General features: G+C 65.4%; 120 protein-coding genes and 1 tRNA gene (1 of these 121 only partly in view). 61 read left to right on the forward strand and 60 right to left on the reverse strand.

Annotated elements, in window-relative coordinates; translation table 11 throughout:
* The 10 genes from ACXYMR_RS11795 to ACXYMR_RS11840 all read right to left on the reverse strand — a co-directional run.
* On the reverse strand, positions 1-129 hold the start of the coding sequence (locus ACXYMR_RS11795; protein WP_458943069.1) for a polyprenyl synthetase family protein. Its footprint begins 759 nt before the window's first position; the window shows 129 of its 888 coding nt (coding positions 1-129); it begins with the start codon at positions 127-129; its stop codon lies beyond the left edge, outside the window.
* 16 nt (positions 130-145) lie between these two features.
* A complete protein-coding gene (locus ACXYMR_RS11800; RefSeq protein WP_458943070.1) occupies positions 146-400 on the reverse strand; it encodes an exodeoxyribonuclease VII small subunit in 255 nt (84 codons plus the stop codon).
* A 68-nt stretch (positions 401-468) separates the two neighbouring features.
* A complete protein-coding gene (locus ACXYMR_RS11805) occupies positions 469-1,065 on the reverse strand; it encodes a histidine phosphatase family protein (protein WP_458943071.1) in 597 nt (198 codons plus the stop codon).
* 71 nt (positions 1,066-1,136) lie between these two features.
* Positions 1,137-2,069: a histone deacetylase family protein gene (locus tag ACXYMR_RS11810; RefSeq protein WP_458943072.1), complete on the reverse strand. Its 933-nt coding sequence runs from the start codon at positions 2,067-2,069 to the stop codon at positions 1,137-1,139.
* A 55-nt stretch (positions 2,070-2,124) separates the two neighbouring features.
* Positions 2,125-2,535 carry an SET domain-containing protein gene (locus ACXYMR_RS11815; RefSeq protein WP_458943073.1) on the reverse strand — a complete coding sequence of 137 codons (411 nt, stop codon included), beginning with the start codon at positions 2,533-2,535 and terminating at the stop codon, positions 2,125-2,127.
* A 160-nt stretch (positions 2,536-2,695) separates the two neighbouring features.
* On the reverse strand, positions 2,696-3,310 hold the full coding sequence (locus tag ACXYMR_RS11820) for a PilZ domain-containing protein (RefSeq protein ID WP_458943074.1): 615 nt from the start codon (positions 3,308-3,310) through the stop codon (positions 2,696-2,698).
* A 182-nt stretch (positions 3,311-3,492) separates the two neighbouring features.
* Positions 3,493-4,365: an SDR family oxidoreductase gene (locus tag ACXYMR_RS11825; RefSeq protein WP_458943075.1), complete on the reverse strand. Its 873-nt coding sequence runs from the start codon at positions 4,363-4,365 to the stop codon at positions 3,493-3,495.
* Positions 4,366-4,410: 45 nt separating this feature from the next.
* Positions 4,411-5,175 carry a signal peptidase I gene (gene lepB, locus ACXYMR_RS11830; RefSeq protein ID WP_458943076.1) on the reverse strand — a complete coding sequence of 255 codons (765 nt, stop codon included), beginning with the start codon at positions 5,173-5,175 and terminating at the stop codon, positions 4,411-4,413.
* On the reverse strand, positions 5,172-5,492 hold the full coding sequence (locus tag ACXYMR_RS11835) for a YbjQ family protein (RefSeq protein WP_458943077.1): 321 nt from the start codon (positions 5,490-5,492) through the stop codon (positions 5,172-5,174). Before ACXYMR_RS11835 ends, lepB begins: the two co-directional genes overlap by 4 nt.
* Positions 5,489-5,743 (reverse strand): hypothetical protein, encoded by a 255-nt coding sequence (locus ACXYMR_RS11840; RefSeq protein ID WP_458943078.1) that lies wholly within the window; start codon positions 5,741-5,743, stop codon positions 5,489-5,491. Before ACXYMR_RS11840 ends, ACXYMR_RS11835 begins: the two co-directional genes overlap by 4 nt.
* Before the next feature lie 224 nt (positions 5,744-5,967).
* Between ACXYMR_RS11840 and ACXYMR_RS11845 the strand changes: the two genes are divergently transcribed.
* Positions 5,968-6,396: a DUF4870 family protein gene (locus tag ACXYMR_RS11845; protein ID WP_458943079.1), complete on the forward strand. Its 429-nt coding sequence runs from the start codon at positions 5,968-5,970 to the stop codon at positions 6,394-6,396.
* A 275-nt stretch (positions 6,397-6,671) separates the two neighbouring features.
* Here the strand turns inward: ACXYMR_RS11845 and ACXYMR_RS11850 are convergent, their stop codons facing one another.
* The gene (locus tag ACXYMR_RS11850; RefSeq protein WP_458943080.1) at positions 6,672-7,250 is read right to left on the reverse strand and encodes a TetR/AcrR family transcriptional regulator; all 579 of its coding nucleotides are present in this window, start codon (positions 7,248-7,250) and stop codon (positions 6,672-6,674) included.
* A 111-nt stretch (positions 7,251-7,361) separates the two neighbouring features.
* On the opposite strand from ACXYMR_RS11850, the gene ACXYMR_RS11855 reads away from it, so the two are divergent.
* Positions 7,362-7,790, forward strand: a complete 429-nt coding sequence (locus tag ACXYMR_RS11855; RefSeq protein WP_458943081.1) for a VOC family protein — start codon at positions 7,362-7,364, stop codon at positions 7,788-7,790.
* Between the two features lie 122 nt (positions 7,791-7,912).
* Complete coding sequence (locus tag ACXYMR_RS11860) at positions 7,913-9,247, forward strand: serine hydrolase domain-containing protein (protein ID WP_458943082.1); 1,335 nt, start codon at positions 7,913-7,915, stop codon at positions 9,245-9,247.
* 109 nt (positions 9,248-9,356) lie between these two features.
* On the opposite strand, the gene ACXYMR_RS11865 is transcribed toward ACXYMR_RS11860, so the two are convergent.
* Positions 9,357-11,117, reverse strand: a complete 1,761-nt coding sequence (locus tag ACXYMR_RS11865; RefSeq protein WP_458943083.1) for an acyl-CoA dehydrogenase — start codon at positions 11,115-11,117, stop codon at positions 9,357-9,359.
* Between the two features lie 132 nt (positions 11,118-11,249).
* On the opposite strand from ACXYMR_RS11865, the gene ACXYMR_RS11870 reads away from it, so the two are divergent.
* Genes ACXYMR_RS11870 through ACXYMR_RS11890 form a run of 5 tightly spaced genes read left to right on the forward strand, consistent with a single transcriptional unit; the run spans position 11,250 to position 15,428 of the window.
* Positions 11,250-11,867 carry a YceI family protein gene (locus tag ACXYMR_RS11870; RefSeq protein ID WP_458943084.1) on the forward strand — a complete coding sequence of 206 codons (618 nt, stop codon included), beginning with the start codon at positions 11,250-11,252 and terminating at the stop codon, positions 11,865-11,867.
* Entirely contained in the window at positions 11,857-12,441 is a 585-nt protein-coding gene (locus ACXYMR_RS11875; protein ID WP_458943085.1) for a cytochrome b, read from the forward strand. The genes ACXYMR_RS11870 and ACXYMR_RS11875 overlap by 11 nt, the downstream gene beginning before the upstream one ends.
* Positions 12,438-12,986: a YceI family protein gene (locus ACXYMR_RS11880; RefSeq protein WP_458943086.1), complete on the forward strand. Its 549-nt coding sequence runs from the start codon at positions 12,438-12,440 to the stop codon at positions 12,984-12,986. Before ACXYMR_RS11875 ends, ACXYMR_RS11880 begins: the two co-directional genes overlap by 4 nt.
* Before the next feature lie 49 nt (positions 12,987-13,035).
* The gene (locus tag ACXYMR_RS11885) at positions 13,036-14,010 is read left to right on the forward strand and encodes an L-threonylcarbamoyladenylate synthase (protein ID WP_458943087.1); all 975 of its coding nucleotides are present in this window, start codon (positions 13,036-13,038) and stop codon (positions 14,008-14,010) included.
* Complete coding sequence (locus ACXYMR_RS11890; RefSeq protein WP_458943088.1) at positions 14,007-15,428, forward strand: FAD-binding oxidoreductase; 1,422 nt, start codon at positions 14,007-14,009, stop codon at positions 15,426-15,428. Before ACXYMR_RS11885 ends, ACXYMR_RS11890 begins: the two co-directional genes overlap by 4 nt.
* Here ACXYMR_RS11890 and ACXYMR_RS11895 read toward each other — a convergent pair.
* Complete coding sequence (locus tag ACXYMR_RS11895; RefSeq protein ID WP_458943089.1) at positions 15,417-15,671, reverse strand: hypothetical protein; 255 nt, start codon at positions 15,669-15,671, stop codon at positions 15,417-15,419. The two genes, ACXYMR_RS11890 and ACXYMR_RS11895, sit on opposite strands and share 12 nt — an antisense overlap.
* 68 nt (positions 15,672-15,739) lie before the next feature.
* On the reverse strand, positions 15,740-17,647 hold the full coding sequence (locus ACXYMR_RS11900; protein WP_458943090.1) for an ATP-binding protein: 1,908 nt from the start codon (positions 17,645-17,647) through the stop codon (positions 15,740-15,742).
* A gap of 133 nt (positions 17,648-17,780) precedes the next feature.
* Between ACXYMR_RS11900 and yaaA the strand changes: the two genes are divergently transcribed.
* From yaaA to ACXYMR_RS11945, 9 genes are all read left to right on the forward strand, one after another.
* Positions 17,781-18,557: a peroxide stress protein YaaA gene (gene yaaA / locus ACXYMR_RS11905; protein WP_458943091.1), complete on the forward strand. Its 777-nt coding sequence runs from the start codon at positions 17,781-17,783 to the stop codon at positions 18,555-18,557.
* Between the two features lie 53 nt (positions 18,558-18,610).
* A complete protein-coding gene (locus tag ACXYMR_RS11910; protein ID WP_458943092.1) occupies positions 18,611-19,411 on the forward strand; it encodes a 3-hydroxybutyrate dehydrogenase in 801 nt (266 codons plus the stop codon).
* Positions 19,408-19,797: a VOC family protein gene (locus tag ACXYMR_RS11915; protein WP_458943093.1), complete on the forward strand. Its 390-nt coding sequence runs from the start codon at positions 19,408-19,410 to the stop codon at positions 19,795-19,797. Before ACXYMR_RS11910 ends, ACXYMR_RS11915 begins: the two co-directional genes overlap by 4 nt.
* Positions 19,794-20,261, forward strand: coding sequence for an NUDIX hydrolase (locus tag ACXYMR_RS11920; RefSeq protein ID WP_458943094.1), 468 nt, complete (start codon positions 19,794-19,796; stop codon positions 20,259-20,261). Before ACXYMR_RS11915 ends, ACXYMR_RS11920 begins: the two co-directional genes overlap by 4 nt.
* Positions 20,262-20,269: 8 nt before the next feature.
* Complete coding sequence (locus tag ACXYMR_RS11925) at positions 20,270-20,671, forward strand: TIGR02301 family protein (protein ID WP_458943095.1); 402 nt, start codon at positions 20,270-20,272, stop codon at positions 20,669-20,671.
* A gap of 97 nt (positions 20,672-20,768) precedes the next feature.
* Positions 20,769-21,788: an efflux RND transporter periplasmic adaptor subunit gene (locus ACXYMR_RS11930; RefSeq protein ID WP_458943096.1), complete on the forward strand. Its 1,020-nt coding sequence runs from the start codon at positions 20,769-20,771 to the stop codon at positions 21,786-21,788.
* Positions 21,789-21,821: 33 nt separating this feature from the next.
* Positions 21,822-22,517: an ABC transporter ATP-binding protein gene (locus tag ACXYMR_RS11935; protein ID WP_458943097.1), complete on the forward strand. Its 696-nt coding sequence runs from the start codon at positions 21,822-21,824 to the stop codon at positions 22,515-22,517.
* Positions 22,514-23,671, forward strand: a complete 1,158-nt coding sequence (locus tag ACXYMR_RS11940; protein ID WP_458943098.1) for an ABC transporter permease — start codon at positions 22,514-22,516, stop codon at positions 23,669-23,671. The genes ACXYMR_RS11935 and ACXYMR_RS11940 overlap by 4 nt, the downstream gene beginning before the upstream one ends.
* A 9-nt stretch (positions 23,672-23,680) precedes the next feature.
* On the forward strand, positions 23,681-24,862 hold the full coding sequence (locus ACXYMR_RS11945) for an ABC transporter permease (RefSeq protein ID WP_458943099.1): 1,182 nt from the start codon (positions 23,681-23,683) through the stop codon (positions 24,860-24,862).
* 927 nt (positions 24,863-25,789) lie between these two features.
* Here ACXYMR_RS11945 and ACXYMR_RS11950 read toward each other — a convergent pair.
* From ACXYMR_RS11950 to ACXYMR_RS11965, 4 genes are read right to left on the reverse strand one after another with little or no spacing between them, the layout of a single operon-like run.
* Positions 25,790-26,551, reverse strand: a complete 762-nt coding sequence (locus ACXYMR_RS11950) for a hypothetical protein (RefSeq protein WP_458943100.1) — start codon at positions 26,549-26,551, stop codon at positions 25,790-25,792.
* A gap of 26 nt (positions 26,552-26,577) precedes the next feature.
* The gene (locus ACXYMR_RS11955) at positions 26,578-26,970 is read right to left on the reverse strand and encodes a DUF6165 family protein (RefSeq protein ID WP_458943101.1); all 393 of its coding nucleotides are present in this window, start codon (positions 26,968-26,970) and stop codon (positions 26,578-26,580) included.
* A 44-nt stretch (positions 26,971-27,014) separates the two neighbouring features.
* Complete coding sequence (locus tag ACXYMR_RS11960) at positions 27,015-28,352, reverse strand: dihydroorotase (protein ID WP_458943102.1); 1,338 nt, start codon at positions 28,350-28,352, stop codon at positions 27,015-27,017.
* Positions 28,349-29,302 carry a glycosyltransferase family 9 protein gene (locus ACXYMR_RS11965; RefSeq protein ID WP_458943103.1) on the reverse strand — a complete coding sequence of 318 codons (954 nt, stop codon included), beginning with the start codon at positions 29,300-29,302 and terminating at the stop codon, positions 28,349-28,351. The genes ACXYMR_RS11960 and ACXYMR_RS11965 overlap by 4 nt, the downstream gene beginning before the upstream one ends.
* Positions 29,303-29,368: 66 nt before the next feature.
* Between ACXYMR_RS11965 and ygfZ the strand changes: the two genes are divergently transcribed.
* From ygfZ to ACXYMR_RS12000, 7 genes are all read left to right on the forward strand, one after another.
* Positions 29,369-30,196 (forward strand): CAF17-like 4Fe-4S cluster assembly/insertion protein YgfZ, encoded by an 828-nt coding sequence (gene ygfZ / locus ACXYMR_RS11970; protein WP_458943104.1) that lies wholly within the window; start codon positions 29,369-29,371, stop codon positions 30,194-30,196.
* On the forward strand, positions 30,193-30,786 hold the full coding sequence (locus tag ACXYMR_RS11975; RefSeq protein WP_458943105.1) for a DNA-3-methyladenine glycosylase I: 594 nt from the start codon (positions 30,193-30,195) through the stop codon (positions 30,784-30,786). Before ygfZ ends, ACXYMR_RS11975 begins: the two co-directional genes overlap by 4 nt.
* Before the next feature lie 457 nt (positions 30,787-31,243).
* Complete coding sequence (locus ACXYMR_RS11980) at positions 31,244-32,359, forward strand: beta-ketoacyl-ACP synthase III (protein WP_458943106.1); 1,116 nt, start codon at positions 31,244-31,246, stop codon at positions 32,357-32,359.
* Between the two features lie 27 nt (positions 32,360-32,386).
* Positions 32,387-33,259 (forward strand): alpha/beta hydrolase, encoded by an 873-nt coding sequence (locus tag ACXYMR_RS11985; RefSeq protein WP_458943107.1) that lies wholly within the window; start codon positions 32,387-32,389, stop codon positions 33,257-33,259.
* A gap of 222 nt (positions 33,260-33,481) precedes the next feature.
* Positions 33,482-34,654, forward strand: a complete 1,173-nt coding sequence (locus ACXYMR_RS11990) for a hypothetical protein (protein ID WP_458943108.1) — start codon at positions 33,482-33,484, stop codon at positions 34,652-34,654.
* A gap of 97 nt (positions 34,655-34,751) precedes the next feature.
* Positions 34,752-35,873 carry a beta-ketoacyl-ACP synthase III gene (locus tag ACXYMR_RS11995; RefSeq protein ID WP_458943109.1) on the forward strand — a complete coding sequence of 374 codons (1,122 nt, stop codon included), beginning with the start codon at positions 34,752-34,754 and terminating at the stop codon, positions 35,871-35,873.
* A 13-nt stretch (positions 35,874-35,886) separates the two neighbouring features.
* Complete coding sequence (locus ACXYMR_RS12000; RefSeq protein ID WP_458943110.1) at positions 35,887-36,810, forward strand: TolB family protein; 924 nt, start codon at positions 35,887-35,889, stop codon at positions 36,808-36,810.
* A gap of 3 nt (positions 36,811-36,813) precedes the next feature.
* Here the strand turns inward: ACXYMR_RS12000 and ACXYMR_RS12005 are convergent, their stop codons facing one another.
* Complete coding sequence (locus tag ACXYMR_RS12005) at positions 36,814-37,188, reverse strand: hypothetical protein (protein WP_458943111.1); 375 nt, start codon at positions 37,186-37,188, stop codon at positions 36,814-36,816.
* 163 nt (positions 37,189-37,351) lie between these two features.
* Between ACXYMR_RS12005 and ACXYMR_RS12010 the strand changes: the two genes are divergently transcribed.
* From ACXYMR_RS12010 to nadC, 6 genes are all read left to right on the forward strand, one after another.
* Positions 37,352-37,969, forward strand: coding sequence for an HD domain-containing protein (locus ACXYMR_RS12010; RefSeq protein ID WP_458943112.1), 618 nt, complete (start codon positions 37,352-37,354; stop codon positions 37,967-37,969).
* A complete protein-coding gene (locus ACXYMR_RS12015; protein WP_458943113.1) occupies positions 37,966-38,937 on the forward strand; it encodes an NUDIX hydrolase in 972 nt (323 codons plus the stop codon). The genes ACXYMR_RS12010 and ACXYMR_RS12015 overlap by 4 nt, the downstream gene beginning before the upstream one ends.
* A 67-nt stretch (positions 38,938-39,004) precedes the next feature.
* A complete protein-coding gene (locus ACXYMR_RS12020; RefSeq protein WP_458943114.1) occupies positions 39,005-39,412 on the forward strand; it encodes a hypothetical protein in 408 nt (135 codons plus the stop codon).
* 197 nt (positions 39,413-39,609) lie between these two features.
* Entirely contained in the window at positions 39,610-40,710 is a 1,101-nt protein-coding gene (nadA, locus tag ACXYMR_RS12025; protein ID WP_458943222.1) for a quinolinate synthase NadA, read from the forward strand.
* Between the two features lie 10 nt (positions 40,711-40,720).
* Positions 40,721-42,247 (forward strand): L-aspartate oxidase, encoded by a 1,527-nt coding sequence (locus tag ACXYMR_RS12030; RefSeq protein WP_458943115.1) that lies wholly within the window; start codon positions 40,721-40,723, stop codon positions 42,245-42,247.
* Positions 42,248-42,270: 23 nt separating this feature from the next.
* Positions 42,271-43,119, forward strand: coding sequence for a carboxylating nicotinate-nucleotide diphosphorylase (nadC, locus tag ACXYMR_RS12035; RefSeq protein WP_458943116.1), 849 nt, complete (start codon positions 42,271-42,273; stop codon positions 43,117-43,119).
* Here the strand turns inward: nadC and ACXYMR_RS12040 are convergent.
* Genes ACXYMR_RS12040 through ACXYMR_RS12050 form a run of 3 tightly spaced genes read right to left on the reverse strand, consistent with a single transcriptional unit; the run spans position 43,116 to position 44,473 of the window.
* Positions 43,116-43,553 carry a hypothetical protein gene (locus tag ACXYMR_RS12040; protein ID WP_458943117.1) on the reverse strand — a complete coding sequence of 146 codons (438 nt, stop codon included), beginning with the start codon at positions 43,551-43,553 and terminating at the stop codon, positions 43,116-43,118. The two genes, nadC and ACXYMR_RS12040, sit on opposite strands and share 4 nt — an antisense overlap.
* Positions 43,554-43,601: 48 nt before the next feature.
* Positions 43,602-43,916 carry a hypothetical protein gene (locus ACXYMR_RS12045; protein ID WP_458943118.1) on the reverse strand — a complete coding sequence of 105 codons (315 nt, stop codon included), beginning with the start codon at positions 43,914-43,916 and terminating at the stop codon, positions 43,602-43,604.
* Positions 43,913-44,473 carry a phosphoribosyltransferase gene (locus tag ACXYMR_RS12050; RefSeq protein ID WP_458943119.1) on the reverse strand — a complete coding sequence of 187 codons (561 nt, stop codon included), beginning with the start codon at positions 44,471-44,473 and terminating at the stop codon, positions 43,913-43,915. The genes ACXYMR_RS12045 and ACXYMR_RS12050 overlap by 4 nt, the downstream gene beginning before the upstream one ends.
* Before the next feature lie 142 nt (positions 44,474-44,615).
* On the opposite strand from ACXYMR_RS12050, the gene ACXYMR_RS12055 reads away from it, so the two are divergent.
* The gene (locus ACXYMR_RS12055; protein ID WP_458943120.1) at positions 44,616-45,632 is read left to right on the forward strand and encodes an alpha/beta hydrolase; all 1,017 of its coding nucleotides are present in this window, start codon (positions 44,616-44,618) and stop codon (positions 45,630-45,632) included.
* Between the two features lie 3 nt (positions 45,633-45,635).
* Here ACXYMR_RS12055 and ACXYMR_RS12060 read toward each other — a convergent pair whose 3' ends face one another.
* The 5 genes from ACXYMR_RS12060 to ACXYMR_RS12080 form a co-directional block, all read right to left on the reverse strand.
* Complete coding sequence (locus tag ACXYMR_RS12060; RefSeq protein ID WP_458943121.1) at positions 45,636-46,277, reverse strand: hypothetical protein; 642 nt, start codon at positions 46,275-46,277, stop codon at positions 45,636-45,638.
* Between the two features lie 80 nt (positions 46,278-46,357).
* Positions 46,358-46,834 carry a response regulator gene (locus ACXYMR_RS12065; protein WP_458943122.1) on the reverse strand — a complete coding sequence of 159 codons (477 nt, stop codon included), beginning with the start codon at positions 46,832-46,834 and terminating at the stop codon, positions 46,358-46,360.
* A gap of 42 nt (positions 46,835-46,876) precedes the next feature.
* The gene (locus ACXYMR_RS12070; protein ID WP_458943123.1) at positions 46,877-47,716 is read right to left on the reverse strand and encodes a sensor histidine kinase; all 840 of its coding nucleotides are present in this window, start codon (positions 47,714-47,716) and stop codon (positions 46,877-46,879) included.
* A 130-nt stretch (positions 47,717-47,846) separates the two neighbouring features.
* Positions 47,847-50,174: a sensor histidine kinase gene (locus tag ACXYMR_RS12075; protein ID WP_458943124.1), complete on the reverse strand. Its 2,328-nt coding sequence runs from the start codon at positions 50,172-50,174 to the stop codon at positions 47,847-47,849.
* Between the two features lie 227 nt (positions 50,175-50,401).
* Positions 50,402-50,875: an NUDIX domain-containing protein gene (locus ACXYMR_RS12080; protein WP_458943125.1), complete on the reverse strand. Its 474-nt coding sequence runs from the start codon at positions 50,873-50,875 to the stop codon at positions 50,402-50,404.
* Positions 50,876-51,060: 185 nt separating this feature from the next.
* Here ACXYMR_RS12080 and ACXYMR_RS12085 point away from each other — a divergent pair, with 185 nt between their 5' ends.
* Positions 51,061-52,050, forward strand: coding sequence for a calcium/sodium antiporter (locus tag ACXYMR_RS12085; RefSeq protein WP_458943126.1), 990 nt, complete (start codon positions 51,061-51,063; stop codon positions 52,048-52,050).
* Here ACXYMR_RS12085 and ACXYMR_RS12090 read toward each other — a convergent pair.
* Positions 52,029-53,066 (reverse strand): serine hydrolase domain-containing protein, encoded by a 1,038-nt coding sequence (locus ACXYMR_RS12090; RefSeq protein WP_458943127.1) that lies wholly within the window; start codon positions 53,064-53,066, stop codon positions 52,029-52,031. The genes ACXYMR_RS12085 and ACXYMR_RS12090 overlap by 22 nt on opposite strands.
* A gap of 124 nt (positions 53,067-53,190) precedes the next feature.
* Here ACXYMR_RS12090 and ACXYMR_RS12095 point away from each other — a divergent pair, with 124 nt between their 5' ends.
* Entirely contained in the window at positions 53,191-54,399 is a 1,209-nt protein-coding gene (locus ACXYMR_RS12095; protein WP_458943128.1) for a DUF418 domain-containing protein, read from the forward strand.
* A gap of 15 nt (positions 54,400-54,414) precedes the next feature.
* On the opposite strand, the gene ACXYMR_RS12100 is transcribed toward ACXYMR_RS12095, so the two are convergent.
* Together ACXYMR_RS12100 and ACXYMR_RS12105 are read right to left on the reverse strand one after the other, a co-directional pair.
* Positions 54,415-54,816, reverse strand: coding sequence for a dihydroneopterin aldolase (locus tag ACXYMR_RS12100; RefSeq protein WP_458943129.1), 402 nt, complete (start codon positions 54,814-54,816; stop codon positions 54,415-54,417).
* A complete protein-coding gene (locus ACXYMR_RS12105) occupies positions 54,813-55,577 on the reverse strand; it encodes an SDR family oxidoreductase (RefSeq protein ID WP_458943130.1) in 765 nt (254 codons plus the stop codon). Before ACXYMR_RS12105 ends, ACXYMR_RS12100 begins: the two co-directional genes overlap by 4 nt.
* Here ACXYMR_RS12105 and uvrC point away from each other — a divergent pair.
* The 4 genes from uvrC (at position 55,576) to ACXYMR_RS12125 (ending at position 60,178) form a co-directional block, all read left to right on the forward strand.
* Positions 55,576-57,468, forward strand: a complete 1,893-nt coding sequence (gene uvrC, locus ACXYMR_RS12110) for an excinuclease ABC subunit UvrC (RefSeq protein ID WP_458943131.1) — start codon at positions 55,576-55,578, stop codon at positions 57,466-57,468. The two genes, ACXYMR_RS12105 and uvrC, sit on opposite strands and share 2 nt — an antisense overlap.
* Before the next feature lie 7 nt (positions 57,469-57,475).
* The gene (locus ACXYMR_RS12115) at positions 57,476-58,081 is read left to right on the forward strand and encodes a CDP-alcohol phosphatidyltransferase family protein (protein WP_458943132.1); all 606 of its coding nucleotides are present in this window, start codon (positions 57,476-57,478) and stop codon (positions 58,079-58,081) included.
* Positions 58,082-58,149: 68 nt separating this feature from the next.
* Positions 58,150-58,851 (forward strand): response regulator, encoded by a 702-nt coding sequence (locus tag ACXYMR_RS12120; RefSeq protein WP_458943133.1) that lies wholly within the window; start codon positions 58,150-58,152, stop codon positions 58,849-58,851.
* 10 nt (positions 58,852-58,861) lie between these two features.
* Positions 58,862-60,178: an ATP-binding protein gene (locus ACXYMR_RS12125; protein WP_458943134.1), complete on the forward strand. Its 1,317-nt coding sequence runs from the start codon at positions 58,862-58,864 to the stop codon at positions 60,176-60,178.
* A 3-nt stretch (positions 60,179-60,181) separates the two neighbouring features.
* On the opposite strand, the gene proC is transcribed toward ACXYMR_RS12125, so the two are convergent.
* From proC to ACXYMR_RS12140, 3 genes are all read right to left on the reverse strand, one after another.
* Complete coding sequence (gene proC, locus ACXYMR_RS12130; RefSeq protein WP_458943135.1) at positions 60,182-61,024, reverse strand: pyrroline-5-carboxylate reductase; 843 nt, start codon at positions 61,022-61,024, stop codon at positions 60,182-60,184.
* A gap of 7 nt (positions 61,025-61,031) precedes the next feature.
* Positions 61,032-61,535 carry a type III secretion system chaperone family protein gene (locus tag ACXYMR_RS12135; RefSeq protein WP_458943136.1) on the reverse strand — a complete coding sequence of 168 codons (504 nt, stop codon included), beginning with the start codon at positions 61,533-61,535 and terminating at the stop codon, positions 61,032-61,034.
* A gap of 95 nt (positions 61,536-61,630) precedes the next feature.
* Positions 61,631-61,939: an accessory factor UbiK family protein gene (locus tag ACXYMR_RS12140; RefSeq protein WP_458943137.1), complete on the reverse strand. Its 309-nt coding sequence runs from the start codon at positions 61,937-61,939 to the stop codon at positions 61,631-61,633.
* 103 nt (positions 61,940-62,042) lie between these two features.
* Between ACXYMR_RS12140 and lgt the strand changes: the two genes are divergently transcribed.
* The 10 genes from lgt (at position 62,043) to ACXYMR_RS12190 (ending at position 71,460) form a co-directional block, all read left to right on the forward strand.
* Positions 62,043-62,882, forward strand: a complete 840-nt coding sequence (lgt, locus tag ACXYMR_RS12145) for a prolipoprotein diacylglyceryl transferase (RefSeq protein ID WP_458943138.1) — start codon at positions 62,043-62,045, stop codon at positions 62,880-62,882.
* Complete coding sequence (locus ACXYMR_RS12150; RefSeq protein WP_458943139.1) at positions 62,879-63,961, forward strand: class I SAM-dependent methyltransferase; 1,083 nt, start codon at positions 62,879-62,881, stop codon at positions 63,959-63,961. The genes lgt and ACXYMR_RS12150 overlap by 4 nt, the downstream gene beginning before the upstream one ends.
* 70 nt (positions 63,962-64,031) lie before the next feature.
* Positions 64,032-64,964, forward strand: coding sequence for a ribose-phosphate pyrophosphokinase (locus ACXYMR_RS12155; RefSeq protein WP_458943140.1), 933 nt, complete (start codon positions 64,032-64,034; stop codon positions 64,962-64,964).
* A 166-nt stretch (positions 64,965-65,130) separates the two neighbouring features.
* A complete protein-coding gene (locus ACXYMR_RS12160; protein ID WP_458943141.1) occupies positions 65,131-65,784 on the forward strand; it encodes a 50S ribosomal protein L25/general stress protein Ctc in 654 nt (217 codons plus the stop codon).
* 95 nt (positions 65,785-65,879) lie between these two features.
* Positions 65,880-66,461, forward strand: coding sequence for an aminoacyl-tRNA hydrolase (gene pth / locus ACXYMR_RS12165; protein WP_458943142.1), 582 nt, complete (start codon positions 65,880-65,882; stop codon positions 66,459-66,461).
* Between the two features lie 377 nt (positions 66,462-66,838).
* On the forward strand, positions 66,839-67,936 hold the full coding sequence (gene ychF, locus ACXYMR_RS12170) for a redox-regulated ATPase YchF (RefSeq protein ID WP_458943143.1): 1,098 nt from the start codon (positions 66,839-66,841) through the stop codon (positions 67,934-67,936).
* Positions 67,933-68,337, forward strand: a complete 405-nt coding sequence (locus tag ACXYMR_RS12175) for a group III truncated hemoglobin (protein ID WP_458943144.1) — start codon at positions 67,933-67,935, stop codon at positions 68,335-68,337. Before ychF ends, ACXYMR_RS12175 begins: the two co-directional genes overlap by 4 nt.
* 97 nt (positions 68,338-68,434) lie before the next feature.
* The gene (locus ACXYMR_RS12180; protein WP_458943145.1) at positions 68,435-69,679 is read left to right on the forward strand and encodes a multidrug effflux MFS transporter; all 1,245 of its coding nucleotides are present in this window, start codon (positions 68,435-68,437) and stop codon (positions 69,677-69,679) included.
* A gap of 89 nt (positions 69,680-69,768) precedes the next feature.
* Positions 69,769-70,494, forward strand: a complete 726-nt coding sequence (locus ACXYMR_RS12185; protein ID WP_458943146.1) for a hypothetical protein — start codon at positions 69,769-69,771, stop codon at positions 70,492-70,494.
* A gap of 87 nt (positions 70,495-70,581) precedes the next feature.
* Positions 70,582-71,460, forward strand: a complete 879-nt coding sequence (locus ACXYMR_RS12190) for an enoyl-CoA hydratase-related protein (RefSeq protein ID WP_458943147.1) — start codon at positions 70,582-70,584, stop codon at positions 71,458-71,460.
* Positions 71,461-71,464: 4 nt separating this feature from the next.
* On the opposite strand, the gene ACXYMR_RS12195 is transcribed toward ACXYMR_RS12190, so the two are convergent.
* The 4 genes from ACXYMR_RS12195 to ACXYMR_RS12210 all read right to left on the reverse strand — a co-directional run bounded on the left by ACXYMR_RS12195 (position 71,465) and on the right by ACXYMR_RS12210 (position 75,071).
* On the reverse strand, positions 71,465-72,379 hold the full coding sequence (locus tag ACXYMR_RS12195; protein ID WP_458943148.1) for a PhzF family phenazine biosynthesis protein: 915 nt from the start codon (positions 72,377-72,379) through the stop codon (positions 71,465-71,467).
* 9 nt (positions 72,380-72,388) lie between these two features.
* Entirely contained in the window at positions 72,389-73,150 is a 762-nt protein-coding gene (locus ACXYMR_RS12200; protein WP_458943149.1) for an ABC transporter permease, read from the reverse strand.
* Positions 73,147-74,073, reverse strand: a complete 927-nt coding sequence (locus ACXYMR_RS12205) for an ABC transporter ATP-binding protein (RefSeq protein WP_458943150.1) — start codon at positions 74,071-74,073, stop codon at positions 73,147-73,149. The genes ACXYMR_RS12200 and ACXYMR_RS12205 overlap by 4 nt, the downstream gene beginning before the upstream one ends.
* Positions 74,074-74,180: 107 nt before the next feature.
* On the reverse strand, positions 74,181-75,071 hold the full coding sequence (locus tag ACXYMR_RS12210; protein WP_458943151.1) for a 23S rRNA (adenine(2030)-N(6))-methyltransferase RlmJ: 891 nt from the start codon (positions 75,069-75,071) through the stop codon (positions 74,181-74,183).
* A 126-nt stretch (positions 75,072-75,197) separates the two neighbouring features.
* Here ACXYMR_RS12210 and ACXYMR_RS12215 point away from each other — a divergent pair, with 126 nt between their 5' ends.
* Positions 75,198-76,685, forward strand: coding sequence for a S10 family peptidase (locus ACXYMR_RS12215; protein ID WP_458943152.1), 1,488 nt, complete (start codon positions 75,198-75,200; stop codon positions 76,683-76,685).
* A 55-nt stretch (positions 76,686-76,740) separates the two neighbouring features.
* On the opposite strand, the gene ACXYMR_RS12220 is transcribed toward ACXYMR_RS12215, so the two are convergent.
* The 9 genes from ACXYMR_RS12220 to petA form a co-directional block, all read right to left on the reverse strand.
* Positions 76,741-77,211 (reverse strand): hypothetical protein, encoded by a 471-nt coding sequence (locus tag ACXYMR_RS12220; RefSeq protein ID WP_458943153.1) that lies wholly within the window; start codon positions 77,209-77,211, stop codon positions 76,741-76,743.
* On the reverse strand, positions 77,208-77,735 hold the full coding sequence (locus tag ACXYMR_RS12225) for an adenine phosphoribosyltransferase (RefSeq protein ID WP_458943154.1): 528 nt from the start codon (positions 77,733-77,735) through the stop codon (positions 77,208-77,210). The genes ACXYMR_RS12220 and ACXYMR_RS12225 overlap by 4 nt, the downstream gene beginning before the upstream one ends.
* A 25-nt stretch (positions 77,736-77,760) precedes the next feature.
* Entirely contained in the window at positions 77,761-78,390 is a 630-nt protein-coding gene (locus ACXYMR_RS12230) for a glutathione S-transferase family protein (RefSeq protein ID WP_458943155.1), read from the reverse strand.
* A 1-nt stretch (position 78,391) separates the two neighbouring features.
* Complete coding sequence (locus ACXYMR_RS12235; RefSeq protein WP_458943156.1) at positions 78,392-78,790, reverse strand: lysozyme inhibitor LprI family protein; 399 nt, start codon at positions 78,788-78,790, stop codon at positions 78,392-78,394.
* Positions 78,791-78,870: 80 nt separating this feature from the next.
* A complete protein-coding gene (locus tag ACXYMR_RS12240) occupies positions 78,871-79,533 on the reverse strand; it encodes a trypsin-like serine peptidase (RefSeq protein ID WP_458943157.1) in 663 nt (220 codons plus the stop codon).
* A gap of 103 nt (positions 79,534-79,636) precedes the next feature.
* Positions 79,637-80,509 (reverse strand): S-methyl-5'-thioadenosine phosphorylase, encoded by an 873-nt coding sequence (locus ACXYMR_RS12245; RefSeq protein WP_458943158.1) that lies wholly within the window; start codon positions 80,507-80,509, stop codon positions 79,637-79,639.
* 98 nt (positions 80,510-80,607) lie between these two features.
* On the reverse strand, positions 80,608-81,417 hold the full coding sequence (locus tag ACXYMR_RS12250) for a cytochrome c1 (protein ID WP_458943159.1): 810 nt from the start codon (positions 81,415-81,417) through the stop codon (positions 80,608-80,610).
* Positions 81,418-81,438: 21 nt separating this feature from the next.
* Positions 81,439-82,743 (reverse strand): cytochrome b, encoded by a 1,305-nt coding sequence (locus ACXYMR_RS12255; protein WP_458943160.1) that lies wholly within the window; start codon positions 82,741-82,743, stop codon positions 81,439-81,441.
* On the reverse strand, positions 82,740-83,363 hold the full coding sequence (gene petA, locus ACXYMR_RS12260) for a ubiquinol-cytochrome c reductase iron-sulfur subunit (protein WP_458943162.1): 624 nt from the start codon (positions 83,361-83,363) through the stop codon (positions 82,740-82,742). Before petA ends, ACXYMR_RS12255 begins: the two co-directional genes overlap by 4 nt.
* A 180-nt stretch (positions 83,364-83,543) precedes the next feature.
* Here petA and ACXYMR_RS12265 point away from each other — a divergent pair, with 180 nt between their 5' ends.
* Entirely contained in the window at positions 83,544-83,999 is a 456-nt protein-coding gene (locus tag ACXYMR_RS12265; protein ID WP_458943163.1) for a tRNA (cytidine(34)-2'-O)-methyltransferase, read from the forward strand.
* Here the strand turns inward: ACXYMR_RS12265 and ACXYMR_RS12270 are convergent.
* Positions 83,996-84,421 carry a hypothetical protein gene (locus ACXYMR_RS12270; protein WP_458943164.1) on the reverse strand — a complete coding sequence of 142 codons (426 nt, stop codon included), beginning with the start codon at positions 84,419-84,421 and terminating at the stop codon, positions 83,996-83,998. The genes ACXYMR_RS12265 and ACXYMR_RS12270 overlap by 4 nt on opposite strands.
* A 194-nt stretch (positions 84,422-84,615) precedes the next feature.
* On the opposite strand from ACXYMR_RS12270, the gene hemF reads away from it, so the two are divergent.
* The 3 genes from hemF to ACXYMR_RS12285 all read left to right on the forward strand — a co-directional run bounded on the left by hemF (position 84,616) and on the right by ACXYMR_RS12285 (position 86,926).
* Positions 84,616-85,473 (forward strand): oxygen-dependent coproporphyrinogen oxidase, encoded by an 858-nt coding sequence (gene hemF / locus ACXYMR_RS12275; protein WP_458943223.1) that lies wholly within the window; start codon positions 84,616-84,618, stop codon positions 85,471-85,473.
* 88 nt (positions 85,474-85,561) lie between these two features.
* The gene (locus ACXYMR_RS12280; RefSeq protein WP_458943165.1) at positions 85,562-86,077 is read left to right on the forward strand and encodes a hypothetical protein; all 516 of its coding nucleotides are present in this window, start codon (positions 85,562-85,564) and stop codon (positions 86,075-86,077) included.
* A gap of 99 nt (positions 86,078-86,176) precedes the next feature.
* The gene (locus tag ACXYMR_RS12285) at positions 86,177-86,926 is read left to right on the forward strand and encodes a CPBP family intramembrane glutamic endopeptidase (protein ID WP_458943166.1); all 750 of its coding nucleotides are present in this window, start codon (positions 86,177-86,179) and stop codon (positions 86,924-86,926) included.
* A gap of 60 nt (positions 86,927-86,986) precedes the next feature.
* Here the strand turns inward: ACXYMR_RS12285 and ACXYMR_RS12290 are convergent, their stop codons facing one another.
* From ACXYMR_RS12290 to ACXYMR_RS12305, 4 genes are read right to left on the reverse strand one after another with little or no spacing between them, the layout of a single operon-like run.
* Positions 86,987-88,228 carry a CCA tRNA nucleotidyltransferase gene (locus ACXYMR_RS12290; RefSeq protein WP_458943167.1) on the reverse strand — a complete coding sequence of 414 codons (1,242 nt, stop codon included), beginning with the start codon at positions 88,226-88,228 and terminating at the stop codon, positions 86,987-86,989.
* Positions 88,225-88,530: a DUF6111 family protein gene (locus tag ACXYMR_RS12295; RefSeq protein WP_458943168.1), complete on the reverse strand. Its 306-nt coding sequence runs from the start codon at positions 88,528-88,530 to the stop codon at positions 88,225-88,227. Before ACXYMR_RS12295 ends, ACXYMR_RS12290 begins: the two co-directional genes overlap by 4 nt.
* A 5-nt stretch (positions 88,531-88,535) precedes the next feature.
* On the reverse strand, positions 88,536-89,156 hold the full coding sequence (locus ACXYMR_RS12300) for an NUDIX hydrolase (RefSeq protein WP_458943169.1): 621 nt from the start codon (positions 89,154-89,156) through the stop codon (positions 88,536-88,538).
* Positions 89,149-89,718 (reverse strand): DUF1285 domain-containing protein, encoded by a 570-nt coding sequence (locus tag ACXYMR_RS12305; RefSeq protein ID WP_458943170.1) that lies wholly within the window; start codon positions 89,716-89,718, stop codon positions 89,149-89,151. The genes ACXYMR_RS12300 and ACXYMR_RS12305 overlap by 8 nt, the downstream gene beginning before the upstream one ends.
* Positions 89,719-89,793: 75 nt before the next feature.
* Between ACXYMR_RS12305 and ACXYMR_RS12310 the strand changes: the two genes are divergently transcribed.
* The 7 genes from ACXYMR_RS12310 (at position 89,794) to ACXYMR_RS12340 (ending at position 98,754) form a co-directional block, all read left to right on the forward strand.
* Positions 89,794-90,792: an AAA family ATPase gene (locus ACXYMR_RS12310; RefSeq protein WP_458943171.1), complete on the forward strand. Its 999-nt coding sequence runs from the start codon at positions 89,794-89,796 to the stop codon at positions 90,790-90,792.
* 3 nt (positions 90,793-90,795) lie between these two features.
* The gene (locus ACXYMR_RS12315; RefSeq protein ID WP_458943173.1) at positions 90,796-91,692 is read left to right on the forward strand and encodes a DUF58 domain-containing protein; all 897 of its coding nucleotides are present in this window, start codon (positions 90,796-90,798) and stop codon (positions 91,690-91,692) included.
* 3 nt (positions 91,693-91,695) lie between these two features.
* Entirely contained in the window at positions 91,696-94,434 is a 2,739-nt protein-coding gene (locus ACXYMR_RS12320) for a DUF4159 domain-containing protein (protein ID WP_458943174.1), read from the forward strand.
* A complete protein-coding gene (locus tag ACXYMR_RS12325; protein ID WP_458943175.1) occupies positions 94,431-96,491 on the forward strand; it encodes a hypothetical protein in 2,061 nt (686 codons plus the stop codon). The genes ACXYMR_RS12320 and ACXYMR_RS12325 overlap by 4 nt, the downstream gene beginning before the upstream one ends.
* Positions 96,492-96,554: 63 nt before the next feature.
* Positions 96,555-97,955 carry a mechanosensitive ion channel family protein gene (locus tag ACXYMR_RS12330; RefSeq protein ID WP_458943176.1) on the forward strand — a complete coding sequence of 467 codons (1,401 nt, stop codon included), beginning with the start codon at positions 96,555-96,557 and terminating at the stop codon, positions 97,953-97,955.
* 21 nt (positions 97,956-97,976) lie between these two features.
* Positions 97,977-98,165 carry an NF038104 family lipoprotein gene (locus ACXYMR_RS12335; RefSeq protein ID WP_458943177.1) on the forward strand — a complete coding sequence of 63 codons (189 nt, stop codon included), beginning with the start codon at positions 97,977-97,979 and terminating at the stop codon, positions 98,163-98,165.
* Between the two features lie 88 nt (positions 98,166-98,253).
* A complete protein-coding gene (locus tag ACXYMR_RS12340; RefSeq protein ID WP_458943178.1) occupies positions 98,254-98,754 on the forward strand; it encodes a hypothetical protein in 501 nt (166 codons plus the stop codon).
* Between the two features lie 21 nt (positions 98,755-98,775).
* Here ACXYMR_RS12340 and queE read toward each other — a convergent pair whose 3' ends face one another.
* Positions 98,776-99,405 (reverse strand): 7-carboxy-7-deazaguanine synthase, encoded by a 630-nt coding sequence (gene queE / locus ACXYMR_RS12345; RefSeq protein ID WP_458943179.1) that lies wholly within the window; start codon positions 99,403-99,405, stop codon positions 98,776-98,778.
* Positions 99,402-100,121: a 7-cyano-7-deazaguanine synthase QueC gene (queC, locus tag ACXYMR_RS12350; protein WP_458943180.1), complete on the reverse strand. Its 720-nt coding sequence runs from the start codon at positions 100,119-100,121 to the stop codon at positions 99,402-99,404. Before queC ends, queE begins: the two co-directional genes overlap by 4 nt.
* A gap of 35 nt (positions 100,122-100,156) precedes the next feature.
* Between queC and cutA the strand changes: the two genes are divergently transcribed.
* Entirely contained in the window at positions 100,157-100,489 is a 333-nt protein-coding gene (cutA, locus tag ACXYMR_RS12355) for a divalent-cation tolerance protein CutA (RefSeq protein WP_458943182.1), read from the forward strand.
* On the opposite strand, the gene ACXYMR_RS12360 is transcribed toward cutA, so the two are convergent.
* The 4 genes from ACXYMR_RS12360 to ACXYMR_RS12375 form a co-directional block, all read right to left on the reverse strand.
* Positions 100,486-100,752 carry a hypothetical protein gene (locus tag ACXYMR_RS12360; protein ID WP_458943184.1) on the reverse strand — a complete coding sequence of 89 codons (267 nt, stop codon included), beginning with the start codon at positions 100,750-100,752 and terminating at the stop codon, positions 100,486-100,488. The genes cutA and ACXYMR_RS12360 overlap by 4 nt on opposite strands.
* A gap of 143 nt (positions 100,753-100,895) precedes the next feature.
* Positions 100,896-100,972: transfer RNA gene (locus ACXYMR_RS12365), tRNA-Met, on the reverse strand.
* 91 nt (positions 100,973-101,063) lie between these two features.
* Positions 101,064-103,121: a methyl-accepting chemotaxis protein gene (locus ACXYMR_RS12370; protein ID WP_458943185.1), complete on the reverse strand. Its 2,058-nt coding sequence runs from the start codon at positions 103,119-103,121 to the stop codon at positions 101,064-101,066.
* 130 nt (positions 103,122-103,251) lie between these two features.
* Positions 103,252-103,590, reverse strand: a complete 339-nt coding sequence (locus ACXYMR_RS12375; protein WP_458943186.1) for an energy transducer TonB — start codon at positions 103,588-103,590, stop codon at positions 103,252-103,254.
* Between the two features lie 320 nt (positions 103,591-103,910).
* Between ACXYMR_RS12375 and ACXYMR_RS12380 the strand changes: the two genes are divergently transcribed.
* Entirely contained in the window at positions 103,911-104,975 is a 1,065-nt protein-coding gene (locus ACXYMR_RS12380; protein ID WP_458943187.1) for an Ldh family oxidoreductase, read from the forward strand.
* Between the two features lie 6 nt (positions 104,976-104,981).
* Here the strand turns inward: ACXYMR_RS12380 and ACXYMR_RS12385 are convergent, their stop codons facing one another.
* The 3 genes from ACXYMR_RS12385 to ACXYMR_RS12395 form a co-directional block, all read right to left on the reverse strand.
* Positions 104,982-105,461 (reverse strand): acyl-CoA thioesterase, encoded by a 480-nt coding sequence (locus ACXYMR_RS12385; protein WP_458943188.1) that lies wholly within the window; start codon positions 105,459-105,461, stop codon positions 104,982-104,984.
* 3 nt (positions 105,462-105,464) lie between these two features.
* The gene (lpdA, locus tag ACXYMR_RS12390; RefSeq protein WP_458943189.1) at positions 105,465-106,892 is read right to left on the reverse strand and encodes a dihydrolipoyl dehydrogenase; all 1,428 of its coding nucleotides are present in this window, start codon (positions 106,890-106,892) and stop codon (positions 105,465-105,467) included.
* Between the two features lie 161 nt (positions 106,893-107,053).
* The gene (locus ACXYMR_RS12395; RefSeq protein WP_458943190.1) at positions 107,054-107,263 is read right to left on the reverse strand and encodes a hypothetical protein; all 210 of its coding nucleotides are present in this window, start codon (positions 107,261-107,263) and stop codon (positions 107,054-107,056) included.
* Positions 107,264-107,297: the final 34 nt, after the last annotated feature.

A 107,297-nucleotide genomic window follows, 5' to 3' on the forward strand; every position in this document is an offset into this window, starting at 1 on the left:
CCCCAGCGCCGCGTAGCGCATGGCTGAATTGAGGTGGGATTCCGGGCCGTCGGCGCGCGGCAGCAGCGCATCCAGCGCCACAGTCACCCGGTCGGCCGCCTCGTTGAGGCGTTGCTCGAAGGGGGTCACCGCGAGACCTCGCCCATCAGTCGAGCCCCGCCGGCTGCGTTTCCAGCTCGCCGTTCTCGCCGCGCACGATCTTGTCGACCTTCAGCTCCGCATTCTTCAGCTTGCCGTCGCAATGCGCCTTCAGGGCGGCACCGCGTTCATAGATGGCGATCGACTTCTCCAGCTCCACCTCGCCCGACTCCAGCTGTTGCACGATGCGCTCCAGCTCGGCCAGAGCCTGCTCGAAGCTGAGCTCCTCGATCGGATCTTGCGCGGTGTTGGACATGGTCATTCTACTCCGTATCTCGCAGCAGCATAGGAAGCGCTGCCGACCTCGGCAATGCGGCACACTGCCGGTTTTCAGACCGGCCTGAACTCATACCGTCGCCAGGACCAGTACATGTCGCCCCGGTCCTCGACGCAGTACCAGTTGCGGCCCCGCAGGCTCGGGCGGATCATGCGGTTGAACCAGCCATGGGCGCACAGCACAACCGGCCCGGCCGCCGCCGCGGCGATCAGTTTCTCGGTCGCTGCATCGGCGCGCATTTCCGCGTCGACCCGGCTCTCCCGGCCCCGCGACAGGCCCATCCACCACGAACACCGCGCGAACACGCCCCAGTGCTTGGCCATGTATTTTCCGGGCATCGGCGGCGGCGGCAATTCGGCCTCGACAAAGCATGGATCGAAGATCAGGTCGCGGCCGGGCGCGATGGTCTCCGCCGTTTCCACCGCACGGCGCAGCGTGCTGGCAAACAGGGTCGACGCTTCGGACGCATAGCGCACAAGTTCCGGCGGCGGCACCTGGCCCGGCACAAGGCGCGCCGGCTGGTATTCATGGTCCCACCAGTCCTCATACTGCCGCCAGGTCAGTATCGCCTCGCGATTGGCTTCCGGCTGGCCGTGGCGCGCGATGATGATCGAACCGGGCTGCATGATGGATCGGGTGTCGGATGGCATCTCGGTTCGCCGCTCGGAGAGGTAACTGCCGGACCGCGCGCCCTGTCGCTACTCGCCCCACATGAAGGACATCAGGCCCGGACCAGGGCCTCGACATAGTCATGGGCGGCCTGACCCAGCGCCGGGCAGTCGTATCCGCCCTCCAGCACGGAAACAAGCCGCGAGAACGCAAATTCGTCGGCAATGCCAGCCAGTTGCGTCACGGCCCACGCGAAGTCCGCATGGTCCAGCCCAAATCCTCCCAACGGATCAGCCCGATGCGCGTCGAAACCGGCCGAGACCAGGATCAGCGCCGGCTGGAATTCGCGCAGGCGCGGCAGCAGAAGATCGCTGAAAGCGGTGCGCCAGGCCGGCCCGTCCGTGTCCTCCGGCAGCGGCACATTGACGACATTGCCGTTCAGCCCGGTCTCGCCAGCCGCCCCGGAGCCCGGATAGAGCGGGTGCTGGTGCAGCGAGCCGAAGAAGACCCGCTCGTCGCGCTCGGCCAGGCATTGCGTGCCATTGCCGTGGTGCACGTCGATATCGATGATGGCGACATTGGCCAGCCCATGCACATCCAGCGCGTGACAGGCGGCCACGGCGATGCTGTTGAACAGGCAGAACCCCATGGCCCGGTCGGGTTCGGCGTGGTGGCCGGGCGGGCGGGCCAGGCAGAATGCCGCCCCCTGCCCGTCCCCGATGACCTTGTCCACCGCGGCCAGCGCTGCCCCCGCTGCCCCCAGCGCCGCTGTCGCCGAGCGCTCGGTCACGGCTGTGTCCGGCGACAGGAAGCCCCATCGGTCCGGGCCGGCCTGGGCGCACATGGTCAGCACCCGGTCGACATGCTCGACGGTGTGAAAGCGCGCCAGCGCCTCGACCGGGGCGGGCTCGGCCTGACACCATTCCGGCCCGGCCAGCTCGAGCAGGCGTTTGCGAACCGCCTCGTAGCGGGCCACGCTCTCGGGGTGATTGTCCGGCACCCGGTGCAGGCGTGAGGCGGGGCTGTCGAAGATCGTGGTTTTCATGGCCCACAACTTGACCAAGAGCGCGCCGTTCCGCTAGCCCCCGCCTCCCTCGCTGTCAGGCCGCGATGCTGGACGAAGCCTGAACCCGGCGCGCCGGCAGCAGCACCACGTCCGACATGAACTGGCTGTAGTCGCACAGGATCTCCTCGCCCGCCTGGATGTCCCGCTTGGCCGTACCGCTGCCGTCCGGGGCCGAGAAATCGAGGTTTGGATCATCGCTGTGATTGAGAAAACGCGCGTGGTCGCCGTCCAGCAGGTAAGCGTCCAGCGTGGCGTCGAAATAGGCATAGCGACGGATATAGTCCTGGTACACGGTCGGCCGCTCGGCTACCGCGTCGGCGGGCAGGATGATGTCGGCCTGCGGGTCAAGGACCCAGACCCGGGTGCCCCGGGCGATGAAATCACTGGCATAAACGCCCAGCCCCTCGATCGGGCTGGGCAAGAGATAGGTGTCGACCAGAAGCATGGCCATTCACTCCGGCCGGCCGCGTCGACGGCGGGCTAAAGCAGGGCGCCGGGCCGCTCGGGCCCGGGCGCAGAGTGCGACGCTCCAGCTGCCATATTGACGATTTTTCGAAACTTGCAAGCACAATTCGCGAGCGCGCTTGCGTATCCGTGATCCGGCGTCAGGCCGGCGGGTCGAAGCGCACCGCGAACTGGTCGCCACGCACGCGCACGACTTCGCCCGTCAGATCACCGATCTCGACTTGCTCGCCCTCTTCCAGCGACCGCTCGGACTGGAAGCAGGCGCCGTGGATCGACAGATTGACCAGGCGCACCTCGCTCTCGCTGCCGTCCGAAAAGCGCGCCGTGCGCACCTCATTGACTGGCTCGCGCGGACCGTCGCGGCGATCGCTCTCGCCGAGGGCATCGCGATTGGCCTTGCGGGCAATATGCGACGCCATGGCGCGGACATTGCCATCACCGGTAAAGCGGATGGCGAACTCGCCATCGCCAAGCCGCACGACCCGACCGGGCAATTGCCCGAAGGCCGGGATATCCAGCACCACCTTCTCGTCGACCTGAGGCAGGCTCGAGGCTTGCAGGCGCGCCCCGCCCGGTGACACGTCGCACAGGCGACACGCGGTCCACACACCGTCTGCCGGCCGGTAGGTTCCCAACAGTCGCAGCGGCACGCGCTGGTGGGCGCGCCGACCGGACCCTTCGAGAAGTTCGGCCTCGACGGCGGGGATGTCATCTTCGCCGGCGTCAGGGGAATGCGGTAGTGGGGCAGCGGACATGGAGGCCTCGTGATCGTTAGAGGTATCGCCCGGGCTGGCCGCTTCGGACGACGGCGATAGGTTTCCCAGAAAGATTCTAAGATCGCCTTGGCAGGAATGTTCGAATTGAATCGAATTCGTGCCTTTCGACCGTGTCCGCCATCACACCCCTCTGTCAGTGACGCGCTGTGGGTGCCCCTCGATCAGTGCCCCAGCTGCACATCCATGATCCTGACCCCGGGAGGTGCCTCCACATCGTCCGGCACGAAGAAGTCGGGCAACAGGGCCACGTCCTTGTCATAGCTGTACTGGTCCAGGTCACGCTCGCCCTCGCCCCACAGGAAGGTATCGTCGATCAGGAAATTGCCGGTAAATTCGGCCGCCGGCTTGTTGAGCACGGCATAGGCCGTGTCAGCGAGGATTTCCGGCTTGCGGCAACTCTTCATGGCCGCTTCATCGGCCAGCACGTTGGAGATCGCCGCCGTCGCCACGGCCGTGCGCGGCCAGATTGCATTGGCGCCGATCTTGCCCTTGAACTCCTCGCCCCAGCCCAGGATGCACAGGCTCATCTGGTACTTGGCGCTGGTGTAGGCGACGTGCGGCCCGAACCACATCGCCCGCATGTCCAGCGGCGGGGCCAGGGCAAGAATGTGCGGATTGTCCGCCTTCATCAGGTGAGGCAGGCATTTCTGCGTTGTCATGAAGGTGCCGCGGCCATTGACCCCGTGCATCAGGTCATAGCGCTTCATCGGCACGTCGACCGTGCCACGCGGATAGATCGCCGAGGCATTGTTGATCACGGCGTCGATGCCGCCGAACCGCTGTACCGCCGCCTCCACCGCGGCCTCGACCTCGGCCTCCTCGCGGATGTCGCACTTTACGGCAAGGGCCTGGCCACCGGCCTTCTCCACGGCCTCGGCTGCGGAATGGATGGTGCCTTCCAGCTTGGGATGCTTGCGGTCCGACTTGGCGGCGATGACGATGTTGGCCCCGTCCCGAGCACAGCGCTCGGCGATGGCCAACCCGATACCGCGGCTCGCCCCGGTGATGAAAATCGTCTTGTCCTTGAGGCTCATGGCCATGTCTCCCGCTTGCTTGTCTGGCAGGAGACTAGTGCGCCATCACAGCCCGCGCCAGACCCGCCCGCTCGGACAGTAGAGCCCCGCCTCCTCGCGGCAGCGTTCCAGCGTGAACAGCACCGTTTCGGCGCGTCCCACGACATTCTCCAGCGGCACGAAACCCGGCCCCCCGACAGCGCGGCTGTCGCGCGAGGCATCGCGGTTGTCGCCCATAACAAAGACCGTGCCCGGACGCACCGTCACCGGTCCGAAATCGTCCAGCTCGTCATAATCACTCTGCTCGTAGATCGAATGCTCGCGTCCGTTCGGCAGGACCTCGTTGTAATGGGTCACTGTGACCCGCATCTCGCGCGGATGGTCACGATAGGTGCGCACCTCGTCGAGCAGGCGCGGCACGGCTTCGCCATTCAGGTAGAGCCGACCTTCGCGCACCTCGATGATATCGCCCTCGACGCCGATCACGCGCTTGATCAGATTGCGCGGCGGAGATTGCCGCTCGTCACGGAACACCACGACGTCTCCCGGCTGCGGATTGTGCCAGGCCAGGCGCGCGTCCCAGCTGTCCGGCAGCAGGTAACCGATCCCCAGCGGCAGGGAGTGGCGGGAATAGCCGTAGGCCCATTTGGACACCAGCACCCGGTCGCCCACCTCCAGTGAAGGCTGCATGCTTTCGGAGGGAATGTGGAAAGCCGCGAAACCGAACGTCACCAGGCCCAGCCAAACGCCAACCACCCCGGCCACGAAGCGGAGGGTTTCCATGATCTCGTCCGCCGCCCGGCCGGCCAGTCGCTTCATCATCGTACTCATTTCAGTTTGACCGCCGTTCCGTAAGCAAGAATTTCCGCCGAACCTTCCATCACCGAAGATGTGGCCAGGCGAACCGTGACAATGCCGTCCGCGCCCAGGCTTTCCGCATGGCGCACCATGCGGTCGAGCGCCTGCTCGCGTGCCTCGGACAGCAGCTTGGTGTACTCCGGCACTTCGCCGCCGACCAGATTGCGCAGCCCCGCGATGAAGTCGCGCCCGAAGAAGCGCGCCCGCACGACATTGCCGCGGGCAATGCCCAGCGTCGCCTCGATGTCACGGCCCGGAATATTGTCCGCCATCGTCACTGTCAGACTCATGCCTCGTCTCCCTCGCCGCGTCGGATGCCACTCGTGGTGCCGTCCTCATAGCCGTGATACGGCCCCGCCTGGAGGTACATCCAGGCCACCGCCAGCGCCGGCAGCGCGAACAACGGCACGATGACCAGACCCAGCGGATAAGCCAGGGTCCAGCCGGCTACACGCCCGGCGCCGAGATAGACCACCAGGCCGGCCAGTCCGCCGAACAGCGCGACCGTCGCGCCATATTCGTTCAACCAACGCCTGATCACGCTACCCAATCCGCACAAACGCCCTAAAACTCCGGCATACGTCGAAATCGCCGGGCAACCAAGCACCGCGGACCCGCATGACAGCATTTTCAGCTCCGCCGTGGCTTCAGGGTCGCAAACCCGGCCGGCCCGGCGCCAGCGGGACTCGTCCGCCCGTCTTCCCCATGGCCAAATCACCGACAGTCTGGAAAACTGCCTCCAACCTATGGGGAGACCTGCACATCATGACTGACCAGACCACTGAGCATCCGGGCGGCGACGATCCGTCAGGAACCAATGGCGGCACCGCCGCCACGACGCCCGACACCGTGCCCTCCGCCGCCGACCGCGACGAGCGCCTGCTCGCCGGCCTCAACTACGTCCTCTACCTGATCGGCAATATCATCGGGTTCACCAGCATCATCGCGGTGATCATCGCCTATGTGCGCCGCGAGAACGCCCCGGCCTGGCTGCAGGCCCACTACACCTTCCAGATCCGCACATTCTGGATCAGCCTCATCTCGGTCATCGTCTTCGGTATCCTGACCGTTGTCCTGATCGGCTTTGTCGGCTTCCTCCTGCTCTGGCTCTGGCTCCTCATCCGCGCCGTCGTCGGCCTCCTGAAGCTCATCGACGGCCAGCCCATCGCCGATCCGCGGACGTTCTGGATCTGACCAGCCAATAGACGGCATCAAGGCTTGGCCACCTTCAGCTTTCAGGCAACAGGCAAGCTCGCTAGTCAGCGTGCGGGGCACGCCCCATTCATCTCTTGCCGAGATGACGCCTCAGGGGAATTCCTACTCGAGGCGAATGCCCGCCCAACGGCGCCCAAAAAAAGGCCATGACTTGGAATTTCCCTGAGGTCCGCTGGCTGGCAGGTTATCAATGCGCGCCAGACGGGTTTTTCGGCATCCTGCCGCCGCGCACAGGCCAGACGCCCTTAGCCCCCTCACACGGCCGCGAAGCGCTCGAACAATCCCCGGACGGCCTGCTGCCAGGCGGCATCCGGCTGTGGCGCCATGGCGAGGCTCAAGGCGAGGCCGTTGAGCGCTCCGTTGACCATGGCGAACAACAGGTCCGGCTGGCCGTCAAAGCGGATGGCGCCGCTGGCTAGCGCCGCTTCTAGGCCCTCCTGCAGCAGGCGCCCCCCGGTCTCCCGGTCAATCTGCGCCGCGCCCTGCGGGCCCAGCACCGTCGGCGAGTCAACCAGCACGATACGACTGGCGTCCGGCCGGATCATCGCCCCCACCCAAGCCTGCGAGCCGGTCACCAGCGCCTCCATACCGTCGGTCTGCGGCCCCACCGCCTGTCGGATCGCCTCGGCCGCCTCCTCGGACACATCGTGGCAAACGCGCTCGAACAAGGCCGCCTTGTCGCGGAAATGGTGATACATCGCCCCGCGCTTCACCCCGGCCAGCTCCAGCACCGCTTCGGTCCCGGTGCCGGCATAGCCGTGCGCGGCAAACAGGGACCGAGCGGCGCTGACCAGCCGTCCGATGGTTTGCTCTGATCTCTGGGAATTTCTCAACGGTGTCGCCTCCCGAATTTAATTGACAGACTGTCTGTTTGTTTCTACCAAAGATCAACAGATAGTTTGTCTGTTTTTGCGTCACGCCTCTCGAAACTTTGGAGACAAACCATGCGCATCGTCGACAGCTACCCACTCGTCGTGACTCCGGATAAGACTGCCTGCCGCGACTTCTGGACCGGGCTCATGGACTTCCAGGTTGGCTTCGATTCGAGCTGGTTCGTCTGGCTGCACAATGCCGAGCAGACCGCCTCGCTGGCCTTCATGACGCCGGACCACCCCTCCGCCCCGCCCGGCGCCGAAACCTTTTCCGGTCTCGGCATGACTTGGGAGGTCCAGGTCGAGGACGCCGAGGCCGCGTACGAAAAGCTGCTGCAACGCCAGGTGCCGATCAGTTATGACCTGCGCGACGAGCCCTTCGGCCAGAAACGCTTCGGTTTCCACGATCCGTCCGGCCTCTGGGTCGACATCGTTGAACAGATCGCCCCCGCCGACGGCTATTGGGACCGCTACACAATCGCCCCGCAACCTGCTGTCTGAGCTTCGGCGGCTCCAGGCCAGCATTACCAAACTTTATGCCTCCAGTGTTGTCAGGCGGAGTAGCCTAGACAGCTTCCACGAACCGGGTGCCGACACGGCGCCCCGACAGATCGGAGCCGCGCATGCCGACAGCCCTGAAACTGGCGAGAATCGCCTGCGCCTCCCTCCTGATTGGCCTGCTCGTGCCGACAGCCGCGGCCGACGATGTCTCTGATTATTTCCAGCGCCTCCGGGACGAGGCCGGGTATGGGTCCTGTGTTGTCACGGGTCGCCTGTCGGAAGCGGCGACAATCCGGTGTGTTGGAACGGGCGCAGACGGGCACGCCTTGGGCCCGGACAGCGGGATGCAGCTGGCGTCGGTCGCCAAACACATGACCGCCATGCTGGCGCTGCAGCTCTCTGCCAGGGGCAGCCTCGACCTCAACGTCAAAGTGGTCGATCAATTGCCCGAACTGGTCGGTTTCGACTCCCTGACGCTCATGCACCTGCTCGGCAATACCGGCGGAGTGCCCAACCATGACCGCTTCCCGCTCTATACGGCTGGACGCGACGGGCCAGTCTCGGACATGGAGATGTTGGCGCTCATCAGTGCGCACGGACCGCGCTTCGAACCCGGCTCGGCCTATGAATATTCCAATCTGGGTTGGCGACTGGCGGCGATCGCGCTCGAACGCCACATGCAACGCCCTTTCCCGGAGCTTCTGCAAGCCTACCTTTTTGAGCCTTTGGGTATGGCCGACACCCATGCCACCTCCCCGACCGATTACAGAGACACGCCCGGCCTGGAACCGTCGGGGGGCCAGGCCTTCACGCCGGCACTGCCGGCGCACCCGGACTGGTTCGAGGGCGCCGCGACAATCGTCACCACCCCCAGCGACATGGCGATCTGGCTGGAGGCGCTGTTTTCCGGCGAGGTGCTGGCCCGCGACCGACTGGAGGCCGCCCTTTCCGAATCCGAACACGATTATGCGCTGGGTCTGGCCCGCTATGACAGCGACGAGGGTCTTGTAATCGCCCATGATGGTCGCTTTGTCGGCGGCTCTGCCGATATCCAATTCCGCTCGGGCACCAACTTCTATTCCGCCGTTCTGTCGCCACAGAACAGTTGGATTACCCGCTTCGTCCGGGGAGATCTGGGCAGATATTCACGCGGTGAGACCATGCTCGATCCACTCCGCGAATACGGCGGGGGAGCGCCTTCCAGCCACAACGGGCCGATCCATCACCTGACCGGCCACTATCCGTTCGGACCGGAATTCTTTGTTCGTGTCCGCGCTGAAGGCGACACCCTGTCGATGGCGGCAAACTGGGGGGATTTTACTGAATTTGTCAGCCTCGGCCCGCTGCACTTCTACAGCCGCGCCCTCAACGCGAATGTCGTCTTCTCAGCCACCGACGAGGGCTCAATGGCCATGTCGTGGCAGGGTTCGCCGCCTGTTCCGCGCGACGACGGGTAAGCCCTGCACCGCCCCCCCTTGCGCCCGCAAACGGTTCGAGGTCCCGCTATGCAGGCGGGGGAAACGGATGGAATATGGGTGGCCCTCAGCCGCCTTGCCTGTCGCCCGCTCAGTCTAGACCGAAGCCGCATTCCTCGATCATGTCGGCGCCCATGGTGATGTCATCGACGCGCGACGGGGCCAGGGTCATCACCGCTTCGGCAAAGAAATTGGCCAGCGCAATGCGCCGCGCCGCGAAGGCCGGGTCGCCGATATCTTCCTTCTGCCGGCGCCGCGCCGCCACCGCACCGACACACAGCAGCCAGCCGCCAACAGTCTCGCCAGCCAATGTCAGGAAAGGTGTCGCCCCGGCCAGCCGGTCGGCCGCCTCGCTGTCCTTGAGCCAGTCGGCGGCCTCCTTGAGCGCATCGAGGCTGTCGCGCAGCCGCTCGCCCAGCGGTGGCAGGTCTGGATGGCTCGAGGTCAGGCAGCTCTCGATGGTTTGCTCGATGTCGGCATAGAGCTCGTCGAACGCCTTGCCGCCGTGCATCGACAGCTTGCGGCCAACCAGATCGATGGCCTGGATGCCGTTGGTGCCTTCATAGATCGGCGTGATGCGGGCATCGCGCAGGTGCTGCGCCGCGCCGGTCTCCTCGATATAGCCCATGCCGCCATGCACCTGGATCCCGTCCGAGGCGACCTGGACGCCGATATCGGTGCCCCAGGCCTTGGCAATCGGGGTCAGCAGGTCCTCACGTCGCTTGAAGCAGGCACGCTCCTCCTCATCCTCGGCGAACTCGGCCATGTCGCTGGCCACGGCGCAGGAGATGCAGATCGCCCGGGCCGCCTCGATGCGCGCCTTCATCGATGCCAGGGTGCGCTGGATGTCGGGGTGGTGGATGATGGCGTGGGGCCCCGGCCCGTCCTGGTCGACGGCCCGGCCCTGCTTGCGCTCCTTGGCGAAGTCGTGGGCCTGCTGGAAGGCGCGTTCGGCAATGGCGACGCCCTGCAGGCCGACATTGAGGCGGGCCGAATTCATCATCGTGAACATCGCCCGCATGCCGGCATTCTCGTCACCGATCAGCCACCCCCTGGCGCCGGCATACTCCATGGTGCAGGTCGGCGAGCCGTGAATGCCCATCTTGTCCTCCAGGCCGATGGCCTGAAGGTCATTGCGCGTGCCGTCGTCGAGGATTTTCGGCACGATGAAGAGCGAGATGCCCTTGGTGCCTTCCGGGGCACCCGGCGTGCGCGCGAGGACCAGGTGGATGATATTGTCCGCGCAGTCGTGCTCGCCCCAGGTGATGTAGATTTTCTGGCCCGAGATCGACCAGCTGCCATCGCCATTGGGCTCCGCCTTGGTGCGCAGCGCCCCGACATCGGAGCCGGCCTGCGGCTCGGTCAAATTCATCGTAGCCGACCATTCACCGGTGATCAGGCGCGGCAGGTAGTAGTCCTTCTGCTCGTCCGAACCGTGCGCGATCAGCGCCTCGATGGCGCCGTAAGTCAGCATCGGGCCGAGACCGAAGGCGAGATTGGCGCTCTGGAACATTTCCAGCACCGCCACGCCAAGCGCCCGCGGCAGCCCCATGCCACCCACCGCCTGCGGGAATTGCAACCCTTGCCAGCCACCTTCGACGAACTGCGCATAGCCGTCCTTGAAGCCGGTCGGCGTGGTCACCACACCGTCCTTCAGCTTGCAGTGCTCGCGGTCGCCCACCCAGTTGAGGGGCGCCAGAACGTCACTGGCCAGCTTGCCGGCTTCCTCGAGGATCGCCGCCGTCAGCTCGGCGCTCAGGTCGTCGAAGGCACCCGTCGCCTTCAATCCCTCGAACGCGGCGACTTCCTCCAGGGCAAACCGCAAATCCTCGACCGGTGCGCGATAGCTCATGCGTGACCTCCATCTGGTATGGCGAGGAACATACCTCGCACGCGCGTTTTTGCGAGACCGGAAACAGTGTTTTATCGTCGCACGGCCCGATCAGCGCTTTGCGCACAACGCGCACCGGTCCATATCTGTGCCATGCGTCTTACCTGGCCCTCCGTCATCCTGCTGGCCGTCAGCCTCGCGCTGGGCGGCTGCCTGACCACCACCACGGACCCTGCCCGGCTGCCGGCCGGCCAGTGGCGCCTCGACCCGGCCCATACCAGCGTCGTCTGGCGGGTCTCGCATTTCGGCCTGTCGGACTATACCGGCCGTTTCGACGTGACCGAGGCGCAGCTCGATTTCGACCCGAACCGCCCGGGCGAGGCCCGTCTCGATGCCCGCATCGCCGCCGCTTCGGTGTCCACCGGGGACGCCGATTTCGACGCCGACCTGGCAGCCAACTGGTTCGACGCAGAGACCCATCCCTGGATCCGTTTCACCGCCGAGCGTGTCGACATCACCGGTGAGAATTTCGGCCAGGTCAGCGGCCTGCTGACGTTGCGCGGGCGCACCCGGCCCGCGGTCATCGAGACGCGCTTCAATGGTGGTCTGGCCAATCCGCTGACCGGACAGGACATGATCGGTTTCAGCGCAGATCTCGTCATCGACCGCAGCGAGTTCGGCGTTGGCAATGTGCCGCCGCCCATCGTCGGACGCGAGGTCCGCATCCACATCGAGAGCGAATTCGTCAGGGAGGACGGCCATGCGCGCTGAATCGGGGACTTACACGACCATCGCCATCATCCTGCACTGGGTGATCGCTGTTTTCCTGGTCTCGCTGGTGTTCTACGGCTGGGCCATGGAGGATCTGCGCGACGCCCTGTTCGCCGGAGAGGCCAGTCTCGACGAAGTCCGCCAGGCCTATAACTGGCACAAGACCGCGGGCCTCACTGTCCTCGTGCTGAGCCTGGTCCGGCTCGGCTGGCGCCTCACCCACATGCCGCCGCCCCTGCCCGCGCACATGACGAGCTGGGAGAAAGTGGCGGCCACGGCCACGCACTGGGCATTTTACGCCCTGATGATCGGCATGCCGCTGATGGGCTGGATTACCGCGTCGGCCTCCGACCAGCCGTCCTGGCTGCTGAACAATCCCGACCTTGTTCTGCCACGCCTGCCAGTGCCACAGAGCGACAGCGTGCAGGAGATCGCCGGCAGCATCCACGGGGCGGGCGGCTGGGCCATTCTGAGCCTGCTCGCCTTGCATGTCGGCGCGGCCCTCAAACACCAATTCATGGATCGCGACGGCCTGCTCGGCCGCATGATCCCGGTCCTGAAAGGCAAACCATGATCCGAACCCTTCTGGTGCCCCTGCTGAGCGCCGCCACATTGTCCGCCCCCGCCCTGGCCCAGGACTGGGTCGTCGATCGCGCGGCCAGCTCGGTCACCTTCGTCACCACGGCTCTGGGCAGCGAGATCAACGGTCGCTTCGAAACCTGGCAGGCCGACATCACGCTGGATCCGGCCGATCTCGCAACCGCCTCGATCGAAGCCGCGGTGATGACCGCCAGCGGAGCGACCGGGAACGGCGAGATCGACAGCGCCATGCGATCCGAGGCTGGTCTGGCACCGGCCTCCCACGCAGCGGCCCGTTTCGTGTCCGACAGCATCGAGGCCACGGCCGACGGCTATCTCGCCCGCGGCACCCTGACCCTGCGTGACCAGTCGCGCCCGGCCGAGCTGCCCTTCACCCTCGCAATCAATGGCGACCGTGCCGTCGCCGACGGCCATCTCGACATCACCCGCGCAGACTTCGGCATCGGCGCTTCGAGCTGGGGCGCGGCCGCCGCAGAGGTCCGCGTGCAGATGCATATCGAGGCCGACGCGGCACAATAACCCGGCTGGCGGGGTTGCAGCACCTCACTCATGGGCTTAGCTCAATGCCATGACAGCACCCGTGAAACCCGCCGACCAACCCGACGTAATCGCCGAAGCCGCAGACATTCTGCGCGGAGGCGGGCTCGTCGCCATGCCCACAGAAACCGTCTACGGACTGGCGGCCGATGCGGCCAATCCAAAGGCCGTGGCCCGCATTTATGCGGCCAAGGGCCGGCCCCGATTCAATCCGCTGATCGCCCACGTGTCAGGGCCGAAAACCGCCTGGCGCCTGGCCGGTTGGCCGGACATGGCGGCCAAGCTGGCCGAGGCTTTCTGGCCGGGCCCCCTGACCATGGTCCTGCCCAAACGACCGGACGCGCCGATCTGCGATCTGGCCAATGCCGGTCTCGATTCGGTGGCCATCCGCTGCCCCGATCACCCGGTGGCGCAGGCGCTGCTGGAAGCCTTCGACGGGGCGCTGGTCGCGCCGAGCGCCAACCCGTCGGGCACGGTCAGCCCGACCACGGCCCAGCATGTCGCCCACAATCTCGGCGACAAGGTCGACCTCATCCTTGATGGCGGTCCCTGCGAGGTCGGTGTTGAATCAACCGTTGTCGGACTGCTCGGTGACAAGGTCAGCCTGTTGCGTCCGGGCGGCCTCGACCGCGCCCGCATCATCACCGTGACGGGTCCGCTGGGCCGGCCGGAAGCCTCCGAGCAGCCGGTTTCGCCCGGTCAGCTGGCCAGCCACTACGCGCCCGCCGCCGAGATCCGCCTTAATGCGCAAAGCCGCGAGGATGGCGAACTCCTGCTCGGCTTCGGCAGGATCGATGGCGATTTCAACCTCTCGCCCGCCGGCGATCTCGACGAGGCGGCGGCCAATCTGTTCGCCGCATTGCGCCAGCTCGACTCGCGCGGTGCCCGTCGCATAGCCGTCGCGCCGATCCCGGAGGAGGGCCTCGGAGAAGCCATCAATGACCGGCTGAAACGCGCCGCCGCCCCGCGGCCCGTATCGGCCGACAGCCCGGATGCCCGTGCATGACCAACGGACTGCCCGCCGATCTGTCGGACCGCCTCAAGCAGATCGTCGGCCCAAAGGGGTGGAGCGAGGATGCACACGAACTGGCACCGTTGCTGGCGGACTGGCGCGGCCGTTACCAGGGCCGGTCCCCGCTTCTGCTCAAACCGGCGCGCACCGCCGAAGTGTCCGAGATCGTCGCCCTGTGCCATGCGTCCGGCATCGCCATCACGCCGCAGGGCGGCAATACCTCGCTGTGCGGTGCCGCCACGCCCCAGGGCGAAGTGCTGGTTTCCCTGGCCCGCATGACCGCCGTGCGCGAATTCGATGTCGACAATGATTCCATGACTGTCGAGGCCGGCTGCATCCTGGAAAGCCTGCAGCAGCTGGCAGCCGACAATGACCGCCTGTTCCCGCTTTCGCTTGGCTCGCAGGGCTCGGCCCGCATCGGCGGCCTGATCTCGACCAATGCCGGCGGCGTGCACGTGCTGCGCTACGGCATGATGCGCGATCTGGTGCTCGGTCTCGAGGCGGTGCTGCCGGACGGCACAGTCTGGTCTGGGCTGACCGGCCTGCGCAAGGATAATACTGGCTATGACCTCAAGCAGTTGCTGATCGGCGCTGAGGGCACGCTCGGGATTATCACGGCGGCCACTCTCAAGCTTCACCCGCGGCCGCGGCGCCGGGAGATCGCCTTCATCGGGCTCGAGGACGTGGCCGCCGCGGTGCGTTTTCTGGGCCTTGCGCGCAATGTTTCAGGCGGCGCTGTCACGGCGTTCGAGCTGATGCCGCGCCGCGCCCTCGAACTGGTGCTGCAACACCTGCCTGGCAGCCGCGACCCGTTGGGCGAAGCCCACCCCTGGTACGTGGTCTGCGAAATGAGTTTCGGGCGCAGCGAGGGGGCCCGGGAAACCCTTGAAGACGCCCTCGGCCAGGGCTTGGAAGCCGGATTGCTGCACGATGCCGCGATCGCGGAGAGCGAGCAGCAGGCCCGCGATATCTGGCATTTACGCGAGAGCATCGCGGAGGCCGAACGGGCCCATGGCAAGGCGATCAAGCATGACGTCTCGATTCCCGTGTCCCGCATGCCCGCCTTCATGACCGAAACCCAGGCGGCGGTCGAAGCAGCCTTCCCCGACGCTTACATCATCGCCTTCGGTCATGTCGGTGACGGCAATGTCCACTTCAACGTGGCACCGCGCTCGACCGATGCGCAGGACGCCATCCTCGGTCAGGCCGCCGCCATTTCCGAAATGGTCTATGACCGGGTCGACCAATATGGCGGCTCGATCTCGGCGGAGCATGGCATCGGGGTATTGAAGCGCGGCGAACTGGCTCGCCGCAAACCGGTCGACGTTGCGGTCATGCGGGCCATCAAACAGGCACTCGACCCCCGGGGCATCATGAATCCGCGCGTCCTGTTTGCACCTTCAGTCGAATGAACGCAGCCATTTGAGGGCGCCGTCGGCGAGCCCCTTGAACTTCGGCTTGCCCTTGACGCGGGCGACGAAAAGGCTGTCTGGCGTACAGCTCTGCTTGACCGCGTGATAGACATCCGAGCGACTGCCTCCAGAGCGCACCAGAAAAAGCGTTTCGCCGAGCTGGCAGGCGTCGTCGAACTGGGACAGGTCGAAAGCCGTTTGCGGCCCGGTCAGGTGGATGGCGTAGAGATGTGGGCTGCTCATGCCAGAGGTAACGCGGGTCGGCCCGATTGGTTGCCCGCGCCGTGGCACGGTCCGGCCCGGTCGCGCGGTCAGCCGGCCCGGCGGAAACTGCGCGGCGCCAGCACCGCGTCGAGCGCATCAAACATCTCGTTGAAGCGAAGCGGCTTGGTCAGATACCCGGAAGCCCCGATCTGGGCGTAGCGGTGCGCCGCATCCTTGGTGGCATCCGCGGTCATGACGAAAACCGGCAAGCTCGAATAGTCGGCCTCGCTGGCCCGGATGCGCCGGATCGCTTCATCGCCTGCCATGCCGGGCATCTGGATATCCATCAGCACAGCGTCAAACCTGTCGACCTCCAGCCAGTCGAGCGCCGCAGCACCGTCATTGGCGGTCTCGATCTGGCAACCGGCCCGCTTCAATGCCGCACTGGCAACCATGCGATTGGTGGCAACGTCATCCACCACCAGGATCTTGTAGTGGCGTTCGATAACGCTGGGTGCCGACAGATCGTTATGCTCTGCTTGACCATGCGCGGAGAATGCCATCGGCACCTCGAACCAGAAGGTAGCCCCTTCGCCAGCGATCGAGTCGACGCCGATCTGCCCACCGGCCAGCTCGACAATTTCCTTGGAGATGGCCAGACCCAGGCCGGCGCCCGTGGCGCCGACTTCCGCCGTATGCTCGACTTGCTGGAAGCGTTCGAAAATTCGCTCCACATCGACGGCTGACAGCCCGGGGCCAGTGTCCTTCACCTCGACCCGCAACCGGTCCTGGCCAATCGCGAAAGCTTTCAACTCGACACGTCCGGCCGGTGTGAACTTTACCGCATTGCCCAGAAAATTGGTGATCACCTGACCGAGCCGTTTGGGGTCACCCTGCCCTCGCAGAGGCAGGTTTCGGTCTATATCAACCTGGAAGTCCACACCTTTTGCCCGGGCCAGATAGCCTACACTGTCGGCCGCGATGCCAATCATGTCAGCGAGGCAGAAGTCCTTCTGGCTCAGCGACAGCTTGCCGGTCTCGATCTGGGCCAGGTCGAGAATATCCTCGATCAATCCAAGCAAGGTCTCTCCCGAGCTTCGGATAGCATCGACGAAATTCGCCTGGCTGGCTTTCAGCTTGGTCGTTTCGAGCAGTTGTGCACTGCCCAGAATGCCATGAAGAGGGGTCCGCAATTCATGGCTCATATTGGTCAGGAAGTCCGACTTGGCCCGGCTGGCGGCATTGGCGGCCTCGCTGCGCCGCTCCAGTTCGGCCTGCATGGCGCGGCGCTCGGTGATGTCCATGAATCCGCCCTGCAAGCGAACCACCTTGCCGTTTTCATAGACCGCTTGTCCCACGGCTCGCGTCCAGACGGTCCGTCCCTTGGCCGTGATCAGCGGAAGCTCGAACTGCCAGGACTCGCCCTTTTCGATGGCGTTGCTGACATGCTCGTTCACCTCGTCGCGAACGTCTTCGGGATAAAACTCCACCGCCGTCGCCAGGTCGGGACTGTAATCATCGTCCACTTCGTGGATGGCACGCACCACCGGGTCCCAGAAAATCGTGTCGTTCACGACATCGACTTCCCAGTAGCCGATGCCCGACAGCCCGCTGACCTCACGCATCAGCCGGTTGTTGTCATCGACCCGGGTTTCCAGGGCGACCCGATGGGAGATATCGCGGGCCACGAAGTAGATATTCCCGTCATCGCTGGGCTGTGCCCTCCATTCGATGGACTTGTAGGCACCATCCCGGCACCGGTAGCGATTGACGAAGGCGATGACCGGCACGCCTTCACTGAGTTGCGCCATGGCCTCGACAGTCGCCGGCACGTCGTCCGGGTGCACCAGCCCCATGAACTCGGCGCCCTCCAGCTCGTCGAGCGCGTAGCCAAGCACATCTTCCCACTTTTCGTTGAGGGTGACGAACCGCCCCTCCAGGCTCGCGGCGCCCACCAGGTCCAGCGACAGGTCGAACATGGCGCGCAACATGGCGGGCTGGTTAATATGGGGCATGCCGGAAGAACTCCGCTCGGGTCGGGACGCATTAGCCCACAGCATCCCCCGCGGAATGTTCGGATTTCCTGAACACCTCGGCCCTTTCCTGTGGCTATGCGGTCATTAAATATGCAGCCAAAGGAGGTGGCCCATGCTGATTCTGCTCTCGCCCGCCAAGAACATGAATTTCGACCCGGTCGGGCGCGATCTCGACCTCACCGAGCCACCGCTCATCGACGAAACCCGCATCCTGTCGAAGACAACACGCCAGCTGAGCCTGAACAAGCTCAAGTCGATGATGAAGATCAATGATGACCTGGCCCGCCTCAACCGCGACCGTTTCCAGGCTTTCGACACCGAGGCCCCGGGCGAGAAGGCCGCGGCCTTCGCCTTCAATGGCGAGGTCTACCGCGGGCTCGACGCCACCTCGCTGGGCGATGAAGACCTGGCCTGGGCCCAGGACCACGTCCGCATCCTGTCCGGCATGTACGGCCTGCTGCGCCCGCTCGACGGCATCCATCCCTACCGGCTGGAAATGGGCCGCAAACTGCACACGCGGCGCGGCGAGACGCTGTATGACTTCTGGGGCGACCGCATCGCCCGCGAGCTCAACACGCTGCAGTCCGACAACCCGGTTGTGCTCAACCTCGCCTCGAACGAGTATTTCAAATCGGTCGACAAGAAGACCCTGAAGGGCCGGGTCATTACCGCCACCTTCAAGGAGGAAAAGGACGGTCAGCTGCGCGCCCTGATGGTCTATGCCAAGAAGGCGCGCGGCCTGATGGCGCGCTGGGTGATCGAGAACCGCGTCGAGGATCCGGATGAACTGGTGAAGTTCGACCTGGGAGGCTACCGGTACCAGCCGGACGGCTCGAAACCGGATGACCTGCTTTTCACGCGCCCGCAGCCGGCACCCGCCGGAGCTTGACCGCGCCCCCAACCTCGCCTTTCTTGCCCTGACACAAACTTGAAGGGTCATTCATGTCTTCCATTCGAACCGATCTCTCCGGCCAGGTCGCCGTCATCACGGGCTCGACGACGGGGATCGGCGCTGCCATGGCCGAGGCGCTGGCCGAGAATGGCTGCAATATCGTGCTCAACGGGCTGGGCGACGCCAAGGACATCGAGGCCCTGCGGACCCGCATCGCGAAGGACCATGGAGTCGAGGTGCGCTATCACGGCGCCAACATGCTGAAGGCCGACGAGATCGCCGACATGGTGGCCTTCGCCGACGCCGAATTCGGTCGCCTCGACATCCTGATGAACAATGCCGGCATCCAGCATGTCTCGCCTGTCGAGGATTTCCCGGCCGAGAAGTGGGACGCCATCCTGGCCATCAACCTGACCTCGGTGTTCCACGGCGCCAAGGCCGCCCTGCCGATCATGAAACGTCAGGGCAAGGGCCGCATCGTCAACCTGGCCTCGGCCCACGGACTCGTCGCCTCGCCGTTCAAATCAGCTTATGTGGCGGCAAAACACGGTGTCATGGGCTTTACCAAGACACTAGCGCTGGAAGTCGCGGAAGACGGCATCACCTGCAACGCGATCTGTCCGGGCTACGTCAAGACGCCGCTGGTGGAAAACCAGATCGCCGACACGGCCAGGGCGCGCGGCATCACCGAGGAGGAGGTCGTGCGCGACGTCATGCTGGCGGCCCAGCCGACGAAGCAATTCGTCACCTATGACCAACTCGCCGGCGCCCTGCTCTATCTTGTCTCCGACGCCGGGGCCAACATGAATGGCTCGTGGATCAGCGTGGACGGCGGGTGGACAGCCAAGTGAACGACAATGAAGCCATCCTGAAGATCGACTACAACGAGATCCCGGTGACCGACATGGAGGCCGCGAAGGCCTTTTATGGCGGGGCGTTCGGCTGGAGCTTCATCGATTTCGGGCCCACCTATGCCGCCTTCGAGAATGCCGGGCTGGATGGCGGCCTGCGCCTCGAGGACAAACCCTATGCCAAGGGCTGCCTGATCATCCTCAAGGCCAAGGACATCCTGGCGGCGGAAGCGCGGGTGGAGAAGGCCGGCGGCACCATTGTCCACCGCGAGGACTTCCCGGGCGGGCGGCGCTTCCACTTCACCGACCCGAGCGGCAATGAACTCGCCCTGTGGTCGCCCAACGGCAAGTACGAGCCGGACGCTGCCAACGATTCCGACGGATGAGTGAGCGCGAAACCCAGCCGCGGCGCCAGCCGACGCCAGGCGCCGGAGTGGTCGTGTTCCGCGGCGAAGACGTGCTGCTCATCAAGCGCGGACGACCGCCCTATGAAGGCCAGTGGTCGATCCCCGGCGGCAAGGTGGAATACGGCGAGACCGCCGCCGAGGCTGCCCTGCGCGAACTGGGTGAGGAAACCGGGGTCGAGGCCGAGATTGTCGGCCTGATCGATGTGGTTGATTCCATAGGCAAGCGTGAACCCGGGCAACCCGGCGACTGGCACTACCTCCTGGTCGATTTCGCCGCCCGCTGGACCGGCGGCGAGCCGGTGCCGGCCGATGATGCGTCGGCCGCGGAATTCCTGCCCTTCGAAGAAGCGGTCAAGCGCACGCGATGGGACCGCACGCGCCAGGTGCTGCATCGGGCCCGCGACATCATACAGGCCTTGCCCGCGCCACATTCCAAGGCATGATCCGCGTCATGCGTCATCTTGTTTTCAGTCTTGCCCTCGCCGGCCTCGCTGCCGGCGCCGCACCGGCCCAGAAGCCCGGCCTCGACCCGGTCGGTTTCAATGACGAAGTCGACCGCGGCCGCACCCTGCCCTATCTCGCGCACACCCTCGGCGAGCTGCACTACCTGGCCTATGCCTGCGAGGGCGAGCAGGCCCAGCAGTGGCGCAACCGCATGGTCCGACTGCTCGACATGGAAGCACCGTCGGACGGTCGGCTGCGCGCCCGCATGGTCGACAGCTTCAATGCCGGCTACCGCGCCCAGCAACGCTACCGCACCCGATGCGGCGCCGAGGCCGATGCCGAACGCCGGGCCCTGGGCCTGCGCGGCAGGGACCTGTCGGAAATGATGCGCTCGGCCTATTTCGACTGATCGCGGCTGCGGGAGCGGGACTCCGTTCGCCGCAATCCCGTTCCCAATCCCCACGGACTGGTCTAAGACCAAATCGGGACGGGTGTGTGGGGAGAACATGTCGGATCGTCATAGCCAACTAGAATCGCTCAGCATCGACCGCGAGAACGAGACCGAAAGCTCCGGCTCGTCGCTGGTCGTGGTGCTGACCATTGCCATCCTGGCCGCCGTCGGCGGTGCCGCCGGGGGCTGGTTCCTGCGTCCGATGCCCGAGGCTCCGCCACCGGTCCAGCCGGTCGCCCAGACCACCGAAACCCCGGCATCCACGCCCGGCACGACGACCTCGGCCCCGCCTCCGGCACGGGCCTCCGGCCTGGTCGCTTCCGGCTATGTCGTGGCCCGCCAGCAGGCCACCGTGTCCGCCGAGATCACCGGCCGCATCCGCGAGCTTCTGGTCGAGGAAGGCGCGGTCGTTGAAGCCGGACAGGTCCTGGCCCGGCTCGACGATGACCGCGCCCGCATCCAGCTGGACCTGCTTCAGGCCCAGCGCCAGGCCGCCACGGCCCGCATCCGCTCGCTCACCGCCCAGCTCGACGAGGCCCGCCGCGTGCAAACCCGCGCTGCCACCCTGGCCGACCGCGATATCGGCTCGCGCGCTGCGGTGACGTCTGCCCAGGCGCAAAGCGACAGCCTGGAAGCCCAGATCGCCGCCGCCCGCGCCGATATCGCCGCCATCCAGGCCCAGATCGCCTCGCAGACCGATCTCATCGAGCGCCATGTCGTGCGCGCGCCGTTCGGTGGCGTCGTCATCGCCAAGAACGCCCAAGTCGGAGAAATCCTGTCGCCGGCCTCGGCTGGCGGGGGCTTCACGCGGACCGGGGTGGCGACCCTGGTCGACATGGAAAGCCTGGAAATCGAGGTCGACGTCAATGAGGGCCAGATCGGCCGGGTCACCCCGGGCCAGGAGGTCGAGGCCCGCCTCGATGCCTATCCGGACTGGCGCATCCCGGCCCATGTCGAGGCCATCATCCCGACCGCCGATCGCGCCCGCGCCACCATCACCGTGCGCGTGGCCTTTGACGAACGCGACGAGCGCATCCTGCCGGACATGGCAGCGCGCGTGATCTTTGTGGAATAACCACCCGCCTGGCGGGAAACGAGGGGGAAGCTTGTGGAAACGCTCTATCATCTGACCGACCTGTCGAAGCGCTACACGCGGGGCAAGGAATCCATCACCATTTTCGAAGAGCTCACCATGGGCATCCCGGAAGGCGATTTCATTGCCATCATGGGGCCGTCCGGCTCGGGCAAGACCACCCTCCTGAACATGCTCGGCGGCATCGACAAGCCGTCCTCCGGCTCGGTGGTGTTCAAGGATACCCGCATCGACAAACTGTCCCAGGGCAAGCTGGCCAGGTGGCGGTCCCAGAATGTCGGCTTCATCTTCCAGTTCTACAATCTCATGCCGACCCTCACCGCGGCGCAGAATGTCGAGCTGCCCCTGCTTCTCACCAAGCTGTCCGGCAAGCAGCGCAAGGAACGCGTCCAGACCGCCCTCGACATCGTCGGACTGGCCGACCGCAAGGGCCACCGGCCGCGCCAGCTCTCCGGCGGCCAGCAGCAGCGCGTGGCCATCGCCCGCGCCATCGTCGCCGACCCGCAGGTGCTGCTGTGTGACGAACCGACCGGCGACCTCGACCGCAAGTCGGCCGACGAGATCCTGGAAGTCCTGCAGCTGCTCAATTCCAAGATGAACAAGACCATCATCATGGTCACGCACGACCCCTCGGCCGCCAAATATGCCCGCCGCGAACTGCATCTCGACAAGGGCCGCTTTGTCGAGAAAGAGCTGGAGCCGGCGCAATGAATGATCTCACGCTGATCCGGAAGAATCTCTTCCGCAAGAAGCTGCGGACGATCCTTCTCATCGCCTCCATCGTCATCGCCTTCCTGATCTTCGGCGTCCTCGGCGCCTTCAACAAGGTGTGGAATTCCGGCGCCGACCTGGCCGCGGAGAACCGTCTGGTCACCGTCAACCGGATCAATTTCACGGTCTCCATGCCGATCGCCTACTGGGCCCGCGTGCAAGCCGTGGAAGGCGTCGAGAACGTCTCCCACGCCAGCTGGTTCGGCGGCTATTACCAGGAGCCGACGCGGCAGGTACAAACCTTCGTGGTTGACCCGGAAAGCTGGCTGGAAGCCTATCCCGAACTGGTCTTCGAACCGGACCAGCGCGAGGCCTTCATCAACAACCGGACCTGCCTGGCCGTCGGCGAGGACATTGCCGACATCCTCGGCTGGTCGCTGGGCGACCGTGTGCCGCTCAATTCCAACATCTGGCAGAAGACCGACGGCACCTCGTTCTGGGAATTCGACATCTGCGCCATCTTCGACGGCCACACCGACGAATACCCGGCCAATTACGCCATGTTCCACTACGACTATTACAACGAGTCGCTGGGCTTCAACACGGACCAGCTCGGCTGGATGGTGATCAACACCACCGACGCCTCGATCAATGACCGGGTGATGCGCGACATCGACGCCCTGTTCGCCAATTCCCCGGCCGAGACCGAGACCACGACCGAGGCGGCGTTCAGCGAGGGCTTTGCCAACCAGTTCGGCAATATCGCCCTGATCCTGCTCTTCGTCGTCGGCTCGGCCTTCACCACCATCCTGATCATTGTCGGCTTCACCCTGGTGACCGCCATCAATGAGCGCACCAAGGAGATCGCGGTGATGAAGACGCTGGGCTTCCCGGCCCCGCGCATCTTCCGCATGGTGCTCGCGGAATCCGTGCTGCTCAGCCTGCTTGGCGGCCTCATCGGACTGGGTGCCGCTGCCGGCATGCTGGCGGTCGTGGCCGAGGCCCTGAAGGCCTTCCTGCCCGGACTCGCCCTGCCGCCGGACGTGTTCTGGACCGGCCTGGTCATCGCCATCATCCTCGGCCTGGTCACCGGCCTGGTTCCCGCTCTCAATGCCCAGCGCGTGCAGATCGTCAACGCCCTCGGCAAGCAATAGGAGGCGCACATGTTCAAGCAAATCGGCGCCGTCACGATGATGAACCTGCGGTCCATCCCCCAACGGGCCGGACTGTCCACCGCCACGGTGATCTCGATCGCCCTGGTTACCGCCGTCCTGCTGGGCTTCCTGGCCATGTCCAACGGCTTCAAGGCGACGCTTGAGGGCACCGGGTCGGAGAGCACCGTGGTCATGTTGCGCGCCGGCTCCCAGGCCGAGCTCAATAGCGGGCTCGGCGCCTCCCAGGTGCGCCTGGTCGAGGAGGCTCCGGGGATCGCCCGCGATGCCGAGGGCAATCCCCTGGTCTCTGGCGAGCTCTACGTCATCGTCGACGGCATCAAGCGCTCTTCCCAGACCGAGGCCAATTTGCCCCTGCGCGGGGTCGGCCAGCAGGCCTTCGCCCTGCGCGAGGGCTTCGAGATTTCCCAGGGCCGCATGTTCGAGCCGGGGACCAATGAACTGGTCGTCGGCGAGGCCATCCTGCGCGAGTTCGACGGCTTTGGTCTCAACCAGGTCATCCGCCTGGGCTCCAATGAATGGGTCGTGGTCGGCATCTTCTCGACCGGCGGCTCGGTCTTCGAAAGCGAGATCTGGGCCGACCTCAACGTCATCCAGAACCTCTACAATCGCGGCACCGGCGTGCAGTCGGTGCGGGCCCGGCTGACCTCGCCGGAGGCGATCTCGGAGGTCGAGGCCTATGTCGAGGCCGAGCCCCGGCTCAATCTCGACATCCAGTCGGAGCCGGACTTCTACGCCGGACAGGCCGGTGGCACGGCGGTGCTGATCGAATTCATCGGCTGGCCGCTGGCCATCACCATGGCCATCGGTGCCCTCGCCGGGGCCTGGAACACGATGTACTCCTCGGTCGACACCCGCATGCGCGAGATCGCCACCCTGCGCGCCATCGGCTTTTCCGGCTTCGCCGCCGCCGTCGGGACGATGATCGAGTCGCTGGTCCTGGCCGCGCTCGGCGGGCTGCTGGGAGCCGTCGCCGTCTACCTGCTGTTCAACGGAGTTTCGGCCTCCACTCTGGGGTCCGGCTTCACCCAGGTCGTATTCTCCTTCGCCGTCACCGGCGGATCGATCATTGCCGGCATGATCATGGCCGTGATCATCGGCTTCTTCGGCGGCCTCGTCCCGGCCATCCGGTCCGCCTACGTGCCGCTGCTGACGGTGCACCGGAGCGATTGAGGCGACGATCCAGAAAGGCAGAAGCCCTCCCTGAAACGGGAGGGCTTTTTCATGGCTCCCTGTCCTCGCAGTCCGGCTCATACGCCCGTTTACCTGGCCTCCCTGTTGACCGCCGCTCTGGCCAGCCCCGTGCCGAGACACGACCAATAGCGCCACGGCGCCTCCGCCTGGCGGGATGAGGATGCGGGACGGTGCAGACGTCCTGCGAATTAAGAACTGGTCGTCGACACCGTCCCGCATGCGGAGATTTGACCGGGCCTCGAAGGACCCGAGTTGGCAAGGCGGGCTGGTCTGGAACGGTCCTCCAATAGTGCCGCTCCTCGCCGCCCGCAGCCCCGCCGGGGTCGCCGGCCGACATGACCGACCGACCCGGACGAGCTCCGCTCTCCCCGCCCCCCGGTTGTCTAGGCCGGGCCTCGAGCTGGTGCGAGGACGGGGGAAGTGTCTCACGGGTCAGAGGGGGTGGGGATGAAACGGGCGAAAAAAGGACCGCCCGCTGATTTCATTGAGAAAACCGCCACGGACGGTCGCTGAGAGTGCGGATAAAAAATTTTATGATCGCGTGAGCCTCCCTCTCCCTGGGGAGAGGGATCGAGGGAGAGGGGGAATGGCGGGGTCTGTCCGGAGAGGGGTTTCCTGCTGCAGGCACTTTCCGGAGAGGGCCGAGGACTCCCCCCGCCTCCGCCCCTTCGGGGCACCTCCTCCCCGGGGAGGAGGGGTGACGGCGCTCGGCCCGGTGCAGGTCCTCCCCCTTGATGGGGGAGGTGGATCGCCGCGTCGGCGGCGAGACGGAGGGGGTGGGAGCCGGGTGTCCGACAGGTCCAGCACCGGGATTCACCCCTTCCGCCCCTTCGGGGCACCTTCCCTATCAAGGGGAAGGACCTCGTCCGGTGCGTCCGCTCCCCCGCTCACGCAGGGGAGGAAACATCACCCGTAATACGCATCCTCGGCCGCGCGGAGTTTTTCCTCCTCCTTGTGCGGCGGCAGGATTTCCATCTTCACGTGGCGGCGGCGATTGGTCGAGATGACGAAGAAACGCTTGTCGGGATAGTCCAGCTTGCACTCGAGCATGGCCGAGGTGATCAGGTCGACATTCTTCAGGTCATCGTCCGACATGCCGAAGGAGTGCGGCAGGTCACGGCCGAACATGTCCAGCCCGACCTCGACGCATTTGCGGATCGCGGCGCGCTTCAGCCCGGCCGTCGTCAGGTGCGCGCCCAGCTCGTCGCGGATCGCCGGATTGGACACCGGGTAGATCGAGATCAGGTTCGGCTCTTCCGGCAGATGGCCGGCGTCGACGATCAGCTTGAGCGCTTCCTGGATGATCTCGCGCGAGTGCTGGCGCGCCGTGATCACCGCCATCGGCCGCTTTTTCAGGACGGCATACTTGAAAATCTCCCAGGACGGGCCGCGCCAATTGGCGGTGTCGAGGGCCCGGCGCACGTCGCGCAGCAGGTATTCCTCGCCATTGCGGTCCTTGCCGTCGGAAAACTCGCGATAGGCCCGGGCCGGCGGATCGGCCCAGTCCTCCCACAGGCCCGGCACGCCGAGATAGGCGCGGATGTCCTCATACTCGTGCTGGCGCATGGCCCGCTCTTCACCGGTCACCGTATTGGTCAGGTGAATGCGCGTCGGCAGGTGCAGGATGTTCTCGTCAATGTCGAAAAAGTAGAAACTCTGGCGGTCCATGGCGGCCCCTCCGTCTGGCTGTCCGCCTAGTAGTCGGCGTAGGATTTCTCTTCCACGATGGCCGAGCCGAGAAGGGTGTTGATCTCCTTCTTCAGCGCCGCCCGCTTGTCATTGGTCTTGTAGACGGCCCGCGCCAGCTCGATGAACTTCTCACCGAAATCCCCGGCCCGCTCGCAATCGCGGATATCGTCCTCGATTTCCCACAGCGCCTCGTTGACCGTCTGCAGCTCGCCATCGAGGCGCTTCAGCTCGGCTGTCTCCTCGACGGCCTCGGCGCGCGTCCGGTTCAGCACGTCCAGCTCGTGACGCACATTGGCCAGCTTGGCCGCGTCCTCGATGCGCTCGGACTTGATGCGCAGGATGGTGATCTTGTCGATCAGCTCGCCCGGGGCGATGGCAGTCAGGATATCGTTGCTCACGCGGCAGTCTCTCTCGTCATTGGCTCGGCGGATGGCGTAGCGCCTTAGGATTTAGGAAGCGTGTCCTGGAAGCGCACCGGCTCACCGGCGCCTTCGGTGACCAGCTCGCCGTCACGCATGATGGTGCGACCGCGAATGATCGTGCCGACCGGCCAGCCCGTCACCTTGCGCCCGGCAAACGGGGTCCAGCCCGTTTTGGTCACCGACCAGTCATCGGTGATCTCTTCGGTCCGCTTCATGTCGACCAGGGTGAAGTCGGCGTCCCAGCCGGCCGCCATGCGGCCCTTGTTGGCGATATTGAAGATGCGCTGCGCCCCGGCCGAGGTCAGGTCGACAAAGCGCTCGATGCTCAGCCGCCCGGCATTCACATGGTCCAGCATGACCGGCACCAGGGTCTGCACGCCCGGCATGCCGGACGGGCTCTGCGGATAGGGTTTGGCCTTCTCCTCCAGCGTGTGCGGCGCGTGGTCCGAACCGATCACATCGACGATGCCGCGCTGCAGGCCGCGCCACAGCCCGGCCCGGTGCCGGGCGTCGCGCAGCGGCGGGTTCATCTGGGCCCGGCCCTTGATCTCCTCGTAGATGCCCGGCCCTTCCAGGGTCAGGTGCTGCGGCGTCGCCTCGACGCTGGCGATATCCCGGTGATCGGCGAGGTATTCCATCTCCTCCGCCGTCGACACGTGCAAGACGTGGATGCGCTTGCCGGTCTTGCGGGCCAGGCGGATCAGGCGCTTGGTCGACAGGATGGCGGCCTCGGCATCACGCACCACCGGGTGGCTGGTCCAGTCACCCTCGACGGCCAGGCTGCGCCGCTCCTCGAGCCGGTATTCGTCCTCCGAGTGGAAGGCCGCGCGCCGCGAAATGGCGTTGAGCACCCGCTCGACGCCCTCGTCATCGGCGACCAGGAGCGAGCCGGTCGAGGCCCCCATGAACACCTTGACGCCGCAGCAGCCGAGCATGCGCTCCATCTCCGGCAGCACGTCGGAGTTCTCCGACGTCGCCCCGGCATAGAAGGCGTGGTCGCAATGCATGCGGCCGCGGGCCCGCTCCAGCTTGTCGATCATCATGTCCGGCACGGTCGTGGTCGGGTTGGTGTTCGGCATCTCGAATACCGCCGTCACCCCGCCCATGACCGCGCACAGCGAGCCCGATTGCAGGTCTTCCTTCCACTCCATGCCCGGCTCGCGGAAATGCACCTGGGTGTCGATCACGCCGGGCAGGACCAGCAGGCCCTTGCAGTCGACCACCTCGCCGGCATCGCAGCCGCCCAGATCGCCGATTTCGACAATCTTGCCCTTGCTGACACCGACATCGGCGATGCCGGTGCCATCATGATTGACGATGGTGCCGCCGCGCAGCAGGAGATCAAATGTCCGGCTCATGTCTGGGTCCTTTCGAACAGCCTCTGGGCAGCGTGATACACGGTGTCGACCTCGAGGTCAGCCAGCAGGCTCGAATTGGCCTTGCGCCGATCGTCATGCGCCGCGTCGATTTCCTCGAAAGTGGCCGGGCCACGCACGAAGTCGGCATGCGTCCCCCAGGGCGCATAACAGCGATCATCGCTCGGCCCGAACAGGCCCAGCGTCGGCACTTTCATCGCCGCCGCCATGTGCATCAGCCCGCTGTCATTGCCGACATAGAGCCGGCAGCGTTCGAGGCAGGCGGCAGTTTCCATCAGGCCCAGGCCGAGCAGGTCGACGAACTGCGTGTCCGGCAAAGCCGCGCGGATCGGATCCGCATAGACTTCGTCGCCCGGTCCGCCCAGCAGGACGACCGGAGCGCCCGGCATGATCCCGTTAGAGCCCGTGAAGCGGGCGATGAAGTCGGCAAACCTGTCGGCGGGCCAGACCTTGAAGACCCATGAGGCGGACGGGCAGATGGCCAGCAAGTCCCGTCCGTCCGGAAGATGCGCCTGGGCATAGGCCCGGGCCTCTTCGCTGAGCCAGATTTTCGGGGCCGGCACGCTGTCCAGGTCGAGCACGCTGGCCGCTTCCTCCACCTTGTTGAGGGTTTCCGACGGCCGGCGCAGAACCCGTCGCTGCCGCGCATTCAGCACGAATGCGGTGGCCGAAGCGCGCAGGTCGACCACCAGGTCCCAGCGGGTCCCCACACTGGCCAGCCACAGGTCCAGCCAGTGTGCGCCGGCGGTCTTCTTGCGCATCACGATCAGGCGTTCGAGCCGCGGCACGGCGGCGAACAGCGACGCCGCGAGCGGGCCGCAGGCGATGGTGAAGTGGGCATCCGGCCGGGTCTCGACCAGGTGCCGCAACAGGCCGGAATTGATGATGGCGTCACCGATCCGGGTCGAGGTGATGAAAAGGATGCGCTCCATGGCTTGGCAAATACCGTGGCCAACAGGGCTTGGCCAGCCGCGAGCGCAATGTCATATCCTTGCCGGATGAGCGATCCCTTCCCCGACCTCCATGCCCTGCCCGGGCGCACCGTGATTTCCGTCATCGGCCCGGATGCCCGCAGCTTCCTGCAGCGCGTCATCACCGCCGACATCGAAGCCGTCGGACCCGGCCATTGCGTGCCCTCCGCCCTGCTCACGCCGCAAGGCAAGGTGCTGGCCGATTTCCTGGTCTTCGCCGACGGGGACGCGGTCTGGCTGGACTGCCTGAGCCCGGCCGCCGACGGTCTGGTCAAGCGCCTCAGCCTGTTCCGCCTGCGCGCCAAGGCCGAGATCGCCGTGCACGCCGACCTCGTGCCGGTGTGGTCGCGCGACGCCTTTGACGGTTCGGCCGCCGATCCCCGCCTGGACGGCACCATTCATCGGGGTCTGTGCCAGACCGGCGGAGAGGCGCCGCAGGCGCGCCCGCTAGACGCCCACGAGATCCGCCTCGGCTGCCCGGCCTTCGGCCGCGATTACGGCGAGGCCCAGGTCTTCCCGACCGACGTCAATCTCGACCTGTATGGCGGCATCGGCTGGAAAAAAGGCTGTTTCATCGGCCAGGAGGTGGTCAGCCGCATGAAGCGCCGCGGCTCGATCCGCAAGCGCACCGTGCCGGCCGTGTTCGCCGGCCACGCCCCGGCCCCCGGCACCCCGGTCACAGCCGGGCCGACCACGATCGGCGAGATCTCCTCGGCCGACGGCCACACCGCCCTCGTCCTGGCCCGTCTCGACAAGCTGCGCACGGCCGAGCATTACTGCGAGGCCGACGGACAGCAGGCCAATCTGACCGTGCCCGACGCCTACTGGCCGCCGCAAGCGGCAGACCGCGTATGAGCGCCGATCCGGGCGACGGCAACCGCTGCGGCTGGGTCAACGTCCCCGACCCGATCTACGCCCACTATCACGACACCGAATGGGGCGTGCCCGAGCGCGATCCCCGCGCCCTGTGGGAAAAGCTGATGCTCGACGGCTTCCAGGCCGGCCTCTCCTGGATCACCGTGCTCCGCAAGCGCGACCACATGCGCGAGGTCTTCCACGGTTTCGACCCCGACATCATCGCCCGCTACGATGACCATGACCGCGCTCGCCTGCTCGCCGATCCGGGCATCATCCGCTCCAAACTCAAGATCGAGGCCGCCATCAGCAATGCGCAGGCCTATCTCGCCATGCGCGAAGCCGGCATCGATTTCTCCGACTACTGGTGGGACTTCGTCGACGGAAGCCCGATCCAGAACACCCAGACCGACTGGCGCACCACCCCCGCCCAGACCGAGCTCAGCGCCCGCATCGCCAGGGACCTCAAGCGCCGCGGCTTCAAATTCACCGGCCCCGTCATCGTCTACGCCTTCATGCAGGCGGTGGGGCTGGTGAATGATCACGAGGTGAGTTGTCCGCGGCACGGGGTGGTGAAGGCGATGGGATGAGTTTGGGGAATGGGGTGAGTGGCGTGTGCACGCACCACGAGTAACCACCGTCATCCCACGGTCCCTGCAAAGCAGGGATCCGGGGGACCTCAGCCATCCAGACTGCCGCCAAATCTCAGCCCGATCCGCAATCCGGCTAGCTGAGGTCCCCCGGATGCCGCTTCGCGTCCCCGTGGGATGACGATGGAGGAGATTGAACACGTTGGGCGGTCAGCCGGATGGCAACCCGGCCGCGCGTGTACCAGTCAGCTCCCCCGCGAGCGGGGGAGCTGGCGGCGCCAGCCCGCCTGAGGGGGGCGTGTGAGGCCGTGATCCACCCCCTCCCCCATCCCCCGGCGCAAGGCCGGGGTCGGCACCTCCCCCGCTGCGCAGGGGAGGGCAACCGCACTCCCCACGTGACCTCGCCAGCGCGCGGGACTAGATTGCCCGCCCGAACTGTGACGGTGGAGTTAGAGCGATGAGCGTAGTGATCCGGTCGACCGGGATGTGGTGTCCCGAGGACAGTGTCTCGAATGACGAGCTCGTCGCCGTCTACAACGCCCATGTCGAGCGCTTCAACAAGGACAATGCCAGCGCCATCGAGCGCGGCACCGTCGAGGCCAAGAACCCGTCCTCCTCGGCCTTCATCGAGAAGGCCTCCGGCATCAAATCGCGCTACACCATCGACCGCGAGGGCGTGCTCGACGTCGAGCGCATGCGGCCGCGCGTCGAGCCGCGTGGCGATGACGAATTGTCGCTGATGGCCGAAGCCGGCTGCCACGCCGCCCGCGAAGCGCTCGAACTGGCCGGCCGCGACGCCAGTGACGTCGACGCGGTGATCTGCTCGGCCACCTCGATGCAGCGCACCTATCCCTCCATGGCCATCGAGATCCAGGACGCGCTCGGCATCGAGGGCTTCGGCTATGACATCACCGTGGCCTGTTCATCGGGCACCTTCGGCATCATCAACGCCATCAACCTGATCGAGACCGGCATGGCGAGCTCGGTGCTCGTGGTGACGCCGGAGATCACCACGCCGCAACTCAATTTCCGCGACCGCGACAGCCATTTCATCTTCGGCGATGTCGCCGTGGCGGTGCTGGTGGAGAGCGAGGAGAAGGCCGGCGGCCAGGGCTGGCGCATCCTCGGCCGCCGCATGATGACCAAGTTCTCCAACAATATCCGCTCCAATTTCGGCTTCCTCAACGCCGCCGAGGACCCCGAGCCCGCTTTCGAGGACCGCTATTTCGTCCAGGAGGGCCGCAAGGTGTTCAAGGAAGTCTGCCCGATGGTGGCCGACATGATCCTCACCGACATGGCCGGCCTCGGCCTCAAGCCGGACGACATGAAGCGGCTGTGGCTGCACCAGGCCAATATCAACATGAACATGATGGTGGCCAAGAAGGTGTTCGGCCGCGACTTCACCGAGGACGAGGCCCCGGTCATCCTCGACGAGTTCGCCAACACAGCCGGCGCCGGCTCGCTTGTCGCCTTCCACCGTCACCATGACGGGTTCGCGGCCGGCGACAAGGGGCTGATCTGCTCCTTCGGAGCCGGCTATTCGGCCGGCACGGTCTTCCTCGAAAAACTGTAAGCCACAGTCTCGATCATCGGAGATTTCATGTCCCAGTTTGTGCGGGCGGCCCTGGCGGGTCTGCTCATTGTGATTGCTGTTCTGACCGGCCGCCCGGCCTTTGCCGGGGAGCCCTCCTCGTCCGTCCTGGGGACGCCCGACGGGCGCGAGGTGACGGTCTTCACCTACCCGGCCGCCGAACCGAAAGGTGTGATGCTGTTCTCGCATGGCGGGGGTGCCGGCCTCGAGTTCTACACGCCGCTGTTCGACATCTGGACTGCAGCCGGCTGGACTGTGCTCGCCCCGCTGCACGTCGATTCCCGCCATCATCCCGACCAATCCGACTACACGTTGCAAACCGCATTCCCGGCGCGCCTTGCCGACATGGCGAGCCTGTCCGGAGCGGCTCGGGAGCGCTTTGCCGACCTGCCGGTCGTCTCGGTGGGCCACTCCTACGGGTCGCTGATCGCGGCGGTCGCAGGCGGAGCGCTGGCCGAACTCGGCATGACCCGCGATCCGGCGGTGCGGGCCGTCGTGATGCTGTCCACGCCGGGCCGAATCCCCGGCCTGATCACGTCCTCTTCCTATGCCAGCCTTGAGGCGCCCCTGCTCGTGCTGACGGGTGATGCCGACCTGGTGCCCGGCTGGGTCCCGGATTGGCAAGACCATCTAGCGGCGCTCGAAATGGCGGGTGCGGCTGACCATGTCGCCCTCGTGCGCGAGGGCGGTGAGCACGATTTCGGGTTGGCACCCGACGCTCCTGAGACGGCGGTCATCGAGGACACGGCTCGCATCGTGCTCGACTTCGTGACCATGGCAACGGACGACACGGGCAGCCCTGGCGCATTCATTGCCACAGGCGGCGAATACACCGGCTACGAGATCCATCATCGCGCGCCAGCACAAAGCGCCGGCGACTGAGCGTAATCTGCTGACGGCCCCGTGCCGCCCAGGGTCGGCGAAATGGTGAACAGATCCTTGACGCGCTCGCGACAACCTTAGCCTGCCGGATTATGCGGACTTAACCTGAGTGCGTTAGCCTTCCAGCGATCAGAGTGGGGACTCGACGATATTGGAGGGGGTGTGGCGCACTGGCGCCCAACCAGCAAAACAATGATTTCAGGTGGACCACAAGCCAATCTGATGCGGCTGGTGAAGGGCGGCGCGACCCCGCGCATTCTGGATCTGCACTCAATCCATGTCCGCGCCCACCGCTACCTGGAGCACGCCAGCCAGCCCATGTTCTGGTCGTCACGGCTCAACCAGTCCTTCCTGATCAAGCACACCGTGCGGCCGCAGGAACGGTCCTATCTGGAAACCGAGAACGCGGTGGTGACCAAGATCATCATTCCGATCAGCGCCACCGACCTGTCGGCCGGCGGCCACAGCTTCATTGTCGAGCAATGCGGTTTCGCCACCCGGCTGCGCGACTTCCTGGGTTCCGCGCGAACCGGGCCGCCGGACTATGACGATCTGGATCGCCTGCGCGAGCTGGCCGCCATTCCCTCCTTCGACCCTTTCCTGCTGGCCGAGCGCTTCCGCCGCCACAAGCACCCGGTGTCAATGCTGTACTTCGACATCAATCCGGGCGAGACGGAGCGCATGGAAGCCTTTGTCGGCGACCAGATCGGCGCTGTCGTGAAGCTGGCACTGAATTGCCAGGACGACACGACCATTTCCATTCGCGCGCGCAAGCTGGCGCGCGAGATCCTGTCCGGCGAGGACAGCGAGCGCATGAATCTGCTGCGCATCGCCTTGCAGATGACCGAGGACGAGTTCCAGGACGGGCTCTACGGCTGGAAGGGCGTGCTGTACTACAAGTGGAAGGTCGACGCGCTGCGTGCCGATCTGGAGAATTTCATTTACGACATGCGTAATCTGGAAGTGCGCAGTGTCACTCCGGGCGAGCTCGTCCATCTCAATGAGATGCGCCGGGCCATCTTCAAGGAGACGCGCCGCCGCTGGCAGTCCCTGTGTGGCCTGTTGGGGCGTTATGACAGCGAGTTCGAGGCCTTCGCCAGCGGGCGCGACCTGCTCGCCATTCAGCGCTTCCTGCTGCAGGCTCCGGACTATTTCGAAACCCTCGGAGCCGATCTGTCAGCGGTATCGCACGTCACCTCGTACTGGAGCCATGCCAGCAGCGAGGAAGAGGTGGTCAGCCTGCCCCGCCGAGAGGCCTTCGAGTTCTTCTCCAGCTTCCTGCGGTCGCTGGCACGGGATGGCAACCTGCCCAAACTGTCCCGCCGCCCGGCCATCGAGCGTCGCAAGACGCCTCGCGGCTCAGGCCCTCACCCGCCCCGCACCGCTGCCGGCTGACGGGCTGATCGGCCGACGCGAGTGATCCATCGCATTGATCCGGGTCCTGCATGCGCTAGGGTGCCTGCGGGGATGACGGGTAGAGGCGAGCGGGACCGTGACTGGCAGCGTAATCCGGGCGACGGGGTTTTACGTCCCCGAACACTCCATCGACAATGACGAACTGGTGGCGAGCTACAATGCCTATGCCGAGCGCGAGAACGCGCGCAACGCGGCAGCCATCGCCGCCGGTGACATGGAAGAAGTCCCCCTGTCGTCCAGCGAGTTCATCGTCAACGCCTCGGGCATCGAGCGCCGCCACGTATACGAGAAATCCGGCATTCTCGACATCGACACGCTGACCCCGCGGATCCCGCCACGCGCCGTCGGCGAGCTCTCCGTCCAGGCCGGATTCGCCCTTGAATCGATCCGCCCGGCGCTGGCCGAGGCCGGTCTGGATGGCAGCGAGATCGACGGCGTCATCGTGGCCAGCTCGGCCCAGCAGCGCAATTTTCCCGGCCTGGCCTGCGAGATCCAGGACGCCATCGGCGCCACTGGCTGGTCCTTCGACCTGACCATGGCCTGCGCCTCGGCCCTGTACGGCCTGCATATCGCCAATGGCATGATCCGCTCCGGCCAGGCCCGCCGCATCCTCGTCGCCTCGCCGGAACTGATGACCGCCATCAATGTGCATTCGCGGCGCGACGTCCACTTCATTTTCGGTGACGCCTCGGCCGCCATCATCGTTGAGGCGGATGACGGCCGGCCAGGCGGCTGGGACCTGCTCGGCACCCATGCCCAGAACAGGTTCTCCTCGGCGCTGCGCTCCGATTTCGGCTTTCTCAACATCGCCGAGCGCCAGGTCGATCCGGACTACCAGCCGCATCTCGACCAGGACGGGCACCGCGTCTTCAAGGACGTCGTCTCCTTCGCCCCGACCGTGGCCCGAGACCTGATGCAGCAGGTCAGTCTGGCGCCGGAAGACGTCAGCCGCACCTGGCTGCACCAGGCCAATATCCGGATGATCGACATGATCGCCAGGCGCATCCTCGATCGCCCCAGAACACCCGACAATGCCCCGGCCATCCTGGGCGAGTACGGCAATACCTCCTCATCCTCCGTGGTGATGAATTTCCAGATGCACCGCGACGACATGCAGGTCGGCGAAACCGGCGTGCTGTGTGCCTTCGGCGCCGGCTACGGCGTCGGTGCCGCCGCCGTGCGCAAGCGTTCCGAATAGCAGGAGTAGTCCCATGTCCCGTTTCGCCCTGGCCTGCCTCGTCGGCCTCACCCTCAACGCCGCCCCGGCCTACGCCCAGGACGCCGAGCCGGAAGAGGATCCGGGTCTGCCGCGCGTCGACATCTACATGGCCTCGATCGACTGGAGCACCGGCACGCCGCGGCTCGGCCAGCCGGTCAACGTCACCGCCCGTCCCGGTTATGACAATCAGCCCGCCTTCCTGCCCGACGGCAGCGGTTTCTACTTCTCGTCCGGCGACGACAATGGCGAAACCGACATCTGGCGCTGCAATCTGGACTGCTCGACCCGCTGGCAGATCACCGACACGCCGACGGAAAGCGAATTCACCCCGCGCCCGACCCCGGCCGGTGACGCCATCAGCTATATCCACCAGGCGCCGGGCGAGTATGGCGGCCAGGTCTGGCTCGACGCGCCCGGCGGCGGCGTCGCCCATGCCGCCAGCGAGCACGGCCCGTTCGGCTATTACGCCTGGAACAACGACATGACGCGCGCCGTCACCTTCGCCCTGACCGAGCCCTTCCAGCTGCACGTGGTCGACCGCTTCTCCGACCAGGGCCCGCAGGCGATGATCGACAATATCGGTCGGGCCCTCTATCCGGCGCCCGGTCACGAAAGCGCCTATTTCACCATCCCGCGGGCCAGCGAAGGCTTCTCGGTGATGAATTTCGGCTTCGAGAACTACTCCATCCGGCCCATGTTCGACCTGCCAGGCGCCACGCAGGACTATGCCGTCTTCGCCTTCTCGGACGGCTCGCACGGCTTCTTCGCCGTAGCCGATGGCGTGCTGCACTTCCGCACCGTGGAGAACGACTGGCTGGCCTCGACCGACCTCGGCGCTTTCGGCCTCACCGGCATCACCCGGCTGGCGGTGAGCCCGGATCTGTCGCTGGTGGCGATCGTGGCGGAGGACGGGTAGGCCTCAGGCCGGCGCCACCTCTGTCACCCGGTAGGTCAGGTCATCGCCGTCGGCCTCATGGATCGTGATGTACTCGCCCTCGCGCAGCGTGTGGTCACCAAGCCGGTAGACCGGCTCGTCGGGGCCTTCATCTTCCTCGTCATACCGGAAGAACCAATGGCTGCCGCGGTGTGACAGCCAGCCGTCCGCGGCCTCGTCGGCCTCCGGCGAAAACCGGTCGACGGTGCAGTCCTGCTTGCGCTCCCGCCACAGCTCGACGTCGAGCTTGCCGTCCTTGTCCAGCGGCGCGATCAGGCGGTAGCCCCGGTGGGGATCACCGTCCGGGTAGCCGGCATCCGGATTGCGTCCAAGTCTGAGAACCACACGCGTCAGCGACATTGCCGTCTCCCCATTTTTTCCAGGGACATCACACGCTTTCCGGGGCGCTGCGTCAATTGCCGGTGGTTGGGGTCCATTCCGCTGACTCCAGACAGTGGAGCCCATCGGCCATCAATGCTATCTCCCCCGGCCCGCTGTCGATGCCGCCGCCGAGGAGATCCGCATGCCTGCCGCCGCCCGCAAGAAAGACGCCCCCCGCGCCTGGCAGCGCATGATTTCCGGTCGCCGGCTGGACCTGCTGGACCCCTCGCCCTTCGACGTCGAGATCGAGGACATCGCCCACGGCCTGGCCCGGGTGGCGCGCTGGAACGGGCAGACGCGGGGCAATCACGCCTTTTCCGTGGCCGAGCATTCCGTGGTCGTGCTGCGCATTCTCGATCATCTCTATCCTGGCCTCGAGGACAAATGGCGCCTGGCGGCCATCCTGCACGATGCGTCCGAATACGTGATCGGCGACATGATCAGCCCGTTCAAGGCGGCGCTCGGGGTGAATTACCGCGAGTTCGAGGACCGGCTGGAGAACGCCATCCACCTGCGCTTCGGCCTGCCACCGCGCCTGCCGCGCGAGGTCAAGCGCAAGATCAAGCGCGCCGACGTCATCTGTGCCTATTTCGAGGCCACCCAGATCGCCGGTTTCAACCACGCCGAATCCGTGAAATTCTTCGGCCGCCCGCCGGCCGAGCTGGAAATTGCCATCGAACCGCTGCCGGTGATGGCCGCCCAGGCGCTGTTCCTCGATGCCTTCGAGACCGTCCTGGCGCAAATGGAAGGACGCGGATGAGCCAGGCGGGACAAGCCCTTTCGGTCGGCCTCAATGCGGTCATCCTGACCGTCGACGGCGATGTCCCGCAAGTCCTTATCGTGCCCCAGCCCGGCGGCGATGTCGCCCTGCCCTTCGGTCCCTTCGACCCGGCCCGCCACCGCACTTTCGAGATCGGCCTGAGACGCTGGGTCGCCGAGCAGGCGCGCTTCCAGCTCGGCTATGTCGAACAGCTCTACACCTTCGGCGATCGCGGCCGCGAGGCACCGGTCGCGGCGATGACCGGATCGGAGGACGCCCGCATCATCTCGGTCGGCTATCTCGGCCTGACCGCCCAGACCGAAACCCCGCCGGACGGCGGTGGACGCTGGCGCGGCTGGTATGAGTTCTTTCCCTGGGAAGACTGGCGCGATGGCCGGCCGGACATCATCCAGAGCGAGATCCTGCCGCGCCTGTCCTCATGGGCCGACGAGGCCGGGGTGCCAGGCCGTCGGGCCTCGCGCCATGACCGCCTCAAGCAGTGTTTCGGTGCCGGCGATGGCGGCTGGAACGAGGAACGCGTGCTGGACCGCTACGAGCTGCTTTACGAAGCCGGGCTGGTGGCCGAGGCGGTGCGTGACGGCCAGGCCGAGCCGGGCGAGGATTTTGCCGGCTTCGGCCATTCCATGGCCTCCGACCACCGCCGCATCCTGGCCACGGCCGTCAGCCGCCTGCGCGGCAAGATCAAGTACCGCCCCATCGTCTTCGAACTGATGCCCGAGCGCTTCACCCTGTCGGCCCTGCAGAGCGTCGTCGAGGCGATCACCGGCCACCGTCTGCACAAGCAGAACTTCCGGCGGGCGCTGGACCGCACCGGCTTCGTGGAAGGCACCGGCAAGCAGAAGGTTCGCACCGGCGGTCGGCCCGCCGAGCTGTTCCGCTATCGCCGCGATGCCCTGGCCGGCCTGCCCTCGCTCGGCCTGGCGACGCCGCGCCTGCGGGAGGGGTGATCGGGCCGGCGCTTAATCGGATGGCAGGACCTGTGCGCTAGACCCTTGAAAAACAGGGGATCAGGACATGCCACACCGCTACCGGACGACCGTCGCAAGCCTTTGCCTTCTTGCCACCATCGGCTCGAGCGCAACCCTCGCCCAGGAGGCTTTGCCGGAGTCTACGGGGGATGCCACGTCCGCCGTACAGAACTCGACCACTATTCTCCAGGCGACGCCGACGCAAGGCGTGGCTCTGGAACTTGGAGGCGAAACGCCGGTTGCGGCCATGACGGCGGATCCCGTGGGCGAGCAGGCGGTGGAGACCGCCCAGACCCAAGCGGAACAGGACGCTGTGTATGCGCAACAGCAGGCAAACGTCGGCTATCAGTCAGCGAGCACTCTGGGTGTGACGACGCTTGGTGGCGATTCCGCCATGGCAGGCAGCCCCGCCACGGCAGAGCATGAGGGCGAGCACGCCGACCTTCCGAAGTAAGACAACACCGCCTCACCGCGAGCTACCAGGTCTGGCGACCGTCGCAGCCCGGCTTATTGCATTGTGCTCGCGGTGAGCATATATGGGGGGCTGATAGGCTCACTCCGAGCATAAGGGCGGCCGGATCATCCGGACCGCCCTTAAGAACCACCCAGTTATGCTCATTGCGAGCAAAAGTGAGGGCCGAGATGGACGGGATGAACTTCCAGGACACGGATCACCGGTTAGATCAGGACCGGCCGGAACTCGCCTATACCGATGAGGTCAAGGCTGCGACCGACCATCTCTACGAGCGCGTGAAGCACGTCGTGACCCCGATGGAGTGGCCGCAGAAGGCGCCCCTCATCCACGCCATCAACCGGCTCAAGAAGGAAAAGAACGCGGTCATCCTGGCGCACAATTACATGACCGCCGACATTTTCCACTGCGTCGGCGACCTCACCGGTGACAGCCTCGCCCTGGCCCGCATGGCGGCCGACAGCGAGGCCGACATCATCGTCCAGGCCGGCGTCCACTTCATGGCCGAGACGGCCAAGATCCTCGCGCCGGGGAAGACCGTCCTGATCCCGGACACCCGGGCCGGCTGCTCGCTGGCCTCCTCGATCACCGGCGCCGATGTGCGCCGCATCAAGGCCGCCTATCCCGGCGTGCCGGTCGTCACCTATGTCAACACCTCGGCCGAGGTGAAGGCCGAGTGCGACATCTGCTGCACCTCGTCGAACGCCGTGCAGGTCGTCGAGAGCCTCGGCACCGACACCGTCATCCTGCTGCCCGACCAGTACCTGGCCAAGAATGTCGCGGCCCAGACCGATGTCCGCATCCTGACCTGGGCCGGCGCCTGCGAAGTGCACGAGCAATTCACCGCCCAGGACGTGCAGGACCTGCGTGACGCCCACCCCGGCGTGGTCATCATCACCCACCCGGAAAGCCCGCTCGACGTCGTCCAGGCCGCCGATTTCGCCGGCTCGACCGCCGCCATGGCCGACTGGGCGCGCAAGTCCGGGGCCAAGACCGCCGTGCTGCTGACCGAGTGCTCGATGAGCGACAATGTCGCCGTCGAAGTGCCCGAAGTGAATTTCGTGCGGCCCTGCAATCTGTGCCCGCACATGAAGCGCATCACCCTGGAAAACATCTACACCTGCCTGATGACCGGCGAGACCGAGGTCGAGGTCGATGCCGACGTGGCCGAACGCGCCCGCGCCTCGGTCCAGGCCATGCTCGACCTGCCCAAGCCGGCCGTGCCGGCCAGCTTCGATCCGAGCAAGACCGAGAAGCCGGTCGATCTGGTGGCGGTGTAGAGCCGACCCCATGACCCGCCCCGTGATCATCTGCGGCGCCGGCCTGGCCGGCCTGTGGGCGGCGCTGAAACTGGCGCCGCGGCCGGTCGTGCTTCTGACCGGCGCGCCGCTCGGCCAGGGCGCCGCCTCCGGCTGGGCCCAGGGTGGCGTATCGGCTGCCCTCGCCGCCGATGACAGCCCGGCCCTGCACGCGTCCGACACCGTCGCCGCCGGCGCCGGCCTGGTCGACGCCGAGGCCGCCCGCGCGCTCGCCGAGGGCGCTGCCGCCGAGGTCGAGGCGCTGGCTGCGCTGGGCGCCCCGCTCGAACGCGCTGGCGATGACTGGGCCCTGTCCCGCGAGGCCGCCCATTCGCGCGCCCGCGTCGCCCGCGTGCGCGGCGACGGGGCCGGCGCGGCGATCATGCAGATCCTCATTGCCGCCGTCCGCGCTGCCGACCACATCGACATCCGGGACGGCTGGAAGGCCGTGTCCCTGCTGGGCGAAACGGGCCATTGCACCGGCGTCCTCGCGACCACATCCGACGGCCGCCACCAGCGCATCGAAGCCGCCCACACCGTGCTCGCCATGGGCGGCGCCGGCGGCCTGTTTGCCCTGACCACCACGCCCGCCGGCGCCCAGGGCCAGGCCATGGCCATGGCGGCCCGGCTCGGCGCCGTCATCCAGGACGCCGAGTTCGTCCAGTTCCATCCCACCGCCCTCAATGCCGGCCTCGACCCGGCGCCGCTGTGCACCGAGGCCCTGCGCGGCGAGGGCGCCACCCTGGTTGACGGCCGGGGCCACCGCTTCATGCCGGCCCTGCACGCCGCCGCCGAGCTCGCCCCGCGCGACGTCGTGGCCCGCGCCGTGCACCGCCAGAATGCCAGCGGCAAGGGCGCCTTCCTGGATTGCCGCGAAGCCGTCGGCGTCGCCTTCCCGGAGCGTTTCCCGACCGTCTTCGCGGCCTGCCGCGCTGCCAATATCGACCCGCGCGAAAGCCCCATACCGGTCGCCCCGACGGCGCACTACCACATGGGTGGCGTCGCCACCGATCTCGACGGCCGCACCTCGGTGACCGGCCTGTGGGCGATCGGCGAATGTGCCTCCACCGGCCTGCACGGTGCCAACCGCCTGGCCTCCAACTCCCTGGCCGAAGCCCTGGTCTTCGCCGCCCGCCTGGCCCGCGCGGTCGACGTCACGGCGGAGGCCGACCCGTCCGGCGATGGCAGTGAAGCCCTCGTCCCGCCGAGCCTGCCCCCGCTTGCCCTGTCCCGCCTGCGCCATGCCATGAGCCAGTTCTGCGGCGTCGAACGCCACGCGTCAGACCTGCGCGCCCTGATCACCCTGGTCGACGATCTGCGCCGCCGTTTCGGCGAGGCCGACGCCCTGATCGCCGCCCGCTTCATCGCCGCCGCCGCCCTCGGCCGCCGGGAAAGCCGCGGCGGGCATTTTCGCAGCGACTATCCGGCGACCGCAGCCGCGGCCCGGCACAGCCGCCTCACCCTCGCCGACCTGGCCGCCCCGGCGGCCCGGCCCGCCCTCGCCATTCCGGCCGAATAAGCCGGTCATCCCAAGGATCCGCCATGCCCGTCTCGCCCCTGCCGCGCCATGTCGTCCGTGACGCCGTGACCCGCGCCCTCGCCGAAGACCAGGGCGGTCGCGGCGACATCACCTCGCTGGCCTGCATTCCCGCCGGCGACGAAGCCAAATTCTATTTCCGGGCCCGCCAGTCCGGCGTGCTGTGCGGGCTGGAACCGGCGCTGGAAGCCCTCTGGCAGATGGATCCCGACGCGCTGATCTCGGTCCAGGCGCAGGACGGCGACAGGCTCGAGGCCGGCGACGTCATCGCGGCCGTCAACGGCAAGGCGCGCGGCCTGCTGGGGGCGGAGCGCATCGCGCTCAACTTCATGGGCCGGATGAGTGGCATCGCCACCCTGACCCGGCGCTATGTCGATGCTGTCGAGGGCACCGGCGTGGCCATTGCCCACACCCGCAAGACCACGCCCGGCCTGCGCGCCTTCGAACTTCAGGCGGTCCAGGCCGGCGGCGGCGCCCTGCACCGTTACGGGCTGGATGACGCCATCCTGATCAAGGACAATCACGTTGCGGTCTGCGGCGGTGTCGAGCCGGCCGTGAAGGCCGCCCGCGAACACGCCGGTCACATGACCCGCATCGCCGTCGAGATCGATCGCCTCGACCAGCTTGAAGCGGCCCTGGCGGCCGGCGCGGAAAGCCTGTTGCTCGACAATTTCTCGCTGGATGACTTGCGCGCCGCCGTGGCCGCAGCACAGGGGCGCGCCCGCCTGGAGGCGTCCGGCGGCGTCAACCTGGACAGCGTCCGGGCCATCGCCGAGACCGGCATAGATGTCATTTCCGTCGGCGCCCTGACCCATTCCGCGCCCAATTTCGACATCGGCCTGGACGACGCCTAGCGCAGCACACCGCGGCGCTGCAGCCCCAGAAGCAGGACCAGGACGACACCCTGATAGGCCATGTTGAAATAGCCGATGTCGGCCTGCGAAGAGATGCCGTTGAGGCTGGAAACCACCCAGTCGATATTGAACAGCACCATGCAGGCGACATAGGCCGGCACTGCCAGCCGGGAGCGTCGCACCATCCACAACAGGGCCAGGAAATTGGCGGCCACTCCGGCAAAGAACACCGTTTCCTGGAAAGCGCTGGCCTTGAGGATGAACTCGACGCGCTCGGCGTCCAGCCAGGAGCGGAACTGCGGCGACAGGCGCACACCGGCATCCATGACGATCCAGGCCGAGGACTTCAGCGCCTCGACACACAGCAGGCCGAGCGCCAGCCCGTAGAACGGCCCGATTTGCGTCTTCCCCTCCTGTCCAGACTGTACTCGCACAGACAACTCCCGACGCGCCGCTACTAACCTTTTGTGATTCCTACCTGATCAGGCTATCGGCCCGAGATCAACCCGGTCCAGTAGATCACCGAGGGCATCCGCTTCGACGACCAGCGTCTCGACCTGGCCAGCATGCCGGCTGGCACCCTGGAAGAAGCGCGCCGTGCGCGCCGAATAGCCCAGTACGGCCGCTCCCTTGCGACCGATAATCCACAAGCCGAAGTCCGGATCCGCGCCGCCCGGCGGCGCCGACACATCCGGTTCGCAGCGCCAGCTTTCCCATGCTGCCAGCTGGGCGTCGCTCATGCGGCCTTCCTCGACCAGCAACACACCGGAAAGCTGGGCTCGTGTGAGCAGGCTCATTGTCCCGCCAGCACCGCTTGGCCGACAGCGCCCTTGGCGGCGATCTCCTCGTCGCTCAGGCCGCAGATTTCGTGTGGAAAGACCAGCCAGCGATCGGTCTCGTACAGGAAGAAGTCCGGGCTCAGTTCGGTCCGGTTGCGCTCCGGCTTGTAATACACCGTGGCGACCCTGGCCTCGGCCGGGAAATTGCGCCGGCACTTGGCCCTGAGCGTTTTCAGCACCGCGTCGATCGAGCGCCCGCTGTCGAACACGTCATCGACGATCAACAGCCGGTCATCGGCGTTCAGCGTGTCGACAAGATAGCCCTCGCCATAGACCCGCACCTCGCGCGCCTGCTGGCCGATGCCCGTGTAGGACGAGGTCCGGATGGCGATGTGGTCGGTCTCGATGCCGCGGTATTCCAGGTATTCCTGGACCGCAATGCCGATCGGCGCACCGCCGCGCCACACGCCGACAATATGGGTCGGCTCGAAGCCGCTGCGCCGGACCAGCTGCGCCAGGCGCACGCTGTCGGCGAGAAGGTCGTCGGCGGAGATGTACAGCTTGTCTTCACTCATGCCCCAGACTTGCGCGCTTTGCAGCCATGCTCAAGCGGCTCTGTCCGCTGGAACGGGATGAGACTGCACCGCCCTCACCATGACGGCTTGCCCGCCCGTCCCATGGCAATACTCTGGGCCCGCACTTGAGGGGGAGACAGGCATGCGCCGCGATCATTCCATTCCACACGGCCAGGTATCGACGCACTTCATCGACAGCGAAGCGGTCGCCAACAATATGCTCGGCGATCCGACCCGGCGCCGCATCGACGTCTATGTCCCGGCCGGGCATGACGGCCGCGACCTGCCCCTGCTCGTCGACCTCGCCGGCTTCACCAGCGGAGGCCCGGCCCATACGAACTGGAAAAGCTTCGGTGAGAGCCTGCCGGAACGGGCCGACCGCCTGATTGCCGCCGGCACGCTGGAGCCTTGCGTCATCGCCTTCCCGGACTGCTTCACACGGCTGGGCGGCAATCAGTACATCAACTCCGCGGCGATGGGGAATTGGGACGATTTCCTACGCTCCGAGGCCGTCCCGTTCGTGGAGGACCTGTATGGCTGCGGCGGGCACGGGCGGCGCGCCTGTTTCGGCAAGTCCTCCGGCGGCTATGGCTCGATGGTCCACGCCCTGCTGCACCCGGATTACTGGGCCGGCGCCGCCTGTCTGTCCGGTGATATGGGCTTCGAACTCATGTTCGCCGCCGACTTTGCCCACACCCTGCGCCGCATCGCCAAGCATGGCGGCACGATCGAGAGCTTCATGAAGGCCTTCGAGAGCGCCCTGAAACCGGCGGGCGACGACATCCACGCCCTGATGATCCTGGCCATGGGAGCCACCTATGACCCCGACCCGGACGCCTATCTCGGCATCCGCCTGCCGGTGACCATGGACACGTGTGAGCTGATCCCCGAGCGCTGGGCCAACTGGCTGGCCTGGGACCCGCTGCGCATGGTGGCAAGCCGCGCCGAAGGCCTCAAGCAGATGAAGGCCCTGTTTATCGATTGCGGCGATATCGACCAGTACAACCTGCTCTACGGGGCCCGCCGCATGACCCGCCGACTCGGCGAGCTCGGCGTCGACCACGAATACCAGGAGTTCCCCGACAATCACTCCTCACTCGACTACCGCCTGGATACCGCCCTGCCCTATCTGGCCAGCCGGCTCCGGGACACGGCCTGACCCCTAGACCCGGGCCAGACGCGACGAGTCCCGGCGCGGCTCGTCGCGTCGCGCCAGCCCGGCGAATGGGCTGGCCAGCACGGCAATCAGGATCCGGGCGATGATGGTGAAGAAGAGGAGCACGATCTTCTCGTCGGATACCACGTAGCGGATCACCGCCCGCCAGCGACCGCCCACGGGTAGCCGGGCCAGCTGATCTTCGACCCAGTCCGCACCGTTCAAAAGTGTGTGCAGCACGCCTTCCATCGTCAGGGCGATGAAGGACAGCATCACGATCGCCAGGATGAAGGACAGGAAAAGCGTGCTGGTCATGCCGAGGATATGGCCAAGCAGGTTCTTGCGCTCGCCTCGATGGTCCGGCATCAGCGCGCGTGCGATGGCGCCCAGGAAAGCCAGCATGATCCGGGCGATGATGGTGAAGATTAGGACCAGTATCTGGTCATCGCTGGCAAAGATGCGGACGAAATTATTGTAGCGGTCGGCCATCGGAATGGCCGCAATGGCGTCCTCGATCAGGTCAGCGCCGTCCTGGAACCAGGCCAGCCAGTGCGGCTGGTAGAAGCCCAGCAGCGCCAGCATGGCCAAGGCCATGACCATGGACAGGAAGAGCGTGGTCGAAATCCGGGCAAGACGCGCAAACAACATGCTGGTTTCCTCGCAACACAGGCGTGTTGCAGGCCAGCCTAGCGCATAAATTCAATGAGGTCGCCTCTGAAAAGGCTCGACTATTCCTCGTCGTCCTCGTGGCCTTCGGACTGGTCCGGCACTTCGACGATCTGGACCCAGTATTCGCCGATCGAATTGACCACCCGCATCAGCCGGTCCAGCGAGATCGGCTTGACGATGTAGGAGGAGGCGCCCAGTCCGTAGCTCGACAGGATGTCATCCTCGTCCTTGGACGTGGTCAGGATGATCACCGGGATATGGCGCAGGTCCGCATCGGCCTTGATTTCCTCGAGGGCTTCGCGGCCATCCTTGAGCGGCATGTTGAGATCGAGCAGGACGATTCCCGGATACGGCTTGTCCTTCTGATCGGCGTAATTGCCGCGGCGCTTGAGATAGTCCAGCAGCTGCTCGCCATTTTCCAGGAATTCCAGGGGATTGCGCAGCCGAACCTCCTCGCAGGCCTCCTTGAACAGCAGACGATCGTCCGGATCGTCGTCGACCATGAGGATGGTAAAAAGCCGATTGTCATTGCTCATGAAGGCAGCCTCGTATCGGAGTCTGTCCGGGCTGGACAGGGACTAGGACAAATTCACCTGTGCGCGCGGCAAGATCAAGCACAAGGTCATGCCGACCTGCTCCTGACCGCTGGCCGTCAGCTGACCACCATGCCGCTCGACGATGCGCCGGCACCGCGCCAGGCCGACGCCGGAACCGGAAAACCGGTCCCGTGGATGCAACCGCTCGAACATCCCGAATATCCGCTCGGCATGGCGCTCGGGAATACCGATACCATTGTCGGAAATCTCGATCACGGCGTTGCGCTCCTCATCCGTCCGGCCCCGCACCACGATCTCTGGTGGTACGCCATCTCTGGAATATTTCAAAGCGTTGGCGAAGATTTTCCCGAACATATCGTGAATTTGCGCGGCATCCCCCAACACCGCAGGCAGCGGGCCCAGGTCGAACTTTGCCCCTGATGCTTTCGCGAGGTCGGCCTGGGCGCTCCAGGCCGCCTGTGCCACTTCGCCAAGATCCACGACGTCAGACGGCAGCGGATGTTCATGGATTTTCGAGTAAGCCCGCAGGCCCTCGATCAGGTGGCGCATCCGTACCGCGGCATCGACCATGCGTTCGACATGGTGGGCCGCCGCCTTGTCCGTCGCCACGGGCTCGCGTGCCAGCAAGCGTTCGCCGAAGGTCTCGATCTTGCGGATCGGCTCGATCAGGTCGTGACCGGCCGCCTTGGCGAACACCGACAGGTCCTCGTTCTGCCGGCGCAGGCGGTCAGTCTCGCTGTTCGCCACCTCGTCCGGCGCCACGCGCCGGACTCCTCCGCGCTGCCAGGTCGCGAGGGCAATGATTCCCAGGGACAGCAGCACCAGCATGGCAATGCCCGCGAGGTCGGTTTCTCCGCGCATCAGCCCGAAACTCCACAACAATACGAGGCAGAGCAAGCCGACAAGGAGAGCCAGAAAGCGGGGCTCCCGCATCGGCGGGCGCGGGATTCGCGTGGTCGGCTCTGGGTCTTCGCGCATCGCTCTCACCGAGTCAGGTCAGGCTGCCCTGGCGCACCGGCAGCAGCAGGGTGAAGACCGCGCCGGCATCGGGCTCGGCCCAGGCGGTCAGTTCGCCGGCATGGCGCTCGGCGATCTTGCGGCAGGTCGCCAGCCCCACGCCGGTGCCGTCAAACTCATCGCGACCATGCAGGCGTTCGAACATGCCGAAAATCCTCTCGGCATGGCGCGGTTCGAACCCGACACCATTGTCAGCCACCGCGATGCGCGCCATGGCACCATTCTCGCCGACCTCGACGCTGCCCTCGATGGAAATGGTGGGCTGGACGCCAGGCCTGCAGAACTTGAGGGCATTGGCCACCAGGTTCAGGAATAGCTGGTGCATCTGCCCGGGATCGGCCTCGATTGCCGGCAGCTCGCCGACCCGGACCTTGGCCTCGGATGCGGCAATGCGCGGTTCCAGGTCGGACAGGACGTCGGCCACAACGGAGCGCAAATCGACCGGCAGGAATGACGTGGTCTTGGAATTGACCCGGGAATAGCTCAGCAGGTCGTCGATCAGCCGCCGCATGCGCGTCGCCGCATCGACCATGCGCTCCAGGTAATGGCGCCCGTTATCGTCGAGCGCGTCATAGCACTTGTTGTTGAGCCGTTCGCCGAAAGCCTGGATCTTGCGCAAGGGTTCCTGCAGGTCGTGTGAGGCCGCATAGGCGAACTCCTGCAGTTCGGAGTTGGACCGCTTGAGCTCCTGCGCGTAACGCCGCAGCGCCAGTTCGTCGCGCTTGCGATTGGTAATGTCGCGGAAGGTGACCACCGCGCCTTCGTGCTTGTCCAGCGGATTGAGAGGCGAACTGGAGGCCTCGATCGGGATCGGCTGGCCGGACTTGGACCAGAACACGTCCCCGTCCACCGATTCGCCCGGCTCGCCGAAGCTGTGCAGGCGGCATTCCTCGCGTGGATAGATCGAGCCGTCTCGCCGCGAATGGTGCACGACCGCATGCATGTTGCGGCCGATCAGCTCGTGCTCCTCATAGCCCAGCATGTCGCAGGCGCGCGGATTGATGAACGTGATCGTGCCCTGGCCATCAATGCCGTAAATCCCCTCGGCGGCGGTAGACAGGATCTTGGACAAGCGCTTGTTCGCCGCATGGGTCGCCATCTCGCGCTGCTGGGTGATCGAGCGGTGGGCGCTGAACAGAACGGCCAGCAGAATGAAGGTGAAGGCCATGGCGACGGCGAACACCCGCAGCACCGCAACCGCCTGATTGGCCCCGGCCAGGGCTTCGGAGACCTCGATCTCGGAAATGATGCCGAGATTCCGGACATCGTCCCAGACCCAGGCTCCCATCACCAGGACGCCGCGCGCATCGCGATAGCCGTACAGATCATGGCCGGCCCCGTTCTCGACGACTTCACTGGCGGCCAGGGTCAGTGGCCACTCCGAATAGGGCCGTGACGGAATGCCGCCGGACGTGATGTCCACACCCGGATCCCGCACCCTGAGATTCAGCATGGAGCTCTGGTCACCCGCCAGCAATCCAGCCTCGACGAGTTCGTCCTGATACCGCGTCTCGGTCATCAAGAGCCCGGTCCTGTCGATGGCGTAGGTCTCACCGGTCCGGCCGGTCCGGCCAACGCTGAAGGTCGAGGAGAATTCTCCAAACGGGTCAATGCGGAAGGCCAGATAGGCAATCGTCTGGTCGCCCTGCCGGATCGGCCCGATCGCGTACATGACGGCTTCCTCATGCGCCAATCCGCTATCGCCCGGCGCTGTCACATCGGGAACATGCAGCAGGTGAGGATGCGTGATGATGGCCTCATCCAGCTGAACATCCTCGCTCGCCTCCAGATCCAGGATCGGCGAAGGCTTGGCCAGTTCGGTGTCCCGCATCGCCGCCAGGATGGTGCCATTGGGCGAGACGATCTGGAAACCGCGATAACCGTACTCGGTCAGCCAGGGGGACAGGGTCTCTCGCAGCAGCTGCTGCTCTTCCGCTGTTTCCAGCACGGAGCGCATCGGTGTCTGGGCCAGGGTCGCCGCGGCGTCGACGATGAGGGGCTCCTGGCTCCACACCCGGACGTCGCTCTTGCGGTCATCGGCCCAGGTTCCCAGGCGCTGCGTGGTATTGGTCAGGACCGACTGCAACGTGGCGAGATTGGTGGAGCGCGCGGAGGTCATCAGCGCCCGATCACCCGCCATCACGGCCAGCAACACGATGACAATGAAGACCACAGCCACGACGCCGGGCAAGACCTGCCCGATCAGGCCATCAGCCGCCGCAACCCGCTGCAGGGGCAAGTTATCGACCGAAGCGCCCCCGTCATTCAGGGGTTGATTATCACCGGTAGCACCGTCGTTCATATCGTCCGATCTCGGTCCCGTCTTCGCCCCATCCTAGGGCATAAAACCGTCTTGTCTCGGTTTCTCGCCATGTATGGGGCAAAACTTGGCCCGCTTGGGTCAACTCCCATTCAGCATGAGCCCGCTAATGTCCCCGGTGTGCACAACGCGGTGCGTCGGCTGCCCTGCCATTTCCCTCGCAAGGGGCAGGGTCGGCTGGCGCACCGCAATTGCCCGGCCGGGCGCCTTCACGACCACCAGGGGCTCACGCATTCATCCGAAAAACACTCGGCCAGCCGCAATCGCGTTGCCTCGGTTGCGCCCTCCGGCGGCTGCTGTGGGTCGAACCAACCGATTTCCGCAATCTCGCCGTCGCAATCCGGCTGGCAGGCCTGCCATTGGCTGACCCGGTAGACCATGACGTGGTCACCGCGAAAGCGCGTGCGGTTGGCAAACAGGCCCACGGCCTGCACCGGCCCTGTCGGGCGGACACCGGCCTCCTCCTGCAACTCCTTGTGCAGGGCCTCCAGCGCCGATTCGCCGCGCTCGACACCGCCGCCGGGCAGATGCCAGCCCGTCACATAGGTGTGCCGAACCAGTACCACTTGGCCGTCCGGATTGGTCACGATGCCACGAACGCCCAGCGTCATGCCGCGGGAAAGCCGCCACCAGGTCTGGATAACGGGCCGCCAGACAGGCTCGATCCGCGCCTTCCAGCTCATGCCGCAACGGCCGCTGGCCAGCACACGACTGGCGCGCTATGTACACGCCGTTGACCTGATTTTCTGAGGATATTTCTCATGTTCGCACTGATCGCCCTCGGCCTCGTCGCTATTCCTTTTGCTCTCCTCAATCTCATCGAATTCGGCCGCATCGACTAGTGCCAGCGGCATTGGTCTGAACCTTCATGGCTGCTCCGATCTATATCGGCCTGATTTTCGTCGGCACCGTCATTCTGCTGTTTGGCGGTGATCTGCTGGTGCGCGGCGGAGCCGGTCTGGCCAAGCGCTGGAACCTGCCCCCGCTTCTGGTCGGTCTGACCATCATCGCCTTCGGCACCTCGGCGCCGGAGCTGGTGGTCTCGGTACAGTCGGCTCTGTCCGGCGCGCCCGGGCTGGCGCTGGGCAATATCGTCGGATCGAACATTGCCAACTTCCTCCTGATCCTCGGCCTGCCGGCCGTGTTCGGGGCCATCGCGACGACCACGCCGGGCATTCGCCGCAATGCGATATTCGCACTGGCCGCGTCGGTCCTCCTGGTCATTTTCGGCTATGACCTGACGATCTCGACCCTCGAAAGCTGGATCCTGTTCGCGCTGATCATCGGCTATGTGAGCCTGCTGGGCATCCTGGCCCGGCGCGACAAGGTCGACCCGACCCTGGCCGAACTGACCGATCTGGAACACATGGAGGGCCTGCCCCAGCGGCTCTGGGTGACGGTGGCATCGGTGGTCATCGGCCTGATCGCCCTGCCGGTCGGCGCCCAGATGATCGTCGTCGGCGGTACCGCAGCGGCCCGCGCCCTGGATGTCGACGAATCGCTGATCGGCCTGACGGCCCTGGCGATCGGCACTTCGCTGCCCGAACTGGCCACGGTGATCATGGCTTCGGCGCGGCGCCAGGCCGACCTTGCTCTCGGCAATATTCTCGGCTCGAACATCTTCAACGTTTTCGCCGTCGGCGGCGCCACCGGCCTGGCAGCGTCGGCGATTGGTCGCGACCTGCCGGTCTCCGAGCATTTCATCGAGTTGGACTTCTGGGTCATGCTGGCCGCGTCCGTGGTCATCGCCGGCATCATCCTGGCCCGGCGCCCGATCACCCGCCTCCTCGGCCTCGGCCTGTTCGTCGCCTATTGCAGCTATATCGGCGTACTCGCCTACGGCGCCCTCGCCGGCTGAACTGCCGGGCCCAGCAGGGCCTCGAGAAAGCGACGATCCGACCACTCACCATCGAACTCGGCCTGACGTTCGGCCGCGCCACCGCGCGTCATGCGCACGATCACCACGTCCAGCTCGCGCACCAGGTAGAGGCGTTGGCCACCCGCGCCGCCGGCCATTTCTATGGCCGGAAAGTGGGCGGGCAGTTCATCCGCGTCACTCCAGTCCAGCGCCAAGGCCCGGTCCGGACGGATCAGCCACCAGCCCAGCCCGTACGCGGGATTGGCCGCACTGCCCTGGAACATCCGCGCATATCCTTCCGATCGGCGCGCAGCCTGCAGCACGTAATCGCCGAACAGCAGCCAGTCGACCGGAGTGATGGTCACCCCCTCCGACAGAACCGGCTGACCTTCAATTGAAACCCAGTCGGCAATCCTCACCCCGGCCGGCGCGAGCACGCGGCGGGCCAGGTAGTGGGCCGGCGTGGCGTCCAGCGCCCCCGCTTCCAGCTTGCGCCGCAGCACTTCCCCGAACACCGCGAAATGCCGCGGGTCATAGGAAAAGCGCGACCCCGGGGCGTGCACGAGCGGCGCCTCGACCGCGTCCTGATAGCCCCGCAACCGACGCGACCGGGTTGGTGCAAGGCCGCTGGTCTGGTGCAGCAGGTGGGCGATCGTCACCGCCGCGCGCGCGGGCTCGTTGCGCCACTCAACCAGCGTCGAGGCGACAGGCTCGTCAAGTGAGAGCAGGCCGTCCGCCTCGGCCACGACCGCCATCACGCCGGCAAAACTCTTCACCCCGCTGGCCACCGGCCAGGCCTGGTCGGCGCTGACATGGCTGGCGAACCATTCGCACACAGGCTGGCCACGCTGCACGACCAGCAGGGCCACACCGTCACCGCGCCGATGCACCGCCTCGGCGCGCTCGCAGTCCAGCCCGACGTCCGGCGCCTGCGCCGCCGCGAACGGGACACAAACCAAGCCGATAAAGCTCCAGAGGACCGCCACCACATATCCCGACCCGGTACCGATGCGCATGCCAATCCCCCTATCCGCGAACGGATTGCGCAACAAAATGAGCGGATCTGGGCTCACAGGCACGACAAATCCTTGTGAGGCCTCTAAGCTTTGCCTTCGGGGAAGCAAGCGGGGAGATTTCGGGATGCAACAGCCCAAGCAGGACCGTCTGGTCAGTCTGGATGCCGTACGCGGGGTGGCCGTGCTCGGCATCCTGATGATGAATGTCCAGGCCTTCGCCATGATCCCGCAGGCCTATGAACTGCCGACGGCACACATGGACCTGAGCGGAGCCAACCTCACCGTCTGGGCCATCGCCCACACCTTCTTCTCGATGAAGTTCATCACCATCTTCTCGGCCCTGTTCGGGGCCGGCATCGTGCTGATGGTCGGCGACGGGGATGCGCGCCTGCACTATCGGCGCATGCTGTGGCTGCTCCTGATCGGCCTGATCCACGCCTATGTGTTCTGGTATGGCGACATCCTCGTCTCCTACGCACTCATGGGCATGCTCGTGGTCATGGCGCGGCATTGGCGACCCCGCACCCTGCTCCTTGTGGGCCTCATCGCCACCGCCATTGTCGGCTTGCTCATGGCCGGCATCTACTTGGCCCTGCAATACGTGCCCGGTGGCGTCGATCCGGTGGAGATGGGCTTCGCCCTGAGCGAGGAAGACCGCGCCGAACTGGTGGCCACCTACCAGAGCGGCTTCATCGCCCACCTGGCCCCCAATGCCCTGACCGCCCTGTTTGGCCAGCTCGCCGGCATCATCGTGTTCGGCGGTCGCATCATCGGCGTGATGATGATCGGCATGGCGCTGTTCAAGTGGGGTTTCTTCTCGGCCCGCTGGAGCAGTGTCCAGTACGCCGTCACCGCCGCGATCAGCTTGGTTCTCGGCCTCGGCCTGGCCCATTGGGCGACCGATCACCTGATCACGACCCAATGGTCGCTCGCCACTGCCTGGCCCGCCGTGGCTGCCAACTATGTGGGCAGCCTCCTGGCCGCCCTCGGCTATGCCGCCGTGATTGTCCTCATGGCCCGGATCAAGCTGTTCAGCATGATCATCCATGTCTTCGCGGCGACCGGGCGCATGGCCTTCACCAATTATCTCAGCCAGACCCTGATCATGATCTTCATCTTCGTCGGCGCGCCGGGCCTCGGCCTGTACGGCACCGTCGAACGCGTCGACCAGGCCAAGCTGGTCCTGCTGGTCTGGGCGCTGCAGCTGGTCTGGTCACCGCTCTGGCTCAGCGTGTTCCGCTATGGCCCCCTGGAATGGCTGTGGCGTTCATTGACCTATGGCCGCCTGCAGCCGATCCGGCGCGGACCTCCCCAGCCGGTGCCGGGCGCCTGATCCGCGCGGACCCGGTCAGGCCTTGCGGCGAAAGCGCGTGAGGCCGACCGCGTCGGCGTCGGGATAAGCCTGCACCTTGCGCGTGGTGACCTGGGCGGCGGTGACCACGTCCGGGCTCAGCGCCAGGTCGAGAATGGTGCCGCACAGGGTTTCCTGCAGGTCGAACTGGCGCTCCTCGAGAGCCTTGATGCCATTGAGGATGTAGTCGTAGTCGACAACGGTCGAGATATCGTCCGAGCCGCACCAGTCCTTGGACACGAGGGTGACGACGTCGACCAGCACGCGCTGCTTGACGCCGCGCTCGTGGGCGTGGATGCCGATCTCGACGTCCAGCTTCACGCCCTCCAGGCGGTAGATGAAAACGTCCTCGCCCGATGCAGAGGCCAATGCATTCTCGATCAGCTGGTCCAGTCTCATTGGCCATCCTCCGGTACGCCAGCGGCGTACATAACGTCACCATTGCGGGCATCAAGGTGCTGCCCGCCATCCACGGTGATCGTCTCGCCCGTCATCGAAGGCGTCGCAAGGATGAAGCGCAGGGTACGCAGAACGTCCTCGGGCGTAGAGCCGCCCTGCAGCGGATTCAGCCTGTGGGCACGCTCGAACTCCTCGCGGCTCTGACCGCCCGATGGCAGGGTGATCCCCGGCGCAATTGCATTGACCCGGACGCGCGGCGCAAACGCCATCGCCATGGTCGTGGTCGCGCCCAGCAGGGCATATTTCGCCAGCGTGTAGGAGAAGAAGTCCGGGTTCAGGTTGAACAGCTTCTGGTCCAGCATGTTGACGATGCAGCCGGAGCGCGGCTCGTTGTGCGCCTCGGCCATCGCCGAAGCCAGCAGCACCGGTGCCACCAGATTGATGCGCATGGCCCGCTCGAGATCGGCCGCCTGCACGGTCTCCGGCCGGTCCATCTCGAAGATCGACGCGGAATTGATCAGCGCATCGATGCGCCCGATCCCGGCCATGAAACCGCGCACGCCGGCCGTGTCGTCGAGGTCGAACCGGGCCGTGTCGGCCTGCCCGCCGACCGCCCGGATCTGCCCTGCCACCGTTTCGGCAGCATCACCGGAAGTATTGTAGTGAATGATGACGTGCCAGCCATCTTCCCCCAGCCCTTCAGCGATTTTGGCACCCAGCCGCTTGCCGCCGCCGGTGACCAGGGCGATCTTGTGAGTCATGACGTCCTCGAATTCCCAGTCCGGGCCTCTTGATGCCCAATCGAACGACGCCGCGCAATCGCTCAGCGGACCGCGCCGCATTGCGGAATATGTGCGTCACCTGCCGACCCGGCCAGGGGTCTACCGCATGCTGGGCGCCGACGGGACGGTGCTGTATGTCGGCAAGGCGCGCAATCTGAAGAACCGGGTGAGCAATTACGCCAGCGGTCGCGGCCATTCCAATCGCATCGCCCTGATGATCTCGCTGACCCATTCGATGGAATTCGTGGTCACCCAGACGGAAACCGAGGCGCTGCTGCTCGAGGCCAACCTGATCAAGCGCCTGAAGCCCCGCTTCAACATCCTGCTGCGCGACGACAAGAGCTTTCCCTACATCCTCATCCGCACCGACCACGCGGCGCCGCAGCTGACCAAGCATCGCGGCGCCCGCAAGCCGAAGGGCGAATATTTCGGCCCCTTCGCCTCGGTCGGCGCGGTCAACCAGACCCTCAACACGCTGCAGAAAGCCTTCCTCATCCGCACCTGCACGGACAGCGTCTACGAGGGCCGCTCGCGCCCCTGCATGCTGTACCAGATCAAGCGCTGCGCCGGTCCCTGCGTCGACCTGGTGACGCCGGAGGCCTATGGCGAGCTCGTGTCCGAGGCGACGGCCTTCCTGCGCGGCCGCTCGAATGCCCTGCGCGAGGAACTGCAGGCGCGCATGCAGGAAGCCTCCGAAGCCATGGATTTCGAGACCGCCGCCCGCTTGCGCGACCGCATCCGGGCCATCGCCGCCGTGACCACCGACCAGAGCATCAACCCCGCCGGTATCGAGGAGGCGGACGTCATCGCGGTCGCCCAGGCCGGCGGCAAGTCGTGTGTCCAGGTCTTCTTCTTCCGGGCCGGGCAGAACTGGGGCAACCAGTCCTTCTTCCCGCGTCATGAGCAAGACGCCGGACCCGACGAGGTGCTGGCCGCCTTCCTGGCCCAGTTCTACGATGACAAGCCGGCCCCGGGCCTCATCCTTCTGTCACACGATGTCGAGGATGCCGAGCTGCTGGGCGAGGCCCTGAGCTTGCGCGCCGAGCGCAAGGTCACGCTGCTGGCGCCCCAGCGCGGCGAGAAGCGCAAGCTGGTCCAGCGCACCGCCACCAACGCGAAGGAAGCCCTCGCCCGGCGCCTCTCGGAAAGCGCGACCCAGACCCACCTCCTCGCCGGCGTGCAGCGCATATTCGGCCTCGACGAGCCGCCCCAGCGCATCGAGGTCTACGACAACTCCCACATCCAGGGCACCAATGCCCTGGGCGCCATGATCGTGGCCGGCCCGGAAGGCTTCCAGAAGAACCAGTACCGGCGCTTCAACATGAAGGGCGATGATGCCGGCACCAATGACGACTTCGCCATGATGGCCGCGATGATGCGGCGCCGCTTCTCGCGCATGATCAAGGAGCGCGACAGCGGCGCCCCGGTTCCCGACCTGGTGCTGATCGATGGCGGCAAGGGCCAGCTGTCCAGCGTCATGGCGGTGATGGAGGAGCTGGGCCTGACCGATATCCCCGTCGCCGCCATCGCCAAGGGGCCCGAACGGGATGCCGGCCGCGAAGCCTTCTACCTGCCCGGCAAGCCGCCTTTCAAACTGCCGATGAAGGACCCGGTGCTCTACTACCTGCAGCGCCTGCGCGACGAGGCCCACCGGTTCGCCATTGGCGGCCACCGGGCCAAGCGCAAGAAACAGATGAGCGACAACCCGCTCGACGATATTCCCGGCATCGGCCCGAGCCGCAAGAAGGCCCTGCTCAGCCATTTCGGCTCGGCCAAGGCGGTGCGAAATGCAGCCCTCGCCGACCTGGAAGCGGTTGACGGCGTGTCCGGGGCCATGGCCAAACGCATCCACGACTGGTTCCAGACATAGGCCGGACATGCTCAAGCACATTCCCAACACCCTGACCGTCCTGCGGCTGGTGCTCGCGGTGACCGGCGCGCTGGCCCTGTGGGTCTCCTATGACTGGTCGATCTCGCGCGAGGTCCCGGCCTGGCTCGGAGGGCCGGAATCCGCCGTGCGCAGTCTCGGCGTGTTCGCGATCGCGGCCTTCCTGATCGCCGCCGTGACCGATTACCTCGATGGCTGGCTGGCCCGGCGCTGGAAGGTCGAATCGGCGCTCGGCGCCTTTCTCGACCCGATCGGCGACAAGCTGCTCGTGGATGCCTACCTGATTGTCTACACGCTGATCCTCGAGGTTCCGGTCGAACTGGCCGTACCGGTGGCGGCCCTGGTCGCGCGCGATCTCTTCCTGACCTTTCGCCGGCTGCCCGGGCCGGCTGATGACGAGGCGGTCAAGATCCCGGTCTCGTCAACCGCCAAGCTCAAGACGGCGCTCGCCATGGTGGTCGCTGCCCTGCCGCTGCTGGCTGTCCCGGCCGGGCTGGCATCATCGGAATGGCTGCTGGCCCTGTGGATCGGCGGTGTCTGGCTGACGGCAGCCCTGAGCCTGGCCACCGCCCTCGAATATTTCCGGCGCCGCTGACCCGGCGCTGCACGCTTGAGCTGGATCACGGGGCAGGCCATGCTTGGGCCCGGTCGGCAGGAGGTTCCATGGCGGAGCTGGCGAATGAAGACGCGCACATCCTTGTCGTCGATGACGACGACCGGATCCGCAATCTGCTCAAGCGCTACCTGCAGGAGCGCGGCTTTCGTGTTTCCACGGCGCCCAATGCCGCCAAGGCGTTGTCCACGCTCAACTCTCTCGCCTTCGACCTGCTCGTCCTCGACGTCATGATGCCGGGCATGAACGGGTTCGAACTGACCGAAGCCGTGCGCGCCGAGGGCGACACGCCAATCCTGCTCCTGACCGCCCGCGGCGATGCCGAGGACCGCATTCGCGGCCTCAGCCTCGGGGCCGACGATTACCTCGCCAAGCCGTTCGAGCCGGAGGAGCTGGTCCTGCGCATCACCGCCATCCTGCGCCGGGCTCGCCCGGCGGCGCCTGCCATCTCGCGCGTCCAGTTTGGTGACTGGGTCTTCGACATCGAACGCGAAATGCTCACCCGGGACGGCCAGCAGGTGCGACTGACCGGCGGCGAAGGCGCCCTGCTCGCGGCACTGGCCGCCTCGCCCGGCCAGACCGTCTCGCGTCTCAGCCTGTCGGAACGCACCGGCGGCGGCGAGCGTGCGGTGGATGTTCAGGTCACCCGCCTGCGACGCAAGATCGAGACAGACCCGAAGGAGCCGCTGCACCTGCAGACCGTGCGCGGCGAAGGCTATCGTCTCGCCGCCGATCCGCTGGCCGACGAGTAGCGGGGCGATCATGGCCGTGTTCCGCCGCTTCCTCCCCAAGGGCCTGTTTGCCCGCACCCTGCTGATCATCGTGCTGCCGGTGGCCCTGATGCAGGTGGCCGTGGCCTGGTCCTTCTTCGAGGAACACTGGGAGACCGTGACCAGTCGCCTGTCCGAGGGCGTGGCCGGCGATATCGCCATGATGACGGCGCTCTACGAACAGGAAGGCAGCCCGACCCCGACATTCCGGCGCCAGGCGGAGATGGCTTATGAGACGATGCGCCTGTCGGTCGATTTCCGGCCCGGCGAGAGCCTGCCGACGACCCGTCGCTCGTCCTTCTTCCGCACGCTCGACCGCACCCTGAGGCGGGCCCTGTCCGACCAGCTCGACCAGGATTTCTGGTTCGATACCACGCGCTATCCCAGCTATGTCGATGTGCGGGTCGAGGTCGATGGCGGCGTGTTGCGTTACATCGCCCTGCGCGAACGCGTGTTCGCCACCACCGGGCATATCTTCCTGCTCTGGATCATCGGCGCCTCGACGCTGCTGACCGCCGTCTCGGTCGTGTTCATCCGCAACCAGGTCAAACCCATTCGCCGCCTCGCCGCCGCCGCCGAACAGTTCGGGCGTGGCCAGGACGTAGCCCATTTCCGCCCGTCCGGCGCCACCGAGGTCCGCCAGGCCGCCCACGCCTTCCTTGAGATGCGTGCCCGCATACGACGCCACCTGGAACAGCGCACCGCGCTGCTCGCCGGCGTCAGCCACGACCTGCGCACGCCGCTCACCCGCCTGAAACTGCAACTGGCCCTGATGCCGCCGAGCGCCGAGCGCGACGATGCACGCCGCGATCTCGACGAGATGCAGATGATGCTGGAGGAATATCTCGACTTTGCCCGCGACGAGGCCAGCGAGGACACCGAGCGCCTGGATCTGGTCGGCCTGGCCCGGGAGATGGTCGAGGATGCCTCGCGGCACGGCGACGCCGTCCGGCTGAAGGCCGACGGTCCCCTCGATGCCGAAGTACGCCCCAGCGCGGTGCGCCGGGCGCTGAGCAATCTTGTCGCCAATGCCATGAGCTTTGCCGACCATGTGGAAGTATCGGTCGTCCGGGCCGGCCCGCGCATCGAGTTGCGGGTCGACGATGACGGTCCGGGGATTGACGAGGCAGATTTCGAGGAGGCCCTCAAACCGTTCAGCCGCCTTGACGAGAGCCGCAACCAGAACCGGCAGGGCGTCGGCCTCGGGCTCGCCATCGCCCGCGACGTGGCGCGCAATCATGGCGGTGAATTACGGCTGGCGCGCAGCCCGCTGGGTGGCCTTCAGGCCACCCTCAGCTTGCCGGGCTAGGCTTTAGCGGCCCCGCTTGTCGGCACCGATCTGGCGCGAGCGGCGCTCGGCTGCGGCCACGGCCTGGCGGATCAGTTCCGGCAAACCGCCGCCACCTCCCATCAGGATGTCCACGGCGGCCTGGGTCGTGCCGTTCGGCGAGGTCACCGCACGGCGCAATTCCTGCGGCGTCTTGTCCGACTGGGCCAGCAGCGCCCCCGCACCGATGATGGTGTCGCGCGCGAGTTTCTCGGCCAGGTCCCTCGGCAGGCCTTCGGCGAATCCGGCACCCGCCAGAGCCTCCGCAAGCAGGAAGACATAGGCCGGCCCGGAGCCGGACACCGCCGTCACCGCACCGATCAGGCGCTCGTCACGCACCCATTCCACGCTGCCGCTGCCCTTGAGCAGGCGGTTGGTGAGCTTGTCCAGCTCTTCGCCGGCGGGATTGGCGACGCAGACGCTGACGCCGGCTCCCACGCCTGCGGCAATGTTCGGCATGGCCCGTACCATCGGCCGGTCGCCGAAGGCCAGGGCCAGACGGCTGAGCGTCACTCCGGCCATGACCGACAGGATCCCGGCCTTGGCCGGCAGCAGGGGTGCCAGGCTTTCCGCCAGGTTCTCGAACACCGCCGGCTTGGCCGCCAGCACCAGCATGTCGACCCCGTCGAGGTCTCCCGCTCCGGCTTCCGGCAGGCAGGTCAGGCCATGCGCCTCGATCAATTCCTGGGCGAGCTCGCCGGGCGCCGGGTCAATCAGGACAAGATTGTCCGCCTTGATCCCGCCACGCTTGGCACTGAGCCAGCCCTTGGCCAGGGCGCCGCCCATATTGCCGGCACCGACTAGTGCGATTTTGAGGGCTTTGGTCATGTTGGGGTCAGGCCTCACCCGCGGTTTCGAACATGGCCGCCGTGGCAGCCTCTTCCACAGTCTTGCCTCCCCAGACGAGAAAATGGAAGGCCGGGTAGAAACGTTCCCCGGCTTCGCGTGCCGCGGCGATCATCGCGGCAGCCTGGCCCGGCGAAACCGCCTCGCCGCCCGGCAACGACACCGCGTGCCGGTAAACGATCGAGCCGTCGTCGGCCCAGACGTCGAAATGCCCGATCCACAGCTTTTCATTGAGCCGGGTTACCAGCTCACAGACTTCGCGGAAGCGATTGTTGGGAACTTTCAGATCAAGGCTGCCGCAGACATGCAGCACATCCAGGTCGGGACGCCAGGAAAACCAGATCTGGTGGTCGCGCCAGGCGCCCGGCGTGCTCAGGTGCAGCTCGCCGCCATCCTCTCGCTCATAGGGATATTGTTCGGCAATGACCGCCTGCTCGACCGAGTCGAGCGGATCGTGCACTGACGGGGAAAACTCGTCCGGCAGCAGGTCCATGAAAATCTCCTTGGTCTGCCCGGGCGACCGCCATCCGTTCACGACGGAGGCGACAGGGCCCGGCAGGCGCAATTCAGGGCGCGATGTCGCGCGTGTCAGGTATCGGATTTGGCCGACTTCGCCTTGCTGGCGGTCTTGGCGGTCCGGGTGGTTTTCTTCGGCTTCGACGCCGCTTCCAGTTCGGCGATGCGGGCTTTCAGGGCTTCGATCTCGCTCAACGTGTCGTCGAGGGCCGACTTGACCGCGTCATGTTCCTCGCGGGTCACCAGATCCATGTCGGCGACGAACCGGTCAGCCTTGGCCCGGAACGCCGAGCGCGCCTCTTCGCCCATAGCCTGCGCTGCACCGAAGGCATCGGTCATCAGATCAGCTAAATCGTTCAGAAGCGGGTTGCGCGTTTGCATCAAAGAAAGCCATTACAGAGTTCAACGTCGACCTATATGCGGTCCAAGGCGCAAAAGCGCAACGGGCCAGAACGTCAAAACACACCGAAGGCGCCGATCTCCCATGCAGACATGTCCCGCGAGCTTCGACCTGTTCGAACCCGAAATCTTCCGGATCGGCTGGTTTGCCCTGCGCTGGTACGCCCTCGCCTATATCGCAGGACTGCTGATCGGCTGGCGCTACATGGTCCTGCTGACCCGTCGACCGCGCCTGTGGGGCCGGTCCGGCTCGCCGGTTTCGGAAGCCCAGGTCGATGATCTGCTGATCTGGGCCACGCTCGGCGTCATTGTCGGGGGACGGCTGGGCTATGTGGTCTTCTACATGCCGGAAATGATCTTTGAGCGCCCCCAGGACATCATTCTCGGCATCACCGATGGCGGCATGGCCTTCCATGGCGGCCTGCTCGGCGTCGCCATCGCGCTGTACGTGTTCTCGCGCCGCCAGGGACTGGACCTGTTGCGCATCGGCGACGCCGCTGCCGTCGTCACCCCGATCGGCCTGCTCTTCGGCCGTCTCGCCAATTTCATCAATGGCGAACTGTGGGGCCGGCCGACGGACCTGCCCTGGGGCATGACCTTCGAACGCGACCCGCTCTGCCTGTCGCGTCATCCCAGCCAGCTCTACGAGGCCGCGCTTGAGGGGCTCGCCCTGTTCGTGATCATCAATGTCGCGACCTGGAAATTCAGCTCCCTGCAAAAGCCCGGCCTCAATGCCGGCCTGTTCCTGCTGTGCTACGGCCTGTTCCGGGCCGTGCTGGAAACCGTGCGCGAACCCGACACCCACATGCCGGAGGCCCTGCAGGGCTATGTGACCATGGGCATGCTGCTGTCTGTCCCGATGATCCTGGCGGGTGGCTGGCTGGTCGCCCGTGCCCTGCGCCACCCCGGAAGGACCCAGCCGTGATCGCCGACCGGCTGCGGCAGCGCATTCGCGACACCGGCCCGCTCTCCATCGCCGCCTTCATGACCGAGGCGCTGTTTGATCCGAAGGACGGTTTCTACGCCACCAAGGATCCGATCGGGGCGGGCGCGGACTTCATCACCGCGCCGGAGATCAGCCAGATGTTCGGCGAGCTGGTCGGCCTGTGGGCGGCCCAGTCCTGGCTGGAGATGGGCCAGCCTTCGCCTTTCCATTTCATCGAGATGGGACCCGGGCGGGGCACCATGATGTCCGACGCGCTGCGCGCCGCGCGCGCCGTGCCGGGTTTTCTCGATGCCGCCCGCATCGTGCTCATCGAGGCCAGCGCCGCGCTCAAGGCGGTGCAGGCGCGCACCCTCGGCCCAAGCGGCGCCCAGATCAGCTGGGTCGACCGGCTGGAAGCCGTCGGCGACGGTCCCGCCATCATTGTCGGCAATGAATTCCTCGACTGCCTGCCCGTGCGCCAGGCCGTGCGTCACCGCGGCGACTGGCATGAACGCCTGGTCGGCCTGGACGGGGATGACAGCTTCGCCTTCGTGCTCGGCCCGCCGCTCGGTCCGGACGCCGGACTTGTACCGGAGCGTCTGCGCGATGCGCCCGACGGCAGCCTGGTCGAGTTGCGCCCGGGCGACCGCCAGGTTGTCGACGCCCTGGCGACACGCTTCGACAGCGCGCCAGGCCGCGCCCTGTTCATCGATTACGGCCCCGCCACCAGCGAAGCCGGCGACACGCTCCAGGCCCTGAAAGCGCACGAGAAGGTCGCTCCGCTGGCCGAGCCCGGCACCGCCGACCTGACCGCCCGCGTCGATTTCGAATCGCTCGGCGCCTATGCCCGCGAGCGCGGCCTGGTGGTCAGCCCGGTCGTCGAGCAGGGCGACTTCCTCCTCGGCCTCGGCATGGAAGCCCGCGCCGCCGCCCTGTTGTCCGCCGCACCGGCCAGGAAATCGGTGATTGCCCGCCAGCTCTGGCGCCTCACTGACCCGGAACAGATGGGCCGGCTGTTCAAATTCATCTGCCTCGACAGTGCGAACCTGCCGCCGCCGCCCGGATTCGCCAGAGCCTGAGCATTTCAGCTTCAAACCGTGCCATGCCTCTGTTAAGCAGCGCGCGACATCGCCACCGGGAATGAGCGCCATGAAATTAATGTCGGGAACATCCAATCGCCCGCTGTCCCAGGCCATAGCCGACTATCTCGACGCGCCGCTGACGGCGACCGAGATCGAGCGCTTCGCCGATGGCGAGATTTTCGTGCGCATCGACGAGAATGTGCGTGGCGAGGATGTCTTCGTCATCCAGTCGACCTCGTCGCCGGCCAATGACCACCTGATGGAATTGCTGATCTGCATCGACGCGCTGGTGCGCGCCAGTGCCCACCGGATCACCGCCGTCATTCCCTATTTCGGCTATGCCCGCCAGGACCGCAAGACCGGCGGCCGGACCCCGATCTCGGCCAAGCTGGTGGCCAATCTGATCGCCAAGGCCGGCGCCCACCGGGTGCTCACGGTCGATCTGCATGCCGGCCAGATCCAGGGTTTCTTCGACATCCCGACCGACAACCTGTTCGCCACCAAGGTGATCGAGGACGATATCCGGCGGCGCTACAACACCGACAATCTGATGATCGTCTCCCCGGATGTCGGCGGCGTGGTGCGGGCCCGCGCCCTGGCCAAGCTGCTCGATGCCGAGATCGCCATCGTCGACAAGCGCCGCCCCAAGGCGGGCGTGGCCGAGGTGATGAACATCATCGGTGATGTCGAAGGCCGACGCTGCATCCTGTTCGACGACATGTGCGACAGTGGCGGCACGCTGGTGAATGCCGCTGCCGCGCTGCTGGAACAGGGCGCCACGGAAGTGTCCGCCTACGTCACCCACGGCGTGCTGTCCAACGATGCCCAGGGCCGTGTCGCCAAGTCGGAGCTCAAGGAGTTGGTGGTCACCGATTCGATCACCGAATTGCCCGGCGCCACCCAGACCCCCAAGGTCCGCACCCTTTCCGTCGCGCCCCTGCTCGGCGAAGCCATCCGCCGCATCGCCAACGACGAGTCGGTGTCCAAGCTGTTTGACTGAACCCGCACACGAACCGCGCTGCACCTTCCGGCTTCGCCCTGTTGCGCGCCCGTCCGGGATCAGCTATAGCCCGCCGCTCGAAATAACACTGTGGCGTAAAGCCAGGATAGATCGCCGCCCGCGCCTTGGCGCTGGAGGCGGCGTTTGCATTTAAGGAACAGGACCGATGAGCTCCAACATCGTTCTCAACGTCGACGTTCGTGAAGGCACCGGCAAGGGCGCGGCTCGCGCTGCCCGCCGTGAAGACAAGGTCCCGGGCATCCTTTACGGCGGCTCCCAGGATCCGGTGTCGATCAACCTGCGCGGCAATGAGGTCCGCAAGGCCCTGCTGACCGGCAAGTTCGTGTCGCACATGATGGAATTGTCGCACGACGGCAAGAACCAGAAGGTCATCGCCCGCGACATCCAGTTCCACCCGGTGTCCGACCAGCCGATGCACGTCGATCTGTACCGCGTTGACGAGAAGACCAAGATCGACGTCGAAGTGCCGGTCCACTTCATCAATGAAGAGAAGTGCCCGGGCCTGAAGCGCGGCGGCGTCCTCAACATCGTTCGCCACTCGGTCGAACTGCTCTGCCCGGCCGGTGCCATTCCGGAATCGATCGAAGCCGACCTGTCCGGCCTCGAGATCGGCGACTCCATCCACATCTCGGCCATCGAGCTGCCGAAGGGTGTCACCTCGACCATCACCGACCGTGACTTCACCGTCGCCACCCTGCAGGGTTCGCGCGCCGTGCTGACGCCGGAAACCGATGAAGGTGAGCCGGAGGCGCCGGAAGAGCCGGAAGTGATCAACCAGAAGGACGACGCGGAAGACTAGTCTTCCCCGCTTGAATTTTGGTACGCGGAAACAGCGAGGCCGGACCCCGGCTTCGCTGATTTCGTATGGGGCCTTTGCCAAGGGGCGTGACGCACATGATGATCCTCGCCGGGCTCGGCAATCACGAGCCGAAATACCTGCGCAACCGGCACAATGTCGGCTTCATGGCGCTCGACGTGATCGCCCACGCCTGGAGCGCCGGCCCGTGGCGCAAGCGCTTCCAGGGCCTGGCCAGCGAGCTGGTCATCGGCTCCAACAAGCTGCTCCTCCTCAAGCCCCAGACCTTCTACAACAATGCCGGCCATTCGGTCGGCGCGACCGCCAAGTATTTCAACGTCGATCCGGACAAGGTCGTGGTCTTCCACGACGAGCTCGACCTGGCGCCGGGCAAGTTCCGCATGAAGCTGGGCGGCGGTGCGGCCGGCAATAACGGCATCAAGTCGATCACCTCCCAGCTCGGCCCCGACTTCCGCCGCGCCCGCATCGGCATCGGCCATCCCGGCGACAAGAACCGCGTCACCGGCTATGTCCTGTCCGATTTCGCCAAGGCCGACGAGCCCTGGCTGATCGATTTGCTCGACGCCATCGCCGACAGCCTCGACCTGCTCGCCGCCGGCGATATCGACGCCTTCCAGACCCGCGTCACCCACAAGGCCCCGGCGCCGGGCGAAAGCTGAAGCCCCTCAAACCTGACGATGCGGGGCTTTACCCACAGGCGACGCAAATTTTGTCATCCCGGATGCATGCCCGGCGCAGGCCGGGCGAAAGTCCGGGACCCATCACCCCGGTGCCAGCCACATCGAGCTCTAACCTGCCCGCATTGGCGCGTATGGGTCCCGGCCCTGCGGCCCGCATCCGCGGGCCATCCGGCCGGGATGACAACAGTGAGATCGCGCTGCCACGCGCTCGTTCAAACTGCCCATATCCCCATCGGTGATCGGTGCCGGTTTGCACCTCCCACACATAATGCTGACAGACATGTCGATTCATCACCGCAAAATATCTATAAGGCGCGCCAGACCGGACGCAGCCTCGCAAGCAAGGACAGATCATCATGGGTTTCAAATGCGGCATTGTCGGACTTCCCAACGTCGGCAAGTCCACCCTGTTCAACGCCCTGACCCAGACGGCAGCGGCGCAGGCGGCCAATTACCCGTTCTGTACCATCGAGCCCAATGTCGGTGATGTCGCCGTGCCCGAACCGCGCCTCGCCAAGCTGGCCGAGGTCGCCGGGTCGAAGGAGATCATCCCGGCGCGCATGAACTTCGTCGACATTGCCGGCCTGGTGGCCGGTGCGTCCAAGGGCGAGGGCCTCGGCAACCAGTTCCTCGCCAATATCCGCGAGACCGACGCCATCGCCTACGTGCTGCGCTGTTTCGACGATGACGACGTGACCCACGTCAACAACAGGATCGACCCGCTGGCCGACCTGGAAACCGTCGAAACCGAGCTCATGCTGGCCGACCTGGAAAGCCTGGAAAAGCGCAAGGCCAACCTCGAAAAGAAGGCCAAGAGCGGCGACAAGGAAGCCAAGGCCGCGCTCGGTCTGATCGATGTCGCGCTGGAGCAGCTCAATGCCGGCAAGCCGGCGCGTTTCGCCGAGATCTCGAAGGACGACCGCGCAGCCTGGCGGGGCCTGCAGCTGCTGACCACCAAGCCGGTCCTGTTCATCGCCAATGTCGATGAGGACAGCGCCGCCACCGGCAATGCCTATTCGGAGATCGTGTTCAAGCGGGCCGAGGAAGAAGGCGCCCAGGCGGTCGCCATCTCGTGCAAGATTGAAAGCGAGCTGGCCCTGCTCGAGGACGAGGAGCGCGACGAATATCTCGAGGAGATCGGCCTGGAAGAGGCCGGTCTCGATCGGCTCATCCACACCGGCTACAAGCTGCTCGGCCTGCAGACCTATTTCACCGCCGGCCCCAAGGAAGCACGCGCCTGGACCATCCGCGAGGGCTGGACCGCTCCGCAGGCCGCCGGGGTCATCCACGGCGATTTCGAGAAGGGCTTCATCCGCGCCGAGACCATCGCCTACGAGGACTACATCGCCTGCGGCGGCGAGAGCGGTGCCAAGGAAGCCGGCAAGATGCGCGCCGAGGGCAAGGACTACGTGGTCAAGGACGGCGACGTGCTGCACTTCCGCTTCAACGTATGACCGCAGCGCCCGGAACCGGCGAGAGCGAGATCGGCGAGGCCGGGATTGACCGGGCCCTGGTCAGCGACCTGGTCGACACCTTCTACGGCCATGTCCGCACCGACCCGATGCTCGGCCCGGTCTTCGCCGGGGCCGTCGGTGACGACTGGGGCCCGCATCTCGACACGATGAAGCGGTTCTGGGGCGCCATGGTGTTCCAGGATGGCGGCTATGACGGCCGCCCCATGCCCGCGCACATGCGCCTCAAGGCGCAGATCTCACCGGCCCACTTCGAGCGCTGGCTGGCCCTGTTCGAACAGGCCCTGGACGAGATCGGCGCCGGCGATCGCGCCACCCATCTCTTCCTCGAACGCGCCCGCCGCATTGCCGCCAGCTTCCAGCTGCACCTGTTCCACGCTTGACTTCGCCTCCTGCCGTGCCACTTCACGGGCTTGCCCGCGCGGCCTCGTTGGCGCATGGGGTTAGCCTGCCGTCTGGCATCCATTCCCGGAGCTTCCCATGTCAGTGACCGCCAAACGTGACGACGCGCCACTCCCCATGCCGCTCCTGGAACTGGTCGGCATGCTGGTGGCCATGACGGCCGTTGTCGCCCTGGCCATCGATCTGATGCTGCCGGCGCTCGACAATATCGCCACCAGTCTCGATGCAGCTCGTGCCAATGACCAGCAATACATCGTCAGCCTCTACCTGATCGGCTTCGGCGCTGCCCATTTGCTCTATGGACCTCTGGCCGATCGCTTCGGTCGCAAGCCGGTTATCCAGGTTTCGCTCGGGCTGTTCCTGGTGATGAGCGTGATCTGCGCCCTCACCCCGACCTTCGAACTGCTGCTCATTGCCCGCTTTTTCCAGGGCGCTGCTGCCGCCGCCTGCCGTGTCATCGCCACCGCCATCGCCCGCGATCTCACCTCCGGCCGCCGCATGGCCGAGGTGATGTCCATGGTGATGACCGCCTTCATGGTCGTCCCTGTCCTCGCTCCCGGCCTCGGCCAGCTCATCCTGACCTTCGCGCCGTGGCGCTGGATCTTCGGTTTCCTCGTCATCTTTGCCGGCGGCATGATGGTCTGGCTGCAATTGCGCCTGCCGGAGACCCTGCATGAGCGCTACCGCGCCTCGCTCAGCCTGCGCTCGATGGCAAAGGCCTACCGCGAAGTGGCGCGCCACCGTCAGTTTGTCGGCTACACGCTGGCCGCCATCCCCTTCTTCGGCGGCCTGTACGGCTTCCTGGCCACCTCGCAGCAGGTCTTTGTCGACCATTTCGGCCTGTCCGACGCCGCCTTCCCGCTCGCCTTTGCCGCGATTGCCAGTGGTATCGGCGCGGCCAGCTACATCAATTCCCGCCTCGTCGGCCGGCTCGGCCAGCGCCGCCTGTCCCACTCCGCCCTGCTTGCCTTCACCGTGGTGAGCGGTTTGCACGCGGCCCTGCTCGTTTCCGGCCTGGTCAGCCTGCCGGTTTTCCTCGTCCTTCTGGGCCTCGCCATGGCCTTCCTCGGCCTGATCGCCGCCAATTTCTCGGCCCTGACCATGGAGCCGGTCGGCCATGTCGCCGGCACCGCCTCGGCCATTTACGGCTTTCTCACCGGAGTCGCCGGTGCCCTGCTCGGCAGCCTGATCGGTCAGATGTATGACGGCTCGCCGGTTCCGCTGATCGCCGGCCAGGCCGTTCTCGGCGCCATTGCCGTCGCCGTCGTGGCGATCACCGAGCGCGGCCACCTGTTTGACCGCACGGCATCGGCGCGGGGTTGATCCCGACGCCGGTGACCGATCGGTAACCGGCCCGCCACGCTCCCTCAACACATCGCCGCATAAGGCTTGGACACGAGGGGGAACGCTTCATGAGACATGTCGCAACAGCACTTCTGGCGGTCAGCCTTGCCGCCTGCTCATCCGAGCCGACACTGCTTGACCGCTACACAACCGCCATCGGCGGCGCTTCAGCCATCGAAGCCGTCGAGGGTATCCGCATCGAGGTGGAAATCGCGGAGCCGGATTTCCAACTGACCGGTCAGTATGTCGCCCAGCGCAACGGCGACATGCGCATCGATGTCTATGACGGCGACCAGCGCGTCTTTTCCGAAGGCCTGTCCGACGGCGTCGGCTGGCAGATGTTCCTCGATGGCAGTGTCGAGCCCACAAGCCCCGATGGTACGGCCGCTCTGCGCCGCGGCCTCGAGCGCAATCTGTTCGGGCTGCACGAATTTGCCGTTCGCGGACATGAGGTTTCGGCCGGCGAGCCGCAGGTGATTGACGGCATAACCTACCCGGTTCTGGACATCACCATGGATGACGGCTTCGAGGAAAGGCTCTACCTCGACCCGCAATCCTTCCTGCCGGTCCGCGAACGCAGCGAATTTGCCCTCCACCCCGACATCAATCCCGACGCCGAATTGCACGAGACCCGCCAGAGCGATTTCCGCGAGATCGACGGTGTTGTGAAATCCTTCCTGCAGGAAACCGTGGACCTGCGCAGCGGTCAGACGGTCCAGACCATTCGCATCCGGCAGATCGAGCTCAATCCGCACATCGAGGCCGGCTTCTTCGATCCACCAAGCGGACAATAGGCGCAGACCAACAGCCTGTGGCGCGACCAGCCGTGTCTCGACCACTCCCGGCTTGACGATAAGTCGCACGGCTCCTTTGCTGTGCACATGACCTATTCAACCATCCGCTACGTCGTCGACGACCAGATCGCCACGATCACCCTCGACCGGCCACACCGGCTCAACGCCTTTACCCTCGACATGGGCGAGGAGATCATCGCCGCCTTCGATGAGGCCGACGCCGACGACGCCGTGCGCGCCATCATCGTCACCGGCGAGCCGCCGGCTTTCTGCGCCGGCGCCGACCTGAGCACCGGGGCGGACACCTTCAATCAGGTCGCCCGCGAGGCCGAAAGCGGTGAGTTCGACCCGTCCGACCCGAAATGGCGCGACAGTGGCGGGCGGGTAAACCTGCGCATCTGGGATGCGCTCAAGCCCGTGATCGGCGCGGTCAACGGCGCCGCCGTCGGCATCGGTGCGACCTTGCTCCTGCCGATGGATATCCGGCTCGCCTCGATCGACGCCAAATTCGCCTATCCCTTCGCCCGTCGCGGCATTGTCTGGGACGGCTGCGCCAGCTGGTTCCTGCCCCGCGTCGTCGGCATCTCGACGGCCATGGACTGGGGCCTGAGCGGACGCACTTTCCCGGCTGCAGAAGCCTTTGAGTGCGGTCTGGTCACCCGCGTCCTGCCCGCCGACGAGCTGATGGCGCACGCCCGCCAACGGGCCCGCCAGATCGCCGAACGCAGCGCTCCTGTCTCTGCCGCCCTGATGCGCAAGATGGCCTGGCGCATGCTCGGCGCCGATCACCCGATGCAGGCCCACCGGCTGGAGACCCGCGGCATCCTGGAAGCCGGCCAGAGCGCCGATGCCCGGGAAGGCGTCATGTCCTTCCTGGAAAAGCGGGCGCCCGACTTTCCGCGCCGGGTCAGCACCGATCTGCCCGACTGGTATCCCTGGTGGGACCCGAAAGACGACGCCTACTGACGGTTCAGCCGGCCTGCAGCAGCGTGCCTTCTGCCACTTTCACGGCGTCTCCACCCAGCATGAGCTCGGACAGCCGTCCGTTCTCGAGCCGCAGGCGCAGCCGGATCAGGCTCGGCCGGCCCATTTCCAGACCCTGATACAGGCTGATCCCGTGCTCGCCATCGGCCAGCCCGGTCTGTTCGGCAATGACACCGGCGAAGGCCGCAGCCGCACTGCCGGTCGCCGGGTCCTCGGTGATGCCGAGGTGGGGCGCGAACATGCGCACGCGCCAGTCCGGCGTGTATTCGCTCGCCGACGCCTTGGCGACGACCAGCGCCCCGACCGGATCGTCACCACCGAACACATCCTTCAGGGCCGACATGTCGAGGTCTATCGCCGCCAGGCGCTCCGGATCATTGAGCGGTATCACGGCATAGGGCACGCCCGCCGACCACACGGCGCCCTCCACCGGTGTCTGCAGCAGATCCCCCGGACGCAACCCCAGTGCCGCCGCGATGGCATCGAAATCGGGCAGCTCGCCGATCCGCTCGGGCAGTTTGGGGGCGATGAAGCGCGCCGAGCCGTCATTCGCTCCGTTCACCCGGGCATCCGCCGTGACATCGCCGATGGTTTCCTCGAGCACGAACCGCCGCACCTCTCCGACGGCCGCACCGCTCTTCAATGCAAGCGCCACGGCGGCACCCACCGTCGGGTGGCCGGCAAAGGGCAGTTCGGAAGCCGGCGTGAAAATGCGCAGGCCGTAATCGGCATCGCGGCCGCGCGGTTCGCTGATGAACACCGTTTCCGACAGGTTGAACTCGGCCGCGATCAGCTGCATCGCCTCGGTTTCCAGCCCGTCGGCCTCATACACCACGGCCAGCGGATTGCCCGAAAAGGCCTGGTCGGTGAACACGTCGAAGATGGCATAGGGATAGGGCAAAACTCGTCCTTACGATTTCATGCGATAGCCGGTGCGGAACATCCACCAGACGATGACGAGACAGACCAGGAGAAAGCCGGCAATGGCCGCCAGGCTGATCCCGATCGGCACGTCGGCGACGCCATAGAAACTCCAGCGGAAGCCGCTGATCAGGTAGACTACCGGGTTGAACAGGGTGACCGTCTGCCAGAACGGGGGCAGCACCGAGATCGAATAGAAGCTGCCGCCCAGGAAGGTCAGTGGCGTGACGATCAGCATCGGCACGATGTTGAGCTGTTCGAAATTCTCCGCCCAGATGCCGATGATGAAGCCGAACAGCGAGAAGGTCACCGTCGTCAGCACAAGGAAGGCCAGCATCCAGACCGGATGCACGATCTGCAGCTCGACGAAAAAGGACGCCGTGACCATGACCAGGGCGCCCAGGATCAGCGATTTGGACGCTGCCGCACCGACAAAGCCGAGGACCAGCTCGAAGGGCGATACCGGCGCCGACAGCAGCTCGTAAACCGTGCCGGTAAACTTCGGGAAATAGATGCCGATAGCCGCGTTCGAAACGCTCTGCATCAGGATCATCATCATCACCAGGCCCGGCACGATGAAGGCGCCGTAGGGCACGCCGTCGATCTCGGTTATGCGCGAGCCGATCGCCGCCCCGAATACAATGAAGTAGAGCGAGGTCGAAATGACCGGGGCCAGCACCGATTGTAGCAGGGTGCGGCCGGTGCGGGCCATTTCGGAGACATAGATCGTCTGCACGGCGCGCCAGTTCATGCCTTCACCCCCACCAGGTCGACAAAGATTTCTTCCAGCGTGCTTTGCGAGGTTTCCAGGTCGCGCACCGAGATGCCGGCCTGGTTGAGATCGGCCAGCAGCGTGGTGATGCCGGTCCGGCTCGCCTTGGTGTCATAGACAAAGGTCAGCGAACAACCGTCAGGCGACAGCGTCAGCCCCTCCCCTCCGAGCGAGTCAGGCAGGCTGGCGAGCGGCTCGGCGAGCTCCAGCACGAGCTGTTTCTTGCCCAGCTTGCGCATCAGTTCGCGGGTTTCCTCGACCAGAACGATCTCACCTTGCCGGATCACCCCGACCCGGTCGGCCATTTCCTCGGCTTCCTCGATATAGTGCGTCGTCAGGATGATGGTGACACCGGACTGGCGCAGCTTCTCGATCACCTGCCACATGCCCTGGCGCAGCTCGACATCGACGCCGGCGGTCGGTTCGTCGAGGAACAGGATGTCCGGCTCGTGCGCCAGCGCCTTGGCGATGGTGACGCGGCGCTTCATGCCGCCCGACAGCGCCATCAGCTTCTCGTCGCGCTTGTCCCACAGCGACAGGTCGCGCAGGACTTGTTCGATCAGGGCCGGGTCGCGCGGCTTGCCGAACAGGCCGCGGCTGTAGGCCACCGTGTCTTTCACCGTGGCAAACATCTCGATCGAGATTTCCTGCGGCACCAGGCCGATGCGCGAGCGCGCCTCGCGGTAGTGTCTGGTGATGTCGAGGCCGTCGACCCGCACCGTTCCGGACGTCGCATTGACCAGGCCACAGACCGTGCCGATCAGCGTCGTCTTGCCGGCCCCGTTCGGCCCGAGCAGGGCAAAGATCTCGCCCCGGCGGATGTCCAGGCTGACATCCTTCAGCGCGCGAAACCCGCCGGCATAGGTCTTGGACAGGTTTTCGATGCTGATGATTGCGGACATGGCCACCCCGGCTTTCTGGACCGCTATCGTCGCGCGTATCGCCCACGCGGCTCAAGCCCTGATGGCGGCGCATCTCCAAATAGTGAATGCTCGGCCCTGCGGGCCATTCAGCCCTCGGACTCTTCCAGGTCTTCCTCGGTCAGCCCGCCATCGACACGCCAGCCATAGCCATCGCCCTGGGCCAGGGTCTCGGCCAGCCAGGGCAGCAGTTCCAGCAGCTTGCCTTCCAGAGTGAACGGCGGATTGACGACCACCACGCCAGCGCCCGCGAGCTTGCCCTCGCTGGCCAGGTCACGCACCCACAGATCGGCGCGCAGCACCTTCTCCGGTTCCAGCCCCTTCTCGCTGATCAGCCATTCCGCCAGGCCGTTGTCGAAACGGTCGGCAGCCCACAGGTTCTTCAGCGAGCGCCAGAAGATGTAGGTGCCGGTCGGCCATTGCCCGAACGAACCGATCACGGCCTCGGCCATGTGTGCCAGCTCGTCGCGGTCCTCGAAGGGTGGGTCGACCAGTACCAGGCCGCGCTTATCCTTCGGCGGCAGCAGGCTCTTGAGCGCCTTGTAGCCGTCGCGCTTTTCCACCTTGACCCGGGCATCGCGGCGATAGCGCTGATCGAGTGTTTTGGCGTCGGCTTCGTGCAGTTCGCACAGGTGCAGCCGGTCGCCCTCGCGGGCCAGGCGGGCGGCGATCTCCGGCGAGCCGGGATAGGTCTTCAGGCCGTCCGGATTCATGCCCCGGACAATGTCGAGATAGGGCTTCAGCGCCTCTGCCGCGCTCTCCGGCATGTCGCCGTCGACCAGGCGGGCGATCCCGTCGCGCCATTCCGGCGAGCGCTCTGCCTCGCTGGACGCCAGGTCATAGCCGCCAATCCCGGCATGGGTGTCGATATAGCGCCAGGGCTTGTCCTTGCCATTGAGGTGTTCGAGGCACAGGGCGAGCACGGAGTGCTTGAGGATGTCGGCAAAATTGCCGGCGTGGAAAGCGTGTCGATAATTCATCCCGGCGCTATAACGCGGCGCGTGACGTTAGGCCATCCACGATTGCGCGCTAAGCCTGACCGCACCTGGCCCCCTTCACCCGCCCCGCCGGTGGCTTTAGGGTCGCTCGCAGTGAAGGGGATTTCGATGATCAAACTTGCAATTCGCGCCCTGCTCGGGGCCACACTGCTGACTGCATCAGCCGTCGCCCAGGACGACGCCACCGCCGGCGAGGCCGAAGCCCGCATCTATGAAAGCCGCGGCGAGGTCAATGCCAACGGCACGCGCGTCCGCTACCGCACCGTGGCCGGCGAGACCCTGCTGCGCGACGAGGACGGCGAGCCGACAGCGGCCATCTTCTCCACCGCCTACATCGCCGACGGCACCGACGATCCGCGCCAGCGCCCGGTCGCCTTCGTGTTCAATGGCGGTCCCGGCTCGGCCAGTCTGTGGCTGCACATGGGCGTGTTCGGCCCGCAACGCCTGGCCCTGCCCAACGCCACCGATGACGGCGCCGCCCCCTTCGATATCGTCGACAATGCCTATTCCATTCTCGACGTCGCGGACCTGGTCTTTGTCGATCCGGTCGGCACCGGCTGGAGCCGGGCCCTTGGCGAGGTGCAGGACAGCGAGTTCTGGGGCGTCAACGAGGACGCCGAGAGCCTGGCCCAGTTCATCCGCATCTGGCTGTCGGAGAACCGGCGCTGGAATTCGCCCAAATACCTGCTCGGCGAGAGCTATGGCACGCTGCGCATCGGCGCCCTGCTGAACCAGCTGGAAGGCGGCTATACCGACGTCTCGATCAATGGCGTGGCACTCATCTCCACCGTGCTCGACTTCCGCTATGACGACACGTCGGAGGGCAATGATGTCGGCTATGTTGGTCTCATGCCGGGCTACGCCGCGACCGCCTGGTATCATGGCAAGGTCGACCGCTCGGCCTGGAACAATGACCTCGAGGCCTTTCTCGCCGATGCCCGTACCTTCGCCATCGAGGAGTACATGCCGGCCCTGCTGCACGGCGTGCATCTCGACCCGGCTCGCGAGGCCCGCGTGGTCGCCGAACTGTCGCGTTTCACCGGCCTGTCGGAGAACTTCCTGCGCCGCGCCAACATGCGCGTCTCGCTGCGCCGCTTCCAGCGCGAGCTGCGCCGCGATGAAGGCCTGTCCGTGGGTCGTCTCGACAGCCGCTTTACCGGCGTGGAAGTCGACGGTGTCGGCGAAAACCCGGAAACCGATCCCAGCTTCTACGGCATCGACGGCAGCTTCACCGCGGCCATGCTCGATCACTTCACCCGCACGCTCGGCGTCGACATTTCCGAATACTACTCCACCATCGGCGGAGTGCGCGGCTGGAACTGGGACGCCGGCAGCAGCGGCAACAACAACTACATCAACGTGGCGCCGTGGATTGCCCGCGCCATGCGCCAGAACTCCGACCTAGAAGTCCTGGTAACCCAGGGCTATTACGACCTGGCCACGCCCTTCTTCGCTGCAGAGCTGATGTTCGCCCAGCCCGGTTTCGACCAGGACCGGGTCACCTTCACCTACTATGAAGCCGGCCACATGATGTACATCCACGAACCGTCACTGGTTCAGTTCACCGAGGATGTACGCGCGCTGATCGCCGACTGATGCGGAGTTCGCCCGGTCGACTGTGCTGGCCGGCCGACCCGTTCTGCGGCAGCGATCAGCGAAGTTCGCGGCGTGTGAGAAGCACTGTGAACCCGGTCAGGATGATCAGCTGCAGAAGCAAGGTTCCGTACCCCCATAGGTCAGCATTCCCAGTCAGCAGGCCCTGGTAGTTGGCATCCCCGATCAGCAGAATCCAGTCGACCTTGTCGGTCATGAAAGCGAACAGGTAGACGGGCGCCGCCAGCCAGCGGCGCCGCCAGAACAGGAAAGCGCTCCAAACCACTGCGCTGACAGAGGCCAGGAAAACAATTTCCTGAAAGATGCTCTGGCCTTCAACAAACGCGTAGGCCGTACTCCCGAACGCGTTGCGCGGGAGAATCTCCGCCCGTGCCGCCAGATCGAGACCGAGCCAGTACACGCCCATTGCGGTCTCGATGAACAGCAATATGAAGATCAGGCGGTACAGCGGTCGCGTAGGCGGCTCCGGACCGAGTGGGCCCGGGCTGGAGGCATCAAATTGGCTCATTCCCCCTCATAGGACACCAGACTGGATACCGGCACGCCGAGCGCTTCGATGCGCTTGGCCCCGCCCAAATCCGGCAAGTCTATCACGAAAGCGGCACCGACAACCGTTGCTCCAGCCCGCTGCAGCAAACGTATCGAGGCTTCCGCCGTGCCACCGGTGGCGATCAGGTCGTCGACAAGCAGGACGCGGTCACCTTCGCTGATGGCGTCGACATGGATCTCGATGGCGTCGATACCGTATTCCAGCTCGTACTCCTCGATCAGGGTCCGGTGCGGCAGTTTTCCTCGTTTGCGCACGGGCGTGAACCCGACGGACAATTGGTGCGCCACCGCCCCGCCCAGAATGAAGCCGCGAGCCTCGGTACCGGCCACCCGGTCGATCTTGGCGCCAGCCCATGGCTGTACCATGCGGTCGATGGCGACCCGGAAGGCCCGGGCGTCACCGATCAGCGTCGTCACGTCCCGGAACTTGATCCCGGGCTTGGGGTAGTCGGAGATGGTGCGGATGGCCGCTTTCAGGTCCATGAAGGCTTGCTTTCCTGTGCTGGGGTCAGGCTGGATGAGATCCGTTGTCTTCGAGCGCTCCGGCCCGCCAGTGGCGATAATGTTGTTCGTCGAGCAGTGCTTCGCAATAACGCTGTGCGGCTGGCTTCAACTTGATGCCGTAGGTCCTGAACCGCGTGGCAATCGGGGCGTAGAACGCATCGGCGATCGACCAGCGACCAAACAGCCACGTCCCCTCGCCGCCGGGTGCCCTAGCCCACAGCGCCTGGACAGTGTCCACGTCGCGCTGTACCGCCGGACCCGGGTCGAACGGGGTCTCGGCGCGCCCCAGGTCCATGGGACAGGCGCTGCGCAGGGCGGCGAATCCGGAATGCATGTGTGCCGTCACCGACCGCGCCAGGGCGCGCTGGCTGGCATCCTCTGGCCACAATGTCGGCACCCGTTCGGCGGCCCACTCGGCGATCGCCAGCGAATCCCAGATATGCACGCCGTCGACTTCGAGCACCGGAACCGTGGCGCCGGGTGACAAGGCCTTCAGCGCCGCATGCGTCTCCGGTCGGTCCAGGCGGATCAGTCGCTCCTCGAAATCAAAGCCGCCATGGCGCAGTACCAGCCAGGCCCGCAGCGACCAGCTCGACAGCCGCTTGTCGCCGATGTGAAGAACCGGCCGGGCCATCTCAGGACTGCTCCAATTGCCCGGTCCGTTCGCGGGTCAGTTCGATGCGGCAGCTCAGCCCCATTTCCTCGCGTGATTGCTCGGATACGAACATGAGCGCCGACCTGCGGGCGCACTCGGCGTCACGAAACACCACCCAAGCGTCCTGAGCAGCCCTCAGAGAGGCTTCGGCGCGAAAGTGAGCCTGAGTGTCCAGATCGATCTCCCGGGCCTCCTGACCCGCCTCATTCGCCGCATCGCGCATATCGCTCTCGGCACTGTCGAGCAGGTCCGACAGGCAGGACCGGCGGGCCCGCCAGTCCGTCAGGTGTTCGGCGCAGGCCACACCGGGTTGAAGCGGGGCGGTTGGCGCGAGCTGGCTGGCACCAAGACTGACGCTGAGAAGGAAAACGGACAACATGGGAAATCCTGACTACGGGAATGGCGGATGGGCATGGATGAACGACAGACAGGGCGGCGGCAGCGCCATTGCGCGACAGGCTATCGCAGAAGATCTTCGAGATAGGCAATGAGCTCGCCTGAAATGCGGCGCGCCACACCCTGGCGGCTGCCGTCCTCCAGAACCACATACTGGCCGACATGCAAGCCCACCACCATCGCCACACCATCTATTTCGGCGACCATCGGTGAACCGGACATGCCCGGCCGGGTCAGACAATCGTGGATCATCAGATCAGGATGACGGTAATGCGCCGGAGCAAGCTGGATCTGGCACGGTGGCCTCATCGGTCCGTGCTGGACCAGCGAGACCGCGCCGAACTCCTGACCTTGGACCACCGCAGCCTGCAAGCGTTGCTGCGAGGCGGGAAAGCCGCCTTGGGTTTCGAGAAGGGCCCAGTCATGATCGAACTCGCCTATGTCGGTGGCATCGGCCGGGGCACTCATGACACGCCGGATCTGACCCGCCTCGGGATCAACTCCGCGGACATGACAATCGCGCGGGCCGGCCTGGCCAAACACACCATGGCGGGCAGCCAGCAGAACTTCCGGCGCCCCGTGTCCGCGGCCAAGGTCCAGGACCACCGCCCGACTCAGATACGTGGCGCCGGCAACCGGGTCATGGCAAATGAGCTGCAGGACCCCCTGACGGGACTGATGGTACTCGAAGTTGTCGAGGGCTCGCAGATTGACCTTTTCGCTCAATCCCTCAGCCGCGGACGTCGCGGCCAGAAATCCCAGCAAAATGAGGAGCCGAATGATCATCGGGATATTAAGTCATGCCCGACACCACAGGTCCAGATGAGGCTCAGAGAATCCGTCCGGCAATCGTTCGCAGGCGATGAACCATGGCGTCGTCACGCAGGCTCGGCGGAGTAATCAGCGCGGCGTCAAGCACGCGCTCGATACCGTCAGGAGACGCACTCCGTTCCGCCGCCGACATGTGGCGCACCAGCTCCCTGATCGTGCTCTGGGCTTTGCTCACGTTCGCCGCCATGACTTCGAGCACGGCATTGACGTCAACGCTGTCATGGCCGTCGTGCCAGCAGTCATAATCGGTGACCATGGCCAGCGAGGCGTAGGGCAGCTCGGCCTCGCGGGCCAGCCGCGCCTCGGGCATGTTGGTCATGCCGATCACATCGAGCCCCCATTGCCGGTAGAGCTGGCTTTCCGCCCGGGTCGAGAATTGCGGTCCCTCGATGGCCAGATAGGTGCCGCCGCGATGCACCCTGGCGCTCGCCCGTTCTGCCGCATCGGCCGCCAGGCCGGATAGCCGGCTGCACACGGGCTGGGCCATCGGGACGTGGGCGACGCAACCGGTGCCGAAGAAGGATCGCGCCCGACCATCCGTCCGGTCGACGAACTGGTCGACAACCACGAAGTCACCCGGCGCCAGCGTGTCGCGCAACGAACCGCAGGCCGACAGCGACAGGACATCCGTACAGCCCGCCATCTTCAGGGCGGCGATATTGGCTCGATACGGAATGTCCGAGGGGGATAGGCGATGACCGCGGCCGTGGCGAGGAAGGAATACCAGCTCCACGCCATGCAGCCGGCCACAAACCAGTCGATCCGAGGGCCTTCCCCACGGCGTCTCGGCATCGACGGTCCGTACGTCCTCCAACCCGTCCATCTGGTACAGGCCCGAACCGCCGATTACCCCGAGCTTCCAGTCCGTCATGTCGTCATCCCAATAGGTTTATGCGGTCTGCGGCAAAGAAAAAGGGGGCCACCGTCCACAACGGCAGCCCCCTTCATGATCTCAGGACCAGGCGGAACCTAGTGCTTCACGTTTCTCCAGATCTGGCGATAGGCCAGATAGACAAGAACCGTGAAGATCAGGAGATAGATCAGCACCATCCAGCCCAGCTGCTTGCGGCTTTCCATGTGCGGGTCGCTGGCCCAGGCGAGGAAGACGGTGACGTCTTCCGCCATCTGCTCGACGGTGGCCTCGGTGCCATCCGTGTAGCTGACAATGCCTTCCATCAGCGGCGGGGCCATGGCGATGGCACCACCCGGGAAATAGGGATTGTAGTACTGGCCCGGCGCCAGACCGGCTTCGGCGGGAGCGTCTTCATAGCCGGTCAGCAGGGAGTAGAGATAATCCGCTCCACCACCGCGCGCCTTGACGATCAGCGACAGGTCCGGCGGCAGGGCGCCACCATTGGAGGCCCGGGCCTGCATCTCGTTGTCGAACGGCGACGGGAAGGCGTCCGACGGCAGGCCGGTCCGGGTCACCGGATCCCCGCCCTCGTCCACTTCCAACGACTCGTCATGGCCCCACTGGCGCTCATAACTCGCGGCAATCTGCATCACCACCGGGTTGTCGTTGGCGTTGGGGAATTGCTCGGATTCGAACGGTCCGCCCTTTTCGCCCAGATTGCGGAAGCGCATCAAACGCATGCCGTGACAGGACGCGCAGACTTCCTGATAGACTTGGTAGCCACGCTGTGCCGCGTGCCGGTCGAACGTGCCGGTCGGGCCTTCAAAGCTCCAGTCATGGTCCTTGGGCGGGTAGACCTCGCCCTCGGCCAGGACGGAACCGGCGAGGCCGGCAGCTGCGAGGGCAGCGGCGATTATACGGGTCATCATCATGATCTCGTCGCTCCCTTAAGCCTTGTGGCCGTCACCGAGGACAGATGCCTCGATCGACGCCGGGCGCGGCTTCGGTTTTTCGATCAGCCCCAGAACAGGCAGGATCACCAGGAAATAGATGAAGTAGTAGGCGGTCAAAATCTGGCCCAGCCAGAGGAATTTGAAGCCCACTTCATGGCCTTCGGCGTCCGTGCCGAGCGTGAACACCAGGTCGTCCGGGTTCTTGGCGCCGCACCAGCCCAGGCCGAGCGCTGCCACCACGAAGAACAGGAAGAACCAGCGGGTCAGCGGACGGTAGCGCATGGAGCGCACCTTGGAGGTGTCCAGCCAGGGCAGCACGAACAGGATCGCGATCGCCCCGAACATGGCCAGCACGCCGCCAAGCTTGGCGTCGATCGGACCGATGTCGAAGGTGATGGCCCGCAGGATCGCGTAGAAGGGCAGGAAATACCATTCCGGGACAATGTGCGCCGGGGTCGACAGGGCGTCGGCCTCAATGAAGTTGTCGGCGTGACCCAGCACGTTCGGCATGAAGAAGACGAAGACCGCGAAGACCATCAGATAGACCAGGATCGCGAAGCCGTCCTTGACCGTGTAGTACGGGTGGAAGGGCAGTGCGTCCTTCTTGGTGTCCTTGATGTCCAGACCGGTCGGGTTGCCATTGCCCGGCACGTGCAGGGCCCAGATGTGCAGGCCGACGACGCCGGCAATCACGAAGGGCAGCAGGTAGTGCAGCGAGAAGAAGCGGTTCAGCGTGGCTTGGCCGACCGAGAAGCCGCCCCACAGCCATTCGCGGATGGCGTCGCCAATGAAGGGCAGCGCACCGATCAGGTTGGTGATCACCATGGCGCCCCAGTAGGACATCTGGCCCCACGGCAGGACGTAACCCATGAAGGCAGTCGCCATCATCAGCAGGTAGATGACCACGCCGAGGATCCAGAGAACTTCGCGCGGTGCCTTGTAGGAGCCGTAGTACAGCCCCCGGAACATGTGCAGGTAGACAGCGACGAAGAAGAAGCTCGCCCCGTTGGCGTGCATCGACTGAAGCAGCCAGCCGAACGGCACGTCGCGGCGGATGCGCTCGACACTCTCAAAGGCATGCGCCTCGTGCGCCACGTAGTGCATGGCCAGCACGATGCCGGTGACGATCTGGATCATCAGGAAGACGGCCAGGATGCCGCCAAAGGTCCACCAGTAGTTCAGGTTCCGCGGCGTCGGGAAATCGACGAAGCTGTCCCAGCCCAGACGGGCAATGGGAAGGCGGCTGTCGAGCCAGCGCGTGAAACCGGATTTCGGTTCGTAGGTCGAGGGTCCGCTCATGCTACTTCCCACCCCGCTTCAGATGCTTCCTCAGGCGACAGGCCGATTTTGACCGTCGTCTCTGATTCGAAAAAATAGTCCGGGACCGGCAGGTTTTCCGGCGCCGGGCCGCGACGAATCCGCGCTGACGTGTCGTAGTGCGATCCGTGGCACGGGCAGTACCAGCCTTCATAGTCGCCGGTATTGGCGCCAAGGCCGAGCGGCACACAGCCAAGGTGCGTACAATTGCCCTTCACGATCAGGAATTCCGGGCGCAGGACCCGGTTGGCGTCGGTCGCCGGCACACCTTCGGGAAGGTTGTCATTGCGGGCATCGGCGTCAGGCAGCGCGTCGAGGTCGACGGCCTGCGCCTCGGCGATTTCCTCTTCCGTCCGGTGACGGATGAAAACCGGTCCACCGCGCCACATCACGGTGATCTCCGAACCGACCTGAACGGCAGACACGTCGACCCGGATCGATCCGAGCGCGAGGGTGTCGGCGGCGGGGTTCATCTGGTCGATGAACGGCCAAACCACCAGGCCGGCGCCGACAGCGGCGGCACCGCCCGCGGCAATGTAAATGAAGTCGCGGCGAGACGGTTCCTGACCGTCCACACCGAGCGCGCCGTTAGCTTCCGTCACGAGCCGACCTCTTCTCTTAATCGTTGAGGATCCGCCGTCCGGCCGATCCAGCCCCAGAAAACTTGACCTGCCCCACCGAAGCGGGGCTTGTCGCCGTATAAACTAATCAGGGACGCACTGACCAGTAGGCGGCGCAATGCCGCAGGCTGACAGTTCGCTCCACAGTGTGCGCGGCTTAGAATGCGGATCGTATTTTTTCAACCTGATATTCCGCAAAACCTCGGCGCGGCGATGCGGGTCGCAACCTGTTTCGGGGCCGGGCTCGACATCATCGAGCCCTGCGCATTTCCTTTGACAGACAAGGGAATACGCAAGGCCGCGATGGACTACGAGGCCCACATAAGCCCGGTTCGGCATGCGTCATGGCGTCACTACACTGAAAGCAGGCAAGCGCAGTTGGGTCGCCTGGTGCTGATGACCACGCGCGGTGCGGATGACCTGTGGGGGTTTGCCTTCCGGCCCGACGACCGCCTCCTGTTCGGCCGCGAGAGCGCCGGTGTCCCCGAAGATGTGCATGATGCGGCGGAATGCCGCGTGCGGATTCCGATTCGCCCGGAGGCGCGCTCGCTCAATGTCACCGTCAGCGCCGCCATCGCCCTGGCCGAAGCCGGCCGGCAGGGTGCGCTCGAGGTCTAGCGGAAGCGCAGCTGCGTGCGCACGCACAGGAACAGGGTCAGGAATTCAAGCGTCAGGTTGGGATATCCCGCCTGGCCGGAATAGTAGGGATTGCCGGAAAGACCGAAGAAGATCACGAAGTGGGCGGCGATGGCGGCGCCCATGAACTGGGCCGCTCGCTGCTGATCGTTCCAGATCCGCCAAGCCGCGACCCAGGTCAGCCCGGTCCACACGAACACCGCCAGCCGGGCATAGACCGGCGTGTAGGAGAGCGCGTTCCGGGTATCGAGCTTGTAGAGCATGTCCGGCATCAGCCCGAGCAGGCCGCCGAGCAGGAGCAGGCTCCACATTGTGCAGTAGGTGCTCAGCAGGAGGACGAGAATCTTGCTCAGCAGGCCGTATCGAACAGTGGTCAATACCGGCCGGGTTTTCGCTACAGTCAATTTTTCTTCACCCGACATTTATATCCTGAAACAGTTACATACATGAATTCAAACCTGTTCTAAAGTGAAACAGCCTCCGGCACCCTGCACGTAAGGTTCAAGTCCAGCTTGCGCCGGGAGGATGCCTCGCCGTATCTGGTCCCATGACACAGAAAACCGACCCGTCCCGACCCGCCTCAGCCGGTTCCGACCTGATGTGCCAGTCCGCCCAGGCCTGGTTCGAGGATTTGCGCGACCAGATCTGCCATGCGTTCGAAACCCTCGAAAAGGAGGCTCCGGACGCGCTTTACGCCGGCGATCCGGGGCAGTTCGAACGTGAGGACTGGCGCCGCGGCGACGGCTCGCACGATGAGGGTGGCGGCACCACGGCGCTGATGCGCGGACGCCTGTTCGAAAAGGTCGGCGTGCACGTCTCCGCCGTGAAGGGCGAGTTCTCCGAGCAGTTCCGCTCGCAGATCCCCGGCGCCGCCGAGGACCCGCGCTTCTTTGCGACAGGCATCTCGCTGATCGCCCACATGTGGAATCCGCACGTCCCGGCCGTGCACATGAATACCCGCTTCATCACCACCACCGAGTGGTGGTTCGGCGGCGGCATGGACCTGACACCGGTGCTCGACCGGGACAGGAACCAGAAGAATCCGGATGCCCGCGATTTCCACGCGGCCTGCAAGGATGCCTGCGCTGAACACGACCAGGCCGACTACAAACGCTACAAGGCCTGGTGCGACGAGTATTTCTATCTGCCTCACCGTGACGAGCCGCGCGGCATTGGCGGTATTTTCTACGACCGGCTGAATTCCGGCCACTGGGACGCCGATTTCTCGTTCACACGCAGTGTCGGTCTGGCCTTCCTCGATATCTACCCCAAGCTGGTGCGACGGCGCATGGGCGAAGCCTGGACCGAGGCCGAGCGCGAGGAGCAACTGGTTCGCCGCGGCCGCTACGCCGAATTCAACCTGCTCTATGACCGCGGCACCAAGTTCGGTCTGGAGACCGGCGGCAACGTCAAGTCCATCCTGTCCTCCATGCCGCCCATGGCGAAGTGGCCGTAGCCCGGTCCGTCGCACCAAGGGAACCTCACCTGACTGATTCCGTTACCTGACCAGACGTGTCACTCCGCGCCATCTGTCAGGGGCTCCTATGTCAGACATCGCCGCACCGAAATTCCGCAGTCCCAAATGGGCCTATGCAGGCGGAGCGGTCGCGGTCATCGTGGTGCTGGCCGTCAAATTTCTGATTGGTGGAGTTTACGGTCCCGGCCAGGCCCTCGAACTCATCCGCGCCCTGCAATCCTCCTCGCTGTATTTCGGCGCCGCCATCGCCACCGCGTCGGCGACAACGCTCGCCCTCATGCTGACCCTGCTCGGCTTCACCCGGCGGTCCGACGAGGACTTCGACGAATGGGTGTTCCATTCGGTCAACCGGATCTGCACGGTCAGCGCCCTGTCGATGATCGGGGCCATCCTGCTCCTGCTGATGCTGCAGCTCCCGGTCGGTGAGTTCGACATGCTGCCCTCGGGCTGGTTCCGATACCTCTATTACGTCCTGGTGACCCTGGTCAGCCTGCTGGCGGGCCTCATGATTTCAACCGTGCTGATGTTGCTGGCCACGATCCGCTATGTGGTCGCCAAGCTGACGCCGGGCACAAAGATCTGATCGACATCCCAACCTGTTGCATCCAAGCGCACCCTTCTGTGCATCCCATGGGCATTGAAAGTCGTGGCCTTGGACGATGGGGCCGGAGGGGATTCGGATTTGACCGATACTGTGATCGACGGCGCCCGCGCCGCATGCGCCAAGCCTGCCCTCGTGCGACCGGAGCGAATGGCGGCCGGGCTCGAACTGGCCTTCATTGTTGCATTTGCGGTGGCCTCGAAAGCTCTGGTCAGCCTGGTGGCGTGGCGCTTCGCCGGACCGATCTCCCTGATCATAACCCTCGGTCTCGTGACCTGGCTGATGCATCGACGCGGCGAGACCTGGCGCGGTTTCGGCTTGGTGGCGTTCAACGGCTGGCGCCCGCTCGCCCTGCTCCTGCCCCAAGCCCTGCTCGGGGTCGTTGCCATTCTGGGAACCGGCGTGCTGGCCGGTTGGGTCGGCATCAGCCTGGGCTGGTGGCCTGACGAAACACCGACTGGCGTGATGGACCGCTGGGGCAATATTGTCGGCAACCTGCCTGTCTACCTGCTGTGGATGGCGATCGCCTGGATTGCCGCCGGCCTGGGTGAGGAAATGCTGTTTCGCGGCTATCTGATCACCCGGATCGGTCACGTTCTGCCCGGCGGCGCCATCATGTCAGTGCTTGCCGTGGCTTTGGCCGCCAGCCTCTTCGGGCTCGGCCACGTCTACTATCAGGGCCTGCGCGGCTTCGTGCAGACCGGCCTCATCGGCCTCGCGCTGGGCCTGCTCTTCCTCGCCTACAAGCGCAACCTATGGCCGCTCGTGATCGCCCACGGCCTGGTCGACTCCCTGGTCTTCACCGCGCTCTATCTTGAGCTGGACATCTAGGCCCCAGACACAAAAAAGCCCCGGCACCGGCCGGGGCTTTCTTGGTGGCTCGGCGAGCGATCAGTGGCGCTTCAGCCGGGCGATCAACTCGTCCTTGGTCGGTTCGAAACGATCGGCAATCCACATCGCCCTGAGCTCGTCGAGCGCATCGCCGAGCATCGGGCCGGGCTCGTATCCAAGCAGGATAAGGTCGCCGCCCTTGACCGGAAATTCCGGCTCCTGCCAGTTCTGGGCAAACTCGGCCAGGAGACGCCAGTCGCGCGGCGGCGGGGCCACCTCGCCGGCGGCCTGCAGCCGGACCTGGTCTTCAAAGGCGCGAGCGCCGAGGGCCATGATGGCCCGCTCTGCAGCGGCCATGTCGGAGAAAGCTTCAGTGACTTCACTGGCATGGGTCGCGTCAACGGCTCCCTGCAGGCGCCGCGTTTCCGCATTCGACATCTTCAGCTTGGCTGCCATGGTCCTGATCCTTTCCGGTCCGCCATCGGCGAGCGCCGCAAATCTGAGTAACGAATCGGGCGCTAGTCCGAATTCTACATCCTGAGCAATGATACCGCCTAGAACCCTTAAGGATCCGTTCACTCCGAGGATGGGTGCCAGCACGCCCCGGTCCCGCATGATGCGAAGACAGGGCAGCGGATCCGGCGCCGCCAGCAGCTTCTTGAACTCGGCCCAGATGCGCTCGACAGACAGCGTGGGCAGTCCGCCGACGAGGGCGGCAACGGCCTCCAGAGCCTGCGGATCAGGCTCGCCGCGCCCATACCAGGCCTCGAACCGGAACAGGCGCAGGATGCGCAGATAGTCTTCGCGAATGCGCGCTTCGGCATCGCCGACAAAGACAAAGCGGCGCTGCGGCAGATCTTCCAGACCACCGGTCGGGTCATAAATAACGCCGTCCCGGTCCGCGTAGAGCGCATTGAGCCTGAAGTCGCGGCGCTGGGCGTCTTCCGCCCAGTCATCGGTGAAAGCCACCACGGCGCGTCGGCCGTCGGTCTCGACATCCCGTCGCAGCGTGGTGACTTCGAATGGCTGGCCGTCACTGATCACCGTCACCGTGCCGTGTGCAATGCCGGTCGGCACAACTTTCAGACCGGCCGCCCGGCTGGCCGACATGACCTCGTCCGGCGTCAACTGGGTTGCCAGGTCGACGTCCTGGACAGGTTCGCCCAACAGGGCATTGCGCACACAGCCGCCAACGAAGCGAGTCGCCCCGGCCCGCCGGGCCTCAAGGGCATCAAGGACCTGCTGCGTGGCCGGGGACCGCATCCACGCCTGTTCATGCAGCTCAAGGCGCGGCGCATTCATTGCGGGGGCGTCCCGCTGTCCTCCGGCTCCTCGTCCTCGACGCGCTCGAAATGCCCCGGAACGATCTCGCCATCGACCATGCGCGGCGGCACATAGCGATCGCCTTCATGCCCGCCTCGCAAGGTCTCGATCACGACCAGCCCGATCATCATCACCACCGCAAGCGCTGCGCCGGCGGCGGCCAGCTTGAGTGTCGGGGTCGCCGTCAGCGGCTGCGGCGAGCGGCTCTGCCAACGCCAGATGAAGAAGATCAGGAAGGGCAGCAGGAAGGAGCCGATTTCCAGGAGCGTGATACGCAGCATGCGATCTATCCGTTGAGGCGGTCATGAAGGGATTTCAGCATGCCAGCTGTCGCCCCCCAGATATAGCGCCCCTGCCATGGCATGGCGTAATACTGCCGCACCTGCCCCTGGAAGACGCGTGAATGACGCTGGTGATTGGCGGCGTCCATGAGGAAGTCGAACGGCGCCTCGAACACGTCGGCCACCTCATTGGCATCTGGCACGATCCGGTAGCCGGGTCTGAGGATTCCAACAAACGGCGTGACGTGAAACCCGGTTACGGTTTCGTAGCTGTCAAAGCGCCCAAGCAATTCGACGTGCCCGGCACCGATTCCCAGTTCTTCTTCCAGTTCGCGCAGCGCCGCCGCAGCTGGACCGGCATCGGCCTCGTCAACCCGGCCACCGGGAAAGGCGATCTGGCCGGCATGCCGATTGAGGTGCCCGGCCCGTTCAGTCAGCACCAGTCGCGGCCCGGCACCGCCCAGCACCAGCGGCGCCACCACGGCGGCATGCCGCAATGCGCGTCCCGTGGGACGCGATATCCCGTCCAGGTCGCCATCGCCGAACAATGGGGGTTCAGGTGCCAGATCGATCGGATCGAGACAGGAGCGCAGCCGTTCGACCAGCCGCTCGTCAGGCTCAGTCATCTGCCGCCTCAAGGGCGAAGAAATGGCCCTGACTCCAGACACCGCTGACCCCGTCATGGGTTTCAACCCAATCGGCGAGCTCGTAATAGACCGGCCGCGACATCAAGGCCTCCAGCCGGCCCCGCACATGGACCAGCGGCAGGGGCTCGCCGGTCTCCGGGTCGGCCTTCACGGTAATCGGATGGTCCGGGCCCGCCGCCACGGCGTCCCCGAAATTGGTTTCGAACAGCAGGACTTGGTCACTCCCGGTGCCCTTGCGCTCGACCCGGATGGCCTGGAACGCCGCCACCTCAACCTCGATGGCGATCTTTTCCACCGGCGTCACGAGATAATGAATGCCGTCGTCATCTTTTCGCAAGACTGTGGAAAACAGACGTGTCAGACGGTCCCGGGTGATGCGAGAGCCTTCATGCCACCAACTTCCGTCACGGCGGATCACCAGGTCCATTTCGCCGCAATAGTCCGGATTCCACTTTTCAACCGGCGGCAAGTCGTCGCCTGCCCGGCGAGCGGCGTCGAGCAGGGACTGCAACGGATCAGCGGTTTGCTTGGTCGGGGGCATGGACACCTTTCGTGCACAACGCCATGTTTGCGTCGATGATTGGCCAGACACTGTATCGGAAAGGAATGTAGGACGATGACCGACACGATTGAACCCGGTGCAGAACTGATTGCAGAGGCCGATGCCGCCAGCGAGCGTCTGAGCAAGGTCAAGGAGTCCATCGGGAGGGTCATTTTCGGCCTCGAGAACGAGATCGAGCTCTGCCTCGCCGCCATCCTGTCCGGCGGACATACCCTGCTGGTCGGCGCGCCGGGCCTGGCCAAGACCCGCCTCGTCCAGACCATCGCCATTGCCACCGGCCTCGACACCAAGCGCATCCAGTTCACCCCGGACCTGATGCCGGCCGACATTCTCGGGTCCGAAATCCTCGAGGAATCCGAAGACGGCAAGCGGCACTTCCGCTTCATGGCCGGTCCGATCTTCTGTCGCCTGCTGATGGCCGACGAAATCAACCGTGCCAGCCCGCGCACCCAGGCCGCCCTGCTGCAAGCCATGCAGGAAGGCCATGTCACGGTGGCCGGCGAGCGCCACGACCTGCCGCGGCCCTTCCACGTCCTCGCCACCCAGAACCCGATCGAACAGGAAGGCACCTATCCGCTGCCGGAAGCCCAGCTGGACCGCTTCCTGCTCCAGGTTGACGTGCCCTACCCCGACCGCGACGCCGAGCGTGCCGTCCTGCTCGCCACCACCGGTGCAGAGGAACGCGAAGCCATCCGCGTGCTCGACGCGGCCGAAATCCTGCGCCTGCAAACGCTGGTCCGGCGCCTGCCGGTCGGCGAGCGCGTGCTTGAAGCCATCCTCGACCTGCTCCGCATGGCGCGGCCGGAGAACACCGACCTTCCGGCGGTCCGCGACGGCGTGTCCTGGGGTCCCGGCCCGCGTGCCGGCCAGGCCCTGATGCTGGCCTGCCGTGCCCGCGCCCTGCTACAGGGCCGCCTCGCACCGTCCACCGAGGACGTCGCTGCCCTGGCCGGCCCGGTACTCAAGCACCGCATGGCGCTCTCTTTTGCAGCACGGGCCGACGGACATACGCTCGACGGACTCATCCAGACACTCGCTGACCGGGCGGCGTAATCCATGGACACCGGCGTCAAACGCCAGAACGAGAAACGTGTTGTCGCCTTGCGGCATGCCGGCGAGGACGCGGCTGCGCGCCTGCCCGCCCTGCTCGCCGAGGCCCGGCGCATCGCCGCGACGGTGGCCCAGGGCGTGCACGGCCGTCGCCGCTCCGGCGTCGGCGAGACCTTCTGGCAGTATCGCCACCACCGCCCGGAAGACGGGCGTGCCGCCATCGACTGGCGCCAGTCGGCCCGCTCCGACCAGCTGTTCGTGCGCCAGAACGAGTGGGAAGCCGCCAACACCGTCTCGCTGTGGCGAGATGGCAGCGCCTCGATGCAGTTTGCCTCCAGCCGCGACCTGCCGAGCAAGCTCGATCGGGCCGCTGTGTGCCAGATCGCCATTGCCGCCCTGCTGACCCAGAGCGGAGAGCGAGTGGCCGTGCTCGGGGAATCCGCCGTCGCCCGTTCCGGCGCCATCGGCCTGGAACGCACCTCGCGCCGCCTGGTTCTCGGCGACGGCTCCCCGGCCTCGGTGGAAGCCCCGGACCTGCCGCGCTTCAGCCGTGTCGTCCTGGCCAGTGACTTCCTCGACCCGACCGAGACCTGGATCAGCCGTCTGTCGCGCTTCTCCGCCAGAGAGACCGACGGGGTCCTGCTGCGCGTCATCGACCCGGCCGAAGAAGACTTCCCCTATACCGGCCGCACCCAGTTCCAGGCCCCCGAGGGCGACACGAAACTCCTCTTCGGTCGCGCCGAGGAGGCGGGGCTGGCCTACCGCAAGCGGTGGACCGAGCATGGCGAGCGCCTGCACGATATTGCCCGTCAATACGGCTGGACCCTGGTGACACACCGAACCGACCGGCCGGCGACCAGCGCCGTGCTCGCCCTCTTCCGGGCGCTGGCGCGGGAGAGCTGATCGATGTTCGCGCTCGGCCCCCTCTCCCTCACCGCCCCGCTGGCGCTGCTCGGCCTGCTGGCCCTGCCTGTGCTGTGGTTGCTCCTGCGCGCGACCCCGCCCGCGCCGCGCCAGGTCGTATTCCCGCCGCTGCGGCTGCTCCTCGGCGCGCCGGATGACGCCGAGACACCCCAAAAGGCACCCTGGTGGCTGCTGCTCTTCCGTTTGCTCATCGCCACCCTGGTCATTCTCGCCCTGGCCCGCCCGGTCTGGACCCCGACCGCGAGCGAACAGGAAACCCGCCCGGCCCTCCTGGTTATCGACAATGGTTGGGCCTCGGCCCCGTTCTGGGCCGATATCGAGCGTGAGGCCGGACGCCTGATCGACGCCGCCGACCGCGACGGCCGCCCTGTCGGCATCATGGCCACGGCTCCCACGGGCCTCGCCGAGCCCGTCGTCCGACTGAGCACTGCCGATGATGCCCGCCGCCGCCTCAATTCGATCGAGCCGCAAGCCTGGCCGACCCGTCGTGCATCCGCTGCGACCCGTCTAGAAGAGGCCCGGGCATCCGGACAACTCGCTTCTCCGCTCGCCATAACCTGGCTCAGTGACGGACTGGACGCGCCCGGCACGCGGGACCTTGCCTCTGCGCTCGCAGAGCTAGGACCGGTCAACGTGGTGGAACCGGATGCAGGACGGCTGCCAGCGGCCCTCCTGCCACCATCCATCGAGGCGGATGGACTCGCCGTCCGCGCCGTGCGCGTTCCTTCGGACCTGCCACGCGAGATAGAACTCACGGCAATCGGCAATGACGGACGCGCCATCGCGCGCGACAGCTTCAGCTTTGCCGCGGGCGCGGATGAGGCAGCCGTTACCCTGTCGCTGCCGCTCGACCTTCGCAACCGCATCACTCGTCTGCGCCTTGAAGGCCTTTCATCGGCGGGCGCCGTGCGCCTGCTCGGCGACCAGTGGCGACGTCCCCGCGTGGGCGTCATCCAGCGCCCCTCCGAGGGTGGTCAGGTGCTGCTCTCCGATACGCACTACCTGACCAGCGCCCTGCAACCCTATGCCCAGATGGTCGAGGGCAGTCTCGACACCCTGCTGGAGGATGACATTGCGGTGCTCGTGATGACTGACGAGACCCGCGCCGACGACGACCGCGTGGCAGACTTCGTGGCCGCGGGCGGTGTCTTGATCCGGTTTGCCGGCCCCCGGCTCGCGGCTCGCGGCGACTCGCTACTCCCGGTCGCCCTGCGCGAAGGCGGCCGGTTGTTTGGCGGCGCCCTGAACTGGGACGAGCCACAATCGATCGCCGATTTCCCGGACAACTCGCCCTTTGCCGGCCTGCCGACAGACCGTAGCGCGACCATCCAGCGCCAGGTCCTCGCCCAGCCGGGCTCGGCGACACCGGATCGCGTATGGGCTCGCCTCCAAGACGGCACCCCCCTGGTCACGGCCGAGCGCCGCGCCCGCGGCTGGATCGTCCTGTTCCATGTCACCGCCAGCCCCGACTGGTCCGACCTGCCCCTCACCGGCCTGTTCCCGCGCATGATGCAACGCCTCATGGGCCTCGCCCAGGGTGGCCCGGCAGCGGCACCGAGCGGCGGAGCATGGGTGCTGGACCAAGCGCTTGGCGCCGATGGGCGGCTCGGCGAAACCCCCGCACCATCACGTCCGGTTGCCGCCGAGGCTTTCGAGACGGCGCGCCCCCAGCCTGACTCGCCTCCTGGCCTGTACCGCCTGGGTTCGGCCAGCGCCGCACTGAACATTATGCAGCCATCTGACCGCCTCGCCGCCCTGCCACGTGACTTGCCGGGCGCCCGCTATGCAGGTTGGGATGGCGCGCGTCCCGTGCCCCTGGACGCCATCCTGCTGGCCCTCGCCCTTGGCCTGCTGACTGTCGACGTGCTGCTGGGACTGATACTCGCGGGCCGACTGCCGGTCGTGCTGCCGCGCGGTACCGCCTTGGCACTCCTGTTTGCAATGATGGCGCTGCCAATCATCCCGCCTGCCGAAGCCCAGCCCTCCCCGCCGCCCGACGGCCCGGTCGGACAACGCACGCTCGACGCCGCGCTGAATTTGCGCTTCGCCTATGTGACAACGGGAAATGCCGGCATCGATGGTCGCAGCGAAGCGGGCCTGGCCGGGCTGAGCCGAGAAATCACTCGACGCAGCGCCATTGAACCCCAACCGCCCATGGCCGTGAACGTGGAAGAAGACGAGCTGATTTTCTATCCGCTGATCTACTGGCCGGTGCAACGCGACGCCCGCCCCTTGTCCGCGGAAGCCGCCGCACGTGTACGCGCCTATCTGCAAACGGGCGGGCTGATCCTGCTCGACACCCAGGATGCCGATGTGGCCATGCTGCGAGCGGGCACGCCGCATCCCGGCCTCGTGACTATCCTCGAAAGCATCGATGTTCCGCCACTGGCCCAGATCCCGTCTGACCACGTCCTGACCCGCGCCTTCTACCTGCTTCAGGAATTTCCGGGCAGATTCACCGGCAGCCCGGTCTGGGTCGAAGCCAATCCGTCCGGGGCCTCTCGCGACGGCACATCCGGCGTGATCATCGGGGCCCATGACTGGGCATCCGCGTGGGCCGAGGGAGCCAATGGCGGCCCGGTGGTGGCTCTCGCCGGCGGTCCGCGCCAGCGCGAAATGTCGCTGCGCTTCGGCGTCAACATCGCCATGTATGCCCTGACCGGCAACTACAAGGCTGACCAGGTCCATGTTCCCGACATTCTCGAGAGGCTGGGCCAATGACCGCGACCGTAACAGCCCTCGACTTCGCTCCGCTTCTGCCTTGGGCCTGGCTGGCCTCGCTGGGCGGGGTCGCCGTGACCGCGACAGCGTTTGCGGCCTGGCGCCGCATGGGCGGCTGGATCTGGCGGCTCATGGCCATTGCCGGCATCCTTCTCGTCCTCGCAAACCCCTCACTCGTGGAAGAGGAACGCGACCCGCTAGCCGACATCGCCATCCTGATGACCGACCGTTCGGCGAGCATGGAGATTGGCGGACGCAGCGAGGCTGCTGACGCAGTCGCGGCCGAATTGCGCGCGCTCGCCGACACCGACCCGACCCTTGAACTCGTCGAGGTCCAAAGTGCCCCGAGGGGCGACGGAACAATGCTGTTTGACAGTGTTACCGCGGCTCTCGCGAGTGCCCCTCCGGACCGCCTTGCCGGCGTCATTCTGGCCACGGACGGCCAAGTGCATGACGCACCGGAAAACTCCGACCGCCTCAACCTCGACGCCCCCTTGCACCATGTCTTGATCGGCGACCCGGAGGCCGGCGACCGGCGTCTGGTCATTGAGGAAGCCCCGCGCTACGGCATCGTCGGCCAGACCGCTCAGTTCGTCATCCGGGTCGAAGATCCTGCCATGCAGGGCACAGCCGCGGTCAGTTTCCGCTTCGAAGGAGGCGATCCGCAAACCTACCCGATCCAGATCGGTCGCTCGACCCGGATCGAGGTACCGGTGGAAATCCGCGGCCAGAACGTGATCGAGGCCGAGGTTGAACCGGGGCCCGAAGAGCTCTCCCTCGTCAACAATCGTGCCGCCGTGTCGGTGAATGGTGTGCGGGACCGTCTGCGCGTGCTGCTGGTAACCGGCGAGCCGCACAACGGTGCCCGTGCCTGGCGCGACCTGCTCAAATCCGACCCGTCAGTCGACCTGGTCCACTTCACCATCCTGCGTCCGCCGGACCGCCGCGACGCCACGCCAGTCGACGAACTCGCCCTGATCGGATTTCCGGTGCAAGAATTGTTTGTCGAACGGCTCGATGAATTCGACCTGGTGATCTTCGACCGCTATCGGCGGCGCGGCATCATGCCGCCGCTCTACTTCGACTACATTGCCCGCTACGTAGAGAATGGCGGCGCGCTCCTGGTCACCGCCGGGCCGCCCTTCGCCGGCGCGCCCAGTCTCTACCGCACCCCTCTGGCGGCCGTCCTACCCGTGCGCCCCACTGGCTACATCACCGACGGGCCGTTCCGCCCGCAGACCACGTCGACAGGCCTGCGCCACCCGGTCACTGCCGGTCTGAACGGTGATGCCGACGCTCCGGAATGGGGCCGCTGGCTGCGCCACATCCATGGCGACGCCTTCAACGGCGAGACCCTGCTTGAAACGCCGGACGGACAGCCGCTCCTGGTTGTGCAGCGAGCCGGCCTCGGGCGGACGGCGATCGTCATGAGCGACCAGACCTGGCTGTGGGCGCGCGGCTTCGAAGGTGGCGGGCCCTATGCCGAAATGTTCCGGCGGGTCGCCCACTGGCTGATGAGAGAACCCCAGCTCGACGAAGAACGCCTCACGGCCTTTGCCACCGACGGCGACCTCTCAGTCGCCCGTACCACTCTGGCAGATCAGCCCCCGCCGCTCGAAGTCACCTGGCCGGACGGTTCCAGTGAAACCGTTAGCATGCAAGCGGGCGAACCCGGGCATTTCGCGGCCCAATTGCCGGCCCGCGGCACGGGCCTGGTGCGCGTCCGATCGGGAGACCTGACCACGGTGGCAGCCCTTGGTCCGATCAACCCACAGGAGTTTGCCGACCTGCGCCCGACGCCTGACAGGCTCGCCCCGTTGGTCGATGCCTTCGGCGGCGGTCTGGCCATGGTCGGCGAAGGCAATGAGCTGAGCGTGCCGACCTTCCGCCGCACCCGGGCTGGTGCGGACCAATCGGGTCGCAACTGGATCGGGCTGCAGCGCAATGAACGCTTCGTGGTTCGCAGCGCAACACGGATGCCCCTGATGCCGGCTCTTCCGGTGCTCCTGGCCCTGCTTGTCGCCCTTGGCCTGTCATGGTGGCGGGAAGGCCATTAGGCCAGCGAGGATTTACCCAGCGTCAGAAGCGTTTAAGCTCTACCGACCTGGCAGGGAGACGGCATGACCACCCCCGATCTCGACATTGACGAGTTGCTCAACGAAGCCGCGATCCAATCCAGGGCCGAGGCCGTTCTCGCCTGGCTGCGCGCGGAAACCGTGAGCGCCGACTTCTGGGTCCAGATTACTGCCATCGCCATTGCCCTGGTCGTGGCCTTTGCAACCAAGAAGCAAGTCACCGACGGCTTTGCGCACGTCTTCAACCTGGGACCGCTCCAACGGTTCAAGGCCGCGGCGATCCGCTTCATAGCTCCCATCGCCGGACCACTGTCTGGCTGGATACTGCTCTCGGCGGTCCTGTACGCGCTGGAAGCCACCGAGATGGAGACCTTCCTCGTCCGCACGGCATCCAGCCTGTTCGCCCTTTGGGTGGTGATCCGGCTGGTTTCGGCGCTGATCAATGACCCGTTCTGGGCCCGCACGGCAGCCACACTGGCCTGGATCATTGCAGCGCTGAACATTCTGGGATGGCTTGATCCCGCGTCGCAGTTTCTCGACGGCTTTGGCTTCACGATCGGCGAAACAGATGACGGTGGAGAGCGGCGAGTATCGGTGCTGACAATCCTGCGCGCCGCAATCGTGGTGGCGATATTCTACTGGGTCGCGGCCTTCATCTCGCGCGTCTTGAGCACGCGCGTCCAACGCCTGCCAAGCCTCAATCCATCGGCCCAGATCCTGATTACCAAGGCCATCCAGGTGGCTCTGATGGCTGCCGCCGGCCTGCTGGCCCTGACCGCCGTCGGCATCGACCTGTCGGCCCTCGCCATTTTCGGTGGTGCGATAGGCCTGGGCATCGGCTTCGGACTGCAGAAGATTTTCTCGAATCTGGTCTCTGGCGTCATCCTGCTGCTCGACCGGTCGATCAAGCCTGGCGACGTCATTTCGGTGGATGAGACCTTTGGGCGGGTATCGACCCTGGGCATGCGGTTTGCCTCGGTAAAAACCCGGGACGGGCACGAACACCTCATTCCGAACGAGTATTTCATCACGGAAAAGGTGATCAACTGGTCGTTCTCGGAACCTACCGTGCGCGTCAAGCGCACAATCGGCATCTCCTACGGCAGCGACGTCAACAAGGCGCGCGAACTGGCAATCGAGGCCGCCGAAGGTGTTGCCCGAGTAGTCTCGACACCCAAGCCCATCTGCCATCTCATGGAGTTCGGCGACAATAGCGTGAACCTAGAATTGAGGTTCTGGATCCGGGACCCGGAAGCCGGCGTCAACAATGTCACCAGCGAAGTCCTGCTGGCCGTCTGGGACAGCTATCACGAGCACGGCATCGAATTCCCCTTTCCGCAACGCGACGTCCACCTTGTGGGGGGGGAGCCGCTCAGGGTCCAGATACTGCCCGCCGACGCTCCGTCTTCATCAAGCGGAAAGCATGATCAACGAGAACAGGACTGAAGCCTTCCCACGGAGACCATCATGCGCCGCCTTTTCACCCTCCTGACCCTCGCCCTGATCGCTCCTGCGCTGAATGGATGCCTTGCCATCGGCGCTGCCGCACTGGCGACCGACGTTGCGGTAGGTACCGTCGGGGCGGCTGTCGACGTGACCGGCGCCGTTGTGGGCGCGGCCATTCCTGGCGGCGATGATGACGACGACAAGGACTAGCGCCCCGACCTAACGTGCAATTCATTTCGGGGTCCCCTGCCGCTCTGGTAAGCTGCGCGCAGCAGATTTCGCCTTAATGGAGGATTGTATGCTGCGCACATTCACAGCTCTGACGCTGGCTCCGCTGGCCGTCGGAGGGGCTCTGGCTGCCCAACCGGTAGCGATCGAGCCGATAACTCTAGGGCCGGAGCTTCTGGCCAAGGCCGACGAGTACGGCCAACGCGAGCTGGATACGCTCGCCCGCATGACCCACCGGGCACTGGAAAGCGAACTGGCAGAGTATTCGATGCCGGGCTATCGGCTTCAGGTCACCCTTCTCGACGCTGATCCGAACCACCCCACGATGGCCCAGCTGGCCGCCGAACCCAGCCTGTCTCTGCAGAGCTTCTCGATTGGCGGGGCTGAGCTGGAAGGCACACTCTACGCCGCTGACGGCAGCGTGGTAGGCACCTATCATTATGAGTGGGAAACACCGTCGATCGAACAGGCGGCCGGTTCAAGCCGCTGGGGCGATGCCCGCCGTGCCATCTGGGCTTTTGCCGATGACATCGGTGACAGTCTGGAACAGCCGCGCCGCCCGGGCATGTAGCTGAGCTGAGGTCAGCCGACTTCAAGGCGCCCCGATCCACTTGTGGGTCTGTAGACTGAGCGACCATTGTGGATGCGCCAGGCAGTAATCGAATGCTGCCTGGGCATTCTCCATCATGGCCGGACCGTCCATTGGCTGTAGTGAGAACCGTCGGAAGTCCCAATCGAGAAAATCCGCCGGATCGAGTTCGGGTTGGGGGAAAACCAGCTTGAGCTCGTGACCGCTTTTCAGGATTACTTCCGACGCGCCTTTCGGGCTGACTGTGATCCAGTCCAGCCCCTTGGGAGCCGGCAGGGTACCGTTTGTCTCCACAGCCACTTCAAACCCGCGCGCATGAAAGGCGTCGACCAGCGGCTCGTCGAGCTGCAGGAAGGGCTCTCCTCCGGTGCATACAACGAGCGGACTTCCGCCGCCCGGCCACAACTCTGCCACCGCATCGGCGAGCGCCTCGGCGGTCTTGAACCGCCCCCCGCCCGGACCGTCCAGACCGACGAAATCCGTATCGCAGAAATTGCACACGGCCGCTGCCCGATCCTGCTCCCGTCCACTCCACAGGTTGCAGCCGGCGAAACGGAGAAACACAGCGGGCCGTCCGGCCTGCCCGCCCTCGCCCTGCACCGTCAGGAAACGCTCCTTGACCGAGTAACTCATGAAGACGCTCCGGCTTGCCAGTTTGCCCATCCGCGCGCACGAAGCTCGCACGCCGGACAGGTGCCGCATCCATGCCCCCAGGCATGTCGGTCCCCGCGAACGCCCAAATAGCAGGTGTGCGACAGGTCCAGGATCAGATCGACCAGAGAATGCCCGCCCAGCTCATGCGCCAGCGCCCAGGTAGCGGCCTTGTCGAGGTGCATGAGGGGTGTTGCGATTTCGACCGGGGTATCCAGGCCGAGCGAGAGCGTGGTCTGCATGGCGTCCATCGTCGCCCTGCGACAGTCGGGATAGCCCGAGTAATCGGTTTCGCACATGCCACCCACAAGGACGGAATGACCACGCCGGTAGGCCAGCGCCGAGGCGATGGTCAGGAAGACAAGGTTGCGGCCGGGGACAAAGGTCGACGGCAGGCCGCTTGCCTCCATTTCAATGGCCCGTTCAGAAGTGAGTGCGCTTTCGGCTACAGCCCCATATCCGGACAGGTCGATCACCCGGTCTTCGCCTAACCGCTCCGCCCAGTCCGGAAACGCCTGCTTGATCGCGTCACGCACTTCAACACGCGCCTGGAGTTCGACATCATGGCGCTGACCGTAAGCAAAGCCGACGGTTTCGACCCAGTCATAGCGATTCAACGCCCAAGCGAGACAGGTGGCCGAATCCTGGCCACCGGAGTAGAGAACCAGGGCCGATTGTGAGTTTGGAGTCTGCGTCATGCGGCGCTTATATAATGATCAGGAGAGCCTTGACCATGACCTCCCATCGCCTGCTTTACAGCACGTGGCCGGATGAAGCCGCGGCTCATGCTGCCGCTCATACCCTCGTGGAGAGGCGCCTGTGTGCCTGCGTCAACATCATGAAAGGGGTAACGAGCGTCTATCGCTGGCAGGATGGCGTGCAACAAGCGCAGGAATGCGTTGCCATATTCAAGACCACAACCGACCAAGCTCGTAGCCTGCGCGACGAGATCGTGCGCCTGCACCCCTATGACGAGCCGGCGGTGGTCGCTCTGCCGGTCGAGGCTGAAGCCAGTGCGGCCAGCTTCCTCGCCTGGATCAGCCAAGCCACCGAGGCCGTACGCTAATTCTCCGGGTCGCCCCCGGGCACCTGTCGGCGATACATCTCGTGTGCAGCTTCGTCGAAACCGCGCCGCCGACCGATGATCAGCACGGTGGCGAGGATCGCACCGAGGATCACGCTGAACACGATACCCAGTATCAGGGCGAACCAGCCATGGCCGGACATTGCGACATCCGGCAGGCGTGCCAGACCCGCGACGACAAACGCGATGCACGCCAGCGCGACGGCACTGGCGAAGACGATCAAACCGACATTGGCGCGTGACATGACATTCCTCGCAACTGCTGCCAGTTAAGCATCCAGAAAGGCCGCCTGCACGGCGTTTCATCGGCCTTGGCGGTTATGTCGCACCGATGCTTCGGGCTCTACAAAGTTCCAGAAATGAAAACCCGCTTGCCGCAGGGCATGTGTGGTGGCGAGGGAGAGACTTGAACTCTCGACCTCACGATTATGAGTCGTGCGCTCTAACCAGCTGAGCTACCTCGCCACATCCTCCCTCGGGAAGAGGGACGGCATATACGCGCACCGCCCGCAGCTGGCAAGCCACGGGCGGTGTCGATTTTCAGTTTGTCTGCAGCTTACGCGGCACGCACTTCCTGAAGGAATTGCTCGACCGCGGTCTTGAGGGAATCCGACTGGCGGGACACTGCCAGCGAGGCCTCGAGAACCTGGCCAGCGCTTTCGCCGGTTTCCGACGTTGCCTGATCGACTTCCTGGATGTTGGAGAACACGTCGCGTGTTCCGTCGGCAGCTTCCTGAGCCGAGCGCGTGATCTCGCCGGCAGCAGCTCGCTGCTCTTCCATCGCCGCAGCGATGGCGGTGGCGATTTCGCTCATCTCGTGGATCGTGCCGCCGATCGAGGACATCGCCTCGACCGCCTTGGCCGTAGCACCCTGGATCCCCGAAATGTGCTCGGAGATATTCTGTGTCGCTGCGCCGGTCTGGCTGGCCAGAGCCTTGACCTCGGACGCCACGACCGCGAAGCCCTTGCCGGCTTCACCGGCCCGGGCCGCCTCGATGGTGGCGTTCAGGGCCAGCAGATTGGTCTGCTCGGCGATGTCGTTGATGAGCGCGACGATATTGTCGATCGACTTGGCTGCGTCATCGAGACGCTGGACATCGCCATTGGTCTGCTCGACCTGATCGACGGCGCTGCCGGCAATCTCGGTGGAACGGGCGATCTGCTGGCTGATTTCACCGATCGATGAAACCATTTCCTCGGCCGCCGCGGCCACGGTCTGGACGTTTTGCGACGCACCTTCGGATGCCTGTGCCACGGCAGCGGACTTGCCGGTGGTCGAAGCTGCGGTTGAGCTCATGGCACGAGCTGCGGATTCCATCCGGCTGGCGGCTTCGCCGACCTGGCCGAGTGCATCGGACGACGCCTGCTCGAACGCCTGGATCAGGCTCTCGACGGCTGCCGACCGCTTTTCCTTCATGCGACGCTCGGCTTCGGTTTCCTCTTCGAGTCGGGCACGCTCAATGGCGTTGGCGCGGAATACATCCACAGACCGGGCCATATCGCCGATCTCGTCACGGCCCGGCGTGAAGCCGAGATTGACGTCGTTGTTGCCCTCAGCCAGCGCACTCATGGTGCGGGCCATCGCGCTCAGACGCTTGAGGAGGATGTTGTTGACGTAGAACCAGGCAATGGCAGCAGCAATCGCCAGGCCGATGACGGCAATCGCCATCAGCAGGATGCGGCCAGTGACCACAGCCGTGTTCGCGGCATTCGTGGCGTCGTTTACACGGGTCGCCACAGCCTGCTTGAAACCGTCGACCTGGGCGAGCAGCTCGTCCGCCGACAGACGGGCTTCCTCGGCAACCGCTTCGGCGGCAGCCACAGCGGCCAGCTCGTCCTTGCGGAGATCAAAGATACCGTTCTCGCCATCACCAAAATTGATCAACGTATCCGCTTGTCCGCGCATCACGTCAGACACGAGCGGTCCGAGAATGGCCAGGTTGACATCGATTTCGCCAACCGCCTCGTCCCATCGGTCGAGCAGGGCGTCAACTTCCGGATTGGAAGCGGCGATGTCGACCTCATTGTACTGGATCATCATCTGGTTGGCCGCCAGGAGAGCGCGCAACAGGCTTTCAATATCGGCTTCAGTGGACACGTCCAGCGCGCTTTCGACGCTTGCAGCGAGCGCGGTGCGGGCCTCGCGCGCCTCGCTGGTAGCGAACCACCGGCGGTCGCGGATCTGCAGGCGTTGTTCGACCAGCTCGTTCATGCTTTCGACGAGCTCGTTGATGTCAGCAACCGCGGCGGCCAGGCTCTCCGTGCCGGCGGCACCGGAGATGCTCTGCAACTGCACCAGTTGAGCTTCGAGCGAGTCGCGGTAGCCGACCACCCGGTTATAGTTCTCCAGCCGGTCTTCAACTGTCGGCGACAGAGCGAAGGCAGCGAGCGCCTCGCTGACCCCGACACTGTGTTCGCTTAGTGCGTCAACGACCTGCGTTTCGGGAATTGCCCGGTCAGCGATCTGACCTACGGCATTATTGGCAGAATTGAAGCCGGTAACACCGACAATGGCGGCAATCAGGGTCATGGCCGAAGTGAGGCCGAAAGCTGCCAGCAGGCGGACCCGTATGCTGGTCGTTTTGTCGAATAACTTCGCGAGCACGGAATTCATTGCAAGGCCCCTTAGGGTTAATGGCCAGGATCAAAAAACTACGGCGACGCTACCGCGCCGCCGTAAATGAATTCTTATTGTCAATCACACGTTTCAGTTCTTTTGCTGAATGGTGTGAAATCTCCGGGCGTTAACCACCCAGATTAAAGTCAAAGCGCTGGGTCATACCTTCCGTAGCCGCCGCTGCCGGCGCGTAGGCCCAACCTTCGATGGCCCGTGTAACGGCCCGATCAAACACGCCTTCCGGTTCGGCCTCGACGACGGTGACATCGGCAACGCTGCCATCCGGCGCCACTGTATACTGCACCACCGCATAGCCTTCGATGCCACGACGCTCGGCGCCTCGCGGATATTCCGGAGCGGCCACTTCGGTGCGCTCCCGGTCCTGAGCCATGGCCGGCGCCACGGCGAACGTCATGGCCGTCATTGCAGCCGCCACAATCATGCTTCCGGTTGTTTTCATCGACATACCCTTCATCCCTAAACTGGTCGGCGCGGCCCGGGTTTTTCCGTCTTCTCGCGCCTGGTGATTTCAAACGGGCCCTGTCCGACCCGACGAGAGGGATAATGTCCGATAGCAGTTGCCAAACGCTTAAGTGCGAATCGATTTTTGAACCGAATCCCGATTTTTTTTGGCCATTAAAATCAGTGGCTTGACGAGCTTCGAGCTGAACAAATGGTTACCTGTGCCAAAACGCGACACTTTCGGTCAGGATTCATCGTTAAAAATCGGTGTACGGAATATGAAAATATCAATGTTTCGAGAAACCAGTCGCGAAAGCCGGACGAATGCCGACAAGCAAGAGACTCGCCGAGGCTGATCTCATCAGCTTCTCCCGCGCCATTCTTAGCGCTGCTGGCGCAAGGGAAGCAGATGCAGAGGCAGTTGCGCATCACTTGGTAACTGCGGATTTGGCCGGCCACGAAAGCCACGGCACGGCCCTTCTTCCAACCTACGCCCGACACGCCAGAGAAGGACTGGTCGCGCTCGACAGCGAGAACGAGACCTTGCAGGAGACGGCGGCCCTGCTCCAAGTGGATGCCCGGGGCGGCTGGGGCGTCTCCGCCGCCAATTGCCTGATCGATGCTGCGGCGACCAAAGCCAAAACCAACGGTTTGGTCGCCGCGACTTTGGCCAAGGCCCATCATCTCGGTCGCATTGGAGCCTATGGCGAACGCGTGGCGGCACTCGGCCTCGTCGGCATCTTCTTCGTCAACGTGACCGATCACGATCCCCTTGTGGCCCCGTACCGGGGTACCGATGCCCGTTTTGGTACCAATCCGATCTGCATCGCCTTCCCACCCCAGGGCCAACACCCGGCGTTCGTGCTCGACATCGCGACCAGCCGCATTGCCCTCGGAAAAGTTCGACTCGCGGCTGCCCGCGGCAACCAGTTGCCGGCCGATTGCCTGCTGGACAATCGCGGCATGCCGACGACAGACCCCGCCGGGATGGCAGGCTTCGAGCTGCGAGGCGCCCTCACCCCGTTCGGCTATCACAAAGGGTACGGCCTCGCTTTTGCCGCGGAGTTCCTCGCCGGAGTTCTCTCCCGCTCGGGAACGATTCAACCCGAAAATCAACGGCGCGGCGGCATTCAGAACGGCTTGTTCAGTGTCCTGATGGACCCGGCTGCCTTTGGAGACCCGACATGGATCGAGGACGAAATCAGCGCGATGGCCGATTATGCCCTTTCCAGCCCCCCCATGGAGTGGGACACACCGGTCTTGTACCCGGGTGCCCCGGAACGCGCCTTCACCGGCAAGCGCAGGCGGGAAGGCATCCCTATGGAAGACGTAGTGCTGGAACAGCTCAATGCCCTGGCCGATGAACTTGGCATCCAGGCCAGGCTCTGAAAGGCATCAGAGCGGCAAGCCAAAGGCGCGCATCACCTCGGGGCCGATCCGCTTGGGCCGCCGCGACTTCATGTCGAGACGGCACCACTCGGTCACCGACCGGGCTGAAAACCGGCGCGAACCAGGCTTGCGAATATCTACATGCCGGTCGAATCGGGGCCCTCTCACCTCGCCCAGCCAAGTCCGAAGTTCGGCCTTTTCACCAGGCAGGATCGGGTCGCGATACTCAATCGTGTGCTTCAGCGCGACCCAGATATCATTGTCGACCATGTCCGCCGGCGCAATCTGCCGCCAGTGGGTCACGGCCATGGCCTGGACCCAACGCAAATAGACGACATTGTTCACATGCCCGAGCTCGTCGATGTCTCCCGGACTGGCAACGAGCGTTCTGAAAAAGGCAGTGTCGAAGTCCACACAACCCAGCCCCTCTCCTTCCCGAGCCTGCTCGGGCGCGAGGAGGCCTGACAGTGAAGTGCTGTTCTGCATCGATTATCTTGGCGCTGATATGTGGATCGGGTGCCCCAGGGCAGTCAGGGCAGATTCTGCGAAGCCTTCCGTCAGCGTGGGGTGTACATGGATGGTCCCCGCGATGTCTTCGAGGCGCGCGCCCATCTCGACCGCCAGGGCAAATTCACCAGACAGTTCGGAGACATGCTTGCCGACCGCATGGATGCCGAGAATCACATGGTCTGACTTGCGTGCCGTCACGCGTACAAACCCGCCATCGGTTCCCGCTTCCATCGACAGGTAGCGCCCCGAAGCCGCGAGCGGGAACTTGCCGGTGATGATGTCCTCGCCAGCCTGCTTGGCTTCATCCGGCGTCACGCCGACGCCAACCACTTCCGGCTCGGTAAAGCAAACGGCAGCGACCGCCACAGGGTCGAATACGCGGCGATGCCCGGCAATCAGCTCGGCAACCATTTCGCCCTGCGCGGTCGCCTTGTGGGCCAAGAGCGGCTCACCGACCACGTCGCCGATGGCGTAGACATTGCGCATGCCCGTGCGGCACTTGTCATCGACCTTGATGAAGCGGCCATTGTCGAGCTCAAGCCCCATATTCTCAAGGCCCCAGCCCTCAAGGCAGGCCTTTCGACCAACTGCCACCAGAATGCGATCGGCGGCGATAGACTGTGTCTTGCCCTGCTTGTCTTCATACTCGAGGACCGCCTGACCGTCCTTTTCGACCATTCCTTTGGCCTTGCAGGACAGATTGACGTCGACCTTATGCTTCTTGAGCCACATGGTGATCGGGCGCGTGATCTCCTTGTCGTAAAGCGGCAAAATCCGGTCGAGCGCCTCGATGAAGGTCACCTCGGTGCCCAGCTTGCGGAAGGCTATCCCCAACTCAAGCCCGATATAGCCCGCCCCGACAACCACCAAACGGTCTGGCCGCTCGGTCAGGTCGAGCGCCTGCGTTGAGCCGATTACGCGGTCACCGAACGGAAGGAATGGCAGTTCCACTTCAATGGAGCCGGTGGCGAGGATGACATGCTCAGCGTGGATCTCCACCGGTTCCCCGTCATCACCGCTGACGACACAAGTCTTCGCGTCCTTGAACTCCGCCCAGCCGGCGATGTGCTCGACGCCTGCGGCCTTGAGAAGCTGCCCGACGCCGCCGGTCAGCTTGGACACGATACCGTCTTTCCAGCCGACCAGCTTGCCCATATCGAGCCGCGGCGCTTCGGCCAGGGAAATCCCCAGCGCATCGCTCTCCGCATGCGCGACCATGTCTTCATACTTGCTGGCAGCATGGATCATCGCCTTGGACGGGATGCAGCCCCGGTTCAGACAGGTGCCACCGAGACCGTGCTTGTCGACGATGATTGTGTCGAGGCCCAACTGACCGGCCCGAATTGCGGCTGGGTATCCACCGGGACCGCCTCCGACAACAAGCACCTGGCAAGACCGTGACTGCATGGCTGGCTCCATCGACTAGGGGCGCCTGTACATCGGCGCGTCGTTCGCAGGCTTTAGACGCTTGGACAAAGAAGGAAAAGGGGAGGACTGAAAGCGGTCGCAAGAAAACGGCCGCCGAGCCTTCCGCCCGACGGCCGCCAAATTCTGTATCACGTCGCAATTCAGTCGCGGTGAACCTCGTTGATCGTCACTTCAGACTTCCCGCTCTTGCTCTTCTTGGCAAGACCAGCCCCGCTGGCAACTGAGATCCCCAGAATGATGAGAATGGCGACGCCGATCCACACCGGAGGCACGCCGAGCATCATCATGGCATAGCCGACGCCGACGATGACCAGGATCGTACCCAGCAAGAAAATGATGAAGGACTGCATGGCATGACCTCTTGGATAGATGTGCCGAGATAAC

The sequence above is a fragment of the Maricaulis sp. CAU 1757 genome, assembly GCF_054482675.1.

Excerpts from the sequence above, each read along its gene's own strand:
- ACXYMR_RS11900 (WP_458943090.1), bottom strand. The coding sequence starts at position 17,647 with ATGCCCCATATTAACCAGCCCGCCATGTTGCGCGCCATGTTCGACCTG.
- ACXYMR_RS12105 (WP_458943130.1), bottom strand. The coding sequence starts at position 55,577 with ATGACTCACAAGATCGCCCTGGTCACCGGCGGCGGCAAGCGGCTGGGT.
- ACXYMR_RS12085 (WP_458943126.1), top strand. The coding sequence starts at position 51,061 with ATGGCTGCTCCGATCTATATCGGCCTGATTTTCGTCGGCACCGTCATT.
- ACXYMR_RS11890 (WP_458943088.1), top strand. The coding sequence starts at position 14,007 with ATGACCAACGGACTGCCCGCCGATCTGTCGGACCGCCTCAAGCAGATC.
- ACXYMR_RS11960 (WP_458943102.1), bottom strand. The coding sequence starts at position 28,352 with ATGAGCCGGACATTTGATCTCCTGCTGCGCGGCGGCACCATCGTCAAT.
- ACXYMR_RS12320 (WP_458943174.1), top strand. The coding sequence starts at position 91,696 with ATGTTCGCGCTCGGCCCCCTCTCCCTCACCGCCCCGCTGGCGCTGCTC.
- ygfZ (WP_458943104.1), top strand. The coding sequence starts at position 29,369 with ATGAGCGATCCCTTCCCCGACCTCCATGCCCTGCCCGGGCGCACCGTG.
- uvrC (WP_458943131.1), top strand. The coding sequence starts at position 55,576 with ATGACGTCCTCGAATTCCCAGTCCGGGCCTCTTGATGCCCAATCGAAC.
- ACXYMR_RS12200 (WP_458943149.1), bottom strand. The coding sequence starts at position 73,150 with ATGAACTGGCGCGCCGTGCAGACGATCTATGTCTCCGAAATGGCCCGC.
- ACXYMR_RS12185 (WP_458943146.1), top strand. The coding sequence starts at position 69,769 with ATGAGACATGTCGCAACAGCACTTCTGGCGGTCAGCCTTGCCGCCTGC.
- ACXYMR_RS12330 (WP_458943176.1), top strand. The coding sequence starts at position 96,555 with ATGACCACCCCCGATCTCGACATTGACGAGTTGCTCAACGAAGCCGCG.
- ACXYMR_RS12125 (WP_458943134.1), top strand. The coding sequence starts at position 58,862 with ATGGCCGTGTTCCGCCGCTTCCTCCCCAAGGGCCTGTTTGCCCGCACC.
- queC (WP_458943180.1), bottom strand. The coding sequence starts at position 100,121 with ATGACGCAGACTCCAAACTCACAATCGGCCCTGGTTCTCTACTCCGGT.
- lepB (WP_458943076.1), bottom strand. The coding sequence starts at position 5,175 with ATGAGTACGATGATGAAGCGACTGGCCGGCCGGGCGGCGGACGAGATC.
- ACXYMR_RS12120 (WP_458943133.1), top strand. The coding sequence starts at position 58,150 with ATGGCGGAGCTGGCGAATGAAGACGCGCACATCCTTGTCGTCGATGAC.
- ACXYMR_RS11920 (WP_458943094.1), top strand. The coding sequence starts at position 19,794 with ATGAGTGAGCGCGAAACCCAGCCGCGGCGCCAGCCGACGCCAGGCGCC.
- ACXYMR_RS11980 (WP_458943106.1), top strand. The coding sequence starts at position 31,244 with ATGAGCGTAGTGATCCGGTCGACCGGGATGTGGTGTCCCGAGGACAGT.
- pth (WP_458943142.1), top strand. The coding sequence starts at position 65,880 with ATGATGATCCTCGCCGGGCTCGGCAATCACGAGCCGAAATACCTGCGC.
- ACXYMR_RS12290 (WP_458943167.1), bottom strand. The coding sequence starts at position 88,228 with ATGAATGCGCCGCGCCTTGAGCTGCATGAACAGGCGTGGATGCGGTCC.
- ACXYMR_RS11950 (WP_458943100.1), bottom strand. The coding sequence starts at position 26,551 with ATGGACCGCCAGAGTTTCTACTTTTTCGACATTGACGAGAACATCCTG.
- ACXYMR_RS11875 (WP_458943085.1), top strand. The coding sequence starts at position 11,857 with ATGCGCGCTGAATCGGGGACTTACACGACCATCGCCATCATCCTGCAC.
- ACXYMR_RS12335 (WP_458943177.1), top strand. The coding sequence starts at position 97,977 with ATGCGCCGCCTTTTCACCCTCCTGACCCTCGCCCTGATCGCTCCTGCG.
- lpdA (WP_458943189.1), bottom strand. The coding sequence starts at position 106,892 with ATGCAGTCACGGTCTTGCCAGGTGCTTGTTGTCGGAGGCGGTCCCGGT.
- ACXYMR_RS12175 (WP_458943144.1), top strand. The coding sequence starts at position 67,933 with ATGACCGCAGCGCCCGGAACCGGCGAGAGCGAGATCGGCGAGGCCGGG.
- ACXYMR_RS12010 (WP_458943112.1), top strand. The coding sequence starts at position 37,352 with ATGCCTGCCGCCGCCCGCAAGAAAGACGCCCCCCGCGCCTGGCAGCGC.
- ACXYMR_RS12380 (WP_458943187.1), top strand. The coding sequence starts at position 103,911 with ATGCCGACAAGCAAGAGACTCGCCGAGGCTGATCTCATCAGCTTCTCC.
- ACXYMR_RS12250 (WP_458943159.1), bottom strand. The coding sequence starts at position 81,417 with ATGACCCGTATAATCGCCGCTGCCCTCGCAGCTGCCGGCCTCGCCGGT.
- ACXYMR_RS12225 (WP_458943154.1), bottom strand. The coding sequence starts at position 77,735 with ATGGACCTGAAAGCGGCCATCCGCACCATCTCCGACTACCCCAAGCCC.
- ACXYMR_RS12050 (WP_458943119.1), bottom strand. The coding sequence starts at position 44,473 with ATGAGTGAAGACAAGCTGTACATCTCCGCCGACGACCTTCTCGCCGAC.
- ACXYMR_RS12005 (WP_458943111.1), bottom strand. The coding sequence starts at position 37,188 with ATGTCGCTGACGCGTGTGGTTCTCAGACTTGGACGCAATCCGGATGCC.
- ACXYMR_RS11975 (WP_458943105.1), top strand. The coding sequence starts at position 30,193 with ATGAGCGCCGATCCGGGCGACGGCAACCGCTGCGGCTGGGTCAACGTC.
- ACXYMR_RS12265 (WP_458943163.1), top strand. The coding sequence starts at position 83,544 with ATGCGGATCGTATTTTTTCAACCTGATATTCCGCAAAACCTCGGCGCG.
- ACXYMR_RS12115 (WP_458943132.1), top strand. The coding sequence starts at position 57,476 with ATGCTCAAGCACATTCCCAACACCCTGACCGTCCTGCGGCTGGTGCTC.
- ACXYMR_RS11805 (WP_458943071.1), bottom strand. The coding sequence starts at position 1,065 with ATGCCATCCGACACCCGATCCATCATGCAGCCCGGTTCGATCATCATC.
- ACXYMR_RS12160 (WP_458943141.1), top strand. The coding sequence starts at position 65,131 with ATGAGCTCCAACATCGTTCTCAACGTCGACGTTCGTGAAGGCACCGGC.
- ACXYMR_RS12220 (WP_458943153.1), bottom strand. The coding sequence starts at position 77,211 with ATGAGCCAATTTGATGCCTCCAGCCCGGGCCCACTCGGTCCGGAGCCG.
- queE (WP_458943179.1), bottom strand. The coding sequence starts at position 99,405 with ATGAGTTACTCGGTCAAGGAGCGTTTCCTGACGGTGCAGGGCGAGGGC.
- ACXYMR_RS12245 (WP_458943158.1), bottom strand. The coding sequence starts at position 80,509 with ATGACGGACTGGAAGCTCGGGGTAATCGGCGGTTCGGGCCTGTACCAG.
- ACXYMR_RS12295 (WP_458943168.1), bottom strand. The coding sequence starts at position 88,530 with ATGCTGCGTATCACGCTCCTGGAAATCGGCTCCTTCCTGCTGCCCTTC.
- ACXYMR_RS12060 (WP_458943121.1), bottom strand. The coding sequence starts at position 46,277 with ATGTTGTTTGCGCGTCTTGCCCGGATTTCGACCACGCTCTTCCTGTCC.
- nadC (WP_458943116.1), top strand. The coding sequence starts at position 42,271 with ATGCCCGTCTCGCCCCTGCCGCGCCATGTCGTCCGTGACGCCGTGACC.
- ACXYMR_RS12100 (WP_458943129.1), bottom strand. The coding sequence starts at position 54,816 with ATGAGACTGGACCAGCTGATCGAGAATGCATTGGCCTCTGCATCGGGC.
- ACXYMR_RS12255 (WP_458943160.1), bottom strand. The coding sequence starts at position 82,743 with ATGAGCGGACCCTCGACCTACGAACCGAAATCCGGTTTCACGCGCTGG.
- ACXYMR_RS12395 (WP_458943190.1), bottom strand. The coding sequence starts at position 107,263 with ATGCAGTCCTTCATCATTTTCTTGCTGGGTACGATCCTGGTCATCGTC.
- ACXYMR_RS12065 (WP_458943122.1), bottom strand. The coding sequence starts at position 46,834 with ATGAGCAATGACAATCGGCTTTTTACCATCCTCATGGTCGACGACGAT.
- ACXYMR_RS12135 (WP_458943136.1), bottom strand. The coding sequence starts at position 61,535 with ATGGACCTGCTGCCGGACGAGTTTTCCCCGTCAGTGCACGATCCGCTC.
- ACXYMR_RS12070 (WP_458943123.1), bottom strand. The coding sequence starts at position 47,716 with ATGCGCGGAGAAACCGACCTCGCGGGCATTGCCATGCTGGTGCTGCTG.
- ACXYMR_RS12030 (WP_458943115.1), top strand. The coding sequence starts at position 40,721 with ATGACCCGCCCCGTGATCATCTGCGGCGCCGGCCTGGCCGGCCTGTGG.
- ACXYMR_RS12360 (WP_458943184.1), bottom strand. The coding sequence starts at position 100,752 with ATGTCACGCGCCAATGTCGGTTTGATCGTCTTCGCCAGTGCCGTCGCG.
- ACXYMR_RS12235 (WP_458943156.1), bottom strand. The coding sequence starts at position 78,790 with ATGTTGTCCGTTTTCCTTCTCAGCGTCAGTCTTGGTGCCAGCCAGCTC.
- ACXYMR_RS12045 (WP_458943118.1), bottom strand. The coding sequence starts at position 43,916 with ATGAGCCTGCTCACACGAGCCCAGCTTTCCGGTGTGTTGCTGGTCGAG.
- ACXYMR_RS12280 (WP_458943165.1), top strand. The coding sequence starts at position 85,562 with ATGTCAGACATCGCCGCACCGAAATTCCGCAGTCCCAAATGGGCCTAT.
- ACXYMR_RS12000 (WP_458943110.1), top strand. The coding sequence starts at position 35,887 with ATGTCCCGTTTCGCCCTGGCCTGCCTCGTCGGCCTCACCCTCAACGCC.
- ACXYMR_RS11860 (WP_458943082.1), top strand. The coding sequence starts at position 7,913 with ATGCCGACAGCCCTGAAACTGGCGAGAATCGCCTGCGCCTCCCTCCTG.
- ACXYMR_RS12305 (WP_458943170.1), bottom strand. The coding sequence starts at position 89,718 with ATGCCCCCGACCAAGCAAACCGCTGATCCGTTGCAGTCCCTGCTCGAC.
- ACXYMR_RS12190 (WP_458943147.1), top strand. The coding sequence starts at position 70,582 with ATGACCTATTCAACCATCCGCTACGTCGTCGACGACCAGATCGCCACG.
- ACXYMR_RS12180 (WP_458943145.1), top strand. The coding sequence starts at position 68,435 with ATGTCAGTGACCGCCAAACGTGACGACGCGCCACTCCCCATGCCGCTC.
- ACXYMR_RS11820 (WP_458943074.1), bottom strand. The coding sequence starts at position 3,310 with ATGTCCGCTGCCCCACTACCGCATTCCCCTGACGCCGGCGAAGATGAC.
- ACXYMR_RS12075 (WP_458943124.1), bottom strand. The coding sequence starts at position 50,174 with ATGAACGACGGTGCTACCGGTGATAATCAACCCCTGAATGACGGGGGC.
- ACXYMR_RS12375 (WP_458943186.1), bottom strand. The coding sequence starts at position 103,590 with ATGTCGATGAAAACAACCGGAAGCATGATTGTGGCGGCTGCAATGACG.
- ACXYMR_RS12090 (WP_458943127.1), bottom strand. The coding sequence starts at position 53,066 with ATGCGCATCGGTACCGGGTCGGGATATGTGGTGGCGGTCCTCTGGAGC.
- ACXYMR_RS11965 (WP_458943103.1), bottom strand. The coding sequence starts at position 29,302 with ATGGAGCGCATCCTTTTCATCACCTCGACCCGGATCGGTGACGCCATC.
- ACXYMR_RS12020 (WP_458943114.1), top strand. The coding sequence starts at position 39,005 with ATGCCACACCGCTACCGGACGACCGTCGCAAGCCTTTGCCTTCTTGCC.
- ACXYMR_RS12325 (WP_458943175.1), top strand. The coding sequence starts at position 94,431 with ATGACCGCGACCGTAACAGCCCTCGACTTCGCTCCGCTTCTGCCTTGG.
- ACXYMR_RS11845 (WP_458943079.1), top strand. The coding sequence starts at position 5,968 with ATGACTGACCAGACCACTGAGCATCCGGGCGGCGACGATCCGTCAGGA.
- hemF (WP_458943223.1), top strand. The coding sequence starts at position 84,616 with ATGTGCCAGTCCGCCCAGGCCTGGTTCGAGGATTTGCGCGACCAGATC.
- ACXYMR_RS12015 (WP_458943113.1), top strand. The coding sequence starts at position 37,966 with ATGAGCCAGGCGGGACAAGCCCTTTCGGTCGGCCTCAATGCGGTCATC.
- ACXYMR_RS11880 (WP_458943086.1), top strand. The coding sequence starts at position 12,438 with ATGATCCGAACCCTTCTGGTGCCCCTGCTGAGCGCCGCCACATTGTCC.
- ACXYMR_RS12315 (WP_458943173.1), top strand. The coding sequence starts at position 90,796 with ATGGACACCGGCGTCAAACGCCAGAACGAGAAACGTGTTGTCGCCTTG.
- ACXYMR_RS12300 (WP_458943169.1), bottom strand. The coding sequence starts at position 89,156 with ATGACTGAGCCTGACGAGCGGCTGGTCGAACGGCTGCGCTCCTGTCTC.
- ACXYMR_RS11835 (WP_458943077.1), bottom strand. The coding sequence starts at position 5,492 with ATGAGTCTGACAGTGACGATGGCGGACAATATTCCGGGCCGTGACATC.
- ACXYMR_RS11990 (WP_458943108.1), top strand. The coding sequence starts at position 33,482 with ATGCGGCTGGTGAAGGGCGGCGCGACCCCGCGCATTCTGGATCTGCAC.
- ACXYMR_RS12205 (WP_458943150.1), bottom strand. The coding sequence starts at position 74,073 with ATGTCCGCAATCATCAGCATCGAAAACCTGTCCAAGACCTATGCCGGC.
- ACXYMR_RS11825 (WP_458943075.1), bottom strand. The coding sequence starts at position 4,365 with ATGAGCCTCAAGGACAAGACGATTTTCATCACCGGGGCGAGCCGCGGT.
- ACXYMR_RS12080 (WP_458943125.1), bottom strand. The coding sequence starts at position 50,875 with ATGAGCTGGAAGGCGCGGATCGAGCCTGTCTGGCGGCCCGTTATCCAG.
- ACXYMR_RS12095 (WP_458943128.1), top strand. The coding sequence starts at position 53,191 with ATGCAACAGCCCAAGCAGGACCGTCTGGTCAGTCTGGATGCCGTACGC.
- ACXYMR_RS11910 (WP_458943092.1), top strand. The coding sequence starts at position 18,611 with ATGTCTTCCATTCGAACCGATCTCTCCGGCCAGGTCGCCGTCATCACG.
- ACXYMR_RS12210 (WP_458943151.1), bottom strand. The coding sequence starts at position 75,071 with ATGAATTATCGACACGCTTTCCACGCCGGCAATTTTGCCGACATCCTC.
- ACXYMR_RS12310 (WP_458943171.1), top strand. The coding sequence starts at position 89,794 with ATGACCGACACGATTGAACCCGGTGCAGAACTGATTGCAGAGGCCGAT.
- ACXYMR_RS11985 (WP_458943107.1), top strand. The coding sequence starts at position 32,387 with ATGTCCCAGTTTGTGCGGGCGGCCCTGGCGGGTCTGCTCATTGTGATT.
- yaaA (WP_458943091.1), top strand. The coding sequence starts at position 17,781 with ATGCTGATTCTGCTCTCGCCCGCCAAGAACATGAATTTCGACCCGGTC.
- ACXYMR_RS11815 (WP_458943073.1), bottom strand. The coding sequence starts at position 2,535 with ATGCTTCTGGTCGACACCTATCTCTTGCCCAGCCCGATCGAGGGGCTG.
- ACXYMR_RS11895 (WP_458943089.1), bottom strand. The coding sequence starts at position 15,671 with ATGAGCAGCCCACATCTCTACGCCATCCACCTGACCGGGCCGCAAACG.
- proC (WP_458943135.1), bottom strand. The coding sequence starts at position 61,024 with ATGACCAAAGCCCTCAAAATCGCACTAGTCGGTGCCGGCAATATGGGC.
- ACXYMR_RS11940 (WP_458943098.1), top strand. The coding sequence starts at position 22,514 with ATGAATGATCTCACGCTGATCCGGAAGAATCTCTTCCGCAAGAAGCTG.
- ACXYMR_RS11925 (WP_458943095.1), top strand. The coding sequence starts at position 20,270 with ATGCGTCATCTTGTTTTCAGTCTTGCCCTCGCCGGCCTCGCTGCCGGC.
- ACXYMR_RS11885 (WP_458943087.1), top strand. The coding sequence starts at position 13,036 with ATGACAGCACCCGTGAAACCCGCCGACCAACCCGACGTAATCGCCGAA.
- ychF (WP_458943143.1), top strand. The coding sequence starts at position 66,839 with ATGGGTTTCAAATGCGGCATTGTCGGACTTCCCAACGTCGGCAAGTCC.
- lgt (WP_458943138.1), top strand. The coding sequence starts at position 62,043 with ATGCAGACATGTCCCGCGAGCTTCGACCTGTTCGAACCCGAAATCTTC.
- ACXYMR_RS11810 (WP_458943072.1), bottom strand. The coding sequence starts at position 2,069 with ATGAAAACCACGATCTTCGACAGCCCCGCCTCACGCCTGCACCGGGTG.
- ACXYMR_RS12155 (WP_458943140.1), top strand. The coding sequence starts at position 64,032 with ATGAAATTAATGTCGGGAACATCCAATCGCCCGCTGTCCCAGGCCATA.
- ACXYMR_RS12215 (WP_458943152.1), top strand. The coding sequence starts at position 75,198 with ATGATCAAACTTGCAATTCGCGCCCTGCTCGGGGCCACACTGCTGACT.
- ACXYMR_RS12340 (WP_458943178.1), top strand. The coding sequence starts at position 98,254 with ATGCTGCGCACATTCACAGCTCTGACGCTGGCTCCGCTGGCCGTCGGA.
- nadA (WP_458943222.1), top strand. The coding sequence starts at position 39,610 with ATGAACTTCCAGGACACGGATCACCGGTTAGATCAGGACCGGCCGGAA.
- ACXYMR_RS11930 (WP_458943096.1), top strand. The coding sequence starts at position 20,769 with ATGTCGGATCGTCATAGCCAACTAGAATCGCTCAGCATCGACCGCGAG.
- ACXYMR_RS12370 (WP_458943185.1), bottom strand. The coding sequence starts at position 103,121 with ATGAATTCCGTGCTCGCGAAGTTATTCGACAAAACGACCAGCATACGG.
- ACXYMR_RS11800 (WP_458943070.1), bottom strand. The coding sequence starts at position 400 with ATGACCATGTCCAACACCGCGCAAGATCCGATCGAGGAGCTCAGCTTC.
- cutA (WP_458943182.1), top strand. The coding sequence starts at position 100,157 with ATGACCTCCCATCGCCTGCTTTACAGCACGTGGCCGGATGAAGCCGCG.
- ACXYMR_RS11865 (WP_458943083.1), bottom strand. The coding sequence starts at position 11,117 with ATGAGCTATCGCGCACCGGTCGAGGATTTGCGGTTTGCCCTGGAGGAA.
- ACXYMR_RS12385 (WP_458943188.1), bottom strand. The coding sequence starts at position 105,461 with ATGCAGAACAGCACTTCACTGTCAGGCCTCCTCGCGCCCGAGCAGGCT.
- ACXYMR_RS12140 (WP_458943137.1), bottom strand. The coding sequence starts at position 61,939 with ATGCAAACGCGCAACCCGCTTCTGAACGATTTAGCTGATCTGATGACC.
- ACXYMR_RS12055 (WP_458943120.1), top strand. The coding sequence starts at position 44,616 with ATGCGCCGCGATCATTCCATTCCACACGGCCAGGTATCGACGCACTTC.
- ACXYMR_RS12230 (WP_458943155.1), bottom strand. The coding sequence starts at position 78,390 with ATGGCCCGGCCGGTTCTTCACATCGGCGACAAGCGGCTGTCGAGCTGG.
- ACXYMR_RS11945 (WP_458943099.1), top strand. The coding sequence starts at position 23,681 with ATGTTCAAGCAAATCGGCGCCGTCACGATGATGAACCTGCGGTCCATC.
- ACXYMR_RS11870 (WP_458943084.1), top strand. The coding sequence starts at position 11,250 with ATGCGTCTTACCTGGCCCTCCGTCATCCTGCTGGCCGTCAGCCTCGCG.
- ACXYMR_RS11855 (WP_458943081.1), top strand. The coding sequence starts at position 7,362 with ATGCGCATCGTCGACAGCTACCCACTCGTCGTGACTCCGGATAAGACT.